Source organism: Streptomyces sp. NPDC001231, from assembly GCF_042896885.1.
Lineage (GTDB): Bacteria > Actinomycetota > Actinomycetes > Streptomycetales > Streptomycetaceae > Streptomyces.
The window spans coordinates 1-112,113 of the sequence record NZ_JBIAXS010000019.1 but is presented as its reverse complement, the minus strand read 5'-3'; the positions used below and the strand labels follow the sequence as shown (position 1 = coordinate 112,113).

Genomic DNA, 112,113 nt, shown 5'->3' with positions numbered 1-112,113 from the left:
GGGCATCCTTCTCTCCTTGCTCCGTGCCGGGCGAAGCCTGCGTGCCAGGTGCAGAGAGTCAGGCGGCAGGTACTCCGGCTGTGGGGGTCTGGCCCAGTGATGATAGGCCGGGTATATCACTTACCGACCGACCACTTCGGCCAGTATGGCGTTCAGCCCTTGCCGCGCGAGCGGATTCACGCTCAAGTGGAGGCATTACCGGGCCGAAAAGCGTTGCCGCCGAGTGGCTGTGCGGTCGGGCAACTATGTGTGGCGCTAAAGGAGTCGAGCGTTCTGAAGGATGCCTTGTGACATGCTTCGATCATGACTGACCGAGACGACCGGGACACAGGACTGCAGACCGATCGCCCCCACTCGGCGCGTGTGTGGGACTACCTGCTCGGTGGTGAGAACCACTACCTGGTGGACAGCCGGGCCGGCGACATGATCCTGCGGACATTCCCCGAATTCGCGGCCGTCGCCCGACTGCAACGCAGCTTCCTGGCGCGGGCGGTGCGGTTCATGGCACGCGACGCGGGCATCCGTCAGTTCCTCGACATCGGCAGCGGGCTGCCCACCGCGAACAACACCCATGAGATCGCCCAGAGCATCGCGCCCGACAGCAGAATCGTCTACGTGGACAACGACCCCATCGTCCTCGCCCACGCCGACACGCTGTTGTCCAGCACGCCAGAGGGAAAGTGCGCCTACCTCGACGCCGATGTGCGCGATCCGAGGAAGATCCTCACCCCGGCCGCCCGGACGCTGGACTTCGACCGGCCCGTCGGCCTGATGCTGCTCAACATCATGGGCCAGCTCTCGGACGACGAGGAGCCCGAGCGCATCGTGGCAGAGCTGATCGACGCTCTGCCACCGGGCAGTTGTGTGGCCTTGAGCGACGGCACGGACACCAGCGACCAACTCAAGGCGGCCGTAGAGGCGTACAACGCGCAATCCGTCAACACGTACCACCTGCGCTCGCCCGAGCGCATCGGGAGCTTCCTGGAGGGGCTGCGTCTTGTCGAGCCGGGCCTCGTCAGGTCGGCCGACTGGCGCCCGGACCCCGAGTCCGCGGACGTCCCGCGGGAGCAGGGCCACGCCGCCGGGGCCGTGGGCCTGAAGGAGTAGGAGAGCAGGACTTCCTCACAGGCCGGGTTGCCGGATCACGCTGCCGTGACCCGGCCACCCGGCCCGAACGTTCCGGGGCGGCGCCGCTCCCCCGCGGTGGCGCCCCTCCCGCGCTCACGCCGCCGCCGGCCGCTCCGCGAGCAGATAGCGCGTCCAGGGCCGCACGTCGGCGAACCTGGGCTCGGTGAACCCGACGGCACGGAGCACGTCCGCGTACTGCCGCACGTCGGCGGCGGACATGGGATCCTCCGTCACCTCCCCGTGCGCCGCGCCGTGGACCATCATCCCGGCGATGGCACGGGTCACCCGCGGAGCCACCGGGCCGCTCGGGAAGGCGTCCGCGATCAGCAGCCGCCCGCCGGGCCGCAGTACGCGGTACATCTGCGCCAGCGCGGTCTTCCGGTGCCCCTCGGGGATGTGGTGCATCGCGAACGTCGAGGTGACCACGTCGAACTCACCGTCAGGCAGGTCCAGGTGCTGCGCGGCCGCGAGGACGAAGCGGCAGTTGGCGGCCCGGCCCGCGTGCCGGTTCGCGTACTCGACCATCGGTGCCGAGGGGTCGACGCCGACCACCCGGCCGCCGGGCCCCACTGCCTCGGCGAGCCGCCCGGCGAGGACCCCCGGGCCGCAGCCGACGTCGAGCACCCGGTCGCCGGGGCGGACGCCGCTCGCCGCCACCAGCGTGTTGTTCAACGCGCCCCGGCGGCCGCCGAAGACCACCGTGACGAGCAGGTTGTACCGGCGTGCCCACGGGATGAGGAGGCCCGGCTGCTCCGGCTCCCGCACCCCGGTGCCGGCGGTGTCGACTCCGTGACTCTTCATGACCTGTTCTCCTTCCGATGTCCTTGCCGAACCGACCGTCCGCGGTATCGGCCGAGACGTCCTTCGATGATGGGCGGGGCCGGTCCCGCCGTCGTCGCCCTGGCGGCGGGACCGCGCGCTGCCGCACCGGGACCACCCGGCCCGGCGGCTACTCCACCGGGAGTACGCACGAAATGGCCCTACGAGGTGACGTATTGGCGCGCGCACCGGCGCTACCGTGCGGGAATGAGCATGCGGCTGAGCGTGCGCGGCTACGCGCGGGACGCGGTGACGGCGGGTGTCGTCGCCGTGATCTCGCTGGTCGGCTCAGTGGTGGCAGTCCCCGACCGCACCGGTCTCGACGCGCTCGGATACCTGCTGGTGCTGGTGGGGGGTCTCGCGCTCACCGCCAGGCACCGCTTCCCGGTCACGGTCGTGGCCACCACGCTCGTCTGCCTGTTCGCCTACCATCTGCGCGGCTACCCGGGTGACGGGGCCGCCGTGCCGGTTCTCGTGGCGCTCTACACCGCCGTCCTCGCGGGCCACCGGCTGGTGACGGTCGTCCTGGGCGCGGGCGCCTTCGTCGCGGGCACGGTGGCGCTGACCCTCACGTCCTCCGGCGGCCAGTCGGCCCGGCAGATCGTCGAGGGACGGTTCCTGCTGGTCGGCTGGGTGGGGGCCGCGGTCATGGCGGCGGAGGTACGGCGTCAGTGGAACAGCAACCTCAGCCAGGCCGAGCAGCGCGCCGCGGACGCCGAGCAGCGGGCGGCCGACGCCGAGCGGCTCCGCGAGGAGACCGCACGCCGCCGCGCGGGGGAGGAACGGCTGCGGATCGCCCGCGAGTTGCACGACTCGCTCACCCACAGCATCTCCGTGATCAAGGTGCAGGCCGGAGTGGCCGTCCATCTGGCGCGCAAGCGCGGCGAAAGCGTGCCGGAGGCTCTGCTTGCCATCCAGGAGGCCGCGGGCGACGCGACCCGCGAACTCCGGGCGACCCTCGACGTGCTCCGCGCACCCGGCGAGACCGTCCCCAACCGGCCCGGCCCTCCGGCCACCGGACTCGGCCTCCTGCCCGTGCTGGTGGAGCGGACCAGTTCCACGGGCCTGCCCGCCACCGTCACCGTCGAGGGTGAACCGAAGGAGCTGCCGCCCGAACTCGACCGGGCCGTCTACCGGGTCGTCCAGGAGGCCCTGACGAACACCGCCCGGCACGCCGGGGCCGCCTCCGCCTGGATCCGTCTCGACTTCCGGCCGGACGCACTGGCCGTACACATCGACGACGACGGCAGGGCAACCCCCGCGGCACGGTACGAACCGGGTACCGGCCTGACCGGTATGCGCGAGCGGGTCACGGGACTCGGTGGGCGGCTGCACGCCGGACCCCGGCCGGAGGGCGGGTTCACCGTCCGCGCCGAGTTCCCGCTGAACGGCACCGACCCCGACGGCACGCCATGATCCGGGTCCTGCTCGTCGACGACCAGCCGCTCATCCGCGGCGGCTTCCGCGCGCTCCTCGACGCCGAGGACGACATCGAGGTCGTCGCCGAGGCCGCCGACGGCGCGGCCGGGGCCGCGCTCGCCGCCGAGCACGTCCCCGATGTGGCCCTCGTCGACATCTCGATGCCGGTGGTGGACGGGATCGAGGCCACCCGCCGGATCGCCGCCAACCCGGCCCTGTCCGCCGTGCACGTGGTGATCCTGACGAACTACGGCGTGGACGAGTACGTCTACGGCGCTCTGCGCGCGGGCGCGTGCGGATTCCTCGTCAAGGACATCGAACCCGCCGACCTGCTCCAGGCGGTCCGGGTCGCCGCCCGGGGCGAGGCGCTGCTGTCCCCGGCCATCACCCGCATGCTCATCGCCGAGTACACGTCCCGGCCCCTGTACCCGGGCTCGGGCACGCACCCCCGACTGGAGGCGCTGACCCGACGGGAGCGCGAGGTCCTCGCCCTGGTCGGCCGAGGCCTCGGCAATGACGAGATCGCCGCCCGCATGGTGATCAGCTCGTCCACGGTCAAGACCCACGTCAGCCGCACCATGACCAAGCTCGCCGCCCGCGACCGCGCCCAACTCGTCGTCGCCGCCTACGAGTCCGGCCTGGTCTCCCCTCGCGGCACAACCCCTTAGCCGGAACGGCGCCTCACCGTCGGGGTGAGTGTGACGGATCCCGCACCGCGCCCCTCGCGGAAAGGGTGGCCCGCACCCTCACCAGGGCCGATCGTGGACGACATGAACGATCACCGCATGGCACCCGGTGAGGTCCGCCGTTTCTGGGGCCGGCTCGGTCTTCCCGGGCTGGTCGACGTCCACACGCACTTCATGCCCGAGCGCGTCCTGCACAAGGTCTGGGACTACTTCGACGCGCAGGGACCGCTGACCGGTGGGCTCGAGTGGCCGATCGCCTACCGGCAAGACGAGGCGGAACGCACGGCCGCTCTACGGGAGTTCGGCGTCAGGGCCTTCACCGCGATGCTCTACCCGCACAAGCCCGGCATGGCCCGGTGGCTGAACGGATGGGCGGCCGACTTCGCCCGTCGCACCCCCGACTGCCTGCACACCGCCACCCTCTACCCCGAGCCGGACGTCGAGACGTACGTCCGCGAGGCCGTCGAAGCGGGCGCGCGCGTGTTCAAGGCGCATGTACAGGTGGGGGCCTACGACCCGGCCGACGAACTTCTCCAGCAGGCATGGGGATTGCTCGCCGAGGCGCGGATCCCCGTGGTGATCCACTGCGGCTCGGGGCCCGCCCCCGGCAAGCACACCGGTCCCGAGCCGATCGCGCGGGTGCTGGCGCGGCACCCGCAACTGCGCCTGATCGTCGCGCACATGGGGATGCCCGAGTACGAGGAGTTCCTCCGCCTCGCCGAGCGGTTCGAGCAGGTGCGGTTGGACACGACGATGGCGTTCACCGACTTCACCGAGGGATTCATGCCGTTCCCGCGCCGGGCCCTGCCCCGGCTCGCGGCGCTCGGCGACCGCGTCCTGCTCGGCTCCGACTTCCCCAACATCCCCTATCCCTACGTGCATCAGCTCGACGCCCTGGAGCGGCTGGGGCTCGGACCGGAGTGGCTGCGGGCCGTGTGCCACGACAACGCGGCAGGACTGTTCGGGCTGTGACGCGCAAGCGAGGACAGCCCGCGAGCGTGTGCCCGTTGTGCTCGTGCAGCGTCGTCCGCCAGGGCCGAACAGCCTGATATCGGGGCCGACCGGACCCCTGCGCGTCCCGGCCGGCCTTGACGATGATCAAGAGCATGGGAAGAAGGGAAAGCCACCGGTGATCGCTGTTGTAGGGCACGCGGATCTCAGCGCGTCGACGCTGGCTGTGCTGGAGGAGGAACTGCGTTCCCGTCTGGCCGCCTTCGCCCAGGCGGGAACGTCCGGGCTGGTGCGCGCCGGGAAGGGACTGCCGGTGGCGTTCGGGCGGGCCGCCCGGAAGGCGGGACTGGCCCTGGTGACGGTCCTGCCGTCCTGCAACGGGGTACCCGCGCATGTCGCCGAGCCGGACCGGAAGGCGGCCGGGGAACTCCTGCTGCTGTCCCAGCAGGTGCGGATGGTGGAGTACGACCCCGGTGACCGCTCCTCGTGTGTGACGGCGGACGAGGGCCTGCTGCGCTCGTGCGCGCGGGTGCTGGCCGTCTGGGACGGCTCCCCTTCCTCGGGGCGGGACGCGACGGCGCACCTGGTGGCCTATGCCCGCAGCCACGGTGTCGACGTCGAGGTGCTCTGGCCGCACGGGGCGGAGCACGAGACCACCCGCAGGGCGTAGCCGCGACCGCGACGCCCTACAGGCCGCTTCCCTGGCACCGCCGCCGTCCGATGACCGTCACTGCGGCGGCGGCTTCCTCTCCGGCTGGTCCGCCCGCAGATCGGCGAGCAGCTCCGCCTGTCCCGCCAGCACCCCCGACAGGATCGAGCGGGCCACCCGCATCAGCTCCGCCACCTCCAGGTTGGCCAGCGAGTAGTACACGTTCGACCCCTCCTTGCGGGTCCGCACCAGGTTCGCCCGCCGCAGCACCGCCAACTGCTGGGACAGGTGCGCCGGTTCGATCCCCACCTCGGGCAGCATCTCCGCGACCGCGTGCTCGCGCTCGCTCAGCAACTCCAGGACGCGGATACGTGCCGGGTGTCCGAGCGTCTTGAAGAACTCGGCCTTCAGCTGGTACAGGGGCGTACTCACCCTGCCGTCCCCTCCCCGGCACGGTACGACCGGAACGGCCGGCCCACTCGGCATCGCATCCACCTACTCGTCAAGAACATGCGCCCTATCCTCGCGTGTCCTGTCGCGTCACTGTCCAGCCGGTGCCGTCGGCTCGGCCGGCAGGACTCCGGCCAGGTGCAGGTGGTCGCGGGCGGCGTGGAGTGCCTCGGGTGTGTGGGCGTAGTCGCGGCCCTCGTGCTGGAGCAGTTCCAGGGCGCCGACGGAGTCGAGCACCTGCCGCTGCTCGGGACGGATCCCGGAGGCCAGGACGAGGATGCCGCGCCGGTTCAGTTTCTCCACCGCGTCCTTCAGGACGAGGGCGCCGGTGGCGTCCATCGTGGACACCCGCGACATCCGCAGGACGACGACCTTCACGTCCGCCACCTCGGTCAGCTCCAGCAGGAAGCGGTGCGCGGCGGCGAAGAACAGCGGACCGTCGATGCGGTAGGCGACGATGTGCTCGGCGAGCAGCTGGTGCTCCTCGTCGCTGTGGTCCCCCCGGTCGAGGGACACCTGGTCGAAGCGGGCCTGCTTCGCCACGGCCCGCAGGGCGAGGGCCCCGGCGGTCAACAGGCCGATGATCACCGCGTACACCAGGTCCAGAGCCAGCGTCGCGGCTGCGGTCAGGACGAGGATCACCGCGTCGGACCGGGTGGCCCGGGCCATCGCCTTCAGCGAGCCGACCTCGACCATGCGGATCGCCGTGGCCAGCAGCACGCCGGCCAGCGCCGCCAGCGGGATCTTCGACACCAGGGGAGCCGCCGCGAAGACGATCACCGCGAGGACGGCGGCGTGGGTGAGGGCGGCCAGCCGGGAGCGGGCACCCGTGCGGACGTTGACGGCGGTGCGTGCGATGGCTCCGGTGGCCGGGACGCCGCCGAACAGCGGGGCGGCGATGTTGGCCAGCCCCTGGCCGAGCAACTCCCGGTCCGGGTCGTGACGCTGCCCCACCGTCATCGCGTCGGCGGCGGCCGCGGACATCAGCGACTCCAGCGCGGCCAGCGCGGCCACCGCCACGGCCGGGGCGAGCAGTGAACCGAGCGAGCCGGGATCGAGGAAGGAGAGGGAAGGCGCGGGCAGTCCCGCGGGCAGGTCGCCGATCGGCTTGGCGTCCAGCCCGGCGACCTGGGCCACGACCGTGGCGGCGATCACGGCGACGATGGAGAACGGCACGGTGGGCCGCCACCGCGCACCGGCGAGCATGAGCACGACGACGGAGACCGCGAGCCCCACGGCGGTCCAGTCCGGCGCCTTCACGAACTCCTCGACCGCGTGCCAGGTGATGACGAGGACCTTGTCGCCCTCGGGTCTGGGCACGCCCAGCGCGTTCGGCACCTGCTGCAACCCGATCACTCCGGCGATGCCGAGCGTGAAGCCCTCGATCACGGGTGCCGGCACGTACTGCATATAGCGCCCGGCCCTGAACGCGGCGAGGACGACGAGCATCACGCCGGCCATCAGGCCCACCGTCAGAACGGCGGTCGGACCGTACTGGCCGACGATCGGCACCAGGACCACGGTCATCGCCCCGGTCGGCCCCGACACCTGGAGATTCGACCCGCCGAACACGGCGGCCAGCGCGCCGGCGACCACCGCGGTCGCCAGACCCGCCTCGGCACCGAGCCCGGAAGACACCCCGAAGCCGAGAGCGAGCGGCAGCGCCACGATCGCCACCGTCAGCCCGGCGAGCAGGTCACGGCGCGGATCACGCCGCATCTGGGACAGATCGGAGCGGGAGGGCAGCAAGGAGGTGATCCGTTGATGCAGCGGAACCGGCACGACCCCTCAGCTTTCCTTCGCACAGCCCCACCGGGGCGAGTCACACAGAAGCTGTGCCCCCGGCTACCTGGGGGCACAGCGAGTACAGCATCTAAGCAATTGCGAAATTTAGCAATCCTGAAATTCGATTTGTTCTGTTTGTGGGGGTTAGGGGGTGCCGTGGGGCGATGGGACACGTCAGCCCCACGCTCCGGGAGCCGAGCCGAGCCGAGCCGAGCAGGCAGGAGACCGCCCCGTAGGCTTCTCCCGCCAACGTGGTTCCGGTGAGGGAGGGGGAGAGACCATGAACGCCGGCATACAGCGCGGCGCGATCGCCGCCGTACAGGTACTCGGCCTCGCCGTCTGGTTCTCCATGTCCGCGGTGGTTCCCACACTGCGCGGCGAGTGGGGGCTCGACTCCGCCGACGCCGTATGGCTGACCGCGTCGGTCCAACTCGGGTTCGTCACCGGCGCGCTCACGTCCGCCGCTCTCACCCTCGCCGACCGTCTTCCGCCCCAGCGCCTTCTCGCCGGCGGCGCCGCCGCGGCCGCCGTGTGCACTGTGCTGCTGGCCCTGTCGGTCGATCGGTTCGCCGCAGCCGTTCCGCTCCGCTTCGTGACCGGTGTGTGCCTGGCCGGTGTCTATCCGGTCGGCATGAAACTCATGGCTTCCTGGGCGCACGGTGCCGCACGCGGCAAGTCGATGGGGGTTCTCATCGCCGCCCTGACGCTCGGATCGACCCTTCCGCACCTCATCGCCGGCGTCGGGTCACTGCCCTGGCGGGGCGTTCTCCTGGTCGCGTCGGCCGCCGGGCTCCTGGCCTCCTGCATCGCGCTGGCCTTCATCCGCGTCGGCCCCCATGCCGCCCCGGCCGCGCCCGCCCACAACCCCCGCTACGCCCTCACCATGTTCACCCAGCGCGGCCCCCGCTCGGCCAACCTCGGCTACTTCGGGCACATGTGGGAGCTCTACGCCCTGTGGACCTGGATCCCCGCCTTTCTCGCCGCCACGGACAGCGCCGGTCACCTTCCCGGATCGGTCGAGGTCACCGTGTTCCTCACCATGGGGGTCGGCGGTGTCGTCGGCTGTCTGCTCGGCGGCTGGGGCGCCGACCGCTTCGGCCGCTCTCCCGCCGCCATCGCGGCCCTGGTCACCAGTGGTCTGTGCTGTCTGCTCTCACCGCTGCTCGTCCACGCCCCGCCGGCCCTCGTGGTCGCGTTCTGCGTTCTCTGGGGCGCCGCCGTGATCGCCGACTCCGGAGTGTTCTCCACCGCCCTCAGCGAGGTCGCCGACTCCCGCTACATCGGAACGGCCCTCACGGCCCAGACCGCGATCGGGTTCGCCCTCACCGTCGTCAGCATCCAGCTGACCCCCCTCCTCGCCGACGCCGTCGGCTGGCGCTACGCGTTCCTCCTCCTGGGTCCCGGCCCCCTGGCCGGCGCCCTCGCCATGCGCGCCCTGAGAACCGGAACCGGCTCCACCGAGCGTGCGGGACGAGGGCGTACCGCCCTTCGGCTCTGATCACCGCGCCCCAGGCACCCGAGCACTGCCCGGGCTCACCCCTCCAGGGTCAACGTCCGCACCGGGCGGCGGAATCCACCCGTGCGGAGGGTGAGGATCCCCACGCCCACCAGCGCCCAGACGACGCCCACGACCTTGGCCGGGGTGTCCAGGCTGACCCACAGGGCCACGTTCACGACGAACCCGAGGGCGGGCAGCACCAGTTGCAGCACGGCGGCGACGGCGCCACGGGCCTCTGCCCGTCCGGCACGCCGGTCGCGCACCCAGAACCCGATCACCGCCAGGTTCACCGCGGCGAAGGCGACGTAGGCGCCGAAGTTGATCAGCGACGCGGCGCTGCCGAGGTCCAGGAAGACGGCGGAGGCGGCGATGAGACCCACGAAAAGCACGTTGAGGGCGGGGACGCCGGTGCGCGGATCGACCCGTCCGAAGACCGCGCGCGGCAGCATGCCGTCACGGCCCATGGCGAACAGCAGCCGTGCCGCGCTCATCTGCTGGGTCAGACCGCACCCGAGTACCGCGGTGAGGTAGCCGCCCACGAACACCGCCTGGAACGCCGCACCGCCGATGTACTTGGCGATCTCCGGCGAGGCGCCCACGATGTTGCCCACGGCCGAGACGTCCGGGAAGAGCGTCTGCATGGCGTAGGTGATGGCCAGGAAGAACACCCCGGCCGCGGCCACGATGAGCAGGATGGCCCGCGGGATGTCCCGGCGCGGCTGCTCGGCCTCCTCGGAGAGGGTGGAGACGGCGTCGAAGCCCAGGAACGACAGGGCCAGCAGCGAGGCGCCGCTGAGCAGGGCGGGCAGCGGCACCGAGGCCGGGTCCCAGCCGGTGGTCCCGAAGGACTGGCCATGGGTGGCGATGGCACGCACGGCGAACACGAGGAACGCGATGGCCACGCCGGCCTGGATGACCACGAGCGCCACGTTCACCTTGGCGGCCAGCTTCACGCCCACCAGGTTCAGTGCCGTGCAGACCACCACGGTGGAGAGCACCCACACCCACGCCGGGACCCCGGGCAGCACGGCGCCCATGTAGATCGCGGCCAGCAGCGCGTTGAGCATGGGCAGCAGCACGTAGTCCAGCGTGGCGGACCAGCCCACCAGGAAGCCCACGGGCGCCCCGAGCGACTTGCCGGCGTAGGTGTACACGGATCCGGCGGAGGTGATGCGGCGGGCCATCCGCGCGTAGCTGAGCGCGGTGAGCCCCACTGCGACGAGGACGGCCAGGTAGGCCAGCGGCACATGGCCGTCGGTCGCTTCGGAGACCAGACCGAAGGTGTCGAACACCGCCAGCGGCGCCATGAAGGCCAGACCGAGGAAGACGATGTGGCGCAGCTTCAGGCTGCGGCGCAACTGTGCGCCGCCCTGGGCCGCCTGGTCCCGGTCGCCGTCGGTGACGGTCGCGGTGCCCTGCCCGATGCCCGAGCGCTTTGCCGCGGTCTGTGTGGCGGTGCCCTCGGCGGCGCCTGAGGGAAGGCTGCCGTCAGACATGGGCGTGACCGCCTTCGGCGTGGGCGGAGCAAGAGGTGAGCGCACCGTAGTGGCCCGCTGTGGCGCGTGCCGTGGCGGCCTCGTGGACCACCTCGCCGCCCACCCAGGTGACCTCGGCTCGTTGCTGGAGCAGCGCCGCCGGGTCCGGTTCGAGCGCGTAGAGGTCCTCGGACCATGCGACGAGGTCCGCCTTGGCGCCCTCGCGGATGACGCCGTACTCGTCCTCCCGGTGCCAGGCCCAGGCGCCCTCGGCCGTGTAGCCGCGCAACGTGTCGTCGAGCCCCAGGCGCTCCGCCGGGGTCCAGGCGTCCTTGCCGTCAAGGCCGGCTCGTGTGAGGGCCGAGTAGAACCCGATCAGGGGGTCCATCTCTCCCACCTGCCAGTCGCTGGAGAGGGCCACGTGGGCACCGGAGGCCATGAGCGAGCGCAGTCGCCAGGCACGACCCCAGCGGGCCTCGCCGACGTTCTCCATCCAGGTGCCGGCCACGAGGTCCGGGGAGCAGTGGCGCGGCTGCATGGCGGCGGTGACGCCCAGTCGGGCGAAGCGCGGCAGGTCCTCCGGGGCCAGGCACTCGACGTGCACGATCCCGTGGCGGCGGTCGCGTGTGCCGTTGGTGCGCGCGGCGTGCTCGATCGCGTCCAGGGCCAGGCGGATGCCGCCGTCGCCCGTCGCGTGGGTGTGGGTCTGGAAGCCGAGGCGGTCCAGTTCGGTGACGACCTGGGTGAGCTCGCCGAGCGGTGCGGAGGGGTGGCCGCGGTGCCCGGGCCGGTTGGCGTAGTCGTCGAGCATCCAGGCGTTGTGGGGCTCGATCACGTCGTCGGCGTAGAGCTTGACGGGGCCGAAGGCCAGGCGGTCACCGCTGGGGGCGGCGTCGGCCGCCGCGCGCAACCGCTGCCGGAACGCGCCGTCGGACCCCATGGGGTGGAAGAGCGCCGCGATGACGCGGGAGCTGAGGCGTCCCTCGTCCTGGGCGCGCTGGAACAGGTCGATCTCGGCGAGCGGGACCTGCGGTTCCACCACGGTGGTGATGCCGGCGGCGGTGGCCATCTCGAGGCTGCCCAGCAGCTTGCGGTAGCGCCGCCGCGGCGAGTACATGGGGATGTCGCGCTGGAGGCCGGCCAGGCCCGCCGTCGTCATGGCGCTCGTGTAGAAGTCGGTGACCCACCCGGTGGCGCGGCCGTCGGCGTCCCGCTCCGGGCGGCCCCAGGGGATGTCGCCGCCGTCGTCCAGGCGCAGCGCGCTGATGGCGGCGTCGTTGAGCCACACCGAGTGCTGGTCGTAGGTGGTGACGAAGACGGGGCGAGAGGTGATGCCGGCCAGGTCGCGGGCGTGGGGGCGGCGGCCGTGCACCACCGAGTACACGGCGTTCTCGGCACAGATCCAGGTCAGGTCCGGTCGCGCGTCGGCGAGTTCGGCGATACGGCGGCGGACCTCCTCGAGGGTCTCGGCGCCTTCGAGGCTGACGGCGTCGGGGTCGAAGCCGAGCAGCAGGTGGTTGTGGCTGTCGATGATGCCCGGAGTGAGGAGGCCTCCGTCCAGGCGGCGGTGCTCGCGGGCCGCCGGGGCGTCCGCCTCGTCGCCCACGAAAGCGATGCGTCCGCCGGTGATGCCGACGGCGCCGGCCCACGGGCAGGCGTCGTCGAACGTGCGCACACGGGCGCCGGTGATCAGGGTGTCCAGCATGGTCGTCCTTGGTTCTGAGCCGCGCCACGAACGCGCGGCGAAGGTGCGCCGAGACGGTGCGCGCATTTTTTGCCATCGGCGTCAAAGAATGGTTCGAGTCTCATGAGCGTCTCGGCTACTGTCAAGGGATGGCCCGCCGAAAAAATCAGGACGAACGCCGCGCCCACCTCATCCAGGCGGTCATCGACACGACCGCCGAGACCGGGCTGCGCTCCCTCTCACTCGCGGACGTGGCACGCAAGGCGGGACTGACCCGAGGGGCCGTCCTGTACTACTACGACGACCTCGACGCGCTGTTGAGCGAGGCCTATCGCGCGGGCATGGAACGCTTCTGCGACCGGCGGGACGCGCTGCGGGACACGATCGAGAACCCGGCGCGACTCCTGGGGGAGACGATCCGCGCCGGGCTCCCGACGGGACCGGACGACGCGCTGATGCGCCTGCTGTACGAGTTCGACGTGCTGGCCGAGAGTTCTCCGCTGCACACCAAGCTGGTCGAGTCGATGTACGAGCGGCAACTGGCCACATACCGGGCCGTGCTGGAGCGTGGTGCCGGCGCAGGGGCCTTCAAGCTCATCCTGGACACGCCGACGGCGGCCCTGAACCTGGTGGCGCTGGAGGACGCCTACGGACTGCACATCGTGGCCGGCAACGGTCAGATCAGCGTGCAGCGAGCCGTCGAGGCGATGTTCGACGCCGCGCGGGCGTTCGGCGCACCGGCTGTGTGAGCGCCTCATTCATTGTTGCCCGCCGACTCGTTGACGGGCCTTGGCCGTCATCCGGACGCCCTGGCCGCGCTCGCCACCACGTACGCGGACCAGCCGTTGCAGGACTTCGTGTGTACGCTCGCCGGCCACCACCCCAGCGACGGCCACGACGACATGGCCATCCTGGCCCTGCGCACCCCACCCCCTGGATGACCTGGCCGCGCCGGCGCCCACCCTCGAAGGGTGCGTCAGCTCGGCGTGGACCGGGCTGCCGGCGCGCTGCCGGTCGACTCCCGGATCTCCAGCCGGGTCGGCAGCACCAACGGCCGCCCCGCGACCGCGTCCGGCCCGTCCATGGCCTTGCGCAACTCCCGCGCGCCGAGGCTGCCCAGTTCGAACGAGGGGAGCTTCACCGTGGTCAGGGACGGTTGCACGATCCGGGACATCGGCTGGTCGTCGGCGCCGGCCACGGACACCTCCTCCGGAACCCCGACCCCGAGGTCGCGCAGCGCCGCCAGCGCGCCGAACGCCTGCAGGTCGGAGCCGCACACCAGCGCGGTCACCCCGGAGTCGCGCCAGGAGGGCCAGTTGCCCGCCACGCTGTCGTAGGCCGCCGTCACGTCGATGGGGGAGCGCGCCACCACGACGCCCACCTGCTCCGACGCCTTCCGGGCCTCGTCGGCGAACGCCTTGCGGCGCGCCTCCAGGGTCCGGGTCCGGGTGTCGATGTCGAGGTAGGCGAAACTCCGGTGGCCGAGACCCGTCAGATGGCGGGCGAGTTCCCTGGCGCTGCCGCCGACGTCCAGGTTGACGCGCGGCAGGTCCTTCTGCCGCCCCGGGGAGTCGAGGATCACCACCGGGCACGACGGGTTCAGGGACGTCACCAGGTCGCTTTCGACCGTGGAGATGATCAGGCCGTCCACGCCCAGGTCGAGCAGCCGCTGGACGCTCTCCTGGCTGACCGTCTGGCCCAGGGCGGTGACCACGGTGAGGACCTGGTACTCCGGGCTCAGTTCGCTCAGCAGGCCCATCTGCACACTGCTGAAGAACGGGGTCGCGACATCGGGCGCGACGTATCCGACGATGCCGGTCCGGCCGGTGGCGAGGCTGCGGCCCCGCCGGTCGATACGGTATCCGAGCCGCTGCGCGGCCGCGTGGACCCTGTCCCGGGTGGCCTGGTTCGCCCTCCCGGAGTCCTTCCCGTTCAGGACCAGCGACACGATGGAAACCGACACCCCCGCCTCGGCGGCGACATCGGCGCCCGTAACCCGGCGGCGTGCCACGAGTGTCACTCCCTTCCCGCCGGAGGCCGGCGACCAGCCCCTGCGAGCGCCGCGGCCCGGTCCGACCGGGCTCGCCAGCGTCGATGATACGTTCCGCGGCTCAGGCGCCGGGGCCCGGTGAGCACCACACGCCTGGCGGCGGCCAGGACCGGCCGCCGCCAGGCGTGTGCGCACACGAGGACCGAGGTCAGTCCACGATCCTCAGGGCCCGCTCCGGGCAGGCCTCGACGGAGTTCCGGGCCTCCTCCAGCAGTTCGGCCGGGATCTCGTCGACCAGGGCGACGGCGATGCCGTCCTCCCGGAGGTCGTAGATCTTCGGCCAGCCGAAATAGCACAGACCGTGCCCCTTGCAGAGGGCCTCGTCGACCTGCAGGCGTGGCATGGGTTTCCCTCCTACTGACTGCTGACGTGCTGTTGAGCTGCTGGCTGAGGGGTCAGCGCACGGCCACGCGGACCGACTCCATGCCCCAGATGACGAACGCGGAGTTGCGGCGCGGTTCCTCGACGAGCCCGAGGTCCGGGCACAGGTCACGGATCGAGGTGAAGGTCTCCTCCAACTCGATGCGGGCCAGCGGCGCGCCCAGGCAGGCGTGCACACCGCCGCCGAAGTTGACGTGGCGGGAGGCGTTCACGCGACCGACGTCCAGCACCTCCGGGTCGGTGAACAGGCGCGGGTCGCGGTTGGCCGCGCCGTACAGCATCGCGATCTTCGCGCCGAAGGGGATCTTCCGGCCGGCGATCTCGACGTCGTCGGCCAGCACCCAGCGCTCGAACAGCTGCAACGGGGGATCCCAGCGGATGACCTCCTCCACCGCCTGCCGCGGGGCCACCTCCTGCGAGGTCACCCGCGCCCACTGGCCGGGGTGGCGCAGCAGGGCGGTCATGCCGTTGCCGGTGGTGTTGACCGTGGCCTCGTGACCGGCGTTCAGCAGGACGATCACCGTGGACACGATCTCGTCGTCGGTGAGCTTCCTGCCCTCCTCGGTCTCGGCCTGGACCAGTGCGCTCACCAGGGCGTCGTCGGGCTGCCGGCGGCGCAGCGCGATGAGTTCGCGGACGTAGGCGATGAAGGCCGCGGCCGAGTCGTTGGCCTGCTTCGCCTGCTCCTCGGTGGTGTCGAGCTCGTACATCTTCACCATCGCGTGCGCCCAGTCCAGGAACAGCGGGGCCTGCTCCTGGTCGGCTCCGAGCAGTTCGCAGACGATCGACACCGAGTACGGCATCGCATAGTCGTGCAGCAGGTCGAACTCGCCCTGCTCGACGAGGTCCGAGAGCAGCTTCCGGGAGCGGGCGCGGACCGCGTCGCGCATCTGCGTCACACGGCGCGGGGTGAAGGCGGAGGACACCAGCGAGCGGATCCGGGTGTGGTCCGGCTGTTCGAGGTCCAGCAGGCTCCACTTCTCGGCCTGCCAGAAGTCGGCCCACCGGGCGTCGCGCGGCGCGACCCCCATCTCCTCGGGGGTGTACTTGTGGCCGAAGTTCCGGGTGAGGCGGGCGTCCCGCTGGCACGCGAACACGTCCTCGTGGCGCGTCACGAGCCAGAGTCCCAGCGACTCCGCCCTGACGACGGGGGTGTTCTCCCGCAGGTGGTTCAGAACCGGGTAGGGGTCCTTCAGGAACTCGGGGTCGGTCGGATCGAAAATCTGCGCGTCCTGCTGCGAACTGCCCATGGTTCTTCCTTTCAACGTCAACGCTCACCGGTGCGCCGGTGCACCGAACGCGGCTCCTCGGACGGCCTTCCGGCAGTCCGCTCAGCCGTTGGGCGGCCCCAGCCGCTCGCACTCCTCCGAGATCCTTCTGCGCGCGAGCATCGCGTCCCTCGGGCGGTTGATCGTCGTCGCACCGGTCAGCCGGTCGCCGAGCCGGTGCGTGACGAACAGGGCGCCGTCGCCGTCGAGTTCGACCTCGCTGCGCCCGCCCGCGAGGATGCGGCCGACGTGCTGGATCTTCATGTCCAGCTGGTCGGACCAGAAGTACGGCACATGCACGAACGGGGTCCGGGCCGCGCCCTCCCCGCGCAGCTCGCCCAGCAGGTTCGCGGCCGCCGTCGCACCCTGCTCGCGGGCGGTGCTCCAGTGCTCGACACGCATCCGGGCGCCGAAGGCGGGGTTGTGCCAGCGCGCCGCGTCACCGGCGGCGTAGACCAGGTCCGCCGAGGTCCGGCAGTAGGCGTCGGCCTCGATGCCGTCGCCCAGTTCCAGGCCCGATCCGGCCAGCCATCCGGTGGCCGGGCGCACTCCCACACCGGCGACGACGATGTCCGCCTCGATCGCCCGGCCGTCGTCCAGGACGACGGTGGAGACCCGCCCGTCGCCCCTGACCTCCGCGACCGAACGCGACGTCAGCAGGGTGACCCCGCTGTCCCGGTGGGCGGCGCACACCCGCTCGGCGGCGACCTCGCCGATCGCCGGGGCGAGCGGCAGCGGAAGCAGCTCGACGACGGTGACGTCGAGCCCCAGCCGGACGGCGGTCGCGGCCACCTCGAGGCCGATGAAGCCGGCGCCGACGAGCACGATCGACCGGGCGGTCCGCAGCGATCCGCGCAGCACGAGCGCGTCCTCGAGGGTGCGCAGCCGGTGCACCCGGGCCTGCTCGTCCGGGAACGGCAGGGGCCTGGACTCCGTCCCCGGGGCCAGGACGACCCCGGACGCCCGCAGCTCCGAACCGTCGCTCAGCCGCAGCACCCGCTGCCCGGAGTCCAGCCCGGTCACCGACGCGCCCAGCGAGAGGGTGATCCCCAGCCGGGACCAGTCCGCGGTCGACTGGAACTGAAGCGCCGGCAGATCGAGCCCGTCCTGGAGAACCTGCTTGGACAACGGCGGCCGGTCGTAGGGGAGTTGTGCCTCCGCCTCGATCAGCCGGATCTCCCCGTCATAGCCCTTGGTCCGCAGCGCCTGTGCGGCCGCGGTGCCGGCGACGGAGCCGCCCACGACGCATATGCCCGGCCGATCACCCACGTGTTGCTCCAACTCACCAGCCGACAAGCGCTCGACCGGCATTCCGTGACCCGCTCGGCAGCACTGAACAGACTTCTGACAAATGAGCGGGGCAAGGGCCGGAGAAGGCTCCCCGACTCATGCCCCCACGGGGAACCTACGTCCCGGCGGCAAGTTTAGTCAACCGTTTGACTTGCGTCCGTGACGCGGGGCGGGACCTGCGAGACGCTCACCGCGTCTCACGGATGACGTTCTTGCTCAGCACGAAGTGCGCACCCTTCACGCCGTTGACCACCTGCGTCACCCTGAGGTCGCCGGCCACGCTGAGCAGGGAGTAGGACTCCCGCTGGGACAGCCCCCACCGGCGCCCCATCTCGTAGACGGTCTCCACTGCGGCGATACGGACCGCTTCGTCGAGGTTCTCGTGGAAGCCGTGCACCATCACCTCCGTGTCGGTCTCCAGCAGCGGTGTGCGGATGCGCAGGTTCTTGTGCAGGACGAACTGGAGCATCACGTTCAGATGCCCCTCGATCGCGGTTCCCGAGATCTCGCCGTCGCCTTCGGCGAAGTGGGTGTCACCGGCCCAGAACAGCGCCGACGGAACCTGGACGGGATAGAACATGCGGGTCCCTGGAACGAAACTGCGGTTGTCGACGTTTCCGCCGAACTCTCCCGGTGGCACCGTGTGGATCCGGCCGCTCCGGGCCGGCGCCACCCCGGCGGTGCCCATGTGGGGGCGCAACGGCACGCTCACGCCGCGCAGCGCGGACTGGCGGGCGACGGTGTGCGGCTCGATGAGCGTGCCGGGGTGCGGCGGCTCGTCGGCGTAGGGGTACGCGTACTGGAACAGGCCCTTGGCGGTGCCCTGTTGCCAGTCGGCCTCGTAGACCACCACGTGCTGGTGGGACTCCAGATCCGTGGCCGTCGCGTGGCCGAGCGGGGCGCGCACCGGTCCGTACAGCAGCCCCCAGTTGGCCTGGAAGTTGACGCCGTAGGGCAGACGCGGCTCCGCCTGGAGGAAACGGCACTCCAGGACGTCCCCGGGCTCGGCGTCGGTGACGGCGATGGGGCCGGTGACGATGTGCGGTCCAGGGCCCCGGTCGTTCTTGTCGATGTTCTCGTACACCTCTCGTACGCCGTCGTCCATCATGAGGTCGGGTGCCTCGCCGGCGTGGTGGGTCAGGCACTCCATCGCCACGACGTCGCCGGACCGGATCGTCAGCGCCGGTTCAAGTGCGTTGTCGAAATAGCCCCATTGGCAGGTCTCGGGGGTGGCGGTCAGCTTGTGGTACACGCAGGTCTCCCGTCATCCGGTGATGTGGCACTCGTACGAGGAAACTGGTGTTGCTGCCTGCTGGCCGCCGTCCCTACCAGGACGGCGGGGGACACCCTCGCGCTCTCCGTGGCCCCGGGCGTGGCCCATCTGGCTGTCGTGGTCGTGTGCTTGGCGCACGGAAGGCAATCGCGGTGTCGACCTCCGCAGTATTGCATACGATATGCTGTAGACCGCAAGGCCTTGCAATGGGCTGCGTGGGTGCGTCCGAGGTCACGCACCCGGCGGGCACGGAGTGATCGGTATACCATTTCTGTCATGGTTGTGACTTTGAGGCGGAGAACGTCCCCGACGCGCCGGCGTGGGCCCCTGAGCGCAAGGTCGTGATCCGTGGCGGCGGGGCCGTCGCCAGCGATGGGCACGTCCTGCTCCGAACCTGTCCCGCAACACCTTCACCCGAAAGGTTCTCCAAGTGCCGTCGGAGCCGGACGCCTCCAGTCACCGGCCGGGCCTGCGCGGCGCGTTGGCCTCCCTGCGGGGAAACCGGCCCTTCCAGTGGCTGTGGTTCTCCAACGTGTTCTTCTTCGGCGGAGTGTGGACCCAGACCCTGGTACTCGGCTGGCTCGCGTTCGAGTTGACGCACTCCGAGTTCCTTGTCGCGGTGTTCACCGCCGCGCGCCTGGCGCCGATGTTCCTCGGCCCGGTGGCCGGCGCGTTCGCCGACCGGCACAACCGTGTCCGGCTGCTCGTCGTCGCCTGCGCCTGGGCCACGGGCGCGGGCACCACGGTGGCGGCACTGGCCACGGCGGACCTGCTGCCGTACTGGGTACTGGTCGTCGGCGGCCTGGCCATCGGCCTCGCCCAGTCCCCGTCGCAGCCGGCCCGGGCCTCGGTGGTGCTCGAACTCGTGGGGCAGGAGAAACTCTCCAATGCCAACGCGCTCAACGCCATGGCGATGAACATGACGCAGGTGATCGGCCCGGGGCTCGGCGGAGCCATGATCGCGGCGATGGGCGCACCGGCCGCGCTGTGGGTCTCGACCGCCTGGTACGGGGCCTCACTTGTGATGCTCCTGCCCCTGCGGGGCCATGGGAAGGTCGTCCACGACCAGGCGCAGTCGGTGCGGGCGATGGTCGTCGGCGGACTGCGGATCATCGCGCGCAGCCGGCTCGCGGTGGCGGTGCTCGTCGTCACCCTGGCGGCCAACACGCTGCTGTGGCCGGTGTACCAGGCCTTCATGCCGGTCTTCGCCGAGCAGTCCCTCGGGCTCGACGCCGCGGGACTCGGCGCTCTGCTGACGTGCTGCGGCATCGGGGGACTGGTCGGTTCACTGGTCATCGCGGGTCTGGGCGACTTCCCTTACAAAGGTGGTTTGTTCGTCTTCGGCACCGCGGCCTGGGCCGCCCTGTGGGCGGTGTTCGCCCTGTCCCGCACGGTGTCGCTGTCGCTCGTGCTCATGTGCGTCATAGGCCTCACCAGCGCGGCCTTCGGGGTGCTGCAGACCACCCTGTTGCTGCTGACGACCGATCCGGCCGTCCACGGCCGGGCACTGGGACTTCAGGAACTGTGCATCGGTGTCATGCCTGTTGCCACCCTTGTCCTCGGCGCGACGGCGGAGCGGGCAGGGGTGGCCAGGACGGTGTTCTGCGCGGCTCTCCTCCTTCTGTGCGGGCTGGGCGTGCTGGCACTGCGGGTGCCGTCGCTGCTCACCTTCAGTGGCCGCCGTACCCCGTGACGAGTGCGGCGGCCCAGGGGCCGGGGAAGCCGAACGTCGCTTCAGCTCTCCTGGCCGACGGGTTCGGCGTCGGCGCCGGGCTTCCAGCGCGCGAAGATCGTGCTGCCGCCCCAGTCGCAGACCAGACCGGTCGGCACCGAGATCCGCGCGGACGTCGACTCCGGCATCGTCTACGTGTGACGTGGGCCGCTCTCGCGGCCGCAGCGGTTCCCCGGCCGGCGACGGGCCGTGTGCGGGGGCCGCTGTCTCATTGGCAAAGGAAACGGAGGGCCCGCGCATGGCCGACACTCCACGCAACAAGATCTCCTCGGCCCGCCGGTGGACGGCCCGCGCGCTGGCGGCGGGTGCCGCGGCGCTGACCCTTGCCGCCTGCTCGGCAACAACGGACTCCGTGCCGCCGGGCAGTACCTCATCGCCTCCGGTGCCTGCCCCGGCGACGAGCCGGTCACGCGGCACCGTGAGCAGTAAGGAAGCGACCGCGCAGCTCCTCGCGGCGGCGGGGGACAACAACACGAGCTCCGCGGCCAGGGCCATCAAGGCCGGCGCGAACCTCGAAGCGCGCGACGACCAGGGACGGACGCCGCTTGTCGTGGCCACCAAGGCCAATCACGTCAAGCTGGCACGCCTGCTGCTGGAGTCCGGCGCGGATCCCAACGCGAAGGACGGCATCCAGGACTCCGCCTTCCTGTACGCCGGGGCGGAGGGACTCGACGAGATCCTCGAACTCACCCTCGAGCACGGCGCCGACGTGCGCAGCACCAATCGCTACGGAGGGACCGCACTGATCCCCGCCAGCGAACACGGACACGTCGAGACCGTCCGGATCCTGCTGGCGGCCGGTGTGCCCGTCAACCACGTCAACAACCTGTCGTGGACCGCCCTGCACGAAGCGATCGTGCTCGGAAACGGCTCCCGGGACCACGTCACGGTGGTCAGGCTGCTCCTCGCGGCGGGCGCGGACCCGTCGATCCCCGACAAACAGGGAGTCCTGCCCCGTTACCTCGCGGCACGGCGCGGCTACCAGGAGATCGTGCAGGAGATCGACCGGGCATCCTGACAGGGGGAGGCAGCGTGAACGACAGTGCGAACGGCCTACCATCTACGGAATGTTGAAGCAACAAGGTGACGGTCCCGCCTGCCGGGAAGAGGTACCGGTGTGGCGCGTGCCGGGGATGCGACCCCTGCTGGCCTCGACGGCGCTGGGCTTCGCCGGCCTGTCGTTGCTGATGCCGGTCGCCCCCCTGTGGGCCCTTGAAGGCGGGACGGACGAACTGGGCGCGGGCCTGGTCAACACCGTGCTGATGCTCTTCACGGTGATCGCCCAGCTGCTGGTCGGCCGGATCCTCCAACGCCTGGGCTGGCAGAGGTCGCTGGCCCTCGGCTCGTGCCTGCTCGGACTCCCCGCCCTGGGGCATCTGGCCACCAGCCAGGCGGGAGCCGTCATGGGCCTCGCGGCGGTGCGGGGCCTCGGGTTCGGGATCCTCACCGTGTGCGGTGCCACCGGAGTGGCCGCGCTCGTCGAACCCGCCCGCCGCGGCCGGGCGGTCGGAGCCTACGGGCTCGCCATCGCGGCCCCTCAGTGCCTGCTCATCCCGGTCGCGCCCTGGCTGGCCGAACGCGTCGGATTCTGGCTGGTGTTCACGTGCGCGGCCGTGCCGCTGCTCGCCATCCCGCTGGCACCGCGCGTGGCACGCGCCCTGCACGACAGCGGCGACGTAACCACCGCACCCGCCGAAGCACGGGACACGAGCCGACTGCGCCGCGTCCTGATCGGTCCGATCGCGGCGCTGCTCGCCATCACCGCGGCCGGTGGCGCCATCCTCACCTTCACCCCCCGCCTGCTGTCCGACCCGGTCGCCGTCTACCTCGCGCTCCTGGCGTTCACCGCTACGGCGGCGCTGAGCCGATGGAGGTTCGGACACGTCGCGGACCGCAGGGGCGCCGCCCCGGCGATCGCCCCGCTGCTGTTCGCCGGCGCCGTCGGGCTCGCCGTGATCGGCGCGGGCACGGCAGGCCGGTCCGGTGCGGCAGGGCCGGTTCTGGTCGTGGCCGGCATGCTCGTCGTGGGCGTCGCCTACGGCGGCCTGCAGAACCTGACGCTGGTGCAGGCCTTCGCCGCCGCCGGGGAGCGGGCCCGCTCCTCCGTCAGCGTCGCGTGGAACGTCGGCTTCGACGCCGGCACCGGGCTCGGTGCCTTCGCCGCGGGAGCGGTCGTCACCGTGAGTTCCTACACGGTCGCGTACGCGGTTCTCGCCGCCGCCACCGCTCTTGTGGGCGCCTGCTGGGCGGGCGCACGGTGGCGCAACCGCGGCGCGGCAGGGTGAGCCGCGTCCCGAACGGCTCGACGACCCGACGTCCTCACGCGACGGAAAGCTGGGGCGGCGTGCCCGGCCTGACGCGGCGGAAACCTCGGTCGGCGTGCGGCGGGGACCTCGGTCGGCGTACTCGGTCCCGAAACGGCCTCCGCGTTGGCCTCCTACGTGGCCGAGGGCCAGCACATGCCGTCGCCGACAAGGTGCCCATCAAGCTGATCATCGTCGACCGGAGCATCGCCCTGCTGCCCCTCGACCCGGGCCACGAGGGCGAACCCGGCGCTCGTCGTGCACCGCACCGGGCTGCTCACCGCGCTCGGTTCGCTCTTCGACGAGTGCTTCGAGAAGGGCTGGCGGCTGCGCGCATCCGGAACCGGCCCCGGCCCGGACGGTCCCGGCGAGTCCCGGCCCGACGCCGTCGACCGCCAGATCGTCGCCCTGCTGCACGTCGGCCTCACCGACGCGGCCATCGCCCCCGGTGCGCCAGGAGGTGTACGTCGACGCGAACGTCGGCGGCATCACCCTGTCGTACAACAACATCGACGCGGCCGACGCCGCGCCCGTGACGGCGACGGGCGTGCGCGTGGACGGCAGCGAGGTGCGGCTGAACGCCGACCAGGAGGCGGACGGCTCGTACACCCTGGCCGACTCCACCCGCGACATGTACGCGCGGACCGGCGGCCAGATACGCACCGACGACGCGCAGCGCAAGAACTACAGGCTCGTCGCGGGCGGCCCGGTCACCGACGACGTCCCGCTGGTGAAGTCCTCCACCGACCGCTTCGACGGCGCGAACACCACCTCCGGCGCGGTCGACGCCCACGTCAACGCCGCCAAGGTCTACGAGTACCTCAAGAACCAGCTCGGCCGCGACGGCGTCGACGGCAAGGGCGGCAGCATCTACTCGGTCGTCAACGTCGCCAGCAACGGCAAGGACTACGCCAACGCCTTCTGGGACGGCTCCAAGATGGTGTACGGCCACATGAACGGCGTGCCGCTGTCGGTGGGCCTGGACGTGGTCGGCCACGAGATGACGCACGGCGTCACCGAGCATGCCGCCGGACTCGTCTACCTCAACCAGTCGGGCGCCCTCAACGAGGCCATCTCCGACTACTTCGGCAACGCCATGGAGACCGCCGACAAGGGCATCGCCATGAGCGACCCCGCGTCCGGCCTCGTCGGCGAGTACCTCTGCAACGGCACCAAGCCGCTCGAGGACTGCGCCCTGCGCGACCTGAACGACGGCCGCAACGCGCAGAAGGACTTCCTGCCCATCACGCTCGACATCGACAACGGGGGAGTGCACTCCAACTCCACCATCGTCGGCGGCGCGCTGTGGGACATCCGCAAGACCATCGACACCAAGCTCGCGGACCAGATCATCTACCGGGCCGCGGAGAACTACCTCACCCCGCTGTCCGGCTTCACCGACATGCGCAACGCGGTCACCCTCGCCGCGAAGTCCATGAAGGTCTCCACGGCCGACCTCGCCGCGATCGACAAGGCCTTCGACACCCACGGCATCGAGCAGGGCTGGGAACGCAAGGGCGGCACGCACGACGCCACCACCATCGGCGCCAACGTCCTGCCCGCCTACGAGGTCTACGGCGGCGTCGACGAGCAGGCCGCCCAGATCAACGGCGACGTCTACGCCATCAGCCACGGCGACGCCATCGCCTGGGACCAGGGCGGCGCCGCGTTCGGCATCACCGTGGGCCGATTCTCCAAGAACCCGCAGCACGAGCTGGCCCAGAAGGACGCCTACCTGCTCGACCCGTCCCTCGACAGCGACCGCGTCGTCTTCACCCGGATCGCCGCCGACGGCGTCGGCATCTACCAGGCCGGCGACAAGGGCCAGGGCGAGATCAAGAAGCTGGTCGACGAGCCGGGCGCGGACGAGACCGAGCCGGTCACCGAGAACGGCGCCCTCGCCTACATCCGCACCACCTCCGACGGCGAGCAGGACGTCATGCTCCGCAAGGCCGACGGCACCACGGTCAACGTGACGCCCGAGCCCGGCACCAGACCTCCCACCTCGCCATGAAGAACGGCACCATCGCCTGGGCCGGCGGCGACGGCACGTACCTCTACATCCACGACATCGCCACCGGTACCACGCAGAACAAGCGGATCGGCGGCTTCCTGTTCAACTACATCTCGGACATCCAGCTCACCTCGGACCGCGTCTTCTACCGTGTGACGAACGGCTTCCTGATCCCGAGCACCACGCTGGGCTCTGCGCCGGTCGACGACGTGAACCAGATGGCGAACCTGCGCTACCCGTCGAGCCTCTACGCCGCCCAGTTCTCCGTGAACGACAACTACCTGGCGTACTCGACGTACAGCATCTGGGGCGCCCTCGGCTCCTGGGACGGCCCCACCAAGGTGAAGGTCGCCAAGACCTCCGACGTGCTGGCCGGCCTGAACAACTTCAGCCGCGTCTCCTGCTCCTCCGGCTCGCAGCTGGCCCCGTCCCTCGGTGACGGCCGGCGCGTCGTCTGGGTGGACACCACGGCCGCCACGACGGACGTCGTGACCCGCGAGACGTTCGCCAACACCTGCGCCTAGCCTCTATGGCAGTACGGCACTGAGGGCGGCCACCGGTTCGACCGGTGGCCGCCCGCGTCGTGCCGATCGTCCGGTCGGGGAGGTGCCTGACCGCTGCCGCGCCGGCCCGCGCGCGCGGGCCGGCCCAGGACGACTCCGACCAGGACGAGCACCAGCCCGCACAGTTGCTGGACCGTCAGCACTTCGCCGGCGACTGCTGTGCCGAGCAGTACACCCGTGACGGGGTTGAGCAGTCCGATCAGTCCCACTGTTCCCGCGGGCAGGTGTCGCAACCCGGTGAACCAGGCGGTGAAGGCCAGAGCGGTGGCGACCAGGGCGACGTAGCCGAACGCCAGGAGTGCCGGTGTGCGGAGCGCGGGCGGAGGGCCCTCCGCCACCGCGGCGACGGGCAGCAGGAACAGGCCTCCGGCGGTGAGCTGCCAGGCGGTCGAGGCGAGCACGTCGGCACCGGCGCTCCACCGCTTGGCCAGGACGTGGCCGAAGGCCGACACGAGCATGGCCGCGGCCGAGGCGAGGATTCCGGGCACGCTCACCCCTCCCACCCCCGTGAGCAGCATGAGGCAGACCCCGCCGAGCCCGATTGCGGCGCCGGCCAGGTGTGAGATGCCGGGCCGCTCGGAGACCAGGGCCCAGGCGATGAGCATCATCGCCAGCGGGGACACCGCCATGACGGTCGAGGCGACGCTCGTCGGCAGCAGCTGGGAGGCGGCGTAGACGAGCACGAAGAACACGCTCACGTTGAGCAGCCCGAGCACGGCGGACCGCCACCACCAGGCGCCGCGTGGCCGCTGCCGGCACAGGGCCAGCAGGGCGAGGCCGGCGGGCAGCGCCCGCAGGGCGGCCCCGAAGAGCGGGCGGTCGGCCGGCAGGAACTCGCGGGTGACGAAGTAGTTGGTACCCCAGGCCACCGGAGCGACGGCGGTCAGTGCCACCCAGCGAAGATTAGTTTCCATGGAAGGTAATATAGCTTCCGTGGAAGCTAGTATGGGGTCCATGGACGATCCGCAACCGCTGGACCGCGTAGCCCGCATCCAGGCCGACTGGCGCCGCGAACGACCCGACGTCGACATCACCCCGCAAGGAGTGATCGGCCGACTGCACCGCCTGGCCGGCCGGCTCACCGAGGAGCTCTGTCTCGTCTACGGCCGCTACGGTCTCGGCGAGGGAGAGTTCGACGTCCTGTGCGCACTGCGCCGCGCCGGCGAGCCCTACGAAAGGGCACCCGGTGAACTCGCCGCGTACACCATGGTCACCACCGGCGCGATCACGAAGAGGGTCGACCGTCTCGAACAGGCCGGACTCGTCACCCGCCGCCGTTCCGGCGACGACCAGCGCGGCCGGATCGTCGCCCTCACCCGCCCCGGGCGCGAGCTGATCGACCGCGCGTTCACCGACCACATGCGCAACGAACGCCGGCTGCTGGATCTGCTGACGCCCACCGAGGCCGAGGCGCTCGAAACGCTGCTCACCACCTGGCTCTCCCGCATGGAGGATCCGCGCCCTTCCGACGACGCCGAATGACCCGCCGCGTCCCGGGCGGCCGTGTCACGCAGGAGGTGACACTCGGGACCGACTCGGTGGCCGAGTTCGCGACGCCCCTGGTGGAGACACCGGAACGGGTGCCGGAGCAAGCTCGACGACTCCGGACGGCCGGTGGTGTCCGCCGACGCGGGCATCGGGATCTCTCCGGGCGGCCTGGACTGACCGTCGCTCCCCGATCCGGGGCTGGAACCGAATCAACGGTGACACCGTCGAAGGGCCAACTGAGCTACGGGGAGGCCCTTTCATGACGAGAACCCGCACGCATCTGCTCGTCGCGTCCGCTGGGATTGTCCTCGCCGCGGTCGGCTGCGGGACAGGGTCCGCGACGCCCGCCGAAGGGGCTCCCCAGGTAAAGCAGGCCCGATGGTCCGAACCGGACCGGTACTCCTTCCGGCTTCTCTCCGAGTCCGGAGAACGGGGTGGCCTCGGGGACTACCGGATCACGGTGGAGAACGGAAAGGTCGTCAAGGCGATCGGCCTCGACGAGTCGGCGCGGCGTACCGTCGAGGACAATCCACAGAACGTCCCGACCCTGGGCGGTCTCCTCACCCAGGTCCAGGAGGCGCGCGCAGATCACGCCGAAGTCGCGCACGCGGTATACGCCGCAGACGGCCACCCCACCGAGGTCCACATCGACTGGCAGAAGAACGCCATCGACGACGAGGCCGACTACTACGTCACTGAATACCGCGAACTCCCCTGACCGCGTGCGACGAGGTCCCGGGGCCCTGCCGTGGGCCTTCGGCCGTTCGGCGAATCGCCGGTGAGCCGTGCACGTATGTCCAGTGCCGTATCAGCGAACCTTCGCCCCGTCGGAAACCGTGTGCGAGTCACCCGGAGAGGTCTTTACCCTCCGGGCATGGATCTTCGTGAAGAACTTCCGAGCGACAGACAGGCCGTGCGGGATGTTCACCTGCAGGCGTTCGGTGACCATGGCCCTGTCGTGGCCGACCTGGTCGATACCCTGCGGGACACCATCACGCCCGAGGACGGTCTCTCACTGGTCGCCGAGCGCGACAGGCGGATCGTCGGCCATGTCATGTTCACCCGTAGCCTGCTCGATGCCCCTCGGAAGCTGGTCGAAGTGCACGTCCTCAGCCCGTTGGCCGTGATGCCCGAGCTCCATGAGCGCGGTATCGGCTCGGCCCTGGTCCGACACGGACTGGGGATCCTCGCCGAGCGAGCTGTTCCCCTCGTCTTCCTGGAGGGCGATCCGGGCTATTACTCGCGCTTCGGCTTCGCGCCCGGTGGTGGCCTGGGCTTCCGAAAGCCGTCCCTGCGTATCCCGGACGGTGCCTTCCAGGCCATCAGGCTCCCCGAGTATGAGCCATGGATGACGGGGACGCTGGTCTATGCGGAGCCGTTCTGGCGGCATGACGCAGTCGGCCTCCGTGACCCCAACGCACAGTGACTCGAGCGCCGATACCCCCGTCGTGAAATGACGCGCCGTCTGGATGCCGGTCCAGGCGGCGCGGTGTCGCCAGGCTGTGCGGGTGGCGGAAGGAGTACGCGTCCGCGAGATCGACGACGACGAGGGCAGGCGCCTGCCGCGGACCATCCGCAGGGGAACTGGCTCGGCGGTGACCTGGCGGCGGGCACAGATGGTGCCGCTGCCCGCGCAGTGAATGCCCGTGACGAAGATCGCCGAGGTCACGTTCACCAGCGCGGACCGCGTGCGGACACGCGGCACTCGGACCGCGGTCGACACCGGCAGCTGCTCCCCTCGCGCACGCACCCGCACTCCCGGCGTCTCTGCTCGCACGCAACACACGCACCGTCCGGCCCCGTTGACCGCCTCGCGAAGGGAACCTACTCTGAGCGGCGCAACTCAGTAAGCGCTTTCCATGTCCCGTAGGCAGTTTTCTCACTCGCACCGGGAGCGCCATGAGTCCACTGGTCCGCAGCACTCGGTCCCCCCTTCCCGTCCTCGCCGTACTTCTCGCCCTCCTTCTCGCCTGGGCCGTGGCCGCGTCGCCACCGGCGCACGCCGACCCGCAGTTCCGGGTCCTGGTCTTCTCCAAGGTGACCAACTTCCGTCACGACTCGATCCCCGCCGGTGTCGAGGCGATCAAGAAGATGGCAGCGGAGAACAACTTCGAGGTCGAGGCGACCGACGACTCGACTGCCTTCACCGACGCCAACCTCTCCCGCTTCCAGGCGATCGTCTTCAACAACACCAACTCCACGCCCGAGTCCGGCGACCTGCTCGACGCCGACCAGCGCGCCGCTCTCCAGAAGTACATCCGCGGCGGTGGCGGCTGGGTCGGCCTGCACTCGGCCTCCGCCAGCGAGCGCGACTGGGACTGGTACGGGGACCTGGTCGGCGCGGTCTTCGACCAGCACCCGGCCGTCCAGACCGGCCGGATCAAGGTGCTCGACCAGGCGCACCCTTCCACCGAGGGACTCCCGGACCTGTGGGAGCGCACCGAGGAGTGGTACAACTGGCGCCTCAACCCCACCGGCAAGGTCCACACGCTCGCGCAGATCAAGCAGCGTGACGGCATCACCGGCCTGACCCAGGGCGTCGACCACCCGTGGTCCTGGTGCCAGAACTACGACGGCGGCCGGTCCTGGTTCACCGCCGGCGGCCACGACCCCTCCGCCTTCTCCGAGCCGCTGTTCGTCAAGCACCTCCTCGGCGGCATCGAGTGGGCGGCCGGGGCCAGGCCCGGCGACTGCTCCGCCACCAAGACCGGCAGTTTCCAGCGCAGTCCGCTGGTCACCGACGGCCTGGCCGACCCGTTCGAGCTGGCCGTCGCGCCCGACCGCAGGGTCTTCTTCATCGAGCGCACCGGCAAGCTGAAGATCGTCGACCAGGAGAACCTGAAGGTCACCACCGCCCTGGACTTCGAGTACACCCCCGAGATGACCAGCCAGTCCGACGGACTGCTCGGCCTCGCCCTGGACCGCCACTTCGCGGACAACAACCGGCTGTACCTGCTCTACTCGGACAAGACCGAGAAGCGCCTCAACCTCTCCCGCTTCACCGTGTCCGGCTCCACCGTCGACCCGGCGTCCGAGAAGCGGCTGCTGACGATCCCGACCTGGCGCGGCGAGGGCCGGGCCAACTCGCACATGGCGGGCTCACTCGCCATGGACACCAAGGGCAACCTGTACGCGGCGACGGGCGACAACACCGACCCGTTCGAGTCCGACGCCTTCGCCCCGATCGACGAGCGCGAGGGCCGCCGTGCCTGGGACGCGCAGGGCACCGCGGGCAACACCAACGACCTGCGTGGCAAGGTCCTGCGCATCCACCCGGAGGACGACGGCACCTACACCGTGCCCGAAGGCAACCTCTTCGCACCCGGGACGGACAAGACCCGCCCCGAGATCTACGTGATGGGGATGCGCAACCCGTTCCGGATCACCATCGATCCGCACGACGACGCGCTGATGATCGGCGACTACGGTCCGGACGCCAAGCAGGAGGTGCCCGACCGCGGTCCCGAGGGCACGGTCGAGTTCAACCGGGTCACCAAGGCCGGCAACCTCGGCTGGCCGTACTGCATCGGCGACAACATCCCGTTCAACGACTACGACTTCGCGACGAAGAAGTCCGGTCCGAAGTTCGACTGCGGCGCGCTCGTGAACGACTCGCCGAACAACACCGGCGTGCGTGAACTGCCGCCCGCCCAGCCGGCGGTGGTGTGGTACGCGTACTCGGCCTCGAAGGAGTTCCCCGAGCTCGGGGCGGGCGGCGGCGGCCCGATGGGCGGGCCCGTCTACGCGTACGACGAGGACAACCCGTACAAGGCCAAGTTCCCCGCCTACTTCGACAAGAAGTGGTTCACCTACGAGCTGACGCGTCAGTGGTTCAAGACCTTCTCGTTCCAGCAGCAGGACCAGTCCTTCGAGAACTCCCGCTTCCCGGACGCCGAGAAGGGCGAACTGCTGTCGATCAACTCCGTCTTCGCGGACATGAAGTGGAACCAGCCCTTCGAGGCGGAGTTCGGCCCCGACGGCGCCCTGTACGTGATCGACTTCGGTCTCGGCAGCGGAACCGGGCGCGGCGGCAGCAACGAGGGGTCGGGCATCTACCGCATCGACTACGTCCAGGACGGACGGCTGCCGACCGCGAAGGCGGCGGCCGGCCCGGACAACGGTCCCGCGCCGCTGACGGTGAAGTTCTCCAGCGAGGGGTCGGGCGTGCCGGACGGGAAGCCCGTGACGTACGCCTGGGACTTCGACGGGAACGGGACCGTCGACTCGACCGAGGCCAACCCCACGCACACCTACCGCGACAAGGGTGTGTTCACCGCCCGTCTCACGGTCACCGGTCCCGGCGGGCTGGAGGCCGCGGCGGTGAAGGAGATCACCGTCGGCAACACCCGGCCCGAGGTGACGATCCAACAGCCGCCGAACGGCGGGATGTTCACCTTCGGTGACACCATTCCCTTCAGGGTCAAGGTCAAGGACCCGGAGGACGGCACGATCGACTGCGAGCGCGTGGTCGTGCAGTCCCAGCTCGGCCACGACACGCACCTGCACCCGCTGGACAACTACACCGGGTGCGAGGGCGAGATCGTGACCGACACCGGTGACAGCCACGGCCCGGGCCAGAACCTGTACGCCGGGATCAGCGCGCAGTACGAGGACAAGGGCGCCCCGGGCGCGCCGGCCCTCACCGGCTCCGCGGCGCTGACGCTGCGTCCCGCGTTCCGCGAGGCCGAGCACTACACCGCCACCGGCGGCGCCAACGGCGGCGCTCAGATCGGGGACCGGGCCGACGCCTCCGGCGGCAAGCGGCTCGTCGAGATCGAGGACGGCGACTGGATCAGCCTCGACCCGGTTCACCTGAAGGGCATCGACTCGGTGACCGTCGGCGCGGCGTCCGGTGGCATCGGCGGTGACGTGGAGTTCCGGGCGGGCTCGCCCACCGGGAAGCTCCTCGGCACGGCCCACATCCCCAGTACCGGTGGCTGGGGCAACCTCGTCTCGCCGACGGTCGATCTGGCCGACCCGGGCGGGACGACGAAGCTGTACGTCGTCTTCCGCAACCCGGAGTGGACGGCCGACAAGGCGGATCTGCTGGCTCTGGACTGGCTGCACTTCAACGGTCCCGGCGTCCAGCAGCGGCCCGCGGGCAGCGTGGCGGTCACGGCCTCGCCGTCGCAGGGCGCCGCGCCGCTGGCCGTGTCGCTCAAGGGCACGGCGAGCCTTCAGGCCGGGCGGACCGTGAAGTCCTACCACTGGGACTTCGGTGACGGCAGCAAGACGTCGGACACGGCGACGGTCCAGCACACCTACGCCCGCAAGGGCAGCTACACCGCCCACCTCACCGTCACCGACGACAAGGGACACACGACAACAGGAGCGGTCCGGATCAGCGTGAGCTGACGGTCCGGGGCGTGCGGCCTGTGCGGCCCCCGCCGCACAGGCCGGTGGCCGGGCCCGAAGGAGCCCGGCCACCGCGCAAGGCCACACGGCGACCAACCTTCTTCGCTCCCCACCAACCCACCCCTCATCGGAGGCGACAGCACATGGACGGCGCACAACGGCACGCAACGCGCAACATGGGATCGAAGTCCGCGCACGCGCCCGGACCCGGCCGGCGGTTGTTCCTCGGCGGCCTGCTCGGCGCCGCGGCGGCAGCGGCGACGGCCGGCGCGGCGAGTGCGGCGACCGGCCCTGCCGCGAGTACCTCGGCCGAGACCGGGCAGACGCGGCGGATCCCGCCGAGCGCGATCGGCATGCACCTGTACACCATGCGCGACCCGCTGGCGCGGGACTTCGAGGGCACCCTCGAGAAGCTGGCGGCCATCGGCTACGCGACCGTCGGAGTGAGCGGCCGCCACGGGCACAGCGCCGCCGACATACGGCGGATGCTGGACGCGACGGGCCTGAAGGCGGTCCTCGAACACGTCGGATACGAAACGGTCACCGGCAGCGGTCTGCCGCAGGCCCTCGAGGACGTCCGTACGCTCGGCGGGAAGTGGATCGTCGTACCGAGCCTGCCGAGCTCCCTGCTCTCTCCGGATGGCTACCGGGAGGCCGCGCGCAAGCTGAACCAGGCGGGGCTGACGGCCCGCGGGGCCGGGCTGAAGGTGCTGTTCCACAATCACGAGCCGGACCACAGGACGGTCAACGGGCAGATGCTGTACGACATCCTCCTCGCGGAGACCGATCCGCACCTCGTCGGCTTCGAGCTGGACCTGTACTGGGCGGCGAAGGGCGGTGCCAAGGACCCGGCCGAATACTTCACCGAGAACCGGCACCGCTTCCCGGCCCTGCACGTCAAGGACATGGCCCCGAACGGCGACTTCGCCGACGTCGGCTCCGGCGTCCTGGACTTCCCCCACATGTTCGGCTCGGCGCGCCGAGGCGGCGTCAAGCAGTGGCTGGTCGAACACGACAGCCCGGCCGACCCCTTCGCCTCGGCCCGCACCAGCTACGAGTACCTGCGGAACGTGCGCTTCTGACCCGCGGCCTGCGACCCCGTGGCCTGTCCGGTCCAACTCCCGGCAGACCACGGGGCGTCGCCGTCCCGGCGGCAGAGGGTTCTCGTCCCCGTCCGGCTGCGGGACGGAGCCCGGCGACGGGTCGTTGCCGCCGCGGCCGGTGCCCGACTCGTCGTACGACCGGCCGGCCGTCCTCACGGCCGAAGAGCCCGCCCGCGTGGGCCGGCGGGACGACGAGCGCGGCCGGGGCGACACGGCTGGTCTCACCACGGCCGTGGATTCCACCGGTGCGCGGGACCTCTGCCCCAGCGGTCCCGAGGACTGCTCGCCGCGAGAGCCGGGCCGGAACCGAAGCCGGCTCCGGCCCGGGCGGCCCGGTCCACACCTGCGGCGCGTGCGCCGGAACGGATCGGCTCACCCCGCTCGTCGACGACGACCCGGCAGGGGAGCGCAAGCCGTTACGTCCGCTCCGGACCGGGCCGCCCGCGCGGCTGCGGGCCGTGCGCCGCCGACGGCCTGTGCATACATGCCGCACCGGTCCGGCCGGGCCGGTCGCGTCCCCCGTCGCAAAAGGGGCGGTGCCTTCGGCAGCCGAGGCCGAAGACACCGCCAGGTCGCGCCGGGGCGGAAGTTCGGCGCCCCTCAGTCGGCCGCCGAGGCCGCGCCGAGCAGGGTTCGGATGCGGGACGTGGCGCGGCGGAACTCCGGGCGGCTCATGGTGTCGGTGTAGTCACGTTCCGGCGGCAGGCCGACGTCGATGACCTCGGTGATCGTGCCGGGCCGTGCGCTCATCACCGCCACGCGGTCCGCCAGGTAGGCCGCTTCGGAGATCGAGTGGGTGACCAGCAGGACGGTGGTGCCGGTCTCCCGCCAGATGCGGTTCAGTTCGACGTTCATCTGCTCGCGGGTGAGCGCGTCGAGGGCGCCGAAGGGCTCGTCCATGAGCAGCACCGGTGGCTCGTGCAGCAGCGCTCGGCACAGCGCCACGCGCTGCTGCATGCCGCCGGACAGTTCGTGCGGGTAGGCGTCCTCGAAGCCGGTCAGGCCGGTCATCTCGATGAGTTCGCCGGCACGGGCACGGGCCCGGTCGGCGGGCATCTTCCGCATCTCGGCCTGGAGAAGTATGTTCCGCCGGACCGTGCGCCATTCGAGCAGCGCGGCACGCTGGAAGACGTACCCGATGTCGGGGCGGGGCGCGGTGACGTCCTCGCCGTGCAGCCGGACGGCGCCCGAGGACGCCCGCAGCAGGCCCGCGACGAGCTTGAGCAGGGTCGACTTGCCGCACCCGGACGGTCCGACGATGGCGACGAACTCACCGGGCGCGACGTCGAGCGAGACGTCCCGCAGGGCGGTGACGTCCCTCTTCTTCGTACGGAACCGCACCTGCACCGCGTCGAGTTCGACGGCCGTGGACGACTCGGCCGCGGACGGCTTCCGGCCGGCGTCCGCTCGCGGCGTGCGGATGGTCTTCTCTGCCACAGTCATCCCTTCGGGGCCGCGCTGGTGTCCCAGTACTCCGAGACCGGCTTGGCGTTGCGGACCATGCCGACCTGGGCGAAGAGGTCGACGGTCTTCTGCCAGTCCGCCTCGGTGTTGACGCCCGGGGCCCTGCCCTGGGTGGCGTCGGTGTGCAGCAGGGTCAGCGTGGTGGCGAACTGGTCGGACAGGACCTTCTCGGGCGGCAGTTGGCCGGAGGCGCCCGCCATCGAGGCGACGGCGGGGCCCGGGCTCTTCTCCGCCGCGGCCCACGCCTCGCTGGTGGCCTGGGCCATGCGCTTGGCCAGGTCGGGATCGCTCTTGAGGGTGCGCTGCCCGGCGATGAGGCCGTTGGAGTAGAAGTTGAGCCCATGCTCGGAGAAGCGCAGGTAGGAGACCTTCTTGCCGGCCTTGTTCTGCATGGTGGGGCCCTGGTCGCTGGCGTATCCGAGCAGCGCGTCGGTCTGGCCGGAGATCACCGCGGCGATCTTGCCGGCCGGGTCGGTGTTCTGGATCTTCACGTCGGACTCGGCGATCCCGTTCTTCTCGAGGAAGACCGGGAAGGTCCTGGACAGGGCGTCACCGGCGGTTCCCGCGATCGTCCTGCCCTTGATGTCCGAGGGTTTGTCGATGCCCTTGTCGGCGAAGAACTGCACGGACGCCGGGGTGGTTTGAAGGAACACGCCCAGGCTCTTGACCTTGACTCCCTGGTCCACGCCCGCGAGGACGGCCGGGGTGTCCGCCCAGCCGAAGTCGGTCTGCCCGGCGGCAGTGGCCTGCACGGTCTTCTGCGAGCCCTGTCCGGCCCGGATCTGGAGGTCGATGCCGTGCTTCTCGTAGATCTTCTGCTGCTTGCCGTAGTAGAACGGCGCGTGCTCGCCGTAGGGATACCAGTTCAGCGTGAGCGTGACCTTGTCGAGTTCCTTGCCCGACGCGCTCGTGGTCTTGTCCGAGGCCTCGCCGCCGCAGGCGGTGGCGAACAGCAGCAGCGGGACGAGGACGGTGGGCAGTCTGCGCAGGTGCATGGTTCGGCCCTTCTCGGAGCGGGAGCGGGAAGTTGCCTCAGTACGCGGTGCTGACGGCGTCGCCCCGGCGGCTGGCGTGCCAGGGGAGCAGGAGCTTCTCGGCGATTTCCACGATCACGAAGAGGACGACACCGATCAGCGACATCACCAGGAGCCCGGCGAAGAGCATCGGGGTGTCGAGATTGCCGTTGGCCTGGAGGATCACATAGCCGAGACCTTCGTTGGCACCGACGAACTCGCCGACGACCGCACCGGTGACCGCCAGCGTGACGGCCACCTTCAGACCGGAGAACAGGTGCGGGAACGACGCCGGGAAGCGGATCTTGACGAAGGTCTGCAGCGCGCTCGCGCCCATGGTCTGGGAGAGCTGGATCATCTCGGGGTCCACCGACTTCAGGCCGGTCACCATGGAGATGACCACCGGGAAGAAGGCGATGAGCACGGCGATGAGGATCTTCGGCGCGATGCCGAAGCCCAACCAGACCACGAACAGCGGCGCGATGGCGATCTTCGGGATCACCTGGGCGAACAGCAGGATGGGATACAGCGTCCTCTCGACGGTCGACGAGTAGACCATCACCACGGCCGCGAGGACGCCGACGCCGACCGCGATCACAAAGCCCAGCAGCGTCTCGTACGTGGTCACCCAGCTGTGGTGCCAGAGGTAGCCGCTCTTGGTGGCCATCAGGTCCAGGGTCGCGCCCGGCGACGGCACCAGGTACGACTCGACCAGGTTGGCGGCTGAGACGGCCCACCAGGCGACGAGGCAGGCGAGGAGCAGGGCGAACGGCCGCCACGACCGCTCCACCGCCTCGCCGAGCCGTTCGGCCGCGCCGCGCTGCGCGCGCTCCTTGACTCCCGCCGGGGGAGCGGGAGTTCGGCGGATGGCGCTCTGGCTCATGAGTGAACTCCTCTGACGTCGGGTCGTGCCGGGAAAGGAGCCGTGGGGGGTTGGTGAAACGCCTGGTAGTATCGGAAAACGCTTCCAGAAAGCGCTTTCTGCTATGCTCTGCCACGTTAGGGACAGCGCGTACGAATGGTCAATAGGGCGTCAAGAGGTTTCCGGACCTCGCCGCGCCCGTGGCCCTGTGCGATCTGGGGGTGCCGTGAACCGACCCGTAAGCCGAGACAACGCGCCTGTACCCGAACGGCCCGAACGGGCACGGGCGCACGTGACCCTGGATGCCGTCGCCCGTACCGCCGGGGTCTCCGCGGCCACCGCCTCGCGGGCACTCAACGGCACCGCACGGGTCCGCGAGGACCTGCGCTCGCGCGTGCTGCTCGCCGCGGAGCACCTCGGCTACATCCCCAACGCCCATGCGCAGGCGCTCGCGAGCGCCCAGAGTTCCGTCGTCGGAGTCATCTGCCACGACGTCGGCGACCCGTACTTCTCCGCCATAGCCAGTGGTGTGATGCGCGCCGCCGCCGCCCGGCACCTCATGGTGATGCTGGCGAGCACCTTCCGCGAACCCGCCCGTGAGGTCGCCTACGTCTCGACGCTGCGCGCCCACCGCGCCCGCGCCGTCCTGCTCATCGGCTCCGGCTTCGAGGACGCGGACTGGGAGCGGTCGATGGCCGCGGAACTGGGGCCGTACGTGTCCGGCGGCGGCCGGGTCGCCGTCGTCAGCCGCCACCGCAGCCTGCGGGTGGACACCGTGCTGCCGGAGAACCGGGCCGGGGCGGCGGAACTGGCCAGGGCCCTGATCGGTCTGGGGCACCGGGAGTTCGCGGTGCTGACCGGCCCGCCGTCCCTGACGACGGTCGCCGACCGGCTGCGCGGCTTCCGCGACGCGCTGGCCGAGCACTCGATCCGGCTGGCCGCCGACCAGGTGGTCGAGGGCGCGTTCACGCGTGAGGGCGGATACGCCGCGACCGCCGAACTGCTCGCCCGGGGCCTCAGGGCGAGTTGCGTCTTCGCCGTCACGGACGTGATGGCCGTCGGGGCGCTGGCGGCACTGCGCGAAAGCGGGCTCCGGGTACCGGAGGACCTCTCGCTCGCGGGCTTCGACGACGTGCCGATCGTCCGGGACCTCACCCCGCCGCTGACCACGGTCGCGCTGCCGCTCGCAAGGATGGGGGAGACCGTCCTGGACCTGGCGCTGCGCGAGCCGCGGGGGCGGCGCTCGCGCGTGGAGCGCATCGCGGGCGAGGTCCTGCTGCGGGGCAGCACGGCCCCCTGGCGAGGCGGCACGGCGCCGCCGGGACGGGGGTGACGTCGCGCGCCCGGCCGCGCCCGGGCGCCGGGGCCGCCCACCGACTCCAGGGCCGCGCACGGCCTCCGGGGCCGCGCACCGACTCCCGGGCCGCGCACGGGCTCCGGGGCCGCGCACCGGCTCCCGGGCCTCCCACCGACTGCCCGGGCGTACGCCAGACCCGGCTCGTAACGGCAAACCACTTCAGTCACTTCAGACGGAAGGACCGCCCATGACACCGCTTCGGCTCCCGCTCGGCGATCTGACCATCGACCGCGTCACCACGTACGCCGTCGCCCTGCCCACCCGGCGCTCCTTCGGAGTCTCCGGCGGCGCGGTGGCCGTGGCCGGCCGGCCCAGCATCCGCGTCCTGGTACGGGTCGACGCCGACGGCGTGCACGGCTGGGGCGAGGCGACGCCGATCCCCGCGTGGACCTACGAGACCGCGGAGTCGATCGTCACGACCGTCGACCGCTATCTCGCGCCGGCGGTCCTCGGGCGCCCGGCCTGGGACCTCGACGGCGTGGACGCCGCGTTCGACCGGGCCGTCAACCGGGGCTTCACCATCGGCGCCCCGCTGGCCAAGGGAGCGGTCGACGTCGCGCTGCACGACCTGCTCGGCCGGGCGGCCGGCGTGCCGCTGGGCACGCTGTGGGGGCAGCGGCGCCGGGAGACGATCGAGCTGGGCTGGGTCGTCTCCGGCCAGTCGCCGGCGGAGGTCGGCGACAGCGTGGCGGAGGGCGTGGACGAGGGCTACCGGGCGTTCAAGGTGAAGGTGGGGCTGCACGACGAGGAGACGGACGCGGCCGTGGTGGCGGCCGTGCGCGAACACGCCCCGGCCGGAGCCCCGTTGTGGGTGGACGCCAACCAGGCGTACACCGTGCCGGCCGCGCTGCGCATGTCCGCCCGCCTGGCCGGACTCGGGGTGACCGCCTTCGAACAGCCGCTGCCCGCCAACGACATCGCCGGACTGCGCAGGCTCCGGGACGGCTCGCCGATCCCGGTCGCGCTCGACGAGAGCCTGCGCCACCCCACCGACCTGGCGACGTTCGTCCGTCTCGAGGCCGTCGACATCGCCATCGCCAAGGTGCAGCGCAGCGGCGGGCTCACGCTCTCACGGCGGCTGTGCGCACTGGCCGAGGACTGCGGCGTACAGCTCATGGGGTCGGGGCTCACCGACTCGGACGTGGGGCTCGCCGCCTCGCTGCACCTCTTCGCGGCCTACGGGCTCGACACACCCGTGGATCTGAACGGCCGTCAGTTCGTCGAATCGCCCTACGCGGGGCCGACGGTGACGATCGAGAACGGGACGGCGCGGGTGCCCGACGGTCCGGGGCTCGGCATCGAGGTCGACGACACCGCGGTGCGGAAGCTGGCCGTGGACGTCCTCGAACAGAGGTCGTGAGCAGGATCGGGCGCGGGACCCCTTCATAGCGTCATCGCAGGCGGCGTCAGGTCATACCGGCTGGACGCCGCCCTGCGGTTGCTGGACGGCGTGGACCAGGGGTGTGAGCACGGGCTCGGTGGCGCCTGGTCGAGGGCCTCGCACAGGGCCGTGCTGTGGGTGGGGCGGGCCTCCTCCAGCAGGCGCAGGCCGTCGTCGGTGACCTCGGTGCAGATGCCGCGGCGGTCGGTGGGGCACGGGTGGCGCGAGAGCAGCCCGCGGTCCTCCAGCCGGGTCACCAGCCGCGTGGTGGCGCTCTGGCCGAGGGCGACGGAGTCGGCGACCTGCCGCATCTGGAGGTGCCCGCCCGCACCGTCGTGCCGGCGGCTCAGTACGTCCAGCAGTGCGTATTCGCGCGCGCTCAACCGGTGTGCGGTCCGAAGCGCGCGTTCGACCCTGCTCTCGATGCGTCCGTGCAGCAGCGAGAGCGCCGACCAGCCGTTCACTCTGCCCGCGTTTGCCGTTAGTCAGCGTGTGCAATTATTGTTGACGCACGTAAGGCGCTTGCGCAATCTGACTTTGTACGTCAAAGGACCCTCGTCATGCCGCTCGCACTGCTGGCCCTGGCCATAGGGGCCTTCGGAATCGGCACCACGGAATTCGTGATCATGGGGCTGCTGCCCCAGGTCGGCGCGGACCTCGGCGTGTCCGTACCGACGGCCGGCTTCCTGGTCACCGGCTATGCCCTCGGCGTCATGATCGGCGCACCGATCATGACCGTCCTCGGCACCAGGATCTCCCGCAAGAACATGCTCATGCTGCTCATGGGCCTGTTCATCCTCGGCAACCTCGTCTCCGCCGTCGCCCCGGTCTTCGCCGTCATGCTGATCGGCCGCGTGGTGGCCTCGCTGGCCCACGGAGCCTTCTTCGGCATCGGCTCCGTCGTCGCCGCCGAACTGGTGGCCCCCGAGAAGAAGGCCGGCGCCATCTCCATGATGTTCACCGGTCTGACCGTGGCCAACGTCGTCGGCGTGCCCCTGGGCACGTACGTGGGCCAGAACGCCGGCTGGCGCGTGACCTTCCTGCTCGTCGCCGCCCTCGGCGTACTCGGCCTGGCCGGCGTGGCCAAGCTCGTACCCGACCTGCCCAAGCCGGAGGGAGTGCGGCTGCGGCACGAGGTCGCCGCCTTCAGGAACACCCAGGTCATCCTGGCCATGGCCATGACGGTCCTCGGCTTCGGAGGCGTGTTCGCCGCGATCACCTACATCGCGCCGATGATGACCGAGGTCGGCGGCTTCGCCGGATCCTCCGTCACCTGGCTGATGGTGGTTTTCGGGCTGGGCATGGTGGCAGGCAACCTGATCGGCGGCCGTTTCGCGGACCGCAGGCTCATGCCCATGCTCTACACCGCACTGGGCGGCCTGGCACTGGTCCTGCTGCTGTTCACCTTCCTGGCCTCCGTCAAGGCCGCGTCCGTCGCGGCCGTCTTCCTCATCGGCGCTCTCGGCTTCGCCACCGTCCCGCCGCTCCAGAAGCGCGTCCTCGATCATGCCCACGGCGCGCCGACGCTGGCCTCGGCGGCCAACATCGGCGCCTTCAACCTGGGCAACGCCCTGTCCGCCTGGCTGGGCGGCCTGGTGATCTCCGCCGGCCTCGGCTACACCGCGCCCAACGCCGTCGGGGCCGTCCTGGCCGCTGCCGCTCTGGTGCTGGCCGTCATCTCGCACCGGCTCGAACTGCGGCCCACCCGCACCACCGCGGCCTCCGCCCCGGCGAACCCCGACCCCGCCGCGGTCACGGACCACACGGCCGCCCACGCCGCCGCGTCCGACCACGGCACCGCTCCCGCCGCCGCGGCAGCCGTCCGCTCCTGATCCCCCGCACCCAGCAGTACCGAGGAAAGGAACCCCCCATGACTTCCGTGCCGAACGTGACGCTCAACAACGGTGTGACCATGCCCCAGTTGGGCTTCGGCGTCTTCCAGGTCCCCGACGAGGAGACCACCGCCGCGGTCACCAGCGCCTTGGCGGCCGGCTACCGCAGCATCGACACCGCCGCGATCTACGGCAACGAGCGCGGTGTCGGCAAGGCCATCGCCGCCTGAGGCCTGCCCCGCGAGGAGCTGTTCGTCACGACCAAGCTGTGGAACGAGGACCAGGGCCACGACCGGGCCCTGGCCGCGTTCGACGCCTCCCTGGACAAGCTCGGCCTCGACCACGTCGACCTCTACCTCGTCCACTGGCCCACCCCGGCCCGTGACCTGTACGTGGAGACCTACAAGGCGCTGGAGAAGATCCTCGCCGACGGGCGTGCCCGCGCCATCGGCGTCTCGAACTTCCGGATCCCCCACCTGCGGCGGCTCATGGAACACACCGGCATCACCCCGGCGGTCAACCAGGTGGAACTTCACCCCGGCCTCCAGCAGACCGCGCTGCGCGCCTTCCACGCCGAGCACGGGATCGCCACCGAGGCCTGGAGCCCCCTGGCCCAGGGCGCGGTCCTCGGGGACGAGGCGATCGTGCGAGTCGCCGAGGCGTATGGCGTAACCCCGGCGCAGGTCGTGCTGCGCTGGCACCTCCAGACCGGCAACATCGTGATCCCCAAGTCCGTCACCCCCGACCGCATCCGGCAGAACCTCGATGTCTTCGGCTTCGAGCTCACCGACGCCGACATGGCCGCCCTCACGGACCTCGACCGTGGTCTGCGTACCGGCCCGGACCCCGACACCCTCAACTGACCCCGAACGTCCCCGGGTGCCCGTCCACGGCGGACGGGCACCCGGGGACACCGACACCGCCGCAGCAGCTCCACCGCCTCAACGACGGGAACGCATCATGCAGATCGCTCTCTCCGGCCGCACTGCTCTGGTCACCGGCTCCACCCAGGGCATCGGCCACGCCATCGCCACCGGCCTCGCCCGCGCGGGCGCCCGCGTCGTCGTCAACGGCCGCGGTGAGGAGCGCGTCGCGGAGGCCGTCCGCACCGTACGCGCCGACTCCGGCAGCGACGACGTCACCGGCGCCGCGGGCGACCTGGCGACGGAGCAGGGCGCCGCCGCCGTACTGGAGGCCGTGCCCACGGTCGACATCCTCGTCAACAACCTAGGCATCTTCGGCTCCGCCGCTCCGCTGGAGATCGACGACGCCGAGTGGCGCCGCTACTTCGAAGTCAACGTCCTCTCCGCCGTCCGGCTCATCCGCGCCTGTCTGCCCGGAATGAAGGAACGGGGCTGGGGGCGCGTCCTCAACCTCGCCAGCGACTCGGCCGTGGCCATCCCCGCCGAGATGATCCACTACGGCATGACGAAGACCGCGCTGCTCGCCGTCAGCCGCGGGTTCGCCAAGGACGCCGCCGGCACCGGCGTCACCGTCAACTCCGTCATCGCCGGACCGACCCACACCGGCGGCGTCGAGGGATTCGTCCGCGAGCTCGTCGGCGACGAGCTGCCCTGGGACGAGGCGCAGCGCGAGTTCATGGTCAAGCACCGCCCCCAGTCCCTGCTGCGGCGGCTCATCGAGCCCGAGGAGATCGCCAACATGGTCGTCTACCTCGCCTCGCCCCACGCCTCCGCCACCACCGGCGGCGCCCTGCGCGTCGACGGCGGCTACGTCGACTCCATCCTGCCCTGAGTCCGGCGCCAGGGCGTGATCAAGGCCGTCCTGGGTGTCATGTTCAGGGCGAGGGCAAGCTCGACGGGTTCCAGCAGAACCGGGAGCTCCACACAGGCTCGTCCATGAGAACCCGAAAAAGATCCGACGACGATGTCGAGAACCCGTGACCGGCTCCGTCCCCGGGGTGAACGCGACGACAATGGGTCGCACCAGCACCGAGGAGAACCACCATGGCGAAGTACCTGCTGCTCAAGCACTACCGAGGCGCTCCGAGCGCGGTCAACGACGTGCCGATGGACCAGTGGACGCCGCAGGAGATCTCGGCCCACGTGCAGTACATGAACGACTTCGCGGCCCGGCTCGAGAAGACCGGCGAGTTCGTCGACGGTCAGGCGCTCGCCCCCGAGGGAGCCTGGGTCCGGTCCGACGGTGAGGGGCGCCCGCCGGTCACCGACGGCCCGTTCGCCGAGACCAAGGACCTCATCGCCGGCTGGATGGTGATCGACGTCGACAGCTACGAGCGCGCCATCGAGCTGGCCGGGGAACTGTCGGCCGCTCCCGGAGCGGGCGGAAAGCCGATCCACGAGTGGCTCGAGGTGCGCCCGTTCCTGGCCACGCCGCCCACCATCACGGAGTGACCTCCCCGATGAACGAGGCCCTGCTCCGGAGCCTCACGCCGAGCGTGCTCGGGATCCTCGTCCGCCGCGGAGCCGACTTCGCGGCGGCCGAGGACGCCGTGCAGGACGCGCTGGTCGAGGCCGTCCGCGTCTGGCCGGCCGGCCCTCCGAGGGACCCCAAGGGCTGGCTGGTCACCGTGGCCTGGCGCCGCTTCCTCGACGCGACCCGCGCGGACGCCGCCCGCCGCCGACGGGAGGACCTCGTCGACGAGGAGCCGGCACCCGGGCCCGCGCCCGCGGTGGACGACACGCTCCAGCTCTACTTCCTGTGCGCCCACCCGTCGCTGACGCCGTCGTCGGCGGTCGCGCTCACGCTGCGCGCCGTCGGCGGGCTGACCACCCGGCAGATCGCCCAGGCCTACCTGGTGCCCGAGGCGACCATGGCGCAGCGCATCAGCCGCGCCAAGCGCACCGTCTCCGGCGTACGGTTCGACCGGCCCGGCGACGTCGCCACCGTGCTGCGCGTCCTCTACTTGGTCTTCAACGAGGGCTACTCCGGCGACGTCGACCTCGCCGCCGAGGCCATCCGGCTCACCCGGCAGCTCGCGACCGCGATCGACCACCCCGAGGTGGCGGGGCTGCTCGCCCTCATGCTGCTCCACCACGCCCGGCGCGCCAGCCGTACCGCACCCGACGGCAGCCTGGTACCGCTCGCCGAGCAGGACCGCGGCCGGTGGGACACCGAGTCCATCGCCGAGGGCATCGAGATCCTGCAGTCGGCCCTCGCCCGCGACCGGCTGGGCGAGTTCCAGGCCCAGGCCGCCATCGCCGCACTCCACGCCGACGCGCCCACCGCCGAGGAGACCGACTGGGTCCAGATCGTCGAGTGGTACGACGAGCTCACGCGCCTGACCGACAGCCCGGTCGTCCGGCTCAACCGCGCCGTCGCCGTCGGCGAGGCCGACGGACCGCGCGCCGGCCTGGCGGCACTCGCGGTGCTGGACGACGCACTGCCCCGCCACGCGGCGGTCGCGGCGTACCTGCACGAACGCGACGGCGACCTGACAACGGCGGCCCGGCTGTATGCCGAGGCGGCTCACAAGGCCCCCAACCTCGCCGAACGCGACCACCTGACACGCCAGGCCGCCCGGCTCAACGCGCGCCGGTGAGCAAGCGCTGCACGCAGTGCCGGTGGTCGACCTGTGGATCAGCCCGTCCGGGGCGGCCGTGAGGGGATGTGTCACCATCGCTGGGTGAGTACCACGCCGGCCTCGACGTCCGACGCCCAGCTTTCGCAGTTGCGGCGGCTCCGTCTGGCCAAGGACGCCATGGACCGTGATTGGGCCGAACCCATCGACCTGGACGCGCTCGCCGCACACGCCGGGTACTCGCGCTACCACTTCGTCCGCGTCTTCCGGGATGTGTACGGGCAGACACCGGGGCAGTATCTGAGCCGCCGCCGCATCGAGCGCGCGGAGGACCTGCTGCGCACCGCCGACCTGTCGGTCACCGAGATCTGCACGCTGGTGGGCTTCACCAGCCTGGGATCCTTCTCGTCGAGCTTCAAGAAGCACACCGGCCTCACCCCGAGTGAGTACCGTGCCCGGCATGTCGGGCAGGGAGCGGCACTGATTCCCGGGTGTTATGCGCTGCTCTGGCACGGAAGTTTCAAGGGACTACTGGAGCGCGGCACCGAAGAGCGCAACTTTGGAGAAGCCCCGTGAGGCGGCGGTAACTACGTTGGTTGCAGCGCGTGGGTGAGAGGCGCCCCCCGAGCACAGGGAGTCAACCATGATCAAGGGCTTGTCGATCGCCAACGTCTGGGTCCTCGACCACGACCGGGCCAGGGCGTTCTACACCGAGAAGCTGGGACTCGAAGTCCGTGTCGACATGACGATGGGCGAGGCCGGGATGCGCTGGCTCACCGTCGGCGCCAAAGACCAGCCGGATCTCGAACTCACGCTGATGGTCCCGGGCCCGCCCGCGCTCGACCCCGAGTCCGCCGAGGAACTGAAGAAGCTGATCGCCAAGGGCGTACTGGGCGCGGGCGTATTCGCCACCGACGACATCCATGCCGACTACCGGGCGATGAAGGCACGCGGCGTGGAGTTCCTGCAGGAACCGCAGGAACGGCCGTACGGCACCGAGGCCATCTTCCGTGACGATTCCGGCAACTGGTTCTCCTTCACCCAGCGCCGCGAGCAGCTCGATCTCGACAAGGATTGGAGCTGCTGACACATGAGCCGTAGACCGTGATCCCCACGTCGGGATTTCGGCTTGCCCCGGTGATGGCTCTCCCCGGCGCGAACGGGCCGGAAGGAGGCCGGGGCGGCGGCGAGGCGTCAGCGCTTGGTGCGCCACAGCCTGCCCGCGGCGAGCGCGGGCAGGAGGATCTCCGCCCCGGCCGCCATCCGCTGCGGGGTCACGCCGGCCGGGTCGACGTAGTACGTGAACGCATCCTGCGCGGCCGTCAGCACGACCGCGACGAATGTCGCGAGTGACTTGTCGCGCACCGTCCAGTACGGCGAGGTCCAGAGCAGCACCAGCGCGGCCAGGCGTACCACCACGCCCAGCGGCAGCCACAGGACGGCCAGCAGCCCGACCAGCGCCAGCAGCAGTACCGGAGCGAGCGGGGGCACACCGCGCCGCTGGGGCTTGCCGGAGTCCCCGGCCCCGGGCTGGGCGCCGGCCTCCGCGTTGTCCAAGGTCTTCATTTCGAATCTCTCGCTGAAGCGCATGTGTAGAGCGCCACGGCGGCACGACGAACGTTCGTAGCAACGGCGAGGCGGGTCCGAGGGCGCCCTCTGCCGACCGGAACGGACGTGCTCCGCCCGCCGGGGCCGCGCGAGCACGGCGCCTTCGTGATCATGATGCCGGTCGATCCGGCGGAGTTACCGGACGGTTCCTGCGGATCTTGCGAAAATCCGGCGAAAGCCTCACGTGGCCATGCGGCAGGGACTGGCTTCCCGCGCCTTCCCACAGGAACGCGATCACTCGGTTTCGGAGCGGTGCCCGCGCTGAGCCAGCTCACCGATGAGTGCCGCGAAGTGTCCGTCGCCGCCGGTACACCACCACACGGCGGCGCCTTGACGCGCGACGGCATGAAGGCCCAACCGGTGGTCGGAACAGATCGGCCAGACCTGCCAGGTTCGCTTCATGAGGTCGTCCTGGATGAGTTCGGCGACCGCCGTCACCGCCCCCGCAGGCGTGTCGCCCCTGCGTGCGTCCAGTCCGGCGTCGCCGGCCAGGAGGCGGCCGTCGGAAAGTTCGATCCCGGCGGACACGGGTGTGGAGTCCTCCAGGAGCACCAGCCGTGGTTCGCCGTCGATGCCGGCGGTGGGCAGGTCGCGTGCGGCGACGCGGAGGGCCTGCCGCAGGACTGCGAGTCGCTCCGGGGCCGGCTCGAAGCCGGGATCGAATCCGGTCTCCTCGAGGATCCGCCGAGCGAGGTCGGCCATCTCCGGTGCGGGCACCTGTGCGGGGTCGCGCTCCACCACCTCGCGCACGGCCTCCCCGAAGTGGCCCCAGTCCAGCAGTTCGCAGGCCAACTCGACCACATCCTGGAAGACGAGGCTGTCCTCGCGCAGCCCGAGGCAGACACGCGTGCACAGACGATCGATCCGCTGCATGGCGGTCCCCGCGTCGATGGCCGGCTCAGCATCCATGAGGTGAGTCTGGTGGTCTGCCACGGGGATGGCCGGCAGCGGGCGATGACACTGATACGGCCGCGGCTGAGGTTCACCCTGGCGAGATCCCATCCACATCCCCACCTGTGCATCGGCGGAGTCGGAAGACGAGTTCGCCGACGACTTCTGCAACGTGCTCAAAAGTCCCAGTTCCTCCACTACCTGGTCGCTCATATCCTCCCCGTGACCACTCGGATGCGGTGGCTCAGCGCCCGTCCGAAGACGGCTGTGAAGTTCGGGTCAAGGGGCGGCCAGTTGTCGAACTGGAAGCCCAGGTGGGCGAAGGCGAAGTGGTCGCTGGTCCACTCCCAGTCGGGAAGCGGCGCGCGATGGGTGCAAGCCGGGCAGTCGAGGTCGGCGGCGCCCGTGGCGTACCAGGTGTCGATGACCGCGCCGGACCAAGCGGAGGTGGCGCTCCGGCAGCGAGGGCAGATCGCGGAAGGGGGATCGCCCTGACCGGCGACGAAGACCGTACGGCCCGTGACGACCCGCAGCTCGTCGCCCGGCTCCTCCTCCAACTCCTTGATCCTGGCACGCCAGTCCCAAGAAACCAGATCGACGGCCTCCCTCCAACGCGGCCCGGCCAGATGGACCACACCGTTCCGCCGCGGCGCCGTGCGGGTGAACCCTTCCACCTCCAGCCAGCTCCTGCCACGTTGGCCCCACGCGACGGCCTCTTCCGCTGAGGCGTCCAAGTCCACGATGGTCTGTCGGTAGGTGCCCACGGCCTTCCTTCCGGCACGGTGCGTCGACATCACTGCCGCCGAACGTTAGATGATCCAACGGTCACCTCTGACGGTCCGGTTGAAGGTGGGTGGGGCGATCCGCGTCGCACAACCCGTGACTGTGCACAGGTCAAGCTCACGCACGCCATCTTCAACCCTCGGCCGGTAGGACCGGGTCGTTCTTGGGGACCACGCGGGTTCAGAGTTAAAGTCCGCCTCGGCAGTCCCACTGAACTTCCGGGCTGTAAATATCCGCTACGCCCGTATTGCCCATATGTTGCTTTCGTCTACGTCACATGTCCCGGTCCGGTCGCGACGGTCGCCAAGGGCCGATGAGGTCATCCGCGTGATCCGCGGTGAGGTGTGGACTTCTGGCGTTGCAGCAGGTCCTGAGCCAGGCCTGCACGGATTGCGCCGCGCGCGCACGCAAAGAAGGCAGGGACGCCCAGCCCCTTCACGTCCACTTCGCCGCACCAACCAACGGAGCATGTGATGACGTCCGCGAGAACCGCGCAGGATCCCGCCTCCCGAACCGCCGGCAGCTTCTTCGCCCGCCCGGCGAACGCGGCGTTGGCGGACGCGCTGCGCAACGCCTCGTACGAGATCCTGCCGTTCAAGAGCACGGAGGAGAAGGTACTGGCCCATGTCCCGAAGGACGTGGCGCTCACGGTGACGACGACCGAGGCCAAGGGCCTGGGGCCCACGATCGAGCTGGCCGTCCGGCTCAGCGAGCACGGCTACAGCGCCGCCCCGCACATAGCGGCGCGCCTGGTGCGTGATGAGGCACACCTCACCGACATCGCGTCGCGACTGCGGGACTCCGGTGTCGATCGGCTCTTCGTCATCGCAGGCGACGCCCCCGAACCGGCGGGTGCTTTCCCGGACGCGCTGAGTCTGCTTGAGGGCCTTCAGTCCGTGGGGCAGACTTTCGCGTCCATCGGGATCGGCGGCTACCCCGAGGGGCACGGCAGAATCAGCGACGAGCTGATCGAGAAGGCGCTCCAGGCCAAGGCGCCTCACGCGAGCCATGTCATCACCCAGTTGTGCTTCGATGCCGACACCACGATCCGTTGGGCACGCACAGTGCGGGCAGCCGGGGTCGAGCTGCCCGTCCGGGTCGGCATTCCCGGCGCGGTCAGCCGCCAGAAGCTGATCCGTGTCTCGGCCGGGCTCGGCCTGGGCCCGTCGGCCCGCTTCCTGAAGAAGCAGCAGAACATGCTCTGGCGCTTCTTCCTGCCCGGGGGCTACAGCCCGAACAAGCTGATCGAGCGGCTCACGCCCGCCTTCGGCATGTCCGGCAACCGCCTGCAGGGCTTCCACGTGTTCACGTTCAACGACCTCGACAGCACCGAGGCCTGGCGGCAGGCCTGGCTGGCCCGTCTGTCCTGACTCTTGTCGCACATCCCGCCGGATTCGGCGCACAGAGCCCCCATGCGACGGCCGTGCCCGCACACGCGCCCGCATCGCGCAGCTTCACCGGCCCGCCCACGGCCATCCAGCGGAGGAGCCGCAGAACTGATGAGTGCCCAGGTGATCGACGGGCGGGCCTGCGCCCGCGCTCTCAGCAACGCCTGGTCGAGGACGTGACCGACCTGTCCGCCGAGGGGCGCCACCGAGGCACAAGTGATCGGTGTGATCACCGAGCTGAACGACGACCCGCGCGTGTCAGGTGTCCTTGTGCTGCGCCCGCTGCCCCGCCACATCGACGAGGCCGCCGTGTTCCGGGCCGCCGTCGAGTCGGTCGACGAGTGGGCGGACAGGACGAACGGACTCGGCCGGCACACCCGGCGGGCGGACGTTCTGATCGTCGCCGCGGGCAAGGCGGGTCTGATCAAAGCCGAGTACGTCAGCGAGGGTGCTGTCGTCATCGACGTCGGGATCAACCCGTACACGGCCCCGGGCGGCAACGTCCGCATGGTCGGTGACGTCGACTATGTGTCGGTCGAACCGAGAGTACGCGCCATCACACCGGTGTCGGGGGAGTCGGCCCGGTGACCGACGTGCGGCTGTTCCGGAACGCCGTGCTCGCCGGCAGGAACGGAATGCGCCAGCCGTAGGAGTTGAAGGCGTCGTCGCTCCTGTCCGAGACGACCAGGAAGGCCACATTGGAGGTCAGCGCACCGACACGGCACGACGGCGTTGCGAGGCGTGCTTGGTGGCGATCAGGATCGCGCCGTCCCCCTCGCCGCCCACGGCGAAGCCCTGGACGAGGCGGAGGTGGTCCGTTTTCCGGCCGCCGTCCTCGTCGGCAGCAGGGTGGGCCTGCACGCCGTGGTGTCGGAGGTGCGCGAAGTCAGCCGGGACGGTGTGCAGACGCACCGTCAGTTCACCATCTTCGCGACCCTGGAGCCCGTGTCCGGGCAAGGGCACCCTCAGGGAGATCAATACGGGGCTCGCTCCAACCACCAACCGGCGAACCTGTGCAGTCACGGTTTCAACTCAATGACACCGCCGCCCGCTTCAACGTCTGGTAGCGCCGGATCTCGGCCCAGGCGGAGTCGTTCGCCAAGGAGTTTTCCGCGTCCCGTTGGGCCTCGTACACGGAAGCGCCCCAGGTTTGATGGAGACATCGAAGACCCGGAAGGCTCCCGATCCCCGACGGGCTCGGCGCTACCAGGCAGAGGCGCTGCGCCTTGCGGTGCTGGTCCGGATCCATGTCCGGCCACGACTTATGAGTGAGCGATGCCAAAGACCTTGTGCAAGCGGTTGTTGTGTTCATAGCATCCTCTCAACTTTCGCTGAGAGAGGGACAAAGATGAACTCCGCTCAAGGAAAGTCACACGGTCGCCGTCAATTCCTCCGTGGAGCAGCGGTCTCCGCCGCCGTTCTGGCCGTCGGATCGCAGGCCTGGTCGGCACAGGCGGCTCCGTCCCCCGGAGCGGGCAGGCGAGTTCCGGCAGGCCGCATCGGTCTCCAGCTCTACTCGGTGCGCGACATGCTCGCCGTCGATCCCGAGGGCACACTCGAGATGATCGCCGACGCGGGCTACGCCGAGATCGAGCCCGCCTACACCTACGGTGGTCGCACCGCCGAGCAGTTCCGCAGGATCGCCGATGCGAACGGACTGCGGGTGATCGGCAGTCACCACAACCCCGGCGACTTCCGGGGCGCCCGCGCGCAGCAGACCTTCGACAACGCGTTGGCGCTCGGACAGGAGTACGTCGGCGTCTCCTACATGGACGGCGCGCAGACCGCCCAGGGCTACCGCGCGATGGCGCGGGAGATGAACCAGTGGGGCGAGGCGGCCCGGGCCCGGGGACTGCGCTGGTATGCCCACCTGCACGACAACGAGTTCCACGCGGATCCGCAGACCGGCCAGACTCTCTTCGACGTGTGGCTGGAGGAGACCGACCCGGATCTGGTCTGGTTCGAGATGGACCTCTACTGGATCCTGCGGGCAGGCGCGGACCCGGCGCCCTACCTCAGGTCGTACGAGAAGCGGTTCCCGATGCTGCACGTCAAGGACGGCGCACCGTGGAACAACATCGAGACCGACCTGGGAGAGGGCGAGATCGACTTCGCGGACATCTTCGCCAACCTGCGGCAACTGCCCCATCATCACTACATCATCGAGAGGGACCAGCAGCCCGACCCGGTCCGCACCGCCCACGTGTCCTACGACTACTTCCGCACGATCCGCGTAGGCCCTCCGGGCAACGGCCACGGCCCCGGCGGAGTCGCTCAGGGGTCCTGACCGACCACTTCAGAACGAGCTGTCAGGGCCGAGGCAGCGGTGACTGCGCGATGCGAAAGCCCACGTCGTCGATACGGAAGGTCGGGTGACTGCGCCGCCGCACCGAGGCCCGGCAGCGACGGTGGTGGTGTCGTCGAGCCGTGGCTCCTGCTCCAGGATGCCGACACACGTACATCCCCGATGCCTCCGTAGCCGGGCCGCCGGGCGGCGGCTGGTGTTCCCGGAGGCCATCAGCACGGGACGTGCGGTCGAGGGTGAGCCTCGTCGCTCACCTTTATGGTGTGCCGGAGCACCGCCTACTGCCGGACGCCTGCCGTGGCCGATCGCGGCCTGCCCGTCTGCTGCCGTACAGGCTGCTGAGGCGGAAGCACTTGGCGCAGCGCGCGGCCGGTGTGGCTGTGCTCCACGGTGACCACGTGTTCGGGGGTGCCCTCGGTGACGACCCGTCCGCCGGCCATGCCCCCTTCGGGACCGAGGTCGATGACCCAGTCCGCGGTCTTGATCACGTCCAGGTTGTGTTCGATGACGACCGCCGTGTTGCCCTTGTCGACCAGGTGGCCGAGCACATCGAGGAGCTTGGCGATGTCGTGGACATGCAGGCCTGTGGTGGGCTCGTCGAGGATGTACAGCGTGTGGCCGGTGAACCGCTTGTGCAGTTCGGCGGCGAGCTTGACGCGTTGGGCCTCGCCGCCCGACAGGGTCGGAGCGGGCTGGCCGAGGCGTACGTAGCCGAGGCCCACGTCGACCAGGGTGCGCAGGTGCCGGTGGATCGAGGTACTGGGGTGGAAGAACTCGGCGGCCTGCTCGATCGGCATGTCCAGCACTTCGGCGACGTTCCTGCCCTTGTAGCGCACCTCGAGGGTTTCACGGTTGTAGCGGGTGCCGTGACAGACCTCGCAGGGGACGTACACGTCGGGCAGGAAGTTCATCTCGATGCGGAGGGTGCCCTCACCCGCGCACGCCTCGCAGCGGCCGCCCTTGACGTTGAAGGAGAACCGTCCGGCCTGCCAGCCGCGGACCTTCGCCTCGGTGGTGGCGGCGAACAGCTTGCGGATGGGGTCCCACACACCGGTGTAGGTGGCCGGGTTGGAGCGCGGGGTGCGGCCGATCGGTGACTGGTCGACGTGTACGACGGCGTCCACCAGATCGGCGCCGAGCAGCCTGCGGTGATGTCCCGGTACCGTGCGGCCGCCGTGCAGACGACGGGCGAGGGCCGGATGGAGGATGCCGTTCACGAGCGTGGACTTGCCGGAGCCGGACACGCCGGTGACCGCGATCAGGCAGCCGAGCGGGAAGGATACGTCGATGCCGCACAGGTTGTGCTCCCGGGCGCCGACCACCGTCAGCAGCCGGTCGGGCGAGGCCGGGCGGCGTACCGGGGGAACGCGGATCTGCCTGTGCCCGGACAGGTAGGCCCCGGTCAGGGACCCTTCGTCCGCGAGGAGTTGGGGGAGCGGGCCGCTGTGGACGACGCGGCCTCCGTGCTCGCCGGCACCGGGGCCGAGGTCGACGATCCAGTCGGCGGCCCGGATCGTGTCCTCGTCGTGCTCGACGACGATCAATGTGTTGTCCAGGTCGCGCAGTCTCAGCAGGGTGTCCAGCAGGCGCTGGTGGTCGCGTGCGTGGAGCCCGATGGTCGGCTCGTCCAGCACGTACAGCATCCCCGTCAGGCCGGAGCCGATCTGTGTGGCCAGCCGGGTGCGCTGTGCCTCCCCGCCCGACAGGGTGGCCGCGGCCCGGTCCAGCGCCAGGTAGTCCAGGCCGACGGAGAGCAGGAAGCCCAATCGCGCCTGAAGTTCCTTCAGGACCCGGCCGACGATCAGGCGCCGGCGACGGTCCAGCACGAGTCCGGCCAGGAACTCCGCGCATTCCCGGACGGACAGGGCCGCCACCTGGGCGATGGACCGTTCGCCCAGTTCGCGGTGTTCGAGGGTGACGGCGAGGATCTCCGGCTTGAGCCGGGTGCCCCGGCAGGCGGGGCAGGGGGCCTCCCGCAGGTAGCCCTCGTACCGCTGGCGGCCGTAGGCCGGGTCCGAGTCGGTTTCGGCGACGCGGCGCTCCAGGAACGGGATCACACCCTCGTACCGCGTCCAGTAGCTGCGCTCCCGGCCGAACCGGTTGTGGTAGCTGATGTGGACCGGCTCGTCCGTGCCGTACAGCACCACCGTGCGCTGCCCGGCCGACAGCCGTCGCCATGGCCTGTCCAGCGGCAGGTCGCAGGCGACGGCCACGGCCTCCAGCAGCCGTTGGAAGTATTCGGTCTGCCGGCCCGCCCACGGTGCGATCACCCCGTCGGCCAGGGACAGCGTGTCGTCCGGCACCACCAGGTCCTGGTCGACCTCGGTGCGTACGCCCAGTCCGGTGCAGCGCGGGCAGGCCCCGTAGGGCGAGTTGAACGAGAACGTCCGCGGCTCCAGCTCCGTCACCGTCAGCGGATGACCGTTGGGACAGGCCAGATACTCGCTGAAGATCCGTTCCCGGACCGCTGACCCCTCCGGCTCGTCGAGGAACTCGACGATCACCTGCCCCTCGGCCAGCCGTAGGCCGGTTGCCACCGAATCGGTGAGGCGGCGTGCGACGCCCGGCTTGACGGCCAGCCGGTCGACCACGCCCTCGATGCGGTGCCGGCGCTGCTTCGTCAGGGCCGGCGTCTCGGTGAGCCGGTGCACCACGCCGTCGACCCGCACCCGCGAGAAGCCCTGGCCGCGAAGGTCGCTGAACAGTTCGTGGTACTCGCCCTTGCGGCCGCGCACCAAAGGGGCGAGAACCTGGAAGCGGGTGCCGACGGGCAGGGCGAGGACCTGGTCGACGATCTGCTGCGGGGTCTGCCGGTCGACGCGCGCGCCGCAGGCGGGACAGTGCGGGACGCCCGCACGGGCGTACAACAACCTCAGGTGGTCGTAGACCTCGGTGATCGTACCTACCGTGGAGCGCGGGTTGCGGGTGGTGGTCTTCTGGTCGATCGACACCGCCGGGGACAGGCCTTCGATGAAGTCCACGTCCGGCCGGTCGAGTTGGCCGAGGAACTGGCGCGCGTACGCGGACAGGGACTCGACGTAGCGCCGCTGCCCCTCCGCGAAGATCGTGTCGAAGGCCAGGCTGGACTTGCCGGAGCCGGACAGGCCGGTGAAGACGATCAGGCTGTCGCGGGGCAGGTCGAGGTCGATGTCGCGCAGGTTGTGCTCCCGCGCCCCGTGGACCACCAGCCGGTCGGGCATTTCCGCCTCCTTGTGCCGATCGCCTTGCGCCGGTGACCGAGGAGGCGCCGCGCACGGCGTGGACCTCGCGGACGTCGGTGCGGCGTCTGCCGGCCGGAAGCCCGAGCAGGGCGACCGGGGCGCCCCTCGCGGTTGGCCGAGGCAGGTCGGAGCGGCAGACGATGCGCGGGCCGTTGATCACAACGACGGACCCGTCCGGCGGCTCGGCGGGCGGCGAAGCGCCCCTGGTTCGGGTGGTGGGTGCCGTCATTCCACGGCTCCCTACCTGTCGGCAGGGACCGTCGGCGGCGACGTGTGCCACGGTCGGCGGTGGGCCCTTCCACCGTCCGTCTCCTGTTCACCGTACGAGCGGTCTGCGCAGACTTCCAGTGGTTGGCCGGCACGGCCCTGCGCCCGGACCGCCGATGCCATGCGCTGGGTCGCCGGGACATGCCCCTGCCGGGGCCACTGCCGCGGTCACACGGCTTTGTCGGCGAGGGCAAGCGCCCTCGCGGCGGCCTCGGGGCCGGCGGGATCCCGCGCCACTTCCCAGGACCGCCGATGTGACACGGGTATGCGAAGGGTCTCCGGGGGCCTGAACGGCCCTGAGGCCGGACCCCGCCGGGAACGGGAACGGGAGCGGGACCGGGCGCGCGAGCGGGATGGGGCGTTCAGCCTCGCGCCGTGCCCTTCACGTATGCCTCATAGCCTTCGTCCTCCAGCCGGTCGGCGAGTTCGGGGCCTCCGGAGTCGGCGATGTGACCGTCGGCGAAGACGTGGACGCGGTCGGGGCGGACGTAGCGCAGGATGCGCGTGTAGTGCGTGATCAGCAGGGTGGCGACCTGTCCCGTGGCGCGGACGCGGTTGACGCCCTCGGCGACGACGCGCAGGGCGTCGACGTCCAGACCGGAGTCGGTCTCGTCCAGGATCGCGATCTTCGGCTTGAGCAGTTCGAGCTGGAGGATCTCGTGGCGCTTCTTCTCCCCCCCGGAGAAGCCCTCGTTGACGTTGCGCTCGGCGAAGGCGGGATCGATCTGGAGGCGTTCCATCGCCTCGCGCACCTCCTTGAGCCAGGTGCGCAGCCTGGGGGCCTCACCACGGACAGCGGTGGCGGCGGAGCGCAGGAAGTTGGACATGGATACGCCGGGAACCTCGACGGGGTACTGCATGGCGAGGAAAATCCCGGCCCGCGCCCGCTCGTCGACCTTCATCGCGAGCACGTCCTCGCCGTCCAGGGTGACGCTGCCGGAGGTGACCAGATATTTCGGGTGCCCGGCGAGCGCGTAGGCGAGGGTGGTCTTGCCGGAGCCGTTCGGGCCCATGATGGCGTGGGTCTCGCCCTGCCGTACGGCCAGGTCGACCCCATGAAGGATCTCGCGGGGCCCGGCGTCGGTGTGGACCGAACAGTGCAGGTCGCGGATGTCGAGGGTGGCCATGGGCACCTCACCTACCTCACCTTGTTCACAACCCGGAATGGCATGGGCGCCGCGCAGCCCGCTCATCACCGTGGCGCAGCCGCGGCTGTCCGGAACAGCGCGGGTGGGCCGCGTGCCACATGCAGGTGATGCCCGCGGAGACCCGTGCCTACGACGACTCGACCGGAGGAAGTGCACATGGCGACGGCCGCCCGCCGGGACCAGACGCCAGGGGCGGCCGTGGGAGGCTCCGGGGCGGTGACTGATCGCCTGGAAGCCGAGTGGGTCAGACGTGCCCGAAGAACAAGCTGCCGGGTGCGTCCGGGTCGTTCGAGAGGAAGTGCTCGCGCACCGCGCGGATGAATTCGTAGCGCGAGATCGCGCCGTCCCCGTCGACGTCCAGCTTGGTGAAGCTGTCCATCGCGTCGGGCGCGTCGCTCTTCCACACGTCCCTCAGGAAGCGGGCGAACTCGTCCTTGCTGATCTCGTTGTCGCCGTTGACGTCGATGACGTCGAAGATCGCATGGCCGCCGCCCTCGGTCACGTTGAGGCGGCTGGTGTCGATGACCGCGAGACGGTTGGCCATGACGAACTGGTCCTTCGTGAGCCGGTCCCCCTCCACACCCGCGTGACGCAGCAGCTCCAGCCAGTAGATCTGGCAGAAGATCTGGAGTGCCCTGGCCCGGCGGTCGTCCTTGTCGAGCCGGTAGGCCTGGACGTAGCGGTCCGCGAGCTTCTGGTAGTCCGACCAGTCGAGATAGCCGTCGTGGTTGGCGTCGATGCTGTCGAATTGACGCTCCAGCTTGGTGGTGATGATGTCCTGCACCGTCGTGGTCATGGGCCGAACCCTTTCCGTGATCTTGTCTCGCGGTCTGCTCAGCATGAGGCAGTGCCTGCTGAAGGAACGCCGGACCACGCAGGTGACCACCCGATTTGGTGATCATCCCCGGATGCTGGTCAGGGCGCCGACAAGGTCCTACCGGGCTTCTCGGAGCCGGCCGGCCGGTTCCCCGTCGCGGGCCTGGGCCTGCTCCAGCGCGTTCTGGCGGCGCTGGTTCTCGGCGGTGAGTTCGTCGACGCGGGCGCCGAGGCCGGCGGCGCCGAACCGGTCGAGCCGTCGGCCGGAGCTGCGCCGGACGGCGTACTTCAGCGGGTCTGGGCTTGCGGACGGTTCTCCGGTCAGTACGGAGGTCACCAGCCCGGTGGCGCAGTGGCTCGCGCCTTGCGACGGCGGCGGCTTTCCCTTCCGGCACACCGCGACGGAACTGGACGCAACCGGGCCGGCCATCGGTCCGGAGCCCGGGCTCCCGGGCTCGTGGCTGTCGGCCTCCGAGGCATCGCCCTGCGTGAGCACCGGCCCACCGGCGTCGTCGGCGGACGGAGGTTCGGGTACGGCCGGCCGGCCGCCTCGCAGGTGGTGCGCACGGCCAGTCGCGCGGCCCTGTGGTTCAAGATTCCTCAGGCGGTCCAAGGACAGTCCCTTTGACGGGATCCAGGCCCGCGTCCACCATGGTGGAAGGCGATGAGGCTCGCCTTCGATCGCGGACGTGCACCGCTGATGGCCTCTACCTCGTACCTGATCCACAAGGACTGGAGGTCGCCATGATGGAGGTCACCGTGCAGGTGGAGGCGACTGTGGGCTCCCGAGTCGCACCACACCGCGAGCCGGAGCCGGCACCCTCGCAGTGGGCCCACCCTGTGCTCGACGGGTTTCCGGTCGGAGGGGGGTTTGTCGGCGACAGCCTGGCCCCGAACGGAGAACCGGCCGACGTGCTGGTCCTGATGGAAGAACCGGCGCTGCCGGGCGCCGTACGGGCCCGGCCGGTCGCCCTGCTCCACGCCGGCGTGGACGGACAGCCCGTCGACGAGGTCGTCTGCGTGACAGCCCGCGACCCGCGCTTCGAGGAGATCACGGACCTGCCGGGACTACAGGCCTGGCACTGCGACGACGCAGCTTTGGAGGCCCTGCTGCGACGGCTGGGACATGGTCACGCCTGGCAGATCGTCTGCTGTGAGGGAGCAGCCGGTGCCGAGGAGTTCCTGTCGGACGCCCACCACACCTACGAGCGTCTGACCGGCTGCATCGACTGAACCGCATCAGCTGGGCGCGATCCGCTCCAACCGATGGCGTCACCGAGGCCGACCAGGGCATGTTGTGCCGGTTCCTCGTCGGCCGGCCACCGTCTGCCACGCCCTCGCAATACCGGGAAGTGCGAGGCAGCATCCCCGCGTCCATGGACCCGGCCATGAAAAAGGCCCGCCGGACGGACTCACCCCCCACGGGAAAGCCGTCCGGCGGACCGGTCAGGATGTGATCGTGATCAGCGCACGGCGTACGCGTCGGTCACGGTCTGGATGACGGAGTTGCCGTTGGAGTCCGTCAGTTCGGTCTTCAGCGTGACCGGCTTGCCGGCCGCGCCAGCGTGGTTCACGGTCGCGGTCCAGCGGCCACCGCTCTGCGAGGTGGTGCCCTCGGTCCAGGTAGCACCGCCGTCGTACGAATACGAGACCTTTGCGGCGATCAACTCGCCGGGCGTGTAGCCCGCGTGTCCGGTGACGCTCAGGCCGATCGTCTGACCGTCCTTCGCCGGAAGGGACTTGAGCCCATCCGTGTCCAGGTCGTAGTTCGGGAAGAGCAGCGGAATGCCCTGGGAGTAGGCGTTCTCGTCCCGGTGCGAGCGGAACTTCCAGACGGTCTGGGTGTGGGTGGACCGCTTCCACACTGCGGCGGGCTGCCCGAACTTCATGGTCTCCATGGTGAGTTCGTATGCGGCGTCCTCGGCCGGGACGGTGAACACCCCGGACGGCCATCCCGTCTCGCCGATCACCTTGCCGCCGCTGGTGAGCTTCATGCCGCCGATGTCCCCGAAGGAGCCCTGGATGCCCATGTGTTCGGTGTCGCCCCAGAAGGCGGGTGCCACGCCGATCATGTTGTCCTGCCGTTCGGCGGCCAGCTGGAGCTTGCCGTCGGCGTCACGAGGGGCGGCCGGGGCCGGGATGCCCCGGTACCAGTTCTCCGCCCGCTTCGAGCCCTCGGTGTACGTGCGCGCCTGGTCGGCCATGAGCTCGCCCCAGGGGAAGCTGGAGGAGAGGTAGCGGGTCCAGGCGGTGTCGCCCGCCGAGTAGTACTCGGTGCGCTTGCCGGGGACGGCGACGGAGTCGCTGGCGGCGGAGAACACCCCGCCGTACGGGCGCCCCATGATCATCGTGTCGACGTAGTCCGCCGCGGCGCCCATCGCCTCGTAGGTCGCGGTGACCGTGCCGAGCTTCTTGTCCCGGACCTGGTAGGTGCGGTCCGAGGTGACCGGGCCGGTCTCGGGGAAGGCGAGGTTGTAGACGAACGGGCTGACGGCGGTGGCCTTCCAGCGCAGCGTCACCGGGGCCTTGGCCAGGGCGGCCTTCAGCTGAGCGGCCTCGTCCGTCTCGATGCCGAGTGAGGGCACCGGCGCCTGGCCGAAGCCCATCGACGGCTGCCAGGGGCCCGCAGCGCGGCGGTGGGCGATGATCGCCTTCGCGCCCGCGGCCTTCGCGTCACGTGCCAGGTTGTACAGGTAGCCGTCGTCGCCGGCCTCGACCAGCGCGATCTTCCCGGCGACGCCCGCGGCCTTCAGCTCATCGGGCGTGCCGGTACCCGCGTCGACCAGCGGGGCCTCGCCCGTTCCGTCGAGGTTGACGGAACCGGTGCTCGCCGCCCTCGGGTGCAGTTCGGCACCGCCGACGACCGACAGCTGTTCGATCTGCGGGGCGTACGTGCGCCAGAAGCTGGCGAACTCGAAGTCGCCGTCGCGCGCCTTGCCCTGCACGTCCGCCAGGTAGGTCCGGACGCTCCGGTTGCCGGTGATGGAGCCGGAGTGCAGCCAGGTTCCGTCCCAGGTACGGCCGAAGGACAGGGTCGTGGAGCGACTCTCGGAGGCGCGGTCCGCGGTCTCCACCTGGAGCCGGTGCGCCTTGCGGGCGTCGAGCACCAGGGTGGTGTCCTTGGCGACGTCGACCTGGGGCCGGGCGAGGTAGCCGACGGACTCGGTCATGCGGCCCGTGGCGTCCGTGGCGTCCTGCGTGATGACGAAGCCGGAGACGAAGTACGCGCCGGGGCGCACCTGGTAGACCTGCTCGGCGGCGCCGTCGTTGTAGCGGCGCTCACCGCTGGAGGCATCGGTGCCGATGACGTCGAGCGAGGAGGAGCCCGTGGCGGGCTTGCCGGTGCGGTCGATCAGCTTGACGCGCAGGGTGACGGTCTCCGGCTCGACGTACAGGGAGAACGGGGTGGAGACCTTCACACCGTCGGGCCCGGTGGCGAGTACGCGCCCGGTGACGTCGCCGTACTGGGCGGCCTTCAGGTTCGCGGCCGGGTCGATGCGCAGCGGGACCTTCACGGTGGCCCCGGCCGGGACGGTGACGCTGTTCGCGTCGAGCGCGGCGACGGGGGAGCGGACCTCGGAGCCGTCGTTGCCGGTGACGCCCTGGACCTTCAGCGACAACTTCACCGGCTTGGTGCCGGAGTTGGTGTACGGGAGGTCGACGGAGGCGCGGTCACTGTTGTTCTGCGGCCAAGCGAAGGTGCCGGCCTGGACGGCGGGGGCGCCGACGACCGTGGTGTCGATGGCGGCCTTCACGTCGAGACGGCCGGCGCCGGTCTCGCGCACATCGCCGGGGATGTCGCTCTTCGCGGACGACACCAGAGCGGTCTTGACCTGCTGGGCGGTCCAGTCCGGGTGACGCTGCTTCACGAGGGCGGCGGCTCCCGCCACATGCGGGGTGGCCATCGACGTACCGGACATCGACTGGTAGGCGTAGAGACCCCGGCCGCCCGCGGCCGCGGCGGAGATGCCGACGCCGGGGGCGGCGATCTCCGGCTTGAGGGTGTGCGCGCCGACCACGGGCCCGAGGCTGGAGAACCAGGCGGTGGAGTCGTCGCGGTCGACGGCGCCGACGGTGAGCACGCTCGGGGCGCAGCCGGGCGAGGAGACGGTGTTGAGCGTCGGGCCCGAGTTGCCTGCCGCGACGACGAACAGCGTGTCCTTGCTCTGGGCGAGTCTCTCGGCGGCGACGCTCATCGGGTCGGTGCAGTCGGTCGGCTCCGGGCTGCCGAGGCTCATGGAGACGACGTCGGCCTTCTGGTCGACGGCCCACTGCATTCCGGCGATGATCCAGGATTCGGCGCCGTAGCCACCGTCGTTGAGGACCTTGCCGTTGAGCAGGTCGGCGTCGGGGGCGACACCCTTCTTCTTGCCGTCGCTCGCGGCACCGGAGCCGCCGACGGTGGAGATGGTGTGGGTGCCGTGGCCCTGCCGGTCGTCGGTGCTGCTGGAGTCGGTGAAGTTCTCCGAGGCGGTGATCCGGCCCTTGAGGTCGGGGTGCTCCGCGTCGGCGCCGGTGTCGAGGACGGCGACCTTGGTGCCCTTGCCCGTGTACCCGGCGGCCCAGGCGAGGTCGGCGCCGATCTGCTTGGTGGACCGGTCGAGGGTGGCCTGGACCTTGCGGTCGAGCCAGATCTTCTTCAGACCGGAGGCGGAACGGGAACGGGTGTTGGTGACGTCCGCCCAGAAGTCGGCGGTCTTCGCCTTGTCCGTCTTCAGCGCGACGCCGTCGATGGCGTCCAGCTGGGGGCCGCGCTTCGCGCCGCGCGGCGTGGCGGGCGCGGTGCGGCCCGCGGCGTCGCCGTAGACGGCGATCAGCGGCAGCGCGGTGGTGTGCGCGTCGTCGTAGCCCTGCCGGATGAGTCCCGTGACGTTGAAGAGTTCCTCGTCGACCTTGTCCGCGGCCAGCGCCCGAGCGGCGGTGTCGGGGTAGACGTAGAGGTCCTTGCCGGACTGCCGGGTCTGCAGGAGGGGCACGGAGCCGTCCTCGCGGGGCAGTGCGGTGACCGACGCGGCTCCCGAACCGTCCGTGCGTACCAGGACCTTGTCGCCGGTGACCAGGGTGACGGTGACCGGCGTGCCTGCCTTGGCAGCGGTCGTGCTGCCGGTCAGTGGTCTCTTCGCGGCCGGGTCGTCCTGCGGCGCAGCCGCGGACGGTGTGATCGCGGTGACGGCCAGGACGGCGGCGGTGGCCGCCCCCAGCGCCGTGCGCGATATCGGATGCATCGCTCTCCCTAAGTAAAACCGGTTAACTCTGAACCAACAGCGGCATTCCGGAAGTTGTCGGTACCGCCGTGGCGTCACATTGGCAGAGGGACTGGCGATACAGGGATGATGACCACGGCGGGTTTACGCCGTGGCCGTTTTTCGCCGCGGCCGGAAGCCCGAGGACAGTGACGATGTGCGGAGTCAGGACTTCCGGAGGGAGCGAGGATGCTGGGAGCCATAGGTCTCGACGAGATACAGGAGTCGGTGTACCGCGCCCTCGTGGCGGTGGGCGCCGCGGAGGTCTCCGACCTCGCCCACCGGCTGGCGCTCCCCGAGCCGGACACCGAACGGGCCCTGCGCCGGCTGGAACAGACCGGTCTGGCCGCCCAGTCCTCGTCCCGCGTCGACCGCTGGGTGGCGGCGCTGCCCGCGGTGGCACTGGGGGCCCTGCTGACCCAGCAGCGCCATGAACTGGAGCAGGCCGAACTGGCGGCGGCGATGCTCGCCGAGGAGTACCGGGCGGAGGCGACCGATTCCGCCGTGCACGACCTGGTCGAGGTGGTGACGGGTGCGAGCGCGGTGGCGCACCGCTTCTTCCAGTTGCAACTGGGGGCGACGAGCGAGGTGTGCGCCCTGGTCACCGGGAAGCCGGTCGCGGTGAGCGGTATGGAGAACGAGGCCGAGGAGCGGGCCGCCACGCGCGGGGTGTCGTACCGGGTGGTGGTGGAGCGCGAGGTGCTCTCACTGCCGTCCGGGATCATGGAGTTGTCGGCGGCGCTGAGCCGTGACGAGCAGTGCCGGGTCGTCGACCGGGTGCCCACCAAGCTGGTCGTCGCCGACGGGGCCCTGGCGATGGTGCCTCTGACCGGCCGGGGCGCGGAGCCCGCGGCCCTGGTCGTCCACGCGTCCGGACTGCTGGAGTCGCTGATGGGTCTGTTCGAGGCGGTGTGGCGGGAGGCGATGCCGATCCGGCTCGGCGGGAGCGGTCGGCCGGAGGAGGAGTCCAACGGGCCGGATGCCATGGACCTGGAGGTCCTGTCGCTGCTGCTGGCCGGGCTGACGGACGCGAGCGTGGCGAAGCAGCTGGATCTGGGGCTGCGGACCGTGCAGCGGCGGGTCAAGGGCCTGATGGAACTGACCGGAGTGTCGACCCGGCTCCAACTGGGCTGGCACGCGTACGAACGGGGCTGGGTGGCCCGGGAGCCCCAACTCTGACCTGCGGTCGCCTGGGAAGCCACGCGACTGCGGCTGGGCGCGGGCCACGACTCGGGTTCTGCTTTCTGATCACGTGTGGTTGCCCAGTACCTGTCGCGCGCTTGGCCGGCAGGCACGGCAGCCAGGCGCGTTCAAACAGTGCGATCGAAATCATCCATGTACGATGAAGCGCGCCGACGCCCGGCGAAACAGACGCCGAACTCCCCGAGGCCCACGGGTGAGGCCTGACAGGGCCTCGAGACCCGTGAGCAGCACCGGAGGGAACCTTGATGACCGGCTCTCGACTGGCCAACGCACTTGTGGCCGTCCTCTCCTTCACCGCCCTGGCGCTGCTCAGCCTCTACGTGGTGGGGAAGACGGCGGCGGACTCCCCCCTGGGAACCACCGCCCGGACAGCCGTCGGCGGGCTTCTCGCCGCCGCAACGCTGGGCCTGCTCAGATACCTGACCGGCCTCGCTCGTGCCGACCGCCGGAGCAGTGACGGCAGTTGAACTGACGCAGCTTGCGAGAGTGCGGCAGGCCGCGTGGCCGAACGGCCGGCCGGATCTCCCGGTGCTTGGCTGCCGGCGGGAACACCCCTCCCGAGTGTCACCGCTCCACAAGAAGTTGACCAGACCCTCGATCTCGGCACCGTCGCCGCTGCCGTGGTCGTCATCCGGCTCCGGTCGTGATCGGTGGCTCTGGCCCACCCAGCCCCGCAACAGCTCCTCCCGCTTGGCCCCTCGAGGCGACCCGCCCTCCCATGCACGGCCCCACTCCGACATCGCCGCCAGCGTCGTGGCCATCGTCGCGGCGCCCTCCGTGAGGCGGGCCAGGAGGGCGCGGGAGAGGTCGACCTCGGTCTGGCGGGTAGCCGACGGCCGCGGCGACGTAGGCCGCCAACGCCGTTTCCCGTACAGTCATGGCGTGGCATACATGAGCAACCCGCACTACTGCTTCCTGTGATCGGAAGGCGTTGAGGGCGATGCCGGACGGCGTCGCCCTCCTTGGTGTGCCTGCCGCGTGACGCAGACGAGCCCGACTTCCGGGATGCCACAGCGTGACCGTGCTGCCGCACCCGGGGTAGCCCCGCACCCGATCGTGCCGGAGCTTCTGCCGCGCCATCCTCAAATGTTCCGCCGCGCCTGAACATTTGGGTAAGTTCCGGAAAGGCGGCCATAGATGCGGCATCGCGATCGAGGTGTAACGCGACCGCGCCGGCAAGACGCAGAAGAAAAGAGAAGCGGGGCGACACCCCGGACTGAATTTCAATGCTCCGGGCGATCGCGCCAACACAACACCTCCCCAGATCGGAATTTCTTGTGAGCAACACAGATCCGGCTTCCGGATACCCCGCGTACCACCGGCGCACAAGCCCGGACGGCTCCGTGCCCCGCCAGGCCGCTGGACGGCGCGCGGCGCTGACGGTCTGCACGATCGCCGACACCGCGGCAGGTCTGCTGGTCCTGTGGATCCTGTTGTTCCTGCTCGACGCGAACCAGGCGAATGTATTCGTCAAGTTCGTGCAGGGAACAGCGGGCTGGCTGGCCTGGTGGTCGCAGGATATCTTCACCATGGACACGGAGAGCCTACGTGTCGTCCTTAACTATGGTCTTCCCGCAGTGATGTATTTGCTGATCGGACACGGAATCGCCGCCCGGCTCAACCGGGCCTGAAAGCGGCTCTTCACAGTTGAGGGTGTAGTCGCTGGTTGGATGGTGGCTGGCGCGTCGGTCCCGGGGTAGGTGTGGAGGTCTTCCGAGGATGGAGGTTCCTGCGCCGCCCATCTGGAAGACCTCGAAGTGCCTGACGCTACCTTCGGCTGCCCTGACCTGACCACGTTCTGCCGCCTGGATGAGCTCGGCCTGGTCGTGGTCGGCCAGCGTCTGGAGCCCGATCGCGCGGTCCTGGCGTGCCGGGTCCTGGAGGCCGATGACGGCACCGAGGGCTGGTGCCGACGCTGCGGGTGTGCAGGAAGACCCCGGGACACCGTCACGCGGGAGCTGGCGCACGAGCCCCTGGGCTGGCGACCGACCACCCTGCTGGTGTCGATCCGCCGGTACCGGTGCACCGGGTGTGGGCATGTGTGGCGCCAAGACACCAGCTGCGCGGCCGAGCCGCGGGCCAGGCTGTCGCGTCGTGGACTGGCCTGGGCGCTGGAGGCGATCGTGTGTCAGCAGTTGAGCATCGCTCGCGTCGCCCAAGGGCTTGGCGTCGCGTGGAACACCGCCAACGACGCGGTCCTGGCCGAGGGCCGACGGGTGCTGATCAACGATCCCGGCCGGTTGAACGGTGTGAAGGTCATCGGGGTCGATGAGCACGTGTAGCGCCACACCCGCCGCGGGGACAAGTACGTCACCGTGATCATCGACCTCACGCCGGTGCCGCCGGTACGGGTCCAACGAGGCTGCTGGACATGATCCCGGGCCGCTCCAAGGCCGCGTTCAAGGCCTGGCTTACCCAGCGTCCCCAGGCGTGGCGCGAGGCCGTGGAGGTCGTCGCGATGGACGGGGTCACCGGCTTCAAGACCGCCGCCGCTGAGGAGATCCCCGCCGCGGTCGCGGTGATGGACCCCTTTCACGTGGTGCGCCTGGCCGGCGACGCCCTCAACGACTGCCGCCGCGTTCAGCAGACCACCCGCGGCCGCCGCGGCCGTAGGAACGACCCGTTCTACCGTGCCCGGCGAACCCTCACCGGTGCCGACCTGCTCACCGACAAGCAGGCCGCCCGACTCACGGCCCTGTTCGCCATCGATGAGCACGTCGAGGTCGAGGCCACCTGGGGCATCTACCAGCGGATGATCGCCGCCTACCGGCACCCCGACCCAGCCGCGGGCCGCGAGCTGATGGTCAAGCCGATCGAGTCGCTCAGCGCCGGCGTCCCCAGGCCGCTGGTCGAGATCGCCAAGCTCGGCCGCACCCTGAGCAAGCGAGCCGCTGACGTACTGGCCAACTTCGACCGGCCCGGCACCAGCGACGGTCCAACCGAAGCGATCAACGGCCGCCTGGAGCACCTGCGCGGCTCCGCCCTCGGCTTCCGCAACCTCACCAACTACATCGCCCGATCCCTACTCGAGACAGGCGGATTCAGACCCCGACTACACCCTGCATTGGTGAAAAGTCGCTCTTCCTGGGGGTCGGCCAAAGATACGACGGAAACCGGCAACCAGTGATCTTGAGTTGAACTTGCCGCAGGTGAGGTGCTGGGGCGGATCGGCGTCGGCTGCCCGACCAGGGACAGCGATGCGCAAACGCAGCCGGAGGCCCGATCTTGCGTCACCGTTCGCAGTGGACTTCTTCGCGTACCCGCTCAGATCGGTCAACGGCGCACCCGATAGCGCAGGTGAAGCACCCGGTTGCCCTGAATCACCACGTCAGGATCCTCCAACAGGTGCTGCGCGTGGACCGACCCGAAGTAGCGCTTGCCGGACCCGAACACGACGGGTACGACGTCCATGCGCACCTCGTCGATCAGGCCCGCGGCAAGCACCTGGCCACCGACGTCGCCCGCGGCGACCTCGACCATGCGGTCACCCGCAAGCTCCTGCGCCTTGGCCACGGCTGCCTCGACGCCGTCGACGAAGTGAAACGGCGCCTCGGGGTCCCAGCCCTCGGGCATCGGCCGGTGCGACACGACGACCATGTGGTCGATCCCGCCCGGCGGCTTCCCGTCCCAGCCGTCCGTCAGGTCGAAGACGTGGCGGCCGACGATCGTGACTCCGATCTGGTCCCAGTACGGCCGGGTGTAGTCGTAGGACGTCTGCGACACCTTCAACCCGCCGCTCTCGTCCAACGGGACGTCACCGCTGGACAACCAGTCGAACAGCGGTCCGGGCTGGTCATTCTCGTCCGCGACGAAGCCGTCCACCGACACCGAGCTGTACATGACCACCTTGCCCACGGGGCTCTCCTCTGCTTTGGGGTGCCCCAAATTAGCGTGTCGTGAGCTGTCGCTCTTGTAAGAAATCAATCGGCCGGCAGCGGCCAGCCGTCCAGCGCGTGGCCGGGATGTTCGCGCAGGAACCGCCGCCGGACTTCGATGTACCGGGTCGGCGTGAGCCCGGTGAACGCCCGGAACTCGTGGCCGAAGTGGGCCTGGTCGAAGTAGCCTGCGCCACTGGCGAGGTCGCCCCAGTCGATCGGTCCGGCGGGGTTGATCGCGAACACGGTGGCGGTGAAGCGGTAGGTGCGGGCCAGCCGCTTCGGCGTGACGCCGATGAACTCCTTGAACCGCTGTGCCAGATGAGTGCTGCTGATACCGGCTGCCACGCTCAGGTCGCCGATCGTCACCGCCCCGCTGGTCGCCGCGATGACGCTGCTCGTATGGCGGACCAGCCCCAGGCCGGCGGTCTCGCACAGCCGTCGCATTAGCTCCTCCTCGAGCAGCGTCAGCATCTCGTGCGGTCCGTCCGCCGTGGCCAGCCGGTCTCGCAGCTCAGCAATGGCGGGCCGGCCCCAAACCTGCTCTACCGTCACCGGCCGGTCACACAGCTCGGCCGCGGGCATCGGCAGGAACGGCGCCAGCCCCCACGGCTTGAAGTGCACGCCGACGGACCGGGTCCCCGGCGGATAGCCGAACTCGAAGGCGCGGGTGGGCATGGTGACCACGCAGCCGTCGGCGTACTCGGCCGTCTCGATGTCGGTGCCGGCGCGGATGCGGAACGGCGCCCCGAGGTTGACGATGAGCAACGCCGACGGCATCGGCGGCAGCGTCAGCCGGGCGTACGGCGGCGCACCCTCCAGGTAGTAAAGGTCGTCGATCAGCCCGTCCAGCGGCGGTCGCGGCACTCTGGACACGTACTCCACGCCCACAGCATCGCCGCCATCGTGTTCGCGATCAACCCCGCCGGCATCGCGCGCCGGGATGGTCCAGCCGCGCTGCCGCCAGCATCGAGCCGGCGCCGATCCCGGACGAGCGCCCGGCCGCGGACATTTGCGCGGGTTACGCGTGCTGCGTGAGAGATGGAGGATTCTCGGCCCTCCAGTGTCGCCCTGCATGGGGGAGGCGCTAAACCACCCTCTGCTGCGTTACCGTGCCCTGCTACGCGGCCGCGGGCTGTTCGCCGCCAAAGTCGACCTCGTCCAGCGCGGGGACGAACACGTCCGGCGGGATGTGGAGTTCGCCGGTTGCGTAGGCGCCGAACCGGAGGATGTGGGAGGGCAGGTAGGGCGAGAGCTGGGCCAGACCCGCAGCGGTCACCTGCCACCCCTCGGCAACCAGCTGCCGGATGACCTCCATCATGTCGATCGCGGTGTGGAACACGATCAGGTTGCACAGCAGCGAGTTCCATTTGACCGACTTCTCCTGCTCGGCTGGGTCGTTCTCGGCGATCACGCCCTGGTTGCCGAACCGGGGTCCAGGCGGAGAACCCGTTGTAGGCCTCGGCCTTGTTGGTGGCCGCGGTCACCCGTGCCCGCAGCCCCGAGTCGGCGAGGAACCGCAGCAGCGCCACGGTCCGCATCACGCGCCCGACTCCCGGAACGCCTTGTAGATCTGGTTCTTGCGCGAGTTCGACGACAATCGGCGCATCAGCGTCACCGAAGACACTTTGCATTGTGAAGAGCCCTGAAAGCGCAGGGATCGACTGTGACACCCAGCCCCACTGAACAGATCCAACTGCTGATCTACGACGATCTGATACGCGAACGTGGTGACGTCGTCGCGGAGGCTCAACTGGCAGCAGAACACACGCAGCACCAGGCGACGGAACTGCTCGGCAGGCAGGGCGCGTGCGGAACAGTTCCCGGAACGCCTCTGGATCCCTGACAAGCAACTCCTGGCGCTCGTGTGGACAGCGCCAGGAGTTGCCTTCTCCGCGTGGTTGTCAGGGTGAGGAGGAGTCGCTGTTCCTCACCCCACGGGTCACAGGTACTTCTTCAACTCCCGCCGTGCCAGCGACCGCTGGTGGACTTCGTCCGGCCCGTCGGCGATCATCAGCGTGCGCGCGCCCGCGTACAGCTCGGCGAGCGGGAGGTCCTGGCTGAAACCGCCCGCGCCGTGCAGCTGGATCGCCCGGTCGAGGATGCCGACCACCGCGCGGGGTGTGGCGATCTTGATGGCCTGGATCTCCGTGTGTGCCCCCTTGTTGCCGACGGTGTCCATCAGCCAGGCCGTCTTCAGTACCAGCAGCCGCAGCTGCTCGACGGTGACCCGCGCGTCCGCGATCCAGTTGTGGACCACGCCCTGCTGGGCCAGCGCCTTGCCGAAGGCGGTGCGGGAGACGGCCCGCCGGCACATCAGCTCGATCGCCCGCTCGGCCATGCCGATCAGCCGCATGCAGTGGTGGATGCGCCCCGGTCCGAGCCGGGCCTGGGCGATGGCGAAGCCGCTCCCCTCCTCGCCGATCAGGTGGGAGGCGGGCACGCGCGCGTGGTCGAAGACCACCTCGGCGTGGCCGCCGTGGGAGTGGTCCTCGTACCCGAAGACCCGCATCGCGCGCCGGACGGTGACGCCGGGCGTGTCGCGCGGCACGAGCACCATGGACTGCTGGCGTCGGATGTCCGGGCCGTCCGGGTCGGTCTTGCCCATCACGATGAAGATCTTGCAGTCCGGGTTCATCGCCCCGGAGATGTACCACTTGCGCCCGGTGACGACGTACTCGTCGGAACCGTCGGAGGCGCGCTCGATGCGGGTGGTGACGTTGGTGGCGTCGGAGGAGGCCACTTCCGGCTCGGTCATGGCGAACGCCGAACGGATCTCGCCCGCGAGCAGCGGCTGGAGCCACTGCTTCTTCTGCCACTCGTCGCCGAACTGCGCGAGCACCTCCATGTTGCCCGTGTCGGGCGCCGCGCAGTTCAGCGCGGTGGGTGCCAGGTGCGGGGAGCGGCCGGTGATCTCGGCGAGCGGGGCGTACTGGAGGTTGGTCAGCCCGGCGCCGTACTCGGCGTCCGGCAGGAAGAGGTTCCACAGGCCCTGCCTGCGCGCCTCCGCCTTCAGCTCCTCCACCACCGCCGGGGTGTCCCACGGGGAGGACAGCGCGGCCCGCTGCTCCTCGGCCACCGCTTCGGCCGGGTACACGTACTCGTCCATGAAGGCCAGGAGCCTGGCACGCAGCTCCTCGGTGCGCGCGTCGAACGCGAAGTCCATGTCCGGTCAGCCTTCCTGAAGAGTCGTCAGTCCATGGTCGACGAAGACGGGGACGAGGTCGCCGATGCGGTCGAAGCCCCGCCCGACCGTCTGGCCGAGCGTGTACCGGTAGTGGATGCCCTCCAGGATCACGGCGAGCTTGAACCAGGCGAACGCCGTGTACCAGGACACGGCCGAGACGTCCCGCCCCGAGCGCGCGGCGTACCGCTCGACCAGCTCCGCCGCGGACGGGTGTCCCGGAGCCTCGGCGGTGGTGGACACCGGTGAGTCGGGCATGCCCAGCGGCGTGCTGTACATCACCAGCAGGCCCAGGTCGGTCAGCGGGTCGCCGAGCGTGGACATCTCCCAGTCGAGGACCGCCGTGATCCGGTCGTCCGGGCCGAGCAGCACGTTGTCGAGGCGGTAGTCGCCGTGCACGACGGCCGGGGCGGGGGAGACGGGCAGCGCGCGCCCGAGCGCCGAGTGCAGCTCGTCGACGCCGGCCAGTTCGCGGTTGCGGGAGGCCGCCAGCTGCTTGCCCCAGCGCCGCAGCTGCCGGTCCAGGAAGCCCTCGGGGCGGCCGAAGTCCTCGAGGCCCACTTCGGCCGGATCCACCGCGTGCAGCTCGACGAGGGTGTCCACCAGCGACAGCACCGCGTTCCGAGTGCGCTCCCCGCCGAGCGGGGCGAGCTGGTCCGCGGTGCGGTACGGGGTGCCCTCGACGAACTCCATCACGTAGAACGGCGCCCCGAGCACGTCCTCGTCCTCGCACAGCAGCACCGGGCGCGGCACCGGCACCTCCGTCGGGTGCAGGGCGCTGATCACCCGGTGCTCGCGTCCCATGTCGTGCGCGGTGGCCAGGACGTGGCCCAGTGGGGGGCGCCGCACGACCCACTGCGAGGCGCCGTCCGAGACCGCGTACGTGAGGTTCGACCGTCCGCCTTCGATCAGCCGGCCGGTCAGCGGGCCCCGCACCAGACCTGGCCGCTCCCGGTCGAGCAGTCCGCGCAGCCGGTCGAGATCGAGTCCGGGCGGGTGGTCGGGGCTCATCATGGCTCCTGGGAGACGAGACGACATCACGTGACCGACCATCATGCCGACTGGTCGGTATGTCGTCCAGTGCCTGTATGCCAAAGTGACCCGTGTCTCGGTCGCCAGTGCCTGGAGAACTCCTGAAGATCAGGGGGCGTTACGTGGTCGTGGCCGCGGTCGCCCGCCGCTCCGCCTCGCCGGACCTCAGCGGCCCCGGAGTGGGCGAGGCCGGGCCGCGTCCGCCTGGGTGGCCGAGGCGATCAACTGGTCGACCAGGGCGATCAGAACGTCCCGGCACGACTCGCGGTCACGCGCGTCGCACAGCAGTACCTGGGCGTGTTCGGGCAGGGCCAGGGACTCCCGGATCTCGTCCGGCGGGTAGGGGTGCCGTCCATGGAAGCCGTTGACGCCGACGACGAAGGGGATGCCCCGGTTCTCGAAGAAGTCGATGGCGGCGAAGCTGGTCTCCGGCCGGCGGACGTCGATCAGGACGACGGCGCCGAGCGCGCCCACGGCCAGGTCGTTCCACATGAACCAGAACCGCTGCTGACCGGGTGTGCCGAACAGATACAGCACGAGATCCGAGCTGACCGTGATCCGGCCGAAGTCCAGGGCCACGGTGGTGGCTTGCTTGTGCTCGATGCCGTCGAGGTCGTCGACGTCCAGGCCCGCGGCGGTCAGCGGTTCCTCGGTGCGCAGCGGGGCGATCTCGCTGACCGACCCGACCATGGTGGTCTTGCCGACCCCGAAACCCCCGGCGATCAGGATCTTCGCTGTGTCGGGGGCTGATGACGACCGAGCGGTGGTGTCAGAGCCGGCCAAGGCCGTCCCTCACTTTCTGCAGAAGGTCCAGGTCCGGGGTGCGGGAGACCGGGGACGGCCGGTTGACGGTGATCCGTCCGGCCTCCAGCAGATCGCAGAGCATGATCACCACCACGCTCACCGGAAGATCGAGATGGGCGGCGAGCTCTGCCACGGTGATCGGCTCCGCGCACCGCTTCAGGATCCGTGCGTGTTCGGGCTGGAGCCGGACGGCCCGCTCGGGCGGCGGATCCACTGCCGTCACCATCGTGATGAGGGTGAAGTCGGCGCGGCTGGGACGGGTCCGTCCACCGGTCAGGGTGAACGGCCGAACGAGCCGGCCCGCCGCGTCGCCTCCGTTCACCTCACTCGCCGTTGCCGGACGCGTCGGCACCCGGACGCGGGGCCGCACTCAGGTGCTCGCCGATCTTCTTCACCAGCATGTTCATCTGGTACGCCACCACACCGACGTCGGCGCCCGGGCCGGTGAGAACGACGAGATGGGCGCCCGGTCCGGCCGAGGTGAGAATCAGATAGGTGTGGGCCAGTTCGATGAGCGCCTGCCGCACCGGGCCGCCACCGAAGTCCATGCTGACGCCCTTGCTGAGGCTCATCAGGCCGGACGCGGTCGCCGCCAGCCGCTCGGCGTCGTCACGCGGGAATCCGGTGGACTTGCTGACGACCAGTCCGTCCTCGGAGAGCACGACGGCGTGGTTGACGTCGGCGACCCGTTCCACGAGACCGGTCAGCAGCTGGTCGAGCTGGGTGTGCGTGGCGGGGGTGGGGCGTGTCATATGGCTGTCCTTCATGTGCGGTCGGCGGGCGAAGTCGAGGGTGGATGTCCCCCTTGCTCGAACACGGTCGAGGCCTTGGGGGTGGCGGTGCCTGCGGCGGGAACGCGCGCATCGGAGGCGTCCGGTCTGGCGCCGTCCTGTGCGGAGTCGTCCTGTGCGACGCCGTCCGGTGCGGCGCTGTCCGGTGTGGCGCCGTCCGGTGCGGCGGCCTCCTCCGGGGCGTCGGCCCGTTCCTGGGTGTCGTCGTGCCGCGCCTCGCGTGTGCCGCGCTGGAAGCCGGCCAGCGAGGAGGCGGCGCGTTCGGCGGTGAAGCCGTCGAGGGGGTCGTCCTCCACGACGGGCACGGCCTCTCCACGCAGCTCGGCGGCCAGACTGGTCTGCGGCACCCGGCGCGGCAGCGGGGAGAGCCCCGGCTCACGTGTCCCTTCCGCCCCGTGTCCGCTGTCACCCGCGCGGGAGGCGTTCTGCCCCGCGGACGGCTTCCTCCGCCGGGCGTTGACGGCGGGGACGGGGCCCTCCCCGGCCCGTTCCGGACGCCCCGGCCCGGGCACCCGCACGGGCTCGGACGCCTGCGGCTGCGTCTGCGGGGAGCCGGCGGCCTCGTGCACCACGATGTCGTGCGGAACGAGCACGATCGCGGTGGTCCCGCCGTAGGGCGAGGAGCGCAGGGTCACGGTGATGCCGTGCCGGGTGGCCAGGCGGGCGATCACGAACATGCCGAGCCGCAGGTCGTCGGCGAGCGCCACCACATCGAACTGCGGGGACACGGCCAACTGGGCGTTGAGCTGGGCGTAGTCCTCCTCGGACATACCGAGGCCGCGGTCCTCGACCTCGATGACGAGGCCCTTGGCCACCATCGCGGCCCGCACTCCGACGGGGCTCGGGGCGGCGGAGTACGCGGTCGCGTTGTCGATGAGCTCGGCCAGCAGATGGATGACGTCGGCCACCGCGGGCGGGGCGAGGTACACCTCCTCGTCGGTGTGCACCTCCACCCTCTGGTACTCGGCGACCTCGCCGACGGCGCCGCGCAGGATGTCGATCAGCGCGACCGGTTCGGTCCAGCTGCGCCGGGGCTGCTCGCCGCTGATGATGACGAGGTTCTCCTCGTAGCGGCGCAACTGGCTTGCCGTGGAGTCCAGTTCGTACAGACCCTGGAGGACCTCCGGGTCCTGGTGCCGCCGTTCCAGCACGTCGAGCTTGCTGAGCTGAAGGTTGATCAGGTTCTGGCTCTGCCGGGCGATCCCGAGGATCACCTTCTGGAAACCGCGCCGGGTGTCGGCGAGTTCGACCGCGGTGTGCACGGCCGTGCGCTGCGCGGTGTTGAAGGCCTGGGCGACCTGGCCGAGTTCGTCGGTGCCGTAGTCCAGCGGCGGCGTCGCGGAGTCCACGTCCACCTTCTCGCCCCGCTCCAGCCGGGCCACCACGTCGGGCAGCCGCTCCTCCGCCAGACGGAGCGTGGCGATCCTCAGCCCCAGCAGCCGCCGGGACAGGGACCGGGTGATCCGCCAGGACATGCCGACGCACAGGACCAGGGCGGCCAGGCCGGCCGCGCTCAGGACGGCGGACTTCAGCAGCAGCCCGTGCGCTCGGTCGGCACTGCGATCGAGCAGGGCGACCGTCTGCTGCCGGATCAGCGCCGAGTACTGGACGGACAGCTTGTCGATCGCGGCGCCCCATCTCGCGCGCGCGTCAGGCAGCGCGATCCCGCGCGCGCCGGTGGCCTTGCCCCGGGCCGAGAGCACCTGGTCCTCGACGGCTTCCAGCGTCCGCCACTGTGCCGACTGCAGGATCCGTTCGGTCTGCGTCTTCGTGCTGCCCTGAAGCGAGGGGACGATCTGGTCCTCTACGAGCCAGCGGCGGGTGTGGACCAGTTGGGCGAACCTGTCCCACGCCTCCTGGTCCATGTGTCCGGACGACCACGCCAGGGTGAGCTGCGCGTCCTCCTGGGAGACCAGCTCCGCGGCGTGCTCCAGCGCCACGAGCGGACCGGACTGGGAGGTGAGGTCGCCGTCGTCGACCTGTGAGAGCTCCTGGAAGGCATGGATCTGGTCGTCGATGATCGCGGTGTACTGGTCCAGGGCCTGTTCACCGGTGATGTCCGTCGGTTTGTCCACCTGGCCCCGGTAGTACTCCAGGCTGCCCACCGACGCGACGACCGAGTACATCCGGTTCTTGATGCGGGCGGGCGCCTGCCTGATCGAGTCGGCCTGGCCGACCAGCTCGGCGACCGCCTTGTCCGTGGTCACGCGCTGCGCGTCCAGAGCGGTCCGGGAGCCGTGCGGGGACGCCAGCCACGCCGCCGACAGACCGCGCTCCTGCTGGAGGGCGAGCGCCGCGTCGGTGCCCATGGCGCCGGTCGACCTGCTCAGCGCTGTCTGTGAGCGCAGCCGGAGGCCCTCGGAGAACATCTGGGTCGTGGTCACACCCCACATGGCGGCGAGCGCGACGGTGGGGACCAGGGCCAGGAGGACCAGTGAGAGCCGTATCGAACCGAGACGGCGCCGGGAACCTGTCGGTGTCCGTGGAGACATCATCGTCCTAGAGCGATCTGCGGGAAGATGGGGAAGGGGGGAACGAGCGGGCGGGGTGACGGCGCGTCCGGTACGGGCCGGGAGACGCGGGGGACGCCGTCCGCGCAGGTGACGGGCGGACGGAGAAGGACCGTGTCGTCATGTCACCGGCGCCCCGTACACGGCATGTCCTCAGCGCGTGCCGTCGGCGGCCAGCTTCGCCACCGACGCGACGTTCGTCTTGGTCACGAAGGCGGGACCGGTGAGCACCGGAGCGACGCCGCCACCGCTCACATTGCCGTTGGACCTGTAGAGCCAGAGCGCGTCCACGGCCAGATAGCCCTGGAGGTAGGGCTGCTGATCCACCGCGAACTGCACATCTCCGTCCTGAACCGCCTTGACCAGATCCTTGTTCAGGTCGAAGGTGGCGACGTGCGCCCTGCTGCCCGCCTTGTGCACGGACTTGACCGCAGCCAGCGCGAACTGTGCTCCATTGGTGACCACTTCGTCGATGTCGTGGTCCAACCGCAGCCGGGCCGCGACCGACTCGGTCAGGGCGTCCATGTCGGTGCCGTCGCTGTAGAGCATGTCGGTCCTGCCGCCGAAGGCCTTCTTCACACCGGCGCAGCGTGCCTCCAGCGCGATGTTGCCGCGCTCGTGGATGACGCACAGGGCGTGCTTGGCCCCCAGGGCGTCCAGCTTGTCCCCGACGGCCCGGCCCGCGACGCTGTCGTCCTGGCCGAAGTACTGCAGCACACCGCTGGAACGCCAGGACCCGATACCGGAGTTGAGCCCGACCACGGGTATGCCCGCCGCCTTGGCCTCCGCGATCGGCCCCTTCATCGCATCCGGCTTGGCCAGCGTCAGCGCGATGCCGTCGGCCCCCTCCCGGATCGCGTCCCGCACCAACTTCGCCTGCCCGGCGGCATCGGCGTCACTCGCGTAGGTCAGCTCGACGCCGTCCTTGGCCGCGGCCACCTCGGCGCCCTTGCGGACCAGTTGCCAGAAGGCGTCTCCCTCGGCCCCATGGGTGACCATGGCGACCTTGAGCCCCGACCCACCGGATACCCTCGCGCCCGACCCGGACTGCGAGTCTCCGGAGCCGGAGCAGCCGGCCATGAGCAGGCAGGCGGCGACGGCGGCCGTCAGCGCGGTGCCGGGGGCGGATCTGCGGTACTTGTGCGAAGGAGGAGTCTTCATGAGGGTGCGGCACCTCACTGTGCAGCCGAGCATGTAGCAAACGGGGGGAGGGACTGGGGCGGAGGGCCGACGGACGTACGACCGGGCGGGTGGCTCTCGTTGAGCCGGAGCCAACCGCGTGTGACGCCCGGTAGTCAAGTGATCGGCGACCTGTCCTGGCTTGTTGCTGCCGCATTGTGATCATCTGCCTTTTATGGCGGCACGGTCGAGGCCCGGTACGCCCCGCACGCCGGGCGCCTGCGCGTGAGCGGCCATCCGGCGAGGCGAGCGCGCTGACGCGAGGAGGGCGGCGGAGGAACGGGATTTCGGCGGGACCCAGTTGACCTTGCCGGTCCTTTCGTCGCGCGTCTATAGTTCGGCTCCTGCCCGGCGCCGACGCCGGTTCCGCCGCTCGACGCCACCGTCCAGGACGCCGTCGACCCGGCCCTGTCCGATCCGTACGAGCTCGAAGCGGCGATGCCCGGTGCGACGCGCCTGTGCCTGCTGTGAGCCGTCACCGGGCCGGCCCGTCACCGTTCGGAGAGTTCCGCGAGTCTGCGGGCGAGCATGGCGCGTTCCGGTTCGTTGCCGACGAGGCCGAGGGCGGCCCGGTAGGCAGCGGCCGCCTCGGTGGTGCGGCCCAGCCTTCTCAGCAGGTCGGCCCGCGCCGCGGGAAGCAGGTGGTAGCCGCGCAGTTCCCCGGCCTCGGTGAGGGCGTCCAGCAGGGCAAGCCCCGCCTCGGGGCCGTCGCGCATGGCGACGGCCACGGCCCGGTTCAGCGCGACCAGCGGGAATGGCTCGATCTGAAGCAGCACGTCGTAGAGCGCGACGATCTGCGGCCAGTCGGTCGTCTCGAAGCCGGCCGCCTCGTCGTGCAGTGCCGCGATCGCCGCTTGCACCGCGTACGGTCCGACACCGGGACCCGTCAGGGCCGGTACGACGAGCCGCCGCCCTTCGGCGATGAGGCCGGTGTCCCACAGAGCGCGGTCCTGGTCTTCGAGCAGCACCTGGTCTCCTGCGGCGTCGGTCCTGGCCGCGCGCCGGGCGTCGGTGAGGAGGAGCAGCGCGAGCAGCCCCGTCACCTCTCGTTCCCCGGGGAGCAGCCGGTGCAGGATACGGGCGAGCCGGATGGCTTCGTCGGCCAGATCGGGGCGGACGAGGTCGTTGCCGGAGCTGGCGGCGTACCCCTCGGTGAAGACGAGGTAGACGACCCGGAGCATGCTGGGCAGCCGCGCGGGCAGTTCGTCCGGCCCCGGAACGCGGAACGGGATGCGCGCACTGCGGATCTTGCGTTTCGCGCGCACGATGCGCTGGGCCATCGTCGCGGTGGGTACCAGGAATGCCCGGGCGACCTCGGGTGTGGTCAGGCCGGCGAGAAAACGCAGCGTCAGCGCCGTCTGTGCCTCCGGAGAGAGAGCGGGGTGGCAGCAGGTGAAGAACAGTTGCAGCCGCTCGTCGGGGATGTCGTCGAAGCCGGGCTCGGCGGGGACCGTGACGGCGGCCCGGTCGCTCTCCACCTGGAGCACCGCCAGCCGCTCCGCGTACGCGCGATCGCGCCGGATCCGGTCGATGGCCTTGCGGCGTGCCGTGGTGAGCAACCAGGCCAGTGGCTTGTCCGGCACTCCGTCGACCGGCCACCGCTCCAGCGCGGCCTCGATCGCGTCGGAGGCGGTCTCCTCGGCGAGGTCGAGATCTCCGAACCGTGCCGCGAGCAGGGCGAGCAGCCGGCTCCGGTCCTCGCGGAACACCGCCTCCACGGAGCGGGCCGCTCGCCACTCGTTCACGACTGATCCGGCTCCCAGACCGTGCGGACCTCGACGGTGCCGTACCGGGCCCCGGGGCACCGGGCCGCCCAGTCGAGCGCCGCGTCGAGGTCGGGAACATCGATCAGGTAATAGCCGCCGACGATCTCCCGGGTCTCGGCGAACGGCCCGTCGGTCACGACGCGCTCACCGTTCACGCGGACGCGTACGGTGGTCGCGTTCGAGACGTCCAGGGCGTTGCCGTCCAGTTTGACGCCGGCGTCGGAGACGGCCTTGTCGAACGCCATGAACTCTTCCACGGTCGGTCCTTCGGCCGGTCGCTCTTCGGTGGAGTCGGGCGACAGGGTGTTGATCAGCAGCAGGTACTTCACGGGACGCTCCTCGTGCCTGGGGTTGGTTGCGCGGATATGACGAATGGCCGCGGGGAGAATCGACAGGACGACCGGAGAAATCTTGTCAGGGCGCCCCAGGCCCTGCCCCGTGACCGGGCGTGCTCTTCCGCCACCGTGGCCGAAGAGCACGCCCGGTCAGTCAAGGCCAACCAGTGCATGGACGACGCCGGCGACGACCCGTTCCACACGGCACTGTTCGAAGCCGTGCGGGCCGGCGACCCGGTCGCCGCGACCGCCGCGGCGCTCGCCATCCTGGACGACTACCCGGAGGCAGAGGCGTGACCACCGCCGATCAGCTGATGCGCGACGCCCACCTGATCGTCACCATGGACGAATCCTTGGGCGAGCTGCCCTGCGGCCTGGCCGGCGGTGATGCGCAACCCGCCATGTCAGCCCCCGTCATCCCTCACTGCCTTGCTCGATGATTCGGGGGATTCCTAGTCTCGGTGCCATGACTTCGCTGCCCCCTGCCGCTGCCGCGGCCCCCGAGTCCCGTCGTACCGTGACCGCTGCCGTCGTCCAGGCGGCCGCCCCGCTGTTCGACACACAGGCCGCGCTGAACCGCGCCACGGAACTCATCCGGGAGGCCGTCAGCGACCGAGGCGCAGAGGTCGTCGTCCTGCCCGAGGCGTTCCTCGGCGGCTATCCCAAGGGCCTGGACTTCGACATCACCGTCGGCAGCCGCACCCCGGCCGGCCGCGAACTGTTCCGCCGCTACCACGCCGCCGCCATCGACGTCCCCGGCCCCGAGACCGACACCCTGGCCGCCCTCACCTGGGACCTCGGCTGCCACGCCGTCGTCGGCGCCGTCGAACGCCAGGGCGGCACCCTCTACTGCGTCGCCCTCTTCTTCGGCCCCGACGGCTACCTGGGCCTGCACCGCAAGCTCATGCCGACCGCCGCCGAACGCTACCTGTGGGGCCAGGGCGACGGTTCCACCCTCCCGGTCTTCGACACCGGCACCGCCCGCCTCGGCGCGGCCATCTGCTGGGAGAACTACATGCCGCTGTTCCGTACGGCCATGTACGCCAAGGGCATCGACCTGTGGTGCGCGCCGACCGTGGATGACCGCGACGCCTGGCAGGCCAGCATGCGGCACATCGCCCTGGAGGGCCGCTGCTTCGTCCTCAGCGCCAACCAGTACCTGCGCCGCGAGGCCCTGCCCGCCGACCTCCACCCCGTCCAGGGCGACGCCCCCGACACCGTCCTGATCGGCGGCGGCTCCGTCATCGTCTCGCCACTCGGCGAGGTCCTCGCCGGCCCGCTGCGCGACAGCGAGGGGATCCTGACCGCCGAACTCGACCTCGACGACCTCACCCGCGCCCGCTTCGACTTCGATCCCACCGGCCACTACGCGCGCCCCGACGTCTTCACGCTCCAGGTCGACGAGTCCGCCCGCACCGCCGTCACCAGCAGGGGCGCCGCCGCCTGGTCGTCCAGGACCGACTAGCCGATGCGCGCTCCCGTGCCGCTGACCCGGACGCGCGGGTCACCCGCGCGCAGCGTCACCGTGAGTTCGCCGGGGCGGCCCATGTCCTCGCCCTGATGCAGGGTCAGTACGGCGTCCTCGGGGACCAGGCCGAGCTGACGGGCGTACGCACCGAACGCGGCGGCCGCGGCGCCGGTAGCGGGGTCCTCGACGACGCCGCCGACGGGGAACGGGTCACGGACATGGAAGACGGTGGCCGACTCCCGCCACACCAACTGGACCGTCGTCAGGTCCAAGCGGTGCATCAGGGCTTCGAGGCGTGCGAAGTCGTACGCGAGGTCCGCCAGGCGCGTGCGAGTCGCCGCCGCGAGTACGAGGTGGCGGGCGCCGGCGAACGCGATGCGGGGCGGGAAGGCCGGGTCGAGATCGGCGGCCGGCCAGCCGAGGGCCGCGAGCGCCTCAGTCAGGTCGGTGCGGGCGATGTCCTCGATATGCGGCTCGACACTGGTGAGGGTCGCCCTGACCGTCCCGCCCTCCTCCGCCACCTCCACCGGCACGATGCCGGCGCGCGTCGCGAACACCAGTTCCCCGGGGCCCATCCGTTCGGCGAGCGCGACGGCGGTCGCGATGGTGGCGTGCCCGCAGAACGGCACCTCGGCCTTGGGACTGAAGTAACGGATGCCGTACGCCCACCCCTCCTGGCCGCCGAGGCCCTCCGGGGGCGCGGTCAGGAACGCGGACTCCGAGTATCCGAGGTCGGTGGCGATGGCCAGCATGTCGCCGTCGTCCAGGGCGGTGGCGTCCAGAACGACGCCGGCGGGGTTTCCGCCGTCGGGGGCGCTGGAGAAGGCGGTGTATCGCAGCACCTCGGGCCGCGGCGCATTCGTCGTCATGTGCGCGGCAACGCGGGCGGGTCGGCGGCTATTCCAGGACCTGGGTGGAGGCGCGGATGCGGTCCCACCACGCGCGTGGCCGCGGGCCCGGCAGGACCAGTTCAACTGAAGGTGCGGCGGTACGCCTGTGGGCTGACGCCCGTCGTCCGCTTGAAGCGGTCGCGGAACGCCGTGGGCGAGCCGAATCCGACCTGTCCCGCGATCCGTTCCACCGGGTGCCGTGTGGTCTCCAGGAGGTGCTGGGCCTGCCGGATGCGCGCCCGGTGCAGCCATTGCAGCGGGGTGGTGCCGGTCTGCTCGCGGAAGCGGCGCATGAGGGTGCGGGTGCTGACGCCTGCGTGCGCGGCCATGTCGGCGAGGGTCAGGTTCCGGCCCAGGTTGTCCTGGAGCCAGGTGAGCAGGGGCTCGAAGGAGGATCCCTGAGGTGTGGGCGCGTGGTCGTGGACGATGAACTGCGCCTGCCCGCCCTCCCGTTCGAGCGGCATGACGGAGAGCCGCGCCGCGTCGGCGGCCACCGCCGAGCCGTAGTCGCCGCGGATCATGTGCAGACACAGGTCGAGGCCTGCGGCGGCGCCCGCGGAGGTGAGGATCTGACCGTTGTCGACGTACAGCACGTCGGGGTCGACCGTCACCTTCGGATGCAGTGCGGCCAGCAGGTCCGCCGCGATCCAGTGCGTGGTGGCGCGCAGCCCGTCGAGGAGTCCGGTGGCGGCCAGCGGGAAGGTGCCCGCGCAGATGGACGCGATCCGGGTGCCGTCCGCGGCGGCCGCCAGCAGCGCGTCGCGGACCGCGGGCGTGAGCGGTGCGGTGGGGGTGGCCGTGCCCGGCACGATGACCGTGTCCGCGCCCTTGAGTCCGTCGAGTGCGCGGTGCGCGCGGAGGGTGAACGTGCCGGCGTCGACCTCGGGGCGCTCGGCGCACACCCGGACCTGGTAACCGGGGCGCCCGTCGGGAAGCCGCGTACGGGAGAAGACCTCGATCGGCGTGGACAGGTCGAAGGGGATCACCTGATCCAGCGCCAGGACGGCGATGGTGTGCATGGCGAGAACATACCGTGCCGTCGCATTCCCGCCACCGTCGATACGTGTGACCATCACGTCAGGCGCACTGCAGCACCACCTCACACGGCCTGGCGCCATCCCGTTGACACCCGTCATGAATGCCACTGGGAGGCGGATGTGCGGCTGACTGGCATCGGTGGCGATCCCGGCGCGGACCGGGACCTGTCGCACACGAGGGAACCACCCACGCACGTTCAGATCGTCCTGTTCGACGGCTTCGACCCGCTCGATGTCATCGCCCCGTACGAGGTGCTGCACATCGGTGGCGCCGCGTCCTACGGGGCGGTCCAGGCCGAGTTGGTGTCCGCCGAGGGGCCGCGCGACGTCGCGGACCGCTGCCCAGCCTCCGGGTCCGACAAGGTGAACCCAGCTCGGCCCGCAGCCTCTCCCCGAACGGCACCCGTGACCACAGGGCCTCATCCTTCCACGTGCGCGAACACTTGCGCGGCGTCGGGAAGGCCGGCGCTCCCCGTTCAGCCGTCGGCCACCGTCGACGTGACCACCTCCGCCTGAGCGCTGGGCGGGTACGTGGTCCGAAACATGATGCGCGATCCTGGAGGTATGGAGATCGAGGTTCTCGTGGTGCCAGGATGCCCCCACCAGCGGCTTGCCGAGGAGCAGCTGCGGGAGGCCCTGGACGGCGCCGGGCTGTCCGGCGAAACCTTCACCACCAGGGTGATCACGGATCAGGCTGATGCCGAACGGTCGGGTTTCACCGGCTCCCCGACGATCCTGATCGACGGTCGCGACCCGTTCGCCGAGCCGGGCTCCTCGCCGTCGGTGGCTTGCCGGATCTATCGCACCCCGCGTGGCTTGGCTGGTGCGCCCGGGGTCGACCAGCTCCGGCAGGCCCTGCGAGCGGCTGCCGGCACGGGCGGGGGAGTGTAGGAGCGGTCACCGTTGGGCCGGTGGTCGGCGCTCTGGCGTCGCGGTACGGAGCCCAAGGATCTCGTCGGAGGTGGCCGGTCATGATGCGCGCTGTATGGAACGGCACCGTGCTCGCGGAGGCCGAACGGACGGTCGTGGTGGAGGGCAACCACTACTTCCCGCCCGAGTCGCTCCATCGCGCGTACTTCACCGAGAGCCGGACCAGGTCGCTGTGCTTCTGGAAGGGGCTCGCCCGCTACTACACGGTGACCGTCGCCGGGCACACCAACCGGGACGCCGCCTGGTCCTACCCGCATCCCGGCCCGCTTGCCCGCAAGATCAAGAATCACGTCGCCTTCCGGAACGGCGTCGTGGTCGAGGACGCCGCCCCGCAGGTGATCCGGTGAGCGCCGCACGGAGTCCGCGGTTCGCAGCGTGCCCCGCGGCCACGTGCGTATCCGGGCCGCATCGGGGGCCACGGCACGGGCGGCCGGTGTGGTCGGCACGCCGGCCGCCGCCTACCTGGGACCGGTGACACTGAGCTGGGCATTCGATTTCGCGCAAGCGGCGTAGCTGCGCATGCGGGTCTCCGGTATGGCTGGATATGTTCGTACATGTGGACGAGATGGCTCAGCGCATCGACCCGGCGACCGACCGGACGGCCGCTGCACGCCTGCTGGGGTGCACACCTGAAGAGGTCGGTTACTGCCCGCGCTGCCAGGGGCTGACCCGGCGATACGGGAAACATGCGCAGATCATCTGCCCGGCTTGCCGGGCGGCCGAGCCCCCGTCAGCGGCCGACGCCTCCCGCTGACCACAGCGGTCACTCAACCGGGCCGGAACGTCGTGAAGCGCACGCCCTCCCAGACGTGCCCTGGGCCAGGCCGCCCGGAGCTGGTCGACAATATGTCGGCACTGGTCGACGTGCAGTTGCGCGCCGCGAGCGGCGGACGTCGTCGTGGCGGCCCGGCGCGAGGCTCTGCGGACATTCCAGGGTGCCGGTGATCGCACCGGCGACGGCCTCGGTGGTGTCCCGGCCGGCTGTGCCTGCCGTCTCGAAGCGAGTGCGCTGCTCGCGCAACCACCCCACCGCCGGGTCGAACAGCGCCTTCGCGCCCGTCCCCGTTCGTCCAGGCCCGCGCGCCCAGCCACTCGACCAGCTCGTCCCGGACTTCGGCGAAGTCCCGCCAGCCCCCTGCTCGCCTCCGGACCACTCCTACGGGACCTCGCGGCGACATAGGGGCCGATGCTTACCCACGCCGGGTGAGGTGGAGCGTGAGCGTCGCCGATACGTCTACAGCCGGTCTCAGCAGCGCTCCTGGTCGCCGCCAGCCGCGTCTACCTGGGCGTCCACTCGGCAACCGACGTCACCGCCGGCCTTGCCCTCGGCGCCGCGGCCGCCCTCACTCTCATCACCACCGACCTCGGATACGGCCTGTGGGCCCGCCGACACGACGCCCCGCCTCAGGCCGCCGCCTCGCATTAGTGACCGCACGTCCACCCCCCCGGCCGGGCCGTACGGTTCCGGCAGGCCCCGCCACACGGGTATCCGCCAAAACGGCAATCCCAAAAGGCGCCGCTTGCGTAACCGAAGTACCGGTGCAATGTGGAGATACGTCCCTGGTCGACTCGTTCCCGCGTAGTGGGGATCTTGGATGCGAGACTTGCTCCTCGAACGCGCGGGGCGACGCCCACGACCGTGCCGCGCCTTCGCGGCGGCGGTCATTCATTTCGTGCCTCCAAGACCGCGCCGGCCCGGCCAATCGGGCCGACGCGGCAGAGGGATGAGTGCATTCATCATGCGCGTAAAAGGCTCTAGGCGTCTCGTCGCGACGTCAGCCGCCGTTCTGATGGCCGGCGGCGCTGCGATGGGTGCTGCAGGCACGGCCGCAGCAGCAGCGCCTGCCGTGCACACCCATGTGACCACCAGCCGGTGCTTCGGCAACGACTGGCGCTGCTTCGACCACGGCGGGTTCCGCTTCGACCACGGGTTCCGCTTCGATCACCGCTTCGATCACGGGTTCCGCTTCGACCACGGGTTCGACCATGGTGGGTTCCGCTTCGGCCACCGGTTCGACGGCGGACCCGTCGTGATCATCGTGCGCTAGTAGCGGTCGCCGTGGGAATCCAAGGGGGCGCACTCATCGCGGGCGCGCCCCCATCGCGGTGTTCGTTATTCGTCCAGGCTCATGCTGCGTCGAACTGCGCGGCGAGGACGCGGCTGGAGGCACCCCGGGGACGGATACCGTCTGCGAGCGGTGAGCCGAGGTCCCGCTCCGGCTTTCCGCTGCCGAGGCTTCCCCCGAGGCCTTGTGCTCCATGCACGTGAACGGCTGGAGGCGCGATGAACTCCACCAATGCAGCCGAAGCCTCCCTGAGAGGACTCGGAGCATGCTGTGCTGTCGCCAACACGGTGCTGCACACACTCCTCATTCCTGATCACCTTGAGGAAAAGTTCTACATCGGCGTCCTGTTCGCCGTAGGCAGCGCCGTCATGCTTGCCGTCGCTCTGGCGCTCGTCCTCATGAAACGTACCGTGGCCGCTTGGCTGACCGGGGCACTCGTCAGCCGCGGCATGATCACCGACTTTCTGCTGTCGCGCACCGCCGGTCTGCCGGACGGCTACCACGAACCCGGCTGAGAGCCGCCTTACGGCGTACTTTCTTTGCTCGTCGAAGGGCTCTTCGTCATCGCATTCCTTGCCTGGCTCCGTGACAGGGCAGCTCACGGTACTGCGCCCAGGCTGCCGCACAGGGCGGACAACGAGTCAGTCCCGCTTGGGCGGGGCAGAGCAAAACGCCGGTGAATGAGCCTGGCGAACGCTTGCGGCGACCGGGGCGCCGTCAGTCTTGCTCCTGACGAGGGCCCGAGCCCGAAGAGCGCTTGGGAGGGTCGCCCAGCGTCTTCGCCATCCCGAACAGGCCCGTGCCGCAAATCCCCGACTCCCAGGCGGTGGAGAGACGTTCACTCAAATGTGACAGCGTGTCGATCCTGTCCCGGGGCTGAGGGGCGGCGAACAGGGGATCGGCATCCTGTGCCGTGCTCCACCAGTTGCGTTCCCGCCCGCTACCGTCCCCCCGGAGTTGCGCCCCGGCGCTGCCGGATGCCGCTGCGCGATGGGCGCGCCACTCCCGTACCGCCCCTACTCTGGCCGTATGGCCTTCGACCCCGCCCCGAGCCGGCGGCGCGGACCGCGGTTGCCGCACGGCCGGGCTGCCGATCTGGCGTTGGCCGGAGCGGTGCTCACCGTGGTGGTGCTGGGATCCGTCCAGTCGTTCCGGGGCGAGCACGAGCGGAGCGGCCTGGTGCTCGTGCTGGCCGCTCCGCTCCTCGTTATGTCTTGCGGGGTGCTGTACTTCCGCAGGCGCCACCCCGTTGCGGTGGGTTGGACGGTGCTCGTGCTCACCGGCACCTACTACTCGCTGCACTTCGACGGCCCCCTGATGATCGCCCTGATCGTCGCGCTGTACACCGTCGCCGCGACGGGCCGCATGCGCGCCGCCGTCGCGCTCGTCTCGGTCGTCGTGTTCGGCGTGGGCACGGTCAGCGTCCTGGGCAGCAAGGACCTGACCGGCATCGCCGTCTTCCTGCTGTCCGGCTGGCTCGTCGCCGTCGTCGCGCTCGGATTCGTGCGCTACAGCCGCCTCGCCCACGCCCGCGAGGTCGAGCGGCGTGCCGCCACCGAGGAGCGACTGCGCATCGCCCGCGAACTGCACGACGTCATCGGCCACCACATCTCACTCATCAACGTTCAGGCGGGCGCCGCCCTGCACCGCCTCAGAAAGGACCCGTCGAGCGCCGCGGCCCAGTCCGAAGAGGCCCTGGCCGCGGTCAAGGACAGCAGCAAGGTGGCACTGCGCGAACTGCGGGCTACCCTCGGCGTGTTGCGCCAGGCCGACGAGGCGGCGCCGCTGGCCCCCACGGGCGGGCTGGCCCGGCTGGCCGAACTGGTCCGGGCGGCGGAGCGGGCCGGGCTCGCCGTACGGACGCAGACTGAGGGCGCTGAGCGGCCGCTGTCCACCGAGGTGGACCTGGCGGCGTACCGCGTCACGCAGGAGTCGCTGACCAACGTCGCCCGGCACGCCCACGCCACGGCGGTCACCGTACGGCTGCGCTACGGTGACCGCGATCTCCTGGTGGAGGTCGAGAACGACGGGAACGGCACGGCAGCGCACGGCGACACCGGTACCACGGCCCCCTCAACCGGCAGTGGCCTGCGCGGCATGCGCGAGCGCGCCCGCGCCCTGGGGGGTGAGCTCACCGCGGGGCCCCGGCCGGGCGGCGGATTCGCCGTGCAAGCCCGGATTCCCTACGGTCCGTGCGTTCCAGGCCGCCCGGACGGTCCACAGGTGCCACGCGAGAACGGAGCAGGTAGACAACCATGATCAAGGTGCTGCTCGCCGACGACCAGCGACTCGTCCGCGCCGGTTTCCGCTCCATCCTGGAGGACGAGGACGACATCACGGTTGTCGGCGAGGCAGCCGACGGCGACGAGGCCGTCACCGCCTGCCGCACGCTGCGCCCCGATGTGGCCCTGCTGGACATCCGGATGCCCGGCACCGACGGCATCGAGGCCGCCCGGCGGATCGCTGCCGACGAGCGGCTCGCGGACGTCCGCGTCGTCATCCTGACCACCTTCGACCTGGACGACTACGTCTACGGCGCGCTGCGCGCCGGCGTCACCGGCTTTCTACTCAAGGACACCGAGCCGGAGGAACTGATCCACGCCGTGCGGGTGGCCGCCCGCGGCGACGCGCTGATCAGTCCGTCCGTCACCCGCCGGCTGATCGCCGAGTTCGCAGGCCGGGTCAGGACACCGAATCCCGGCCCCCGGCTCAACGCGCTCACCGAGCGGGAGCGGGAGGTCATGCAGCTGGTCGCGGCCGGCCTGAGCAACGACGAGATCGCCGCCCGCCTGATCCTCAGCCCCGCCACGGCCAAGACCCACGTCAGCCGCATCATGACCAAGCTGTACGTACGGGACCGGGCGCAACTGGTCGTGCTCGCCTACGAGTCCGGGCTGGTCAGCCCCGGCTGGCTGACCGACTGACCACACCCGGACCACGAAGGACGGCCCGCCGAGCTCCGACTCCCACGGACGGGACAACCGGAGTCGTACGCGCCCACCCGAACCCACAACCGCTGAGGTATGCGAGGTGTCCACCCCGGGCGGACGTACCCGGGCATACGCCCACTCCACGATCGGCGCATGAACACATCACCCGCAAGCGGCGACGACATCGCCACCAACACCCCTCCCACAACCGGGGTCCGCATGCCCCCGACGCCCGAGACCGCCGTCACCCCGGCAGCCCCGGGCCACGGCGGGGTCTTCGCCCGCCTGGCCTTCTGGTCACAGCGCCACCGCTGGGCCGCTCTGCTCCTGTGGGTGGCCGTGGTCGCCGTGATCACTGCCGGCACACGGGCGGCCGGCAGTACATACCACAACGACTTCCTGCTGCCCGGCACCGACTCCCAGGCCGCCACCGATCTGTTGAAGAAGCATGGCTCGGCACAAGCCGGCGACAGCGTACAAATCGTCTTCAAGGACGAGACCGGGCTGCGGGCCACCGGCGTCCGGCCCCGCGTCGAGTCGATGCTGAACGAGGTCCGCGGCCTGCCAGGCGTCGCCACAGTCCGCAGCCCGTACGCGGACACGGCCGCCATGTCCCGGCACGGCACCATCGGATATGCCACCGTGACGCTCGCCGGCAAGGCGCAGGACGTACCGAAGCCGGACATCGTGAGGATCATCGATACAGCGAAGTCCGCAGAACAGTCCGGGAAGAGTGGCCTGAGGGTGGAGCTCGGCGGTGCGGCGGTGCGCGCGGCACAGGAGCAGAAGAGCGGGGCCGCCGAGGGCGCGGGGCTGATCGCCGCGCTGGTGGTGCTCGTGCTGCTCTTCGGCTCGCTGGCGGCCGCCGCGCTACCCCTGGTCACGGCGCTGTTCGCGGTGGGCGGCGCGATCGGCCTGATCGTGCTGGCCTCGCACGTGTTCACGGTCGCCGACTTCACCCCGCCGGTGATGATGCTGGTCGGCCTCGCGGTCGGCGTCGACTACGCGCTGCTGATCTTCTACCGCTACCGCCACGAGATCACGGACGGCGCCGATGCATCCACGGCCACGCGTCGGGCGATGGACGCCGCCGGTCGTACCGTCTTCTTCGCCGGCTGCACCGTCATCATCGCGCTGCTCGGCCTCGTGGCCCTGGGACTGGGCGCGCTGCAGGGCGTGGCGCTCGCCGTCGCGCTGACCGTCCTCGTCACCATGGCGGCATCACTCACCCTGCTGCCGGCACTGCTGGCGGTGTTCGGCGGGCGCATCAGGCGCCAGGTGCTGCGGCACGCGGCCAAGGCGCAGGCCAAGGGGAGGGTGACGGGTTGCCGTTGGCGTGCCCTGGCCCGGGCCGTACAGCACCGGCCGCTGCCCGCCCTGCTGGCCGCCACCGCGGCACTGCTGGCCCTGTCCGCGCCTGCGCTCGGCCTGCGCCTCGGCTTCGCCGACGCGGGCAACGACCCTGCCTCGTCCACCAGTCGGCAGGCCTACGACCTGCTGGCGGAGGGCTTCGGCCCCGGTTTCAACGGCCCGCTGGTCGTCGTGGGCAAGGGCGACCAGGCGGCGGGCGCTCAGCTGCGCTCGGCCCTCGCCACAACCGACGGCGTGGCGGCAACGACCCCGCCGATCCCGTCCGCCGACGGCTCCCTGTCCACGGTCCTGGTGTTCCCCACGACCGCGCCACAGGACAAGGGCACCACCGACCTCGTCCACGAACTGCGCGACCACGTACTGCCGCCGCTGGAGAAGCGCACCGGCGCGGACTTCCTGGTCGGCGGTTCGACGGCGGCCGCGCAGGACTTCGCCGACAGGGTCTCGGCCCGCATGCCACTTTTCATCGCCATCGTGGTGGGCCTGTCGTCACTCCTGCTGATGACGGTCTTCAGGTCGCTCCTGATCCCCCTCAAGGCCGCCGTCCTGAACCTCCTGTCCATCTCCGCCGCCCTGGGCGTGATCACCCTGGTCTTCCAGCACGGCTGGTTCGGCGCGCAGCCGGGACCGGTCGAGGCCTTCATCCCCGTGATGATCTTCGCAATCGTCTTCGGCCTCTCCATGGACTACGAGGTGTTCCTCGTCTCCCGCATCCACGAGGAGTGGGTACGCACCCGGGACCACGCCCACGCCGTCTGCGAAGGCCTGGCCGCGACCGGCAAGGTCATCACCGCGGCCGCAAGCATCATGATCGTCGTCTTTGCGGCCTTCATGCTCAGCCCGAGCCGCATGCTCCAGCAGTTCGGCCTGGGCCTGGCGACGGCTGTCCTCCTGGACGCGCTGATCATCCGTTGCCTGATCGTCCCGGCCGCCATGCAGCTATTCGGCACTCGGGCGTGGTGGCTGCCGGCCCCGTTGTCCCGCCGTCTGCCGAGGCTGGCGCTGGAGGGCGACCACGCCCTCTGACAGGCGGCCACAAGAGGGTCGCCCGGCTGCGAAACTCAACCGCCCCGGGAGCGGCGCGCACCGCGGCACCGAAGGTGATCCTCATAAATGGGGTTCCGCTCTGTAACAAGTGGTGGCGAACCAACCAACATGTAGCTCGGCCTGCCGCTCTGGGCTTCCGGCGCCGGTGGTTCACCGTCGGCCCGCGCCTGGATCAACCGCCGTCCAGGCCGCCCAGCGCCGCGAGCGCGGCTGCATCCGCGGCGGGAAGTGGGCATCCGCCGGGGCGTACCCCCACTTCCCGCGGCGGCTTGACGGCTTCGTTCGAGCGGACCAAGAGACTCGGCCTCGACGCTGCCCTGGGAATGGAGCGCTGAGCGTCGCGCACACGATCGCGCCGAGCAGCAACCCGAGGCACACGCGGCAGCAGGCGACCCGGCCCTCAAGACTCATCCCCCGGCATGCCGGTGAACCTATGCGGTCACGGTACTGGCGGGACGACTTCGAAGTTGGCCATCATCGCCATGTCCTCGTGCTCCAGGTTGTGGCAGTGGAAGACGAAACGCCCCCGGTAGCCGGTGAATCTGGTGATGACCGAAACCGCCTCGCCCGGGCTCAGGTCGACGGTGTCCTTCCAGCCCGCGTCGTAGGGGCCGGGGGCCTCGCCGTTGCGGGAGAGCACCTGGAAGTGCACCAGGTGCAGGTGGACCGGGTGGTGGAAGTCGCTGGTGAACCGCCAGACCTCCAGGGCGCCCAGCCGGGGCGTGGCGTCGGCTCGCATCGGGTCGAAGGGCCGGCCGTTGATCGTCCAGCCCTCGTCGCCCTGGTCGCGGAAGGCGAAGGTGCGGGTCGCCGTCGCGCGCGCCGGGTCCAGGCGCTCGATGTCCGACAGTCGTGCGGGCACGGTGCTGTCGTCGGTGGCGCGCCGGGCGATCCGGAAGCGCATGACCGCGGCGGTGGTGCCGCTGCCGAGCCGGTTGGCCAGGGTGACCTCCTCGCCGACCCGGTAGCGGGAGAAGTCGACGACGACGTCGAAGCGTTCCCCGGGCGCCAGTACGATCGCGTCGTGCGCTCTCGGGGACGCCAGCAGGCCGCCGTCGGAGCCGATCTGCACCAGGGCGCCGCCGCCCGCGGGCTGGGGGTCCAACTCCAACCGGTAGCGGCGTGCGTTGGAGGCATTGAGGATGCGCAGCCGGTATCGGGCGGCGTCGACTTCCAGGACCGGCCACGGCGCGCCGTTGACCAGGATCACGTCGCCCAGGACCCCTTCGACGTAGTCCGGCTGCACGCCCGGGGTGTGCAGCAGGGTCGGGTCGGTCGCGGGGTAGCGGAAGGAGCCGTCGGCTTCGAAGGCCCGGTCGGTGATCATGAGGGGGATGTCCCGGTCCCCGCGCGGCAGGGGCAGGGCCTCCTCCTCGTCGTCGTGCACGAGATGAAATCCGGCCAGTCCGCGCCAGACGGAGGCGCCGGTGAAGTCCATGCGATGGTCGTGATACCAGAGCGTGGCGGCCCGTTGCTGGAGGGGGTACTCGTAGACGCGTGAGCCGTGGGCCAGGTTGGCCCGGTGGTCGTGGTGCGGGAGCGGGCCGGTGAACCCGTCGGGCACGATCAGGTCGGTGGGGTAGCCGTCGCTGGCCGGCGGGGTGCGGCCGCCGTGCAGGTGCACGACGGCGGGCACAGGAAGCGCGTTGTGGTGGCGGACCACGGTCCGCCGGCCGCTGCGGGAGACGAGGGTGGGCCCGGGGAAGGTCCCCTCGTATCCCCAGATCGCGGTGGTGTGGCCGGGCAGGATCTCCTGGGTGGCGGCCTTCTGCGTCACCTCGTAGTAGTCGGTGGTGGCGTCCTGGCGCGGGGTCAGCACCGGCGGTACCGGCAGCGGCACCTGGTACGGGGTGGGCAGCGGCAGCAGGCTGCGCAGCAGTTCCCCGGTCTGGACGTGGGCGGCCAGCCGCGGGATCTGTGTGCCCACCGCCGCCAGGGCGGCCGCGCCGCCCAGGGCGCCGAGGAGGCGGCGGCGCGGTATCGCCGGCTTCATGCGACCTCTTGCGCGGGCCGCGGCGCCTCCGGGGACGTGCCGGGCGGCGGCGCCTCCGGGGACGTGCCGGGCGGCGGCGCCTCCGGGGACGTGCCGGGCGGCGGAACTCTCCCGGACTCCGACCGGGCGTCACCGTTCGAGGCCGGGACGGGGCCCGGGGGCAGGGGACGCCACACCTGGACCAGGAGCAGCAGTCCGGCGGCGATGAGCGTCACACCCAGCGGGACGTGTACCCCCAGGGTCCGCTGGTAGCCGAGAACGGCCTGCCCGGCCTCGGCCACGAGCAGCACGGCGCTGACCGCGGCCGGCCGGCCCGGACCGCGGCCCGGGCGCCAGTACAGCAACGCCACCACGACCTGCACGAGGCCGACGGCGACGATGACGTTGGCGTTGACCGCATGCGCGGTGAGCATGTCGTAGTCGCCGGACAGGAACCGCCCGGCGAGGACGGCCTGGGTGAACAGGGCCGCGGCGTGCACCGTCGTCACCGCGCGCAGTGCACCGCGGGCCCGCGCGGGGTGCCGTCGCGAGTCCGGCGACTTGCGTGTGCCGGAGCCGCCCGGCTCGGCGGGGGCCGACGACGGCTGCACGGGCGTCTCCCCTCGGCCGTGGATGATCAGCACGCAACGGTAGTCCGCCCTCTCCCGCGCGTCTACACCTGGACACAGGGGGCCGAGCCACCCGCTCTCAGACCCGGGCCCCTACCGGGCATCGAAGCGGGGCGGCACAGCGACACCTCCGACCCCTCACCAGGTCGAGTGCGGCGGGATGGACACCTCAGGCGCCTCACTCGTCAAGTCGTGTGCATGCCCCCTGCCTCGGTGTCGAACAGTGCGTCCAGGGTGTCTCCGATCCGGATGAGGTCTTCGGTGGAGAGCCGCTGCGCGCGAGCCGGTTCGGGCTTCCCCGGCACGCGTCCGGACGTCCGCACCCACCGTGTCGTCAGGAGCGCGTGGCGATTTGTGAAGCCGCTGTTCGCAGTCCCGTCACCTGCGGGCGCTACCGTGCCCCGCGGCGCACCCGATCACCAAGCACGGCGGACCGGTGTGTCCATCGCCCTTGCCCGATCGGCCCTTGGACTCCGTACCTCCATGTCTTGGCTTGAATCCCTCATCCTCGGACTCGTCCAGGGGCTGACCGAATTCCTCCCCGTCTCCTCCAGCGCGCATCTGCGGCTGACGGCGGCCTTCTCCGGATGGCAGGACCCCGGCGCCGCCTTCACGGCGATCACCCAGATCGGCACGGAGGCGGCGGTGCTGATCTACTTCCGCAAGGACATCGGCCGGATCCTGTCGGCCTGGACCCGTTCGCTGGGGAGCAGGGCGATGCGCCGCGATCCGGACGCCCGCATGGGCTGGCTGGTGATCGTCGGATCCATACCCATCGGCGTGCTCGGGCTGACCCTCAAGGACCAGATCGAGGGGCCGTTCCGCGATCTGCGGGTGACCGCGACCATGCTGGTCGTCGTCGGCGTGGTCATCGGTGTCGCCGACCGGCTGGCCGCGCGCGACGAGAAGGGCGGCCGGCACCGGGCGCCCAAGCAGGGCAAGGTGCTGCAGGACCTGGGCGTCAAGGACGGCCTCATCTACGGCTGTTGCCAGGCCATGGCCCTGATCCCGGGCGTCTCCCGCTCGGGCGCCACCATCAGCGGCGGGCTGTTCATGGGCTACCGGCGCGAGGCGGCGGCCCGTTACTCCTTCCTGCTGGCCATTCCCGCCGTACTCGCCTCCGGCGTCTTCGAGTTGAAGGACGCGATGGAGAGCGACCACGTGGCGTGGGGGCCGACGCTGTTCGCCACGGGGGTCGCCTTCGTCTCCGGATACGCCGTCATCGCCTGGTTCATGAAGTACATCTCCACCAAGAGCTTCATGCCGTTCGTCTGGTACCGGATCGCCCTCGGCATCGTCATCATCGGGCTCGTCATGGCCGGTGTCCTCAGCCCGCACGCGGCCGAGTCGGCGGGCTGACCACACGACGGCGCCGGTCTCCACCGACCGACCGCCCAGTGCGGCGGCGGGAGCGGCTGCGGGTGACCGAGCCCTCGAACAACAACGGGCGGACGCTCCCGCCGTCCGGAACGTCCACGACAACTACCACCGACCACAACCACTGCCGGGCCAGCCGCCCGCAGCCCGGGTGCGCACCGTCCGGCGGGCACGGCCGCGGGCGCCGGATCGGTGTCGGCCGGCTCGAGCGTGGGCACCGCGCCGGGCACGAGGATCCGCGGGGCGCTACTGAGTCGCCCGCGCCGCCCGTGCCCCGCGGGCGCCGCTGCTCGTCCCCGACACACCCCGAAGGCACCGACGCAGACCATCGACGTACGCGACCTGGCGACGTGGCTCCTCGACACCGCGGAACGCCGAATCACGGGAACACACAACGCGGTTGGCCCGACTGTGCCCTTCGCCGAGTGGATCGAGCTGTCTCGAGGCGTCGGCGGGTACACCGGACCGGTCGTCACGGTCGCGTCCCGACAACTCCTCGCGCACGGAGTGACCGAGTACATGAGCCCCGACTCACTGCCCATGCGGGTGGTCGAACCGGGATGAGAGGGCTGGGCGGCGCGCGACGCGTCCGCCGCCACCGCCGCGGGCCTGCGTCACCGTTCCCGCACCGACCTCCTTGCCGACACTCTGCGCTGGGAACGCGAGCAGGGACTCCACCGGTCACGCCGCGCCGGACTCGCCACGGACACGGAGCGCGCGCTTCTGGCGGCCTTGGGATGAGAGAGCGTCCTCGGGCACTCAGTGATCTTGCCCAGCCGCCTCGACAACAGGGTTCGGGAGGCGTTCTGTGGGGCTGCCCGGCGGGCGCGAGGCGACTGCGGTTGCCGCCTTCTGCATCGCGCCGCCGGGCGCGCCCGGGGGAGGCGCCTGCGGGGCGCCACGCCGATCGTCAGGGCATCGCACGCATCCGGCTGATCTCGCTGGTCTGCTGTGCGATCACTTCGTTCGCCATCTCCTCGACCTGTACGTTGTTGCCGTCCGAGAGCGCCGATGTGGCCATGATGATCGCGCCGTTGTGGTGCATGATCATGAGTTTCAGGAACAGCTCGTCGAAGGCCGCGCCCCGCGCCGCGCGCAGCTGGTTCAGCTGTGCCTCGGTCGCCATGCCGGGCATCGTGGCGTGGTCGTGCCCTGAGCCCGTTCCGCCACTCGTGCGCCGGGCCCCGCCGTGGTTCTTCAACCACCCCTTCATGGCGTCGATCTCAGGCCCTTGACCCGCGGCGATGCGTGAGGCGATCCGCTTCACGCCGCTCGACTTCGCCTGGTGCTTGGCGAGTTCGGTCATTTCCAGGGCCTGGCCGTGGTGGATGATCATCATCTGGACGTACTCGAAGTCCGCCCCGTTGGGGGACCCGTCGGGGATCTCCTTCGCGGCGTCCTCGGCGGACAGGGTCCGGGCGGGCTCACCGGGCTTGCCGGGCGCGATCACCGAGGGACCGGGCGCGCTCTTCTTCGCCGGGGCGTCCGCGCCCGAGTCGCACCCGCTGACAGTGAGGGCGACAAGGGCGAGAGCGGTGACCCCCAGCCACTTGGCACGATCAAAGACTTTCACGGTGAGCGCGTTGCCATCCTTTGATCTGTACATGAAAGATACGATACTGCCGTTGTCCGTGAACCGTTCCCTTGTGAACGGAGACCAGGGAGGAAACAGTGAACCTGTTGCGCAGTCCCCGAACACGGCCCAGACACCTCGGGGTTGTGGCAGCCGCCACCGGCCTGCTGGCGGCGCTGCTCACGGCAGCTCCGGCCGTGGCCACGCCCGACCCCGGCGACGCCACCACCGCGACTCAGCGTGCGTCCAAGAGCGAGGCGGCCGAGACCAGAACGGCCATCGCCAAGGGCGAGATACCGGCGCAGGACGAGATCGTCCACTCCGACAACATCGAACACCTCGCCAACATCCCCAAGGATGCCCTGACGGACCTGAACTCCGACCTGGCCTTCCAGGGCAAGTACGCGTTCGCCGGCAACTACGACGGCTTCCGCATCTTCGACGTCAGCAACCCGAAGGCTCCCAAGACGGTCTCCCAGGTGCTGTGCCCGGGGTCGCAGAACGACATATCCGTCTCCGGGAACCTGCTGTTCCTGTCGACCGACTCCTCACGCAGCGACAACTCCTGCTCGAGCACGCCGCAGCCCGCGACCGAGAAGTCGTCGTGGGAGGGCATGAAGGTCTTCGACATCCGCGACAAGAAGAACCCGAAGTACGTCGCGGCAGTCGAGACCAACTGCGGCTCGCACACGCACTCCATCGTTCCCCATGGCCGCAACGTCTACATCTACGTGTCCTCGTACTCCCCGAGCCCCTCGTTCCCCGACTGTCAGCCCCCGCACGACGGCATCTCGATCGTCAAGGTGCCGCGCGACGCTCCCCAGAAGGCCGCGCTCGTCAACTTCGCGGTGCTCTTCCCCGGTGACGGCCCCGACGGGGGCGGCAACCCCGGCGCGCCCACCAACCCGGGTGTCTCCAAGACGACCGGCTGCCACGACATCACCGTGCTGCCGTCGAAGGACCTGGCCGCCGGTGCCTGCATGGGCGACGGCATCCTGATGTCCATCAAGGACCCGGAGCACCCGAAGGTCATCGACCAGGTCCAGGACAACGTCAACTTCGCGTTCTGGCACTCGGCGACCTTCAACCAGACCGCGAAGAAGGTCGTCTTCACCGACGAACTCGGCGGCGGAGGCGCCGCCACCTGCAACGCGGCCATCGGTCCGAACCGCGGAGCCGACGGCATCTACGACATCGTCGGCAAGGGCGACAACCGCAAGCTGGTCTTCCGCGGTTACTTCAAGATCCCCCGGCACCAGGCGGACACCGAGAACTGCGTCGCCCACAACGGCTCGCTGATTCCGGTCAAGGGCCGCGACATCATGGTCCAGGCCTGGTACCAGGGCGGCGTCTCCGTCTGGGACTTCACCGACTCGACGAAGCCGAAGGAGATCGGGTACTTCGAGCGCGGCCCGCTCACCACGGACCGGCTCACCGTGGGCGGCTCCTGGTCCGCGTACTACTACAACGGCTACATCTACTCGAACGACATCGCCAAGGGCTTCGATGTGCTCAAGCTGAACGACCGGCGCACCGACCCGGCCCGAAAGATCCACCTGGACCAGCTGAACGTCCAGAGCCAGCCGGAGTACTTCGACTGACCCGGCAAACGCCCGCCCGGCTCCGGACCTGGGAACCCGGAAACGCCGGCTAGCGCTCAAGCGCCAAGGCACCGGTCCCGCCGGGCGGCTCGTCGCCCGGCGGGTCACCCAACTCCCGGTCCTGAGCAAAGCGGTGGACAACCCCTGCCCCGGGCCGCAGCCGCTGTCGGCGATCCGAGCGCCGTGCGGCAGCATCCCGCCCAGCCGGTCGGGTCCGGAGCGGATCCAGTCCGGAGCGGTCCGGAGCAGCCCGGAACGGTCCGGAGCGGCGTCCCTCGGCCCGCATGCTCGGCGCCCAGCGGGGTGTCCAGCAGCAGCATGCGTGCACCGTTCAACCTCCGTCCCCGCTGCCACAGCGGCACCTGAATGACCCGGTCCTCAGCCCGCAGCCCTCCGATGACCTCGAGAGTGATGCGGCCGTTGTTCTCCAGCGGTGCCGTCCAGTCGCCCACGAGCGCGGTCGACACCGCCTCGTGCCACCGTTTGCTGGTAGGCAGGCACAGGACACGGGAGGCGAACCAGTCGATGTGCTCGGGGGCGTCCAGGCGGCCGGCGGCCGCACCGCGTGCCCGGAGCGCCCACATCACATCGTTGGGGCCCCAGTTGGCGTAGCCATGGTGTTGGAGGAAATGCGTGGTGGACATGAGGGTGACGCTGCCATCGGCGTGCACCACCGGCTGGTACTGATCGTTCGTCGGCGGAGGCTGTACCGGGTAGCGGACGGCGTACGTGTGCAGCGTGGCGGCCAGCGAATCGACGCCCAGAGAGTTCATCGGGACGGGGGATGGCGGGGTGCCCCCGGCGGGGGATGCGGCGGTCACGGGTGATGCTCCTTGGTCGTTGCCAACAGCGTCACCTCTAGGCCTTGGGCGGAGGGTGTTCCGGCAAAAAATCTCGCCGGCCTTCCTGTGGTGCTCGTCACACCGCCGCCGCGCACCCGGAAACCGGCTCGGTTGGCCCCGTTAAGGCCTCAAGGCGGCGGCCGCCGCCTTGAGGCCGTGAGGGTGCCTCCGGCACCACGCGCTGGAACAGCTCCCACAACTCGTCCGGCACCAGCCGCTCAACGATCACTGTCACGGCCAACAGCCTAGCGAGCCATATGAGATGACCTCTTGGCGAAGGCTTCCAGGGCTGAGGGGTAGTACTCGCGCAGCAGGGAGCGGAGTTGGTCGGCGATCTGCTGCCGGTTCCACGTTGCGTCCTGCTGAGCCCGGGCGAGCACGGAGATGGCGCGGGCGAGGTCCGAGTCCTGGGGCAGCGGGCGATGGGCGTGCATGTCGGTGCGGAGGATGTTCGCCAGGACCAGGGCGTCGCCGGGTTCGGACTGGGCGAATTGTTGATCCTGTGGGCGCTCTGGGACGCTTAGGTCCATGATCGACGGCCTCGACATGGACCTGACGCCCGTGATCGCCGAACAGCCCGCCCCTCTGCTGTTCGCGACCGTCTCTGGCGCCCACCTATACGGCTTTCCCTCGCAGGACTCCGACCTGGACCTGCGAGGCGTCCACCTGCTGCCCGCCGCAGACCTGGTCGGGCTGCGCGAGCCGGAGGAGACGCGGTCGCGGACGTGGGTGCGGCTCGGGGTCGAGATGGACCTCGTCACCCACGATCTGCGCAAGTTCGTACGGCTGATGCTGCGGCGCAACGGCTATGTGCTGGAGCAGCTGCTCTCGCCGCTGGTCGCGCACACCACCGACGCCCACCGGGAGCTGGCCGCGTTCGTGCCGGGCGTCCTCACCCGTCACCACGCCCACCACTACCGCGGGTTCGCGGTGACCCAGTGGCGGCTGTTCGAGAAGACCGGCGAACTCAAGCCGCTGCTCTACACCTTCCGCGTACTGCTCACCGGCATCCACCTCATGCGCAGCGGCGAGGTACAGGCTCACCTGCCGACTCTCGCCGGCGAGCCGGCCGCGCCCGGCTATCTGCCCGAGCTGGTGGCCGCCAAGGCGGAACGCGAGCACGGCACGGCCGTCGTCGATCACGCGCGCGTGGCGGCCGACGTGGAGCGGCTGCATGCCGTGCTCGACGAGGCGCAGGCCGTCTCAGCCCTGCCCGAAGCGCCCACCGCGCACGATGCCTTGCACGACTTCGTGGTGCGCGTCCGGCTGGCCGGCTGAGGCGCGGCGCGCCCGGAACAGGAAGTCGGCTACGCGCGCGTGGTCTGGTTCCGGCGGAAGCGGGGTGTGCTGCAGGGCCTCCTCGGCCTCGGCTGCCAGCCGGGCCATGCGGGCCTCGACCCGCGCCCAGGAGACCTCGCCCCGCTTCACCGTGAGCAGGGACTCCCGCCGGTCGCCGACGCCGACGCGCAGATCGCCCGTGCGCAGCAGGTCGCGAGCGGCCATCAGCAGGCGGAGCAGGTGCATCGCGTGCTTCCAGCGCGGAAAGCCCGTCGTACGGACGTCGGCGTCGAGCTTGCGGCGCTGGCCGAGGGCGTAGCGGGTGAAGGTGTCGTAGGCCCGGCAGGAGAGGAAGGCGCCGCGCAGGGACAGCAGCTCGCGGCCGGTGTCGTCCACGTGCTCGACCAGTGGTGAGTGCAGGCACTCCAGGATGTTCGGGTTGGCGCGCAGCGCCAGTTCGCAGAAGCGTTCCAGCTCCCAACTGAACTGCTCGGGGAGCGGCTCTTCCACGTGCGTGGGCGGCTTCTCGAAGGGCCAGAACAGGGCGGTGGGGGCGAGGAAGACGCCCCGGAGTTCCGTGTCGCTGTCGCCGGTCGCCAGCCCGAAGGCGCGCGAGCCCATGACACAGGCGTAGATGGTGTGGCCGCGCACCAGGTCCTCGGGCTGCATGCCTGGGAGCGTACGGGGAACCTCACGTCGGGCTGATGGAATTTCCCTCGACCTTGCTCGGCTTGGCAGGCAGCGGCCGGGCCGTGGGCCACGGAGCCGTCGGAACCGCGCGCCAGGGGCCAAGAGTGCACTGGCGCGCTTGCGCTCCCCCTCAGTCCGCGCTTTCGCCCGTGGCCGCGTCCAACGACTCCGTCATCGGTTCGCAGCCGTCTCCGTCCGCGTCGGGTGTGCACCGGGTGTCGGTGACGACCACCGACCACACCGCGCGCCACGGACCCGTATGGCCCATGGTCCGCTTGGTGGTGAGCGGACCGGCCTCGATCCGCAGTCCGGCCGTGTCGGCATGGTTCTTCCTCCGCTTCGCGCGGACGATCTCCTCGGCCCGCCGTGCCGAGATCAGCTTGGCGGGGAGGGGCACATGCGTGGGGCCGAGGTCGACCTGCATCCCGTACACGCGTCCGGCGGGGTTGATCCGTACGTCGAGGCTGCGGGGCATTTCCGCGCCCCGCTCCTTGAACCGCCAGGAGGTCACCCAGCCGGAGCCGGCGCTGTCGTGGACCGCTCGGGTGGCGTGCCAGGACGCCGACTCGGCCCAGGCGTAGTGGGCGCGCATGTAGGTGCGGGCGATGCGGTAGGCGTCGGCGGTGCCGTGGGGCGTGCCGGCGCCCGGCACCGGGTAACCGACCTTCTCCATGCTTCCCATACCCGCGGTGTTCCCGAAGTCCACGATCAGCCGGCGTCCTCCGGGCCACATCAGCTCCGCGGGGAGCCCGCCCGCGAACTGGATGTTCATCCAGCCGTTGTAGCCGTCGAGGCCGGGGCTGATCGTGACGGCGCCGACCCGGTAGCGGTCGCCGAAGGCCTGGTGTACGGCCCGCTCGGCGGCCACGCGCTCGTCACCGCGGGCGTCCCGCACGCTGGAGCCGTCCATGTGGTTCAGGGTGACGGCGCTCCGGCAGACGACCGCCCCGAGCACGGCGAGGACGGCGGTCACGGCCGCGGTGGGGGCGGTCCAGGCCCGCCAGGCGACGCGCCCGCGCAGCAGCACGAGCCCCGCGGCCACGCCCAGCGCACCGCCGCCGGCGTTCATCTCCACGTCGGCGCTGTCGCAGATGCCGCTCACGAACGGGGCCAGTGCCTGGGTGAGTTCGATGAGGACCGGCAGTGCCAGGACGCCGGCCAGCGCGGGCAGCGGTCGGCGCAGGGCGAGCACGCCGAAGAGGCCGAGCGGCACGAACATCGCCAGGTTCCACAGGCCCTGCGTGGTGTACAGCGGCTCGGTGAGGTCGTGGTTGACCACGCACTCGGCACGTCCGGTCGTGCCGCCGCGCAGCGCCAGCGTGACCCCGAGGACTCCGGTGAGACAGAACACCAGCGGCGCCCACCAGCCCGCGTGGGCGATACGGCGCCGGCGCGCCACGTCCCACGCGAGGAGCCCCAGGACGGCGGCCACGGCTGTGAGCCCGGCCAGGAACCATATGTCGTCCCCGAAGACGGCGTCGAACACGTGCTTGCCCATCCCCCCGATGTCATGTCCGACGGCCTGGTCAGAGCCTCGAACACCTGATCATTTCTGAGCCTGGAAGCCTAACCGAGATGCGTGGGCGCCCAAGTCCGTGGGCCCGACCTCCGCGCGCGGCGAAGGGCCCCTGAGCTGCGGTGCTGTTGTTCACGGACTGCCGTTTGCGGCTGGTGACGATCCTGCTGGCTTATTCCGTGCCCAGCGGGGCTGGCGGCTCGTTGGTCGGGAGAGCAGCGACCGTCTTGACGCTCCCGGTCGCGGGTGGGGTGTGGAATGTCGATGCAGCCGAGGCCGTGGCCGAAGGTGCCTGAGCTGACCGCACAGGTGGCGCGGGCGGTGGCGGCACGGGGCCCGTACCCGTTGGCGATGCGGGTCCGCGACGAGCTGGGCGAGTTGTTCGCGGACGCCGAGTTCGCCGAGGCGTTCGGAGCCAGAGGGCGGCCGGGCTGGTCACCGGGCCAGCTCGCGCTGGTGACGGTGTTGCAGTTCACCGAGAACCTCACCGATCGCGCGGCAGCGCATCGGGTGCGGTACGGCACGGACCTGAAATACCCGCTCGGCCTGGAGCTGGATGATCCCGGGTTCGATGCCTCGGTGCTGTCCGAGTTCCGCACACGGTTGGTCGAGCACGGGATGGAGGAGAAGGTGCTCGATCTGCTGCTGACCGCGCTCAAGGACCGGGGTCTGGTGACCTAGCCCGCGACTACGAGCACCATCCGCCCATGCCGAGAGCATGATCCGCTGGGTCATGATCGGTGTCATGGTCCGACGCCTCACCCGGGGTCGACCGGCTACCCGACCAAGTCCCCGTCCGCTCTTCCGGGCGGCTTCATGAGGCGGCGGGCAATTGCTTGCACGGGGCGCCGTCAGGCGTCCGAAGAGCCGGCGGATTCGCGCAGGCAGCGCCGTGCGGCTTCCAGACGCTCGACGTAGTCCGGGGCGAAGATTCCCGTGAGCCTCTTGTCCAACGTGCCTGCGATCTTGTGGATCGGCGCCCCGCGCGAACCTGCACCTGTTCATGCCGGACGCGCTGGCCGGCCGGGTGGTCGAGGCGCCCTTCCCGCAGCCGGGCGCACCGGTCACCGCACGCATCGTCCCGGCGTCCGCGTCGAACGGCAGGTGCCTGCTCGTGCTGCACCCGCCCGGCGAGCCAGCCAACGGGGTGGGCCGGGTCTACGTCGAGTACCGCGTCCCAGCGGGCTGGGACGCCGGCATGGACCCACTGGGGCCAAGCCTCTCGCGGGAAGGGGTGGTCGTTCACTCGATCGTCGACATCGCCAACAAGGGGCCGCGCGCGTGGTACCGGGGATCGGTACCGACGGCGTCGCCGGACACCGATGTCGCCGTCGCGACGACACCGCTCGTCGTGCGCACCATAGCTGTCGATCCCGAGCGGCAGTGGGTGGACCTGTCGGTCACTGCGGGCGCGGCGAAGGCGGTCGAGATCGTCCGGGGACTCCAGACCGACGACGTGGTCGGCCCCGTCGGTGAGATCCAGGAGACCACGACGCCGTGCGGCGACCCCCTGCGCCGGGGGACCTTCGCCACCTCGACGACCGCCCGCTTCGGTCTGCGCAGCACCGGCTTCGGCGGCAGCGGCGAGCCCGTCAACCCGCAGCCCACGATCGCCTGGACCGTCGGTGGAGTGCCACTGAGCGCGCCGGGCGGGAATGTCAGCGTTCCCGTGGACGGGACGGCGTTCACGCTCGACTACACGATTGAGCCGGTCATGTTCGAGCTAACGCTCACCTCCCGGGGCGGTGAGCGCTACGAGACGCCCGCCGTGGTGACGGTCAGCGGGGATGGGACGACGACGTCCGCCACCGCCGTGTTCACGGCCCAGGGGTGGGTCGAGGGAATCCACCCCGACGACGTGGAGAAGTTCGGTGACTGCCTGCGCCGGATCACGGAGCGGTACCGGCGAATGCCCGCGCCGTTCCGCAGGCCGACGCCCGAGCCGCCGTGGAGCGACCTGTCGACGCGTCGGCTGGCCGAACAGGCCTGGCTGAGGCAGGCGTTCCGGCTGATCACTCAGCCGCCGGACCTCGACGCCACCGGCCGCGGCGAGCTGAGCCGGCTCCTCCAGGTGCAGGCGCCGCCCACCGCGTTCATTGACGCGCTGGGGGAGGCGGCCGTCGACTACAGCGTGCCGGAGACAGACCTCACCGACTGGCTCCGGAACCCCGAGTTCACCCCTTACCCGGCGCTCGCTCAGTCGCTGCTGCTGAGGCTGGACAGCACGCGGTTGAAGCGTCCTGTGTTCCTGGGCGTCATCGCGTTCAACTACGAGAACTCGCCAGGGAAGCCGTCGCCGCGTCTACTGGAGGACGTGGACACGGCCGTCCTGGAGGCGGCCGTGGTTGAGGGCTGGAACGTCCGGTATGGGGAGGCGGCGTCGGAGTTCGGCGAGCTGTTGGCGTGATGGTGCTGCTGATGCACAGGAAGTCGGACGGACCGACTTCCTGTGCCACCCGACTGGCCCAGAGCACCGGTCCCGGACCCGAACCATCCGACGACCGGCGCAGTACGGGTTAGGCGGCCTGGCCGAAGCCGACTGCGGTGGAGTCCTGCTCGCGCAGCGGGGTGAAGTCGACGTCGAGCTTCGGGTCGTACGCCTTGCGAACCGGCACACCGCGTCATTCCGAAGGAATGCGAAACTCGAATTCGGGACGGTCCCACGGCACGGCGGGCGGGTTCGCGAGCGCGGTCCCGGTCCGCACTGCACCAACGCGGTGGTAGAAGTCCTCGGCGGGAAGATGCGACACGACCTTGACACGGTCGAGCCCGGCGGCACGGGCCTCGGACTGCATGTGCGCGACGAGCAGTCGTCCAATACCACGTCCTTGCGCTTCGTCGGCGACGAAGAGCAGGTCGAGCTCCGGTGGAGCGAGGACGAGCGAGTAGAACCCGAGGACCCGGCCTCCATGCTCGTCGGCGCCGACGGCTACGAAGGCGCGGTGGGCTTCGATGTAATCAGGACCGACCCGGTAGCCCGCGACTGCGGCTGCGTACTTGCCCTCGTAGGCGCCTGAGCCACGCACGAGCCGCGTGAGCCGTTTGGCATCCCGCGCGACGGCCCTCCGTATCGTGATCGGCTGGCTGATCGGGGAAGTGCGTGAACTCATCGGGAGAGTATTTCGCACCGGAGAGTGCCGTCGTGCGGCGGGTCGGCTGCTCGGGCAGGCGTTCCTGCACCGCTCCCGGGTACCGCTCGCCCAGGCCCCGATCGGCTACGTCACTGCCGCCGAATTCGGCCCCGGTACTGGTGGACTCGCGTATTCAACCGTCGCGAGTGTTACTACCAAAGCGTCAGTGCAGTCACTGTGTGTACTGGAGGCGTCGCAGGATCATGTCTGTGCTGGCAGCAACTCGCGTTCTGGCCGTTGATGGCTAACCTGCTCTCATGCCGGAGAAGGTGCCCAAAGCGATCAAGCGTGTGAGCAAGCAGGACCTTGTAGGACTGAGTTCGAAGAGCGAGCGCCTTAACCTCGGCAGGGGACGTGAGCCTGGATGGCTTGATCAGCACCTGGCCGACGATGCGACGGGGTCACTGCGAGCGATCCTTCTTGAGCATCCCCCCAAGCTCTGTTACCGCTGCCTCGTCCTGATCAAGCGGGCCGACCGGGAAGTCAAGCACTTCCTGCTTGACGTGCTGCCGGAGGATTTCGACCGGCTTGAGGACATCGCTGGCGAGGCTCTTCTCGCCTTCACGCGCTGGGTGTTGATGCAGATTCCGTTGAGTCCCCTTCCTGCGGAGCAGCAGGTTCATTCGGCCGACCACAGGTTCAGGTAGTGCTCCGTGGGGTCCAGCCTGGTGGTGACCGCCAGTGGTTGCCAGAGGCGTATCGGCTTCAGGTGCCTCCGGCTTCGGAGGCCAGCTTGGCCGTGGTAACCCGGTGGTAGCTCAGAGCCTCCGCGACGACCGGGGCGGGCATCTCCAGCACGTGTTGCCGGATCGCAGCGGTGCGGCCGGCGGTGGTGGGGATGCCGAGGTCGTTGAGGAGGGCCGCAAGGACGTCGGGGTGGAGCGGTTGTCCAGCTCGGCGGCCTGGGAACAGCCACCGGCAGGCGTGGTTGGTCGCGGTGTTCATGTTGTCCCGGCTGTCGATCCAGCGGAAGAGGAGTTCCGCGAGCGGTTCGGGAACGGGGGACGGCGGCTCGCCGAGCCGGAGAACAGTCTGCTGTTCGGCTCGGGTGATGTCGTCCAGGGTGAGGCGGACGACGCGGCTGAGCGGCTGGGCGTAGAGCAGGACGATGCTGCCCGCGACCCTGGGCTCGCAGGGGCAGGCTCGGGTCTGTGAGAAGGCGTCCGATCAGCTCCAGGCGCTCGGTCTGCGGCATCGGTGTGGCCCGGCTGACCTGCACTGGAGGCAGCCGGAAGGGCCGGGTGAGCTTGCTGGCTGAACACCACTGCAGGAAGCTCCGGATGGTGTTGCGGGCGTATTCGTTGTGCTCGGCGTGCCAGGCGTCGATGCCGGTCTGACCGCAGGTGGCGAGAGTGTGGTCCCGATCGGCGAGCCAGTCGAGGAACGCGGTGGCCTGCTTGACCTGGTCCGCGACATGTCTGCGGGCGGCTGGCGTGATCGGCTTCTTCTCGGCGCGGGTCCGTAGCCGTGGCAGCACCTCCCAGGTGGCGTACCGGCGGATGACCTGTGCGTGGTCTGGGTTGGGGATGTCGGCGAGGTGCCCGATGAGCCATCTGCTCGGCGCCGGCCAGCACGACCTTGCGCCCGAGGACCGGCGCCTTCTGCTCCAGCTATTCCTGCGTGACGGGGGCGCTACGGGACCGATCGCCTCGTAGGTGGCGAACACGAACGGCTGCCGGGTCTCGCTGACAGCCCTAGATCCGCCGTTTGCGCAGCGAGTGCCACACGGCTCCGGACAGTGCCAGCGTCGACCGGGGGACCGACAGCCGTTCGTGTTCGCGGTAACAGCGCCCAGTTGTACGGGACGAGCGACAGCTTGTTGGAGGACAGCGATGCCGCTTGGTGGGACCTGTACACCGCAAGCGGTTCGGGAAGGCCCCGGGCGTCGGCGCCGTCGCGCATGATCGACAGCCACAGGGCGTAGTCCTGTCGCTTCCGCATCTCCGGCATCAGCCTCGTGCCCAGGACGTTGCGGTCGTACATGGCGGTCAGCGCGCGGGTTTAAGGGGTACCGGTGCTCACCTCTCGAGGTCGGACCAAGTCGCCACAAGTGCTCGCCGATCTGGAAAGCGGGGACCGGAGACCATCTCCTGGGTGGTCTCACCGTTGAGCCAGCACACTTGCTCGGGGCCGCCGTCGCCGGTGTCGAACAGGCAGCACACTCCGCCGCTGGCGGCGGTGAGGTCGGTGAACACCTTCCTGATGTTGGTCGACCGCGCGAACAAGCGGCTCATCCCCGACGTCGCTGCCCAGCACTCCACCGACGCGTAACCAGGGTGCAGGAAGGACTCGAACCGGATCGTCGCGTAGATGTACCCGATCTGGATGCGCCCGTCCGCCTCGGGTTCTGGGCCGCCCGCCTCCGCGTACTCGCGCAGTGCGTCGTCGACGTCGAACATGATGGACGTGTCGAGCTCGAGCGTGCTGTTCGTGGAGCAGTCGACCGGCTCGCTCTTGAAGCGGGACGTGAACGGGAGGACGAGCCGGTCACCGCCGGGCAGGGTGAGCTCGAGCGGTGGCACGCGAGGGGCCGGTGGCGCCAGCTCGGCCAGATTGGCCAGCGCCTTGGCGACGTTTCGGGGACGTAGATAGACGTCGTAGCCGTAGGTCAGCCCCATTCTTCCCCCTCTGCCGGGTCGAACCGCACCTTCTCATGACCCGCCCCTGGGACGCCTGCCGGTTTTGGAGAGGCACGCCGATCCGGCACCACAGTGGTTTCCCGCTGCTCCTTCTGGAAGTTGCTGACTGCGGTCTTCGTCTTCTTGCCGAAGGTGCCGTCGGCCCTCACGCCGAGCTGGACCTGGAGGGCCTTGACCGCCTGGCCCCGGGCGCCGGGGGCGACGGTGAGGTTGGTCAGCTTGGTCCAGGTGTTGGGGCCGATGACTCCGTCGGCGGCGAGGCGGTTCTTCCTCTGGAAGTCCCTCACCGCCTTGGCGGTCTTCTGGCCGAAGACGCCGTCGGCGGTGAGGCGGTGTCCGCGGGCGGCCAGGAGGTGCTGGGCGGTCAGGGTTTTGGTGCCCCTGGAGCCGGTCTTCAGCGTCGGCCACACCGCCGTCAGGGGGGTGGCGTGGGAGCCGCTGCGGGGGCCCGGCTTCGTCGAGGCGTTGGCCTCGTCGCCGGTGGCGTTCACCGCGCCGAGCGCGCCGCCGGCGAGGAGCACGGCCGCGAGGCCCTGGAGCAGAAGGTTCCTGGCGTTCTTGCGCATGTCTTGTCCTCGTTCGTGTGTCCCGGCCTGTCCGCTTGCGGCGGAGGCGTGGGGTGCTTCGCCGTCCTGCTGGGCGGCGCTGACGAGGTGAAGAGTTGGCGTACCGCTGTTCCTTTGGAAGCCGGACCCGCGTTCCTGCCGTTCCACCTGTTCCAGTGCTCACTCCGGGGCGCCCCGCGGGGGTGTTGACCTGGGGAAACGGGGGGAACGGTGGTCCGCGATGGGGCGAAAGGAGTGAGGAGAGGCCAGGACGGCTACCGGGAGGGACCCGCCTGGCTTCGTTCACTTCAAGCAGCAGCGTTTATCTGCCGGTTTGGACAGCAGTTGGTGATCTCGACACCCCTGGATGTCATGAGAAGTGACGTCAGGGTGTCCACATTGCCGGATGCCGGAAAGCAGTCGTGCAGGCCGTCTGCCGTGTCCGACAGGTGAGGGCCGCGTCCGGGCGGTCATCATGATGAGCCGGGGGCGTGGCCCTGTGGGGTCCGCCGGAGGTGAGAGAGGAAGGCAAGGGGGATCGGGACCGTGACAGAGGTGTTCGACAGGGCTGTGGACGTGCTCATCGTGGCTGTGGGGCTGGGCTGCGTGTGGTTGGGATGGCGGGCCGTGCTCAGGCCGCGCCAGCCACCGGAGCCGATCCGGGGACCTGTGGGGGTGGTCCTCGCCTGGGGGCTCGGCTATGTGTTCCTGGGGAACTCCCTCACCATCGAGTCGGTGACCCTGATCGCCGGCGGGGAGCCGGGCTGGCCGGCGGACGTGATCCGCTGGGTTGCCGGATCGCTCCTGGTCGGCTCGATCCTGGCGGCGTTCCTGTCCCGGCGGTGGGAGCGCCGTCGGGCCCGGGCCATGAATGAGGGGCGGCAGGCGTGAACCGGGCCGTCACCTGGAGTGAGGCGGCGCTCGTGGCCGCTGCCTGCTGGGCGGTCAGCGGTCTGGGATACGGCGTGCTCGCCGCCCTCGACGCGCCGCACGTGCCCGTTGCGCCCCTCATCGTCATGTGGCTTTCCCAGTGGTTCTGGGCTAGCCACCGCTTTTGGCTGGCCGGGGTCGCGGCGAGCCTCGCGGGGCCTGTCGTGCTGTTCGCTCTCATCGACGTCCTGCGTCCCGGTCTGGGCCGCTACGTTGCGGACGCCCTGGCCACGGGGGCCGCGGCGTCGGTCGCCTTGGTCGTCTTCACCCTGGTCAGCCGCGGAGCGGGACGCCATCGTGACGCAGCACGCTGACCAGTTCGTGGGTCACCGCCTCATCCCGCAGCCCGAGCCGGGTGCCGTTCGGCGACACACGTCCAACACCGCATGTGAGGGCTTCCCGGGCAAGGACCCCAGTGACTTCAAAACTCGTGAACATCGCCTGACCGTGGGTCTGGGCGCCTCGCAAACCCATGCGTCCCTTGTCATCCAATCGAGGCGCTCGACAGCGAACCCAGTCGTCCGGCAGCCAGAGCGCGTCGCGGCGCCTGGGCTGCACGGTCTCGCCACAGGTGTGTTCCTCGCGTCAGCTCGACGGCGAGTGCAGGCCGAAGTCGCGGGCCGTTGCCGGCTACTGAAAGAGGTCTTCTTGCGAGTTCGGGGGCACGGGCCGCTGGTCGCGCTCGAAGACCGTGCCGGACGACATTGCCCGCTCCCTTATTGCTGCCCGGGCATGCCTCAGCACTTCGTTGCCATCCGCTTGGCGCAGTCGAGGCAGAAGTCGACGGGTTCATCGAAGCGGTTGTCCAGCAGTCCCCCACAGTGGCAGTAGGCCAACCGGTCGAAGACGGCCGCGCAGCCGAGGCACAGGTGGATCGCGTACTCCGGGGCCTCCGTGAGGGGGCAGGTGGCCTCGACGAGGGCGGGGGCGGAGCAGGCTGCGGGTCGTCGGCGACCTTGGCCGCCTGCAGCTCCTCCACACACCGGGCACGGGCCAGCTCCTCGACGTCGAAGGCGATGCGCCGCAGGATCACCGCGCCCCTGGGCAGGCGGACGGGCACCGCTGTCGGTGGCCAGTTAGATCTCCCCGCTCACGGCCGCCTGACGGGGAATCAAGTGGCCGTGGCTAGATTCACTGTCAGTGACGAACGGGGCCCCTCATCTGGGTGAGCCACCGATGTCCACGGTTCTTGTGGTGGCGTCGTCGGCCACGAGGCCGACTTGGGTTTGGGTGCTCTGCCATGCGGCGGACGGTCGCTCGGACGTTCTTCAGGGGCCTTCGCACGGGTCGCCGTCCGCAGACACCGGCTTGGTGTCTGCCGCCAGGCAGGAGGAGTACACCCGCGGCGGCGTGGGCCGCGGCTTCGGTTCCGACGTGGCGCCCACGGCAATGATTGCCCCGGCACAGACGAAGGTTAGCCCTGCCATCGCGGCCAGCCAGGTAGCGCGGCTCACTGATCGCTACGGAAGTGGTTACGGAGATCGTCACGGCAGTCGTCCTCGGTGCCGACCTGGACTCGCGAGAAGACCAGCATTCCGTCTCCCTTGCCTTCCTGCTTGGCCTTGGCCAGCTGCGTCTCGATGTCCGCGATGCGCTCGGCGCACTCAACACTGACGGACTTCTCGGGCTGCGGGGCCGGTGCCGAGGAGGCGTTCAGTTTGGCGGTGGCGGCGAGGCCAGCCACGCACAGCACCGCCCACGCGGCAACCCACGAGCGGCGGCTCATCCGTATCGGCTTAGGCATCCAGGCATCCTACGAGCGCCGCGGCGGGCTGTCGCCGAATCGTTCCTCGTCGACGAGACCAACGGCGGAGCCAGCTGGCGTCGCCGACGAGGGCGGCGGAGTCTGACCGATCGCGCGTCAACTTTGGCCAGCTGTTGTTCAGACTCGACTGCTCGCCGAAGTCGGCGCGGGCAGTCTCGCTCTCGCCTTTCACGTTCCGGCCGCAGCTCGGGGCGTCTCCTGCAGGCCGCCGTCGCCTACCGCCCGACACGGCCGCGGGCCTCGCCGCGGCTTGGTCACGCACCGTATCAGGCGGCGCGAAACCGGGGAGCGAAACTGGCCATCAGCGGGGACCGCCTGTGGGGAGTTACTGGCCGTACGCGGGGAAAAAGATCTTGGCCGCTGTCACACCGCGCAGGTGTCGGTGAAGTCGCCCTCGGGGTGGAGGGTGGCGTCCGGCGGGAACGGCTTGCTGTCCAGGTGGTCGATCCACTCCGCGCACTGCCGGACCCACGCGACCTCGTCCTGTAGGCGCTCGGCGATGCTCGCACGGCCGGACAGCTCCTCGTCGTCGCTACCGTCCGGGTCCTCCGGGGCCGGGGCGACGTCGCCGGGCGCGGGTCAGTCGGCGGGGCGGCGCTGGCCGGTGCTGGAGGATCGCCCGGCACAGCGTCATGGCCCGTCCCCGCTGGTCTCGTCGGCGAATGGGGACGGCGAGTGTGCGACGACGTCCGGGTGCAGCGTGGGCGCGAGCTCTTTCAGGTCGGGGTGGCTGGCGGCCACGTCGCGCAGCAGCCGGGGGAA

Annotated in this window: 103 protein-coding genes, 11 pseudogenes and 1 riboswitch (1 of these 115 only partly in view); of the genes and pseudogenes, 57 read left to right on the top strand and 57 right to left on the bottom strand. The window is 70.4% G+C overall.

What is annotated here, in order from left to right; translation table 11 throughout:
• Positions 1–6, bottom strand: partial view of a hypothetical protein gene (locus ACFY3J_RS23275; RefSeq protein WP_390841663.1) — the beginning only. It extends 627 nt beyond the left edge of the window; the window shows 6 of its 633 coding nt (coding positions 1–6); it begins with the start codon at positions 4–6; the stop codon falls past the left edge of the window.
• Positions 7–303: 297 nt separating this feature from the next.
• On the opposite strand from ACFY3J_RS23275, the gene ACFY3J_RS23270 reads away from it, so the two are divergent.
• Positions 304–1,107, top strand: a complete 804-nt coding sequence (locus ACFY3J_RS23270; RefSeq protein WP_390841661.1) for an SAM-dependent methyltransferase — start codon at positions 304–306, stop codon at positions 1,105–1,107.
• A gap of 114 nt (positions 1,108–1,221) precedes the next feature.
• Here the strand turns inward: ACFY3J_RS23270 and ACFY3J_RS23265 are convergent, their stop codons facing one another.
• Positions 1,222–1,929 carry a class I SAM-dependent methyltransferase gene (locus ACFY3J_RS23265; protein WP_384184050.1) on the bottom strand — a complete coding sequence of 236 codons (708 nt, stop codon included), beginning with the start codon at positions 1,927–1,929 and terminating at the stop codon, positions 1,222–1,224.
• Between the two features lie 225 nt (positions 1,930–2,154).
• On the opposite strand from ACFY3J_RS23265, the gene ACFY3J_RS23260 reads away from it, so the two are divergent.
• The 4 genes from ACFY3J_RS23260 (at position 2,155) to ACFY3J_RS23245 (ending at position 5,673) form a co-directional block, all read left to right on the top strand.
• On the top strand, positions 2,155–3,363 hold the full coding sequence (locus tag ACFY3J_RS23260; protein WP_384184047.1) for a sensor histidine kinase: 1,209 nt from the start codon (positions 2,155–2,157) through the stop codon (positions 3,361–3,363).
• A complete protein-coding gene (locus ACFY3J_RS23255; protein WP_384184044.1) occupies positions 3,360–4,034 on the top strand; it encodes a response regulator in 675 nt (224 codons plus the stop codon). The genes ACFY3J_RS23260 and ACFY3J_RS23255 overlap by 4 nt, the downstream gene beginning before the upstream one ends.
• Before the next feature lie 102 nt (positions 4,035–4,136).
• On the top strand, positions 4,137–5,024 hold the full coding sequence (locus ACFY3J_RS23250) for an amidohydrolase family protein (RefSeq protein WP_384184041.1): 888 nt from the start codon (positions 4,137–4,139) through the stop codon (positions 5,022–5,024).
• 157 nt (positions 5,025–5,181) lie between these two features.
• A complete protein-coding gene (locus ACFY3J_RS23245; protein WP_390841660.1) occupies positions 5,182–5,673 on the top strand; it encodes a hypothetical protein in 492 nt (163 codons plus the stop codon).
• Positions 5,674–5,730: 57 nt separating this feature from the next.
• Here the strand turns inward: ACFY3J_RS23245 and ACFY3J_RS23240 are convergent, their stop codons facing one another.
• On the bottom strand, positions 5,731–6,084 hold the full coding sequence (locus ACFY3J_RS23240) for a metalloregulator ArsR/SmtB family transcription factor (protein ID WP_141364999.1): 354 nt from the start codon (positions 6,082–6,084) through the stop codon (positions 5,731–5,733).
• A gap of 108 nt (positions 6,085–6,192) precedes the next feature.
• The gene (locus ACFY3J_RS23235; protein WP_390841687.1) at positions 6,193–7,821 is read right to left on the bottom strand and encodes a SulP family inorganic anion transporter; all 1,629 of its coding nucleotides are present in this window, start codon (positions 7,819–7,821) and stop codon (positions 6,193–6,195) included.
• Positions 7,822–8,167: 346 nt separating this feature from the next.
• On the opposite strand from ACFY3J_RS23235, the gene ACFY3J_RS23230 reads away from it, so the two are divergent.
• Positions 8,168–9,385, top strand: coding sequence for an MFS transporter (locus ACFY3J_RS23230; RefSeq protein WP_390841659.1), 1,218 nt, complete (start codon positions 8,168–8,170; stop codon positions 9,383–9,385).
• A 35-nt stretch (positions 9,386–9,420) separates the two neighbouring features.
• On the opposite strand, the gene ACFY3J_RS23225 is transcribed toward ACFY3J_RS23230, so the two are convergent.
• Positions 9,421–10,881, bottom strand: coding sequence for an APC family permease (locus ACFY3J_RS23225; protein ID WP_384184029.1), 1,461 nt, complete (start codon positions 10,879–10,881; stop codon positions 9,421–9,423).
• Positions 10,874–12,565, bottom strand: a complete 1,692-nt coding sequence (locus tag ACFY3J_RS23220; RefSeq protein WP_390841658.1) for an amidohydrolase — start codon at positions 12,563–12,565, stop codon at positions 10,874–10,876. The genes ACFY3J_RS23225 and ACFY3J_RS23220 overlap by 8 nt, the downstream gene beginning before the upstream one ends.
• A gap of 128 nt (positions 12,566–12,693) precedes the next feature.
• Here ACFY3J_RS23220 and ACFY3J_RS23215 point away from each other — a divergent pair, with 128 nt between their 5' ends.
• Positions 12,694–13,293, top strand: a complete 600-nt coding sequence (locus ACFY3J_RS23215; RefSeq protein WP_384184023.1) for a TetR/AcrR family transcriptional regulator — start codon at positions 12,694–12,696, stop codon at positions 13,291–13,293.
• Between the two features lie 15 nt (positions 13,294–13,308).
• Entirely contained in the window at positions 13,309–13,485 is a 177-nt protein-coding gene (locus ACFY3J_RS23210; protein WP_384184020.1) for a hypothetical protein, read from the top strand.
• Positions 13,486–13,520: 35 nt separating this feature from the next.
• Here ACFY3J_RS23210 and ACFY3J_RS23205 read toward each other — a convergent pair whose 3' ends face one another.
• The 5 genes from ACFY3J_RS23205 to ACFY3J_RS23185 all read right to left on the bottom strand — a co-directional run bounded on the left by ACFY3J_RS23205 (position 13,521) and on the right by ACFY3J_RS23185 (position 18,785).
• Positions 13,521–14,555: a LacI family DNA-binding transcriptional regulator gene (locus tag ACFY3J_RS23205; RefSeq protein ID WP_384184018.1), complete on the bottom strand. Its 1,035-nt coding sequence runs from the start codon at positions 14,553–14,555 to the stop codon at positions 13,521–13,523.
• A gap of 187 nt (positions 14,556–14,742) precedes the next feature.
• Positions 14,743–14,937 carry a ferredoxin gene (locus tag ACFY3J_RS23200; RefSeq protein ID WP_141365015.1) on the bottom strand — a complete coding sequence of 65 codons (195 nt, stop codon included), beginning with the start codon at positions 14,935–14,937 and terminating at the stop codon, positions 14,743–14,745.
• Positions 14,938–14,989: 52 nt separating this feature from the next.
• Positions 14,990–16,225 carry a cytochrome P450 gene (locus ACFY3J_RS23195; protein ID WP_384184016.1) on the bottom strand — a complete coding sequence of 412 codons (1,236 nt, stop codon included), beginning with the start codon at positions 16,223–16,225 and terminating at the stop codon, positions 14,990–14,992.
• Between the two features lie 81 nt (positions 16,226–16,306).
• Positions 16,307–17,512 carry an NAD(P)/FAD-dependent oxidoreductase gene (locus ACFY3J_RS23190; protein ID WP_384184013.1) on the bottom strand — a complete coding sequence of 402 codons (1,206 nt, stop codon included), beginning with the start codon at positions 17,510–17,512 and terminating at the stop codon, positions 16,307–16,309.
• A 208-nt stretch (positions 17,513–17,720) separates the two neighbouring features.
• On the bottom strand, positions 17,721–18,785 hold the full coding sequence (locus ACFY3J_RS23185) for an acetamidase/formamidase family protein (RefSeq protein WP_384184010.1): 1,065 nt from the start codon (positions 18,783–18,785) through the stop codon (positions 17,721–17,723).
• 451 nt (positions 18,786–19,236) lie between these two features.
• On the opposite strand from ACFY3J_RS23185, the gene ACFY3J_RS23180 reads away from it, so the two are divergent.
• Complete coding sequence (locus ACFY3J_RS23180; RefSeq protein WP_384184007.1) at positions 19,237–20,499, top strand: MFS transporter; 1,263 nt, start codon at positions 19,237–19,239, stop codon at positions 20,497–20,499.
• Positions 20,500–20,540: 41 nt separating this feature from the next.
• On the opposite strand, the gene ACFY3J_RS23175 is transcribed toward ACFY3J_RS23180, so the two are convergent.
• Positions 20,541–20,666 (bottom strand): hypothetical protein, encoded by a 126-nt coding sequence (locus tag ACFY3J_RS23175; RefSeq protein ID WP_384184004.1) that lies wholly within the window; start codon positions 20,664–20,666, stop codon positions 20,541–20,543.
• 110 nt (positions 20,667–20,776) lie between these two features.
• Here ACFY3J_RS23175 and ACFY3J_RS23170 point away from each other — a divergent pair, with 110 nt between their 5' ends.
• The 4 genes from ACFY3J_RS23170 (at position 20,777) to ACFY3J_RS23155 (ending at position 25,379) form a co-directional block, all read left to right on the top strand.
• A complete protein-coding gene (locus ACFY3J_RS23170) occupies positions 20,777–21,556 on the top strand; it encodes an ankyrin repeat domain-containing protein (protein ID WP_384184002.1) in 780 nt (259 codons plus the stop codon).
• 49 nt (positions 21,557–21,605) lie between these two features.
• Entirely contained in the window at positions 21,606–22,823 is a 1,218-nt protein-coding gene (locus tag ACFY3J_RS23165; protein WP_384184000.1) for an MFS transporter, read from the top strand.
• Positions 22,824–23,289: 466 nt separating this feature from the next.
• Positions 23,290–24,855 carry a M4 family metallopeptidase gene (locus ACFY3J_RS23160; RefSeq protein WP_384183998.1) on the top strand — a complete coding sequence of 522 codons (1,566 nt, stop codon included), beginning with the start codon at positions 23,290–23,292 and terminating at the stop codon, positions 24,853–24,855.
• Positions 24,852–25,379: a hypothetical protein gene (locus ACFY3J_RS23155; RefSeq protein ID WP_384183995.1), complete on the top strand. Its 528-nt coding sequence runs from the start codon at positions 24,852–24,854 to the stop codon at positions 25,377–25,379. The genes ACFY3J_RS23160 and ACFY3J_RS23155 overlap by 4 nt, the downstream gene beginning before the upstream one ends.
• Here ACFY3J_RS23155 and ACFY3J_RS23150 read toward each other — a convergent pair.
• Entirely contained in the window at positions 25,376–26,332 is a 957-nt protein-coding gene (locus ACFY3J_RS23150; RefSeq protein WP_384183992.1) for an EamA family transporter, read from the bottom strand. The two genes, ACFY3J_RS23155 and ACFY3J_RS23150, sit on opposite strands and share 4 nt — an antisense overlap.
• A gap of 40 nt (positions 26,333–26,372) precedes the next feature.
• Here ACFY3J_RS23150 and ACFY3J_RS23145 point away from each other — a divergent pair, with 40 nt between their 5' ends.
• The 6 genes and pseudogenes from ACFY3J_RS23145 (at position 26,373) to ACFY3J_RS23120 (ending at position 33,343) form a co-directional block, all read left to right on the top strand.
• A complete protein-coding gene (locus tag ACFY3J_RS23145) occupies positions 26,373–26,900 on the top strand; it encodes a MarR family winged helix-turn-helix transcriptional regulator (RefSeq protein WP_384183990.1) in 528 nt (175 codons plus the stop codon).
• 265 nt (positions 26,901–27,165) lie between these two features.
• Positions 27,166–27,624 (top strand): DUF6174 domain-containing protein, encoded by a 459-nt coding sequence (locus ACFY3J_RS23140; protein WP_384183987.1) that lies wholly within the window; start codon positions 27,166–27,168, stop codon positions 27,622–27,624.
• Positions 27,625–27,780: 156 nt separating this feature from the next.
• Positions 27,781–28,332 carry a GNAT family N-acetyltransferase gene (locus ACFY3J_RS23135; protein ID WP_384183984.1) on the top strand — a complete coding sequence of 184 codons (552 nt, stop codon included), beginning with the start codon at positions 27,781–27,783 and terminating at the stop codon, positions 28,330–28,332.
• Positions 28,333–28,414: 82 nt separating this feature from the next.
• Positions 28,415–28,543 (top strand): annotated as a pseudogene (locus tag ACFY3J_RS23130) (IS630 family transposase); the annotation flags it as partial.
• A gap of 262 nt (positions 28,544–28,805) precedes the next feature.
• The gene (locus ACFY3J_RS23125; protein WP_384183981.1) at positions 28,806–32,261 is read left to right on the top strand and encodes a ThuA domain-containing protein; all 3,456 of its coding nucleotides are present in this window, start codon (positions 28,806–28,808) and stop codon (positions 32,259–32,261) included.
• A 176-nt stretch (positions 32,262–32,437) separates the two neighbouring features.
• Complete coding sequence (locus ACFY3J_RS23120; RefSeq protein ID WP_384183978.1) at positions 32,438–33,343, top strand: sugar phosphate isomerase/epimerase family protein; 906 nt, start codon at positions 32,438–32,440, stop codon at positions 33,341–33,343.
• Positions 33,344–33,964: 621 nt separating this feature from the next.
• On the opposite strand, the gene ACFY3J_RS23115 is transcribed toward ACFY3J_RS23120, so the two are convergent.
• Genes ACFY3J_RS23115 through ACFY3J_RS23105 form a run of 3 tightly spaced genes read right to left on the bottom strand, consistent with a single transcriptional unit; the run spans position 33,965 to position 36,724 of the window.
• Positions 33,965–34,807 carry an ABC transporter ATP-binding protein gene (locus tag ACFY3J_RS23115; protein ID WP_384183976.1) on the bottom strand — a complete coding sequence of 281 codons (843 nt, stop codon included), beginning with the start codon at positions 34,805–34,807 and terminating at the stop codon, positions 33,965–33,967.
• Positions 34,804–35,823 carry an ABC transporter substrate-binding protein gene (locus tag ACFY3J_RS23110; protein ID WP_384183973.1) on the bottom strand — a complete coding sequence of 340 codons (1,020 nt, stop codon included), beginning with the start codon at positions 35,821–35,823 and terminating at the stop codon, positions 34,804–34,806. The genes ACFY3J_RS23115 and ACFY3J_RS23110 overlap by 4 nt, the downstream gene beginning before the upstream one ends.
• Positions 35,824–35,860: 37 nt before the next feature.
• Positions 35,861–36,724, bottom strand: coding sequence for an ABC transporter permease (locus ACFY3J_RS23105; protein WP_384183970.1), 864 nt, complete (start codon positions 36,722–36,724; stop codon positions 35,861–35,863).
• Between the two features lie 271 nt (positions 36,725–36,995).
• On the opposite strand from ACFY3J_RS23105, the gene ACFY3J_RS23100 reads away from it, so the two are divergent.
• Positions 36,996–38,036, top strand: coding sequence for a LacI family DNA-binding transcriptional regulator (locus ACFY3J_RS23100; RefSeq protein ID WP_384183967.1), 1,041 nt, complete (start codon positions 36,996–36,998; stop codon positions 38,034–38,036).
• 211 nt (positions 38,037–38,247) lie between these two features.
• A complete protein-coding gene (locus ACFY3J_RS23095) occupies positions 38,248–39,420 on the top strand; it encodes a mandelate racemase/muconate lactonizing enzyme family protein (protein WP_390841657.1) in 1,173 nt (390 codons plus the stop codon).
• Positions 39,421–39,471: 51 nt separating this feature from the next.
• Here ACFY3J_RS23095 and ACFY3J_RS23090 read toward each other — a convergent pair.
• Positions 39,472–39,905, bottom strand: a pseudogene (locus ACFY3J_RS23090) (MarR family winged helix-turn-helix transcriptional regulator).
• Between the two features lie 96 nt (positions 39,906–40,001).
• Between ACFY3J_RS23090 and ACFY3J_RS23085 the strand changes: the two are divergent.
• The 7 genes and pseudogenes from ACFY3J_RS23085 to ACFY3J_RS23055 all read left to right on the top strand — a co-directional run bounded on the left by ACFY3J_RS23085 (position 40,002) and on the right by ACFY3J_RS23055 (position 45,862).
• Positions 40,002–41,273 carry an MFS transporter gene (locus ACFY3J_RS23085; RefSeq protein WP_390841656.1) on the top strand — a complete coding sequence of 424 codons (1,272 nt, stop codon included), beginning with the start codon at positions 40,002–40,004 and terminating at the stop codon, positions 41,271–41,273.
• Positions 41,274–41,311: 38 nt separating this feature from the next.
• A pseudogene (locus ACFY3J_RS23080) lies at positions 41,312–42,136 on the top strand (aldo/keto reductase).
• A 97-nt stretch (positions 42,137–42,233) separates the two neighbouring features.
• Complete coding sequence (locus ACFY3J_RS23075; protein WP_384183954.1) at positions 42,234–43,028, top strand: SDR family NAD(P)-dependent oxidoreductase; 795 nt, start codon at positions 42,234–42,236, stop codon at positions 43,026–43,028.
• Positions 43,029–43,240: 212 nt separating this feature from the next.
• Entirely contained in the window at positions 43,241–43,648 is a 408-nt protein-coding gene (locus tag ACFY3J_RS23070; RefSeq protein ID WP_384183951.1) for a YciI family protein, read from the top strand.
• 8 nt (positions 43,649–43,656) lie between these two features.
• Positions 43,657–44,796, top strand: a complete 1,140-nt coding sequence (locus ACFY3J_RS23065) for an RNA polymerase sigma factor (RefSeq protein WP_384184173.1) — start codon at positions 43,657–43,659, stop codon at positions 44,794–44,796.
• A 159-nt stretch (positions 44,797–44,955) separates the two neighbouring features.
• Positions 44,956–45,351, top strand: coding sequence for a helix-turn-helix transcriptional regulator (locus ACFY3J_RS23060; RefSeq protein ID WP_225078871.1), 396 nt, complete (start codon positions 44,956–44,958; stop codon positions 45,349–45,351).
• A 67-nt stretch (positions 45,352–45,418) separates the two neighbouring features.
• A complete protein-coding gene (locus ACFY3J_RS23055) occupies positions 45,419–45,862 on the top strand; it encodes a VOC family protein (RefSeq protein ID WP_225078822.1) in 444 nt (147 codons plus the stop codon).
• A 107-nt stretch (positions 45,863–45,969) separates the two neighbouring features.
• On the opposite strand, the gene ACFY3J_RS23050 is transcribed toward ACFY3J_RS23055, so the two are convergent.
• The 3 genes from ACFY3J_RS23050 to ACFY3J_RS23040 form a co-directional block, all read right to left on the bottom strand.
• Positions 45,970–46,341 (bottom strand): hypothetical protein, encoded by a 372-nt coding sequence (locus tag ACFY3J_RS23050; protein ID WP_384183946.1) that lies wholly within the window; start codon positions 46,339–46,341, stop codon positions 45,970–45,972.
• 276 nt (positions 46,342–46,617) lie between these two features.
• Positions 46,618–47,292 carry a hypothetical protein gene (locus ACFY3J_RS23045; protein ID WP_384183943.1) on the bottom strand — a complete coding sequence of 225 codons (675 nt, stop codon included), beginning with the start codon at positions 47,290–47,292 and terminating at the stop codon, positions 46,618–46,620.
• A 191-nt stretch (positions 47,293–47,483) separates the two neighbouring features.
• The gene (locus ACFY3J_RS23040; RefSeq protein ID WP_390841655.1) at positions 47,484–48,038 is read right to left on the bottom strand and encodes a hypothetical protein; all 555 of its coding nucleotides are present in this window, start codon (positions 48,036–48,038) and stop codon (positions 47,484–47,486) included.
• A gap of 492 nt (positions 48,039–48,530) precedes the next feature.
• Here ACFY3J_RS23040 and ACFY3J_RS23035 point away from each other — a divergent pair, with 492 nt between their 5' ends.
• The 3 genes and pseudogenes from ACFY3J_RS23035 to ACFY3J_RS23025 all read left to right on the top strand — a co-directional run bounded on the left by ACFY3J_RS23035 (position 48,531) and on the right by ACFY3J_RS23025 (position 50,033).
• Complete coding sequence (locus tag ACFY3J_RS23035; protein WP_384183939.1) at positions 48,531–49,427, top strand: methylenetetrahydrofolate reductase; 897 nt, start codon at positions 48,531–48,533, stop codon at positions 49,425–49,427.
• Positions 49,428–49,652: 225 nt separating this feature from the next.
• A pseudogene (locus ACFY3J_RS23030) lies at positions 49,653–49,754 on the top strand (tetrahydrofolate dehydrogenase/cyclohydrolase catalytic domain-containing protein); the annotation flags it as partial.
• Entirely contained in the window at positions 49,755–50,033 is a 279-nt protein-coding gene (locus ACFY3J_RS23025; protein WP_390841686.1) for a hypothetical protein, read from the top strand.
• Between the two features lie 117 nt (positions 50,034–50,150).
• Here ACFY3J_RS23025 and ACFY3J_RS23020 read toward each other — a convergent pair whose 3' ends face one another.
• Complete coding sequence (locus tag ACFY3J_RS23020) at positions 50,151–50,357, bottom strand: hypothetical protein (protein ID WP_384183937.1); 207 nt, start codon at positions 50,355–50,357, stop codon at positions 50,151–50,153.
• Between the two features lie 436 nt (positions 50,358–50,793).
• On the opposite strand from ACFY3J_RS23020, the gene ACFY3J_RS23015 reads away from it, so the two are divergent.
• Positions 50,794–51,732 carry a sugar phosphate isomerase/epimerase family protein gene (locus tag ACFY3J_RS23015; RefSeq protein ID WP_384183934.1) on the top strand — a complete coding sequence of 313 codons (939 nt, stop codon included), beginning with the start codon at positions 50,794–50,796 and terminating at the stop codon, positions 51,730–51,732.
• A gap of 22 nt (positions 51,733–51,754) precedes the next feature.
• On the opposite strand, the pseudogene ACFY3J_RS23010 reads toward ACFY3J_RS23015, so the two are convergent.
• The 5 genes and pseudogenes from ACFY3J_RS23010 to ACFY3J_RS22990 form a co-directional block, all read right to left on the bottom strand.
• Positions 51,755–51,856 (bottom strand): annotated as a pseudogene (locus ACFY3J_RS23010) (formylglycine-generating enzyme family protein); the annotation flags it as partial.
• A gap of 172 nt (positions 51,857–52,028) precedes the next feature.
• Entirely contained in the window at positions 52,029–54,950 is a 2,922-nt protein-coding gene (gene uvrA, locus ACFY3J_RS23005) for an excinuclease ABC subunit UvrA (RefSeq protein ID WP_390841654.1), read from the bottom strand.
• 650 nt (positions 54,951–55,600) lie between these two features.
• Positions 55,601–56,365, bottom strand: a complete 765-nt coding sequence (gene sufC, locus ACFY3J_RS23000; protein ID WP_384183928.1) for a Fe-S cluster assembly ATPase SufC — start codon at positions 56,363–56,365, stop codon at positions 55,601–55,603.
• A 265-nt stretch (positions 56,366–56,630) separates the two neighbouring features.
• Positions 56,631–57,182 carry an EF-hand domain-containing protein gene (locus ACFY3J_RS22995; RefSeq protein WP_384183926.1) on the bottom strand — a complete coding sequence of 184 codons (552 nt, stop codon included), beginning with the start codon at positions 57,180–57,182 and terminating at the stop codon, positions 56,631–56,633.
• Positions 57,183–57,320: 138 nt separating this feature from the next.
• Positions 57,321–57,539, bottom strand: a complete 219-nt coding sequence (locus ACFY3J_RS22990) for a hypothetical protein (RefSeq protein ID WP_384183924.1) — start codon at positions 57,537–57,539, stop codon at positions 57,321–57,323.
• A gap of 314 nt (positions 57,540–57,853) precedes the next feature.
• A riboswitch (Fluoride riboswitch) is annotated at positions 57,854–57,919 on the top strand.
• A gap of 27 nt (positions 57,920–57,946) precedes the next feature.
• Between ACFY3J_RS22990 and ACFY3J_RS22985 the strand changes: the two genes are divergently transcribed.
• Entirely contained in the window at positions 57,947–58,435 is a 489-nt protein-coding gene (locus ACFY3J_RS22985; RefSeq protein WP_384183921.1) for an inorganic diphosphatase, read from the top strand.
• 230 nt (positions 58,436–58,665) lie between these two features.
• Here ACFY3J_RS22985 and ACFY3J_RS22980 read toward each other — a convergent pair whose 3' ends face one another.
• Positions 58,666–62,427 carry a S8 family serine peptidase gene (locus tag ACFY3J_RS22980; protein WP_390841653.1) on the bottom strand — a complete coding sequence of 1,254 codons (3,762 nt, stop codon included), beginning with the start codon at positions 62,425–62,427 and terminating at the stop codon, positions 58,666–58,668.
• A 207-nt stretch (positions 62,428–62,634) separates the two neighbouring features.
• On the opposite strand from ACFY3J_RS22980, the gene ACFY3J_RS22975 reads away from it, so the two are divergent.
• The 4 genes and pseudogenes from ACFY3J_RS22975 (at position 62,635) to ACFY3J_RS22960 (ending at position 66,775) form a co-directional block, all read left to right on the top strand.
• Positions 62,635–63,624, top strand: coding sequence for a helix-turn-helix domain-containing protein (locus tag ACFY3J_RS22975; RefSeq protein WP_384183916.1), 990 nt, complete (start codon positions 62,635–62,637; stop codon positions 63,622–63,624).
• Between the two features lie 269 nt (positions 63,625–63,893).
• Entirely contained in the window at positions 63,894–64,115 is a 222-nt protein-coding gene (locus ACFY3J_RS22970; protein WP_384183914.1) for a hypothetical protein, read from the top strand.
• A gap of 810 nt (positions 64,116–64,925) precedes the next feature.
• On the top strand, positions 64,926–65,279 hold the full coding sequence (locus ACFY3J_RS22965; RefSeq protein ID WP_384183912.1) for a hypothetical protein: 354 nt from the start codon (positions 64,926–64,928) through the stop codon (positions 65,277–65,279).
• Between the two features lie 126 nt (positions 65,280–65,405).
• A pseudogene (locus tag ACFY3J_RS22960) lies at positions 65,406–66,775 on the top strand (ISL3 family transposase).
• A gap of 146 nt (positions 66,776–66,921) precedes the next feature.
• On the opposite strand, the gene ACFY3J_RS22955 reads toward ACFY3J_RS22960, so the two are convergent.
• From ACFY3J_RS22955 to ACFY3J_RS22890, 14 genes and pseudogenes are all read right to left on the bottom strand, one after another.
• Positions 66,922–67,503, bottom strand: a complete 582-nt coding sequence (locus ACFY3J_RS22955; RefSeq protein ID WP_384183910.1) for a dihydrofolate reductase family protein — start codon at positions 67,501–67,503, stop codon at positions 66,922–66,924.
• Positions 67,504–67,568: 65 nt separating this feature from the next.
• The gene (locus ACFY3J_RS22950) at positions 67,569–68,600 is read right to left on the bottom strand and encodes a helix-turn-helix domain-containing protein (protein WP_384183907.1); all 1,032 of its coding nucleotides are present in this window, start codon (positions 68,598–68,600) and stop codon (positions 67,569–67,571) included.
• A gap of 43 nt (positions 68,601–68,643) precedes the next feature.
• A pseudogene (locus ACFY3J_RS22945) lies at positions 68,644–68,940 on the bottom strand (Tn3 family transposase); the annotation flags it as partial.
• A gap of 73 nt (positions 68,941–69,013) precedes the next feature.
• A pseudogene (locus ACFY3J_RS22940) lies at positions 69,014–69,064 on the bottom strand (hypothetical protein); the annotation flags it as partial.
• On the bottom strand, positions 69,064–69,300 hold the full coding sequence (locus tag ACFY3J_RS22935) for a hypothetical protein (RefSeq protein ID WP_384183904.1): 237 nt from the start codon (positions 69,298–69,300) through the stop codon (positions 69,064–69,066). The gene ACFY3J_RS22935 and the pseudogene ACFY3J_RS22940, both read right to left, overlap by 1 nt.
• Positions 69,301–69,465: 165 nt before the next feature.
• Positions 69,466–70,689 (bottom strand): acyl-CoA dehydrogenase family protein, encoded by a 1,224-nt coding sequence (locus ACFY3J_RS22930; protein WP_384183901.1) that lies wholly within the window; start codon positions 70,687–70,689, stop codon positions 69,466–69,468.
• 6 nt (positions 70,690–70,695) lie between these two features.
• Positions 70,696–71,718 carry a phosphotransferase family protein gene (locus ACFY3J_RS22925; RefSeq protein ID WP_390841652.1) on the bottom strand — a complete coding sequence of 341 codons (1,023 nt, stop codon included), beginning with the start codon at positions 71,716–71,718 and terminating at the stop codon, positions 70,696–70,698.
• Positions 71,719–71,904: 186 nt separating this feature from the next.
• On the bottom strand, positions 71,905–72,522 hold the full coding sequence (locus tag ACFY3J_RS22920) for an ATP/GTP-binding protein (RefSeq protein ID WP_390841651.1): 618 nt from the start codon (positions 72,520–72,522) through the stop codon (positions 71,905–71,907).
• Positions 72,509–72,865, bottom strand: a complete 357-nt coding sequence (locus tag ACFY3J_RS22915; RefSeq protein ID WP_141365118.1) for a DUF742 domain-containing protein — start codon at positions 72,863–72,865, stop codon at positions 72,509–72,511. The genes ACFY3J_RS22920 and ACFY3J_RS22915 overlap by 14 nt, the downstream gene beginning before the upstream one ends.
• A gap of 1 nt (position 72,866) precedes the next feature.
• Positions 72,867–73,295: a roadblock/LC7 domain-containing protein gene (locus tag ACFY3J_RS22910; RefSeq protein ID WP_225078843.1), complete on the bottom strand. Its 429-nt coding sequence runs from the start codon at positions 73,293–73,295 to the stop codon at positions 72,867–72,869.
• Between the two features lie 11 nt (positions 73,296–73,306).
• Positions 73,307–75,826, bottom strand: coding sequence for a nitrate- and nitrite sensing domain-containing protein (locus ACFY3J_RS22905; protein ID WP_390841685.1), 2,520 nt, complete (start codon positions 75,824–75,826; stop codon positions 73,307–73,309).
• A 171-nt stretch (positions 75,827–75,997) separates the two neighbouring features.
• Positions 75,998–77,005, bottom strand: a complete 1,008-nt coding sequence (locus tag ACFY3J_RS22900) for a substrate-binding domain-containing protein (RefSeq protein ID WP_390841650.1) — start codon at positions 77,003–77,005, stop codon at positions 75,998–76,000.
• A gap of 509 nt (positions 77,006–77,514) precedes the next feature.
• Positions 77,515–78,768 carry an RNA polymerase sigma factor gene (locus tag ACFY3J_RS22895; protein WP_384183887.1) on the bottom strand — a complete coding sequence of 418 codons (1,254 nt, stop codon included), beginning with the start codon at positions 78,766–78,768 and terminating at the stop codon, positions 77,515–77,517.
• Positions 78,765–79,118 carry a YciI family protein gene (locus ACFY3J_RS22890; protein ID WP_376541747.1) on the bottom strand — a complete coding sequence of 118 codons (354 nt, stop codon included), beginning with the start codon at positions 79,116–79,118 and terminating at the stop codon, positions 78,765–78,767. Before ACFY3J_RS22890 ends, ACFY3J_RS22895 begins: the two co-directional genes overlap by 4 nt.
• Before the next feature lie 135 nt (positions 79,119–79,253).
• Between ACFY3J_RS22890 and ACFY3J_RS22885 the strand changes: the two genes are divergently transcribed.
• From ACFY3J_RS22885 to ACFY3J_RS22875, 3 genes are read left to right on the top strand one after another with little or no spacing between them, the layout of a single operon-like run.
• Positions 79,254–79,421, top strand: a complete 168-nt coding sequence (locus ACFY3J_RS22885; protein WP_384183884.1) for a hypothetical protein — start codon at positions 79,254–79,256, stop codon at positions 79,419–79,421.
• Positions 79,418–79,564: a hypothetical protein gene (locus ACFY3J_RS22880; protein ID WP_384183881.1), complete on the top strand. Its 147-nt coding sequence runs from the start codon at positions 79,418–79,420 to the stop codon at positions 79,562–79,564. Before ACFY3J_RS22885 ends, ACFY3J_RS22880 begins: the two co-directional genes overlap by 4 nt.
• A gap of 26 nt (positions 79,565–79,590) precedes the next feature.
• On the top strand, positions 79,591–80,589 hold the full coding sequence (locus ACFY3J_RS22875; protein WP_390841649.1) for a nitrilase-related carbon-nitrogen hydrolase: 999 nt from the start codon (positions 79,591–79,593) through the stop codon (positions 80,587–80,589).
• Here ACFY3J_RS22875 and ACFY3J_RS22870 read toward each other — a convergent pair.
• Complete coding sequence (locus tag ACFY3J_RS22870; protein WP_390841648.1) at positions 80,586–81,461, bottom strand: PhzF family phenazine biosynthesis protein; 876 nt, start codon at positions 81,459–81,461, stop codon at positions 80,586–80,588. The genes ACFY3J_RS22875 and ACFY3J_RS22870 overlap by 4 nt on opposite strands.
• A gap of 101 nt (positions 81,462–81,562) precedes the next feature.
• Complete coding sequence (locus tag ACFY3J_RS22865; protein ID WP_390841647.1) at positions 81,563–82,501, bottom strand: GlxA family transcriptional regulator; 939 nt, start codon at positions 82,499–82,501, stop codon at positions 81,563–81,565.
• 582 nt (positions 82,502–83,083) lie between these two features.
• On the opposite strand from ACFY3J_RS22865, the gene ACFY3J_RS22860 reads away from it, so the two are divergent.
• From ACFY3J_RS22860 to ACFY3J_RS22825, 8 genes are all read left to right on the top strand, one after another.
• The gene (locus ACFY3J_RS22860; RefSeq protein WP_384183871.1) at positions 83,084–83,410 is read left to right on the top strand and encodes a DsbA family protein; all 327 of its coding nucleotides are present in this window, start codon (positions 83,084–83,086) and stop codon (positions 83,408–83,410) included.
• An 80-nt stretch (positions 83,411–83,490) separates the two neighbouring features.
• On the top strand, positions 83,491–83,796 hold the full coding sequence (locus tag ACFY3J_RS22855; protein WP_390841646.1) for a DUF427 domain-containing protein: 306 nt from the start codon (positions 83,491–83,493) through the stop codon (positions 83,794–83,796).
• Positions 83,797–84,677: 881 nt separating this feature from the next.
• Positions 84,678–84,875, top strand: coding sequence for a phosphatase PAP2 family protein (locus ACFY3J_RS22850; RefSeq protein ID WP_390841684.1), 198 nt, complete (start codon positions 84,678–84,680; stop codon positions 84,873–84,875).
• A 298-nt stretch (positions 84,876–85,173) separates the two neighbouring features.
• The gene (locus ACFY3J_RS22845) at positions 85,174–85,497 is read left to right on the top strand and encodes a hypothetical protein (RefSeq protein WP_384183866.1); all 324 of its coding nucleotides are present in this window, start codon (positions 85,174–85,176) and stop codon (positions 85,495–85,497) included.
• A gap of 236 nt (positions 85,498–85,733) precedes the next feature.
• Complete coding sequence (locus tag ACFY3J_RS22840) at positions 85,734–86,030, top strand: hypothetical protein (protein WP_390841645.1); 297 nt, start codon at positions 85,734–85,736, stop codon at positions 86,028–86,030.
• 514 nt (positions 86,031–86,544) lie between these two features.
• Positions 86,545–87,774: a sensor histidine kinase gene (locus ACFY3J_RS22835; RefSeq protein ID WP_390841644.1), complete on the top strand. Its 1,230-nt coding sequence runs from the start codon at positions 86,545–86,547 to the stop codon at positions 87,772–87,774.
• The gene (locus tag ACFY3J_RS22830) at positions 87,771–88,439 is read left to right on the top strand and encodes a response regulator (RefSeq protein WP_390841643.1); all 669 of its coding nucleotides are present in this window, start codon (positions 87,771–87,773) and stop codon (positions 88,437–88,439) included. The genes ACFY3J_RS22835 and ACFY3J_RS22830 overlap by 4 nt, the downstream gene beginning before the upstream one ends.
• A 225-nt stretch (positions 88,440–88,664) precedes the next feature.
• Positions 88,665–90,842, top strand: coding sequence for an MMPL family transporter (locus ACFY3J_RS22825; protein ID WP_390841683.1), 2,178 nt, complete (start codon positions 88,665–88,667; stop codon positions 90,840–90,842).
• A gap of 460 nt (positions 90,843–91,302) precedes the next feature.
• Here the strand turns inward: ACFY3J_RS22825 and ACFY3J_RS22820 are convergent, their stop codons facing one another.
• Entirely contained in the window at positions 91,303–92,856 is a 1,554-nt protein-coding gene (locus tag ACFY3J_RS22820; RefSeq protein WP_390841642.1) for a multicopper oxidase family protein, read from the bottom strand.
• Positions 92,853–93,446: a hypothetical protein gene (locus tag ACFY3J_RS22815; RefSeq protein ID WP_390841641.1), complete on the bottom strand. Its 594-nt coding sequence runs from the start codon at positions 93,444–93,446 to the stop codon at positions 92,853–92,855. The genes ACFY3J_RS22820 and ACFY3J_RS22815 overlap by 4 nt, the downstream gene beginning before the upstream one ends.
• Positions 93,447–93,947: 501 nt before the next feature.
• Between ACFY3J_RS22815 and ACFY3J_RS22810 the strand changes: the two genes are divergently transcribed.
• A complete protein-coding gene (locus ACFY3J_RS22810; RefSeq protein WP_384183851.1) occupies positions 93,948–94,823 on the top strand; it encodes an undecaprenyl-diphosphate phosphatase in 876 nt (291 codons plus the stop codon).
• A gap of 271 nt (positions 94,824–95,094) precedes the next feature.
• A pseudogene (locus ACFY3J_RS22805) lies at positions 95,095–95,582 on the top strand (oxidoreductase); the annotation flags it as partial.
• Between the two features lie 169 nt (positions 95,583–95,751).
• Here the strand turns inward: ACFY3J_RS22805 and ACFY3J_RS22800 are convergent.
• On the bottom strand, positions 95,752–96,447 hold the full coding sequence (locus ACFY3J_RS22800) for a DUF305 domain-containing protein (protein ID WP_390841640.1): 696 nt from the start codon (positions 96,445–96,447) through the stop codon (positions 95,752–95,754).
• A gap of 65 nt (positions 96,448–96,512) precedes the next feature.
• On the opposite strand from ACFY3J_RS22800, the gene ACFY3J_RS22795 reads away from it, so the two are divergent.
• Complete coding sequence (locus ACFY3J_RS22795; RefSeq protein ID WP_390841639.1) at positions 96,513–98,015, top strand: LVIVD repeat-containing protein; 1,503 nt, start codon at positions 96,513–96,515, stop codon at positions 98,013–98,015.
• Between the two features lie 104 nt (positions 98,016–98,119).
• Here the strand turns inward: ACFY3J_RS22795 and ACFY3J_RS22790 are convergent, their stop codons facing one another.
• Together ACFY3J_RS22790 and ACFY3J_RS22785 are read right to left on the bottom strand one after the other, a co-directional pair.
• Positions 98,120–98,836: a hypothetical protein gene (locus ACFY3J_RS22790; protein WP_390841638.1), complete on the bottom strand. Its 717-nt coding sequence runs from the start codon at positions 98,834–98,836 to the stop codon at positions 98,120–98,122.
• A 269-nt stretch (positions 98,837–99,105) separates the two neighbouring features.
• Positions 99,106–99,342 (bottom strand): annotated as a pseudogene (locus tag ACFY3J_RS22785) (transposase); the annotation flags it as partial.
• A 43-nt stretch (positions 99,343–99,385) separates the two neighbouring features.
• Here ACFY3J_RS22785 and ACFY3J_RS22780 point away from each other — a divergent pair.
• Positions 99,386–100,135 (top strand): DNA polymerase beta superfamily protein, encoded by a 750-nt coding sequence (locus ACFY3J_RS22780; protein ID WP_384183841.1) that lies wholly within the window; start codon positions 99,386–99,388, stop codon positions 100,133–100,135.
• On the opposite strand, the gene ACFY3J_RS22775 is transcribed toward ACFY3J_RS22780, so the two are convergent.
• Together ACFY3J_RS22775 and ACFY3J_RS22770 are read right to left on the bottom strand one after the other, a co-directional pair.
• Positions 100,061–100,804, bottom strand: coding sequence for a DNA polymerase beta superfamily protein (locus tag ACFY3J_RS22775; RefSeq protein WP_390841637.1), 744 nt, complete (start codon positions 100,802–100,804; stop codon positions 100,061–100,063). The genes ACFY3J_RS22780 and ACFY3J_RS22775 overlap by 75 nt on opposite strands.
• A gap of 151 nt (positions 100,805–100,955) precedes the next feature.
• Entirely contained in the window at positions 100,956–102,323 is a 1,368-nt protein-coding gene (locus ACFY3J_RS22770) for a VanZ family protein (RefSeq protein WP_390841636.1), read from the bottom strand.
• Between the two features lie 369 nt (positions 102,324–102,692).
• Between ACFY3J_RS22770 and ACFY3J_RS22765 the strand changes: the two genes are divergently transcribed.
• Together ACFY3J_RS22765 and ACFY3J_RS22760 are read left to right on the top strand one after the other, a co-directional pair.
• A complete protein-coding gene (locus ACFY3J_RS22765) occupies positions 102,693–103,022 on the top strand; it encodes a transposase (protein ID WP_390841635.1) in 330 nt (109 codons plus the stop codon).
• 322 nt (positions 103,023–103,344) lie between these two features.
• Complete coding sequence (locus tag ACFY3J_RS22760) at positions 103,345–104,748, top strand: hypothetical protein (protein WP_384187989.1); 1,404 nt, start codon at positions 103,345–103,347, stop codon at positions 104,746–104,748.
• A 214-nt stretch (positions 104,749–104,962) separates the two neighbouring features.
• On the opposite strand, the gene ACFY3J_RS22755 is transcribed toward ACFY3J_RS22760, so the two are convergent.
• Positions 104,963–105,451, bottom strand: a complete 489-nt coding sequence (locus ACFY3J_RS22755; protein WP_351292817.1) for a GNAT family N-acetyltransferase — start codon at positions 105,449–105,451, stop codon at positions 104,963–104,965.
• Positions 105,452–105,729: 278 nt separating this feature from the next.
• Between ACFY3J_RS22755 and ACFY3J_RS22750 the strand changes: the two genes are divergently transcribed.
• On the top strand, positions 105,730–106,119 hold the full coding sequence (locus ACFY3J_RS22750) for a hypothetical protein (protein ID WP_390841634.1): 390 nt from the start codon (positions 105,730–105,732) through the stop codon (positions 106,117–106,119).
• A gap of 58 nt (positions 106,120–106,177) precedes the next feature.
• Here ACFY3J_RS22750 and ACFY3J_RS22745 read toward each other — a convergent pair whose 3' ends face one another.
• From ACFY3J_RS22745 to ACFY3J_RS22730, 4 genes and pseudogenes are all read right to left on the bottom strand, one after another.
• Positions 106,178–106,417, bottom strand: coding sequence for a hypothetical protein (locus tag ACFY3J_RS22745; RefSeq protein ID WP_390841633.1), 240 nt, complete (start codon positions 106,415–106,417; stop codon positions 106,178–106,180).
• A 749-nt stretch (positions 106,418–107,166) separates the two neighbouring features.
• Positions 107,167–107,467, bottom strand: a pseudogene (locus ACFY3J_RS22740) (glycosyltransferase family 2 protein); the annotation flags it as partial.
• Between the two features lie 23 nt (positions 107,468–107,490).
• Complete coding sequence (locus ACFY3J_RS22735; protein ID WP_384188000.1) at positions 107,491–108,090, bottom strand: hypothetical protein; 600 nt, start codon at positions 108,088–108,090, stop codon at positions 107,491–107,493.
• Complete coding sequence (locus tag ACFY3J_RS22730) at positions 108,081–108,677, bottom strand: peptidoglycan-binding protein (RefSeq protein WP_384188003.1); 597 nt, start codon at positions 108,675–108,677, stop codon at positions 108,081–108,083. The genes ACFY3J_RS22735 and ACFY3J_RS22730 overlap by 10 nt, the downstream gene beginning before the upstream one ends.
• Positions 108,678–109,211: 534 nt before the next feature.
• Here ACFY3J_RS22730 and ACFY3J_RS22725 point away from each other — a divergent pair.
• Both ACFY3J_RS22725 and ACFY3J_RS22720 read left to right on the top strand, forming a co-directional pair.
• Positions 109,212–109,547 carry a hypothetical protein gene (locus tag ACFY3J_RS22725; protein WP_384188006.1) on the top strand — a complete coding sequence of 112 codons (336 nt, stop codon included), beginning with the start codon at positions 109,212–109,214 and terminating at the stop codon, positions 109,545–109,547.
• Positions 109,544–109,900 carry a hypothetical protein gene (locus ACFY3J_RS22720; RefSeq protein WP_390841632.1) on the top strand — a complete coding sequence of 119 codons (357 nt, stop codon included), beginning with the start codon at positions 109,544–109,546 and terminating at the stop codon, positions 109,898–109,900. Before ACFY3J_RS22725 ends, ACFY3J_RS22720 begins: the two co-directional genes overlap by 4 nt.
• Before the next feature lie 423 nt (positions 109,901–110,323).
• Here ACFY3J_RS22720 and ACFY3J_RS22715 read toward each other — a convergent pair whose 3' ends face one another.
• Both ACFY3J_RS22715 and ACFY3J_RS22710 read right to left on the bottom strand, forming a co-directional pair.
• On the bottom strand, positions 110,324–110,569 hold the full coding sequence (locus tag ACFY3J_RS22715) for a hypothetical protein (RefSeq protein WP_384188012.1): 246 nt from the start codon (positions 110,567–110,569) through the stop codon (positions 110,324–110,326).
• A gap of 467 nt (positions 110,570–111,036) precedes the next feature.
• A complete protein-coding gene (locus ACFY3J_RS22710; protein ID WP_390841631.1) occupies positions 111,037–111,330 on the bottom strand; it encodes a hypothetical protein in 294 nt (97 codons plus the stop codon).
• Positions 111,331–112,113 lie beyond the last annotated feature (783 nt).

Coding starts and splice junctions, on each gene's coding strand:
- ACFY3J_RS23270 (WP_390841661.1), top strand. CDS start 304: ATGACTGACCGAGACGACCGGGACACAGGACTGCAGACCGATCGCCCC.
- ACFY3J_RS23265 (WP_384184050.1), bottom strand. CDS start 1,929: ATGAAGAGTCACGGAGTCGACACCGCCGGCACCGGGGTGCGGGAGCCG.
- ACFY3J_RS23260 (WP_384184047.1), top strand. CDS start 2,155: ATGAGCATGCGGCTGAGCGTGCGCGGCTACGCGCGGGACGCGGTGACG.
- ACFY3J_RS23255 (WP_384184044.1), top strand. CDS start 3,360: ATGATCCGGGTCCTGCTCGTCGACGACCAGCCGCTCATCCGCGGCGGC.
- ACFY3J_RS23250 (WP_384184041.1), top strand. CDS start 4,137: ATGAACGATCACCGCATGGCACCCGGTGAGGTCCGCCGTTTCTGGGGC.
- ACFY3J_RS23235 (WP_390841687.1), bottom strand. CDS start 7,821: ATGCGGCGTGATCCGCGCCGTGACCTGCTCGCCGGGCTGACGGTGGCG.
- ACFY3J_RS23230 (WP_390841659.1), top strand. CDS start 8,168: ATGAACGCCGGCATACAGCGCGGCGCGATCGCCGCCGTACAGGTACTC.
- ACFY3J_RS23225 (WP_384184029.1), bottom strand. CDS start 10,881: ATGTCTGACGGCAGCCTTCCCTCAGGCGCCGCCGAGGGCACCGCCACA.
- ACFY3J_RS23220 (WP_390841658.1), bottom strand. CDS start 12,565: ATGCTGGACACCCTGATCACCGGCGCCCGTGTGCGCACGTTCGACGAC.
- ACFY3J_RS23215 (WP_384184023.1), top strand. CDS start 12,694: ATGGCCCGCCGAAAAAATCAGGACGAACGCCGCGCCCACCTCATCCAG.
- ACFY3J_RS23200 (WP_141365015.1), bottom strand. CDS start 14,937: ATGCCACGCCTGCAGGTCGACGAGGCCCTCTGCAAGGGGCACGGTCTG.
- ACFY3J_RS23195 (WP_384184016.1), bottom strand. CDS start 16,225: ATGGGCAGTTCGCAGCAGGACGCGCAGATTTTCGATCCGACCGACCCC.
- ACFY3J_RS23175 (WP_384184004.1), bottom strand. CDS start 20,666: ATGCCGGAGTCGACGTCCGCGCGGATCTCGGTGCCGACCGGTCTGGTC.
- ACFY3J_RS23170 (WP_384184002.1), top strand. CDS start 20,777: ATGGCCGACACTCCACGCAACAAGATCTCCTCGGCCCGCCGGTGGACG.
- ACFY3J_RS23165 (WP_384184000.1), top strand. CDS start 21,606: ATGTTGAAGCAACAAGGTGACGGTCCCGCCTGCCGGGAAGAGGTACCG.
- ACFY3J_RS23155 (WP_384183995.1), top strand. CDS start 24,852: ATGAAGAACGGCACCATCGCCTGGGCCGGCGGCGACGGCACGTACCTC.
- ACFY3J_RS23150 (WP_384183992.1), bottom strand. CDS start 26,332: ATGGAAACTAATCTTCGCTGGGTGGCACTGACCGCCGTCGCTCCGGTG.
- ACFY3J_RS23145 (WP_384183990.1), top strand. CDS start 26,373: ATGGACGATCCGCAACCGCTGGACCGCGTAGCCCGCATCCAGGCCGAC.
- ACFY3J_RS23140 (WP_384183987.1), top strand. CDS start 27,166: ATGACGAGAACCCGCACGCATCTGCTCGTCGCGTCCGCTGGGATTGTC.
- ACFY3J_RS23135 (WP_384183984.1), top strand. CDS start 27,781: ATGGATCTTCGTGAAGAACTTCCGAGCGACAGACAGGCCGTGCGGGAT.
- ACFY3J_RS23125 (WP_384183981.1), top strand. CDS start 28,806: ATGAGTCCACTGGTCCGCAGCACTCGGTCCCCCCTTCCCGTCCTCGCC.
- ACFY3J_RS23120 (WP_384183978.1), top strand. CDS start 32,438: ATGGGATCGAAGTCCGCGCACGCGCCCGGACCCGGCCGGCGGTTGTTC.
- ACFY3J_RS23115 (WP_384183976.1), bottom strand. CDS start 34,807: ATGACTGTGGCAGAGAAGACCATCCGCACGCCGCGAGCGGACGCCGGC.
- ACFY3J_RS23110 (WP_384183973.1), bottom strand. CDS start 35,823: ATGCACCTGCGCAGACTGCCCACCGTCCTCGTCCCGCTGCTGCTGTTC.
- ACFY3J_RS23105 (WP_384183970.1), bottom strand. CDS start 36,724: ATGAGCCAGAGCGCCATCCGCCGAACTCCCGCTCCCCCGGCGGGAGTC.
- ACFY3J_RS23095 (WP_390841657.1), top strand. CDS start 38,248: ATGACACCGCTTCGGCTCCCGCTCGGCGATCTGACCATCGACCGCGTC.
- ACFY3J_RS23085 (WP_390841656.1), top strand. CDS start 40,002: ATGCCGCTCGCACTGCTGGCCCTGGCCATAGGGGCCTTCGGAATCGGC.
- ACFY3J_RS23075 (WP_384183954.1), top strand. CDS start 42,234: ATGCAGATCGCTCTCTCCGGCCGCACTGCTCTGGTCACCGGCTCCACC.
- ACFY3J_RS23070 (WP_384183951.1), top strand. CDS start 43,241: ATGGCGAAGTACCTGCTGCTCAAGCACTACCGAGGCGCTCCGAGCGCG.
- ACFY3J_RS23065 (WP_384184173.1), top strand. CDS start 43,657: ATGAACGAGGCCCTGCTCCGGAGCCTCACGCCGAGCGTGCTCGGGATC.
- ACFY3J_RS23060 (WP_225078871.1), top strand. CDS start 44,956: ATGGACCGTGATTGGGCCGAACCCATCGACCTGGACGCGCTCGCCGCA.
- ACFY3J_RS23055 (WP_225078822.1), top strand. CDS start 45,419: ATGATCAAGGGCTTGTCGATCGCCAACGTCTGGGTCCTCGACCACGAC.
- ACFY3J_RS23050 (WP_384183946.1), bottom strand. CDS start 46,341: ATGAAGACCTTGGACAACGCGGAGGCCGGCGCCCAGCCCGGGGCCGGG.
- ACFY3J_RS23045 (WP_384183943.1), bottom strand. CDS start 47,292: ATGGATGCTGAGCCGGCCATCGACGCGGGGACCGCCATGCAGCGGATC.
- ACFY3J_RS23035 (WP_384183939.1), top strand. CDS start 48,531: ATGACGTCCGCGAGAACCGCGCAGGATCCCGCCTCCCGAACCGCCGGC.
- ACFY3J_RS23015 (WP_384183934.1), top strand. CDS start 50,794: ATGAACTCCGCTCAAGGAAAGTCACACGGTCGCCGTCAATTCCTCCGT.
- uvrA (WP_390841654.1), bottom strand. CDS start 54,950: ATGCCCGACCGGCTGGTGGTCCACGGGGCGCGGGAGCACAACCTGCGC.
- sufC (WP_384183928.1), bottom strand. CDS start 56,365: ATGGCCACCCTCGACATCCGCGACCTGCACTGTTCGGTCCACACCGAC.
- ACFY3J_RS22995 (WP_384183926.1), bottom strand. CDS start 57,182: ATGACCACGACGGTGCAGGACATCATCACCACCAAGCTGGAGCGTCAA.
- ACFY3J_RS22985 (WP_384183921.1), top strand. CDS start 57,947: ATGATGGAGGTCACCGTGCAGGTGGAGGCGACTGTGGGCTCCCGAGTC.
- ACFY3J_RS22980 (WP_390841653.1), bottom strand. CDS start 62,427: ATGCATCCGATATCGCGCACGGCGCTGGGGGCGGCCACCGCCGCCGTC.
- ACFY3J_RS22975 (WP_384183916.1), top strand. CDS start 62,635: ATGCTGGGAGCCATAGGTCTCGACGAGATACAGGAGTCGGTGTACCGC.
- ACFY3J_RS22970 (WP_384183914.1), top strand. CDS start 63,894: ATGACCGGCTCTCGACTGGCCAACGCACTTGTGGCCGTCCTCTCCTTC.
- ACFY3J_RS22950 (WP_384183907.1), bottom strand. CDS start 68,600: ATGCAGGGCGACACTGGAGGGCCGAGAATCCTCCATCTCTCACGCAGC.
- ACFY3J_RS22930 (WP_384183901.1), bottom strand. CDS start 70,689: ATGGACTTCGCGTTCGACGCGCGCACCGAGGAGCTGCGTGCCAGGCTC.
- ACFY3J_RS22925 (WP_390841652.1), bottom strand. CDS start 71,718: ATGAGCCCCGACCACCCGCCCGGACTCGATCTCGACCGGCTGCGCGGA.
- ACFY3J_RS22910 (WP_225078843.1), bottom strand. CDS start 73,295: ATGACACGCCCCACCCCCGCCACGCACACCCAGCTCGACCAGCTGCTG.
- ACFY3J_RS22905 (WP_390841685.1), bottom strand. CDS start 75,826: ATGTCTCCACGGACACCGACAGGTTCCCGGCGCCGTCTCGGTTCGATA.
- ACFY3J_RS22900 (WP_390841650.1), bottom strand. CDS start 77,005: ATGAAGACTCCTCCTTCGCACAAGTACCGCAGATCCGCCCCCGGCACC.
- ACFY3J_RS22875 (WP_390841649.1), top strand. CDS start 79,591: ATGACTTCGCTGCCCCCTGCCGCTGCCGCGGCCCCCGAGTCCCGTCGT.
- ACFY3J_RS22870 (WP_390841648.1), bottom strand. CDS start 81,461: ATGACGACGAATGCGCCGCGGCCCGAGGTGCTGCGATACACCGCCTTC.
- ACFY3J_RS22865 (WP_390841647.1), bottom strand. CDS start 82,501: ATGCACACCATCGCCGTCCTGGCGCTGGATCAGGTGATCCCCTTCGAC.
- ACFY3J_RS22860 (WP_384183871.1), top strand. CDS start 83,084: ATGGAGATCGAGGTTCTCGTGGTGCCAGGATGCCCCCACCAGCGGCTT.
- ACFY3J_RS22855 (WP_390841646.1), top strand. CDS start 83,491: ATGATGCGCGCTGTATGGAACGGCACCGTGCTCGCGGAGGCCGAACGG.
- ACFY3J_RS22845 (WP_384183866.1), top strand. CDS start 85,174: ATGAGTGCATTCATCATGCGCGTAAAAGGCTCTAGGCGTCTCGTCGCG.
- ACFY3J_RS22840 (WP_390841645.1), top strand. CDS start 85,734: ATGAACTCCACCAATGCAGCCGAAGCCTCCCTGAGAGGACTCGGAGCA.
- ACFY3J_RS22835 (WP_390841644.1), top strand. CDS start 86,545: ATGGCCTTCGACCCCGCCCCGAGCCGGCGGCGCGGACCGCGGTTGCCG.
- ACFY3J_RS22830 (WP_390841643.1), top strand. CDS start 87,771: ATGATCAAGGTGCTGCTCGCCGACGACCAGCGACTCGTCCGCGCCGGT.
- ACFY3J_RS22825 (WP_390841683.1), top strand. CDS start 88,665: ATGCCCCCGACGCCCGAGACCGCCGTCACCCCGGCAGCCCCGGGCCAC.
- ACFY3J_RS22820 (WP_390841642.1), bottom strand. CDS start 92,856: ATGAAGCCGGCGATACCGCGCCGCCGCCTCCTCGGCGCCCTGGGCGGC.
- ACFY3J_RS22810 (WP_384183851.1), top strand. CDS start 93,948: ATGTCTTGGCTTGAATCCCTCATCCTCGGACTCGTCCAGGGGCTGACC.
- ACFY3J_RS22800 (WP_390841640.1), bottom strand. CDS start 96,447: ATGTACAGATCAAAGGATGGCAACGCGCTCACCGTGAAAGTCTTTGAT.
- ACFY3J_RS22780 (WP_384183841.1), top strand. CDS start 99,386: ATGATCGACGGCCTCGACATGGACCTGACGCCCGTGATCGCCGAACAG.
- ACFY3J_RS22775 (WP_390841637.1), bottom strand. CDS start 100,804: ATGCAGCCCGAGGACCTGGTGCGCGGCCACACCATCTACGCCTGTGTC.
- ACFY3J_RS22770 (WP_390841636.1), bottom strand. CDS start 102,323: ATGGGCAAGCACGTGTTCGACGCCGTCTTCGGGGACGACATATGGTTC.
- ACFY3J_RS22765 (WP_390841635.1), top strand. CDS start 102,693: ATGCGGGTCCGCGACGAGCTGGGCGAGTTGTTCGCGGACGCCGAGTTC.
- ACFY3J_RS22760 (WP_384187989.1), top strand. CDS start 103,345: ATGCCGGACGCGCTGGCCGGCCGGGTGGTCGAGGCGCCCTTCCCGCAG.
- ACFY3J_RS22755 (WP_351292817.1), bottom strand. CDS start 105,451: ATGAGTTCACGCACTTCCCCGATCAGCCAGCCGATCACGATACGGAGG.
- ACFY3J_RS22750 (WP_390841634.1), top strand. CDS start 105,730: ATGCCGGAGAAGGTGCCCAAAGCGATCAAGCGTGTGAGCAAGCAGGAC.
- ACFY3J_RS22745 (WP_390841633.1), bottom strand. CDS start 106,417: ATGAACACCGCGACCAACCACGCCTGCCGGTGGCTGTTCCCAGGCCGC.
- ACFY3J_RS22735 (WP_384188000.1), bottom strand. CDS start 108,090: ATGGGGCTGACCTACGGCTACGACGTCTATCTACGTCCCCGAAACGTC.
- ACFY3J_RS22730 (WP_384188003.1), bottom strand. CDS start 108,677: ATGCGCAAGAACGCCAGGAACCTTCTGCTCCAGGGCCTCGCGGCCGTG.
- ACFY3J_RS22710 (WP_390841631.1), bottom strand. CDS start 111,330: ATGCCTAAGCCGATACGGATGAGCCGCCGCTCGTGGGTTGCCGCGTGG.